Annotated in this window: 81 protein-coding genes and 2 tRNA genes; 46 read left to right on the top strand and 37 right to left on the bottom strand. The window is 42.3% G+C overall.

Going from position 1 to position 97,390, the window contains the following annotated elements:
• On the top strand, positions 1-280 hold a 280-nt coding region (locus tag Q0064_RS11920), incomplete at its 5' end, for a hypothetical protein (RefSeq protein WP_298148442.1).
• A 424-nt stretch (positions 281-704) separates the two neighbouring features.
• On the opposite strand, the gene Q0064_RS11915 is transcribed toward Q0064_RS11920, so the two are convergent.
• Positions 705-2,048, bottom strand: a complete 1,344-nt coding sequence (locus tag Q0064_RS11915; protein ID WP_298148445.1) for a deoxyguanosinetriphosphate triphosphohydrolase — start codon at positions 2,046-2,048, stop codon at positions 705-707.
• A 41-nt stretch (positions 2,049-2,089) separates the two neighbouring features.
• Positions 2,090-2,707: an acyloxyacyl hydrolase gene (locus tag Q0064_RS11910; RefSeq protein ID WP_298148441.1), complete on the bottom strand. Its 618-nt coding sequence runs from the start codon at positions 2,705-2,707 to the stop codon at positions 2,090-2,092.
• Positions 2,708-3,061: 354 nt separating this feature from the next.
• On the opposite strand from Q0064_RS11910, the gene Q0064_RS11905 reads away from it, so the two are divergent.
• The 4 genes from Q0064_RS11905 (at position 3,062) to Q0064_RS11890 (ending at position 6,615) form a co-directional block, all read left to right on the top strand.
• A complete protein-coding gene (locus tag Q0064_RS11905; protein WP_298148440.1) occupies positions 3,062-3,577 on the top strand; it encodes an NYN domain-containing protein in 516 nt (171 codons plus the stop codon).
• Between the two features lie 135 nt (positions 3,578-3,712).
• On the top strand, positions 3,713-4,132 hold the full coding sequence (rnpA, locus tag Q0064_RS11900; protein ID WP_298148439.1) for a ribonuclease P protein component: 420 nt from the start codon (positions 3,713-3,715) through the stop codon (positions 4,130-4,132).
• A gap of 12 nt (positions 4,133-4,144) precedes the next feature.
• Positions 4,145-5,800, top strand: coding sequence for a S41 family peptidase (locus Q0064_RS11895; protein WP_298148438.1), 1,656 nt, complete (start codon positions 4,145-4,147; stop codon positions 5,798-5,800).
• Between the two features lie 2 nt (positions 5,801-5,802).
• Complete coding sequence (locus Q0064_RS11890) at positions 5,803-6,615, top strand: OmpA family protein (protein WP_298148437.1); 813 nt, start codon at positions 5,803-5,805, stop codon at positions 6,613-6,615.
• Here Q0064_RS11890 and Q0064_RS11885 read toward each other — a convergent pair.
• The 9 genes from Q0064_RS11885 to Q0064_RS11845 form a co-directional block, all read right to left on the bottom strand.
• Positions 6,602-7,063, bottom strand: a complete 462-nt coding sequence (locus Q0064_RS11885) for a GNAT family N-acetyltransferase (RefSeq protein WP_298148436.1) — start codon at positions 7,061-7,063, stop codon at positions 6,602-6,604. The two genes, Q0064_RS11890 and Q0064_RS11885, sit on opposite strands and share 14 nt — an antisense overlap.
• Entirely contained in the window at positions 7,063-8,028 is a 966-nt protein-coding gene (locus tag Q0064_RS11880; RefSeq protein WP_298148435.1) for a DUF4837 family protein, read from the bottom strand. The genes Q0064_RS11885 and Q0064_RS11880 overlap by 1 nt, the downstream gene beginning before the upstream one ends.
• A 136-nt stretch (positions 8,029-8,164) precedes the next feature.
• Positions 8,165-10,165, bottom strand: a complete 2,001-nt coding sequence (locus Q0064_RS11875; protein WP_298148434.1) for a LysM peptidoglycan-binding domain-containing protein — start codon at positions 10,163-10,165, stop codon at positions 8,165-8,167.
• Between the two features lie 247 nt (positions 10,166-10,412).
• A complete protein-coding gene (locus tag Q0064_RS11870; RefSeq protein ID WP_298148433.1) occupies positions 10,413-11,600 on the bottom strand; it encodes a phosphoglycerate kinase in 1,188 nt (395 codons plus the stop codon).
• A 272-nt stretch (positions 11,601-11,872) separates the two neighbouring features.
• Positions 11,873-12,661, bottom strand: coding sequence for a T9SS type A sorting domain-containing protein (locus Q0064_RS11865; protein ID WP_298148432.1), 789 nt, complete (start codon positions 12,659-12,661; stop codon positions 11,873-11,875).
• A gap of 7 nt (positions 12,662-12,668) precedes the next feature.
• Positions 12,669-13,190 (bottom strand): ankyrin repeat domain-containing protein, encoded by a 522-nt coding sequence (locus Q0064_RS11860; RefSeq protein WP_298148431.1) that lies wholly within the window; start codon positions 13,188-13,190, stop codon positions 12,669-12,671.
• Positions 13,191-13,243: 53 nt separating this feature from the next.
• Positions 13,244-14,257: a LacI family DNA-binding transcriptional regulator gene (locus Q0064_RS11855; RefSeq protein ID WP_298148430.1), complete on the bottom strand. Its 1,014-nt coding sequence runs from the start codon at positions 14,255-14,257 to the stop codon at positions 13,244-13,246.
• Positions 14,258-14,387: 130 nt separating this feature from the next.
• The gene (locus Q0064_RS11850; protein ID WP_298148429.1) at positions 14,388-16,346 is read right to left on the bottom strand and encodes an alkaline phosphatase family protein; all 1,959 of its coding nucleotides are present in this window, start codon (positions 16,344-16,346) and stop codon (positions 14,388-14,390) included.
• A gap of 938 nt (positions 16,347-17,284) precedes the next feature.
• Complete coding sequence (locus Q0064_RS11845; protein WP_298148428.1) at positions 17,285-17,875, bottom strand: hypothetical protein; 591 nt, start codon at positions 17,873-17,875, stop codon at positions 17,285-17,287.
• 496 nt (positions 17,876-18,371) lie between these two features.
• Here Q0064_RS11845 and rplM point away from each other — a divergent pair, with 496 nt between their 5' ends.
• From rplM to tsf, 4 genes are all read left to right on the top strand, one after another.
• On the top strand, positions 18,372-18,827 hold the full coding sequence (rplM, locus tag Q0064_RS11840; protein ID WP_094485579.1) for a 50S ribosomal protein L13: 456 nt from the start codon (positions 18,372-18,374) through the stop codon (positions 18,825-18,827).
• Positions 18,827-19,213, top strand: coding sequence for a 30S ribosomal protein S9 (gene rpsI, locus Q0064_RS11835; protein ID WP_094485578.1), 387 nt, complete (start codon positions 18,827-18,829; stop codon positions 19,211-19,213). Before rplM ends, rpsI begins: the two co-directional genes overlap by 1 nt.
• A gap of 250 nt (positions 19,214-19,463) precedes the next feature.
• A complete protein-coding gene (rpsB, locus tag Q0064_RS11830; RefSeq protein ID WP_094485577.1) occupies positions 19,464-20,273 on the top strand; it encodes a 30S ribosomal protein S2 in 810 nt (269 codons plus the stop codon).
• 141 nt (positions 20,274-20,414) lie between these two features.
• Positions 20,415-21,239 (top strand): translation elongation factor Ts, encoded by an 825-nt coding sequence (gene tsf / locus Q0064_RS11825; RefSeq protein WP_298148427.1) that lies wholly within the window; start codon positions 20,415-20,417, stop codon positions 21,237-21,239.
• Between the two features lie 290 nt (positions 21,240-21,529).
• Here the strand turns inward: tsf and polA are convergent, their stop codons facing one another.
• Complete coding sequence (polA, locus tag Q0064_RS11820) at positions 21,530-24,367, bottom strand: DNA polymerase I (protein WP_298148426.1); 2,838 nt, start codon at positions 24,365-24,367, stop codon at positions 21,530-21,532.
• Positions 24,368-25,802: 1,435 nt separating this feature from the next.
• Between polA and Q0064_RS11815 the strand changes: the two genes are divergently transcribed.
• Both Q0064_RS11815 and Q0064_RS11810 read left to right on the top strand, forming a co-directional pair.
• Entirely contained in the window at positions 25,803-27,035 is a 1,233-nt protein-coding gene (locus tag Q0064_RS11815) for a metallophosphoesterase (RefSeq protein WP_298148425.1), read from the top strand.
• A gap of 48 nt (positions 27,036-27,083) precedes the next feature.
• Complete coding sequence (locus tag Q0064_RS11810; RefSeq protein WP_094485557.1) at positions 27,084-27,380, top strand: thioredoxin family protein; 297 nt, start codon at positions 27,084-27,086, stop codon at positions 27,378-27,380.
• Here Q0064_RS11810 and Q0064_RS11805 read toward each other — a convergent pair.
• Both Q0064_RS11805 and Q0064_RS11800 read right to left on the bottom strand, forming a co-directional pair.
• Positions 27,365-28,000, bottom strand: a complete 636-nt coding sequence (locus Q0064_RS11805; RefSeq protein ID WP_298148424.1) for a polysaccharide deacetylase family protein — start codon at positions 27,998-28,000, stop codon at positions 27,365-27,367. The two genes, Q0064_RS11810 and Q0064_RS11805, sit on opposite strands and share 16 nt — an antisense overlap.
• A complete protein-coding gene (locus Q0064_RS11800; RefSeq protein ID WP_298148423.1) occupies positions 28,000-31,206 on the bottom strand; it encodes a DUF2723 domain-containing protein in 3,207 nt (1,068 codons plus the stop codon). Before Q0064_RS11800 ends, Q0064_RS11805 begins: the two co-directional genes overlap by 1 nt.
• Before the next feature lie 185 nt (positions 31,207-31,391).
• On the opposite strand from Q0064_RS11800, the gene Q0064_RS11795 reads away from it, so the two are divergent.
• Positions 31,392-31,462 (top strand) — tRNA-Gln (locus Q0064_RS11795).
• Positions 31,463-31,708: 246 nt separating this feature from the next.
• On the opposite strand, the gene Q0064_RS11790 is transcribed toward Q0064_RS11795, so the two are convergent.
• Entirely contained in the window at positions 31,709-32,533 is an 825-nt protein-coding gene (locus Q0064_RS11790; protein ID WP_298148422.1) for a universal stress protein, read from the bottom strand.
• A gap of 161 nt (positions 32,534-32,694) precedes the next feature.
• Here Q0064_RS11790 and rimP point away from each other — a divergent pair, with 161 nt between their 5' ends.
• The 4 genes from rimP to Q0064_RS11770 all read left to right on the top strand — a co-directional run bounded on the left by rimP (position 32,695) and on the right by Q0064_RS11770 (position 38,149).
• Positions 32,695-33,159, top strand: coding sequence for a ribosome assembly cofactor RimP (rimP, locus tag Q0064_RS11785; RefSeq protein WP_298148421.1), 465 nt, complete (start codon positions 32,695-32,697; stop codon positions 33,157-33,159).
• Between the two features lie 18 nt (positions 33,160-33,177).
• On the top strand, positions 33,178-34,422 hold the full coding sequence (gene nusA / locus Q0064_RS11780) for a transcription termination factor NusA (protein ID WP_094485552.1): 1,245 nt from the start codon (positions 33,178-33,180) through the stop codon (positions 34,420-34,422).
• Positions 34,423-34,463: 41 nt separating this feature from the next.
• Positions 34,464-37,250, top strand: coding sequence for a translation initiation factor IF-2 (gene infB, locus Q0064_RS11775; protein WP_298148420.1), 2,787 nt, complete (start codon positions 34,464-34,466; stop codon positions 37,248-37,250).
• Between the two features lie 65 nt (positions 37,251-37,315).
• A complete protein-coding gene (locus Q0064_RS11770) occupies positions 37,316-38,149 on the top strand; it encodes a zinc-dependent peptidase (RefSeq protein WP_298148419.1) in 834 nt (277 codons plus the stop codon).
• Between the two features lie 1,098 nt (positions 38,150-39,247).
• Here Q0064_RS11770 and Q0064_RS11765 read toward each other — a convergent pair.
• Genes Q0064_RS11765 through Q0064_RS11735 form a run of 7 tightly spaced genes read right to left on the bottom strand, consistent with a single transcriptional unit; the run spans position 39,248 to position 48,704 of the window.
• Positions 39,248-40,918, bottom strand: coding sequence for a sodium/sugar symporter (locus tag Q0064_RS11765; protein WP_298148418.1), 1,671 nt, complete (start codon positions 40,916-40,918; stop codon positions 39,248-39,250).
• A complete protein-coding gene (locus Q0064_RS11760) occupies positions 40,915-41,964 on the bottom strand; it encodes a UDP-glucose--hexose-1-phosphate uridylyltransferase (protein WP_298148417.1) in 1,050 nt (349 codons plus the stop codon). The genes Q0064_RS11765 and Q0064_RS11760 overlap by 4 nt, the downstream gene beginning before the upstream one ends.
• Entirely contained in the window at positions 41,958-43,133 is a 1,176-nt protein-coding gene (galK, locus tag Q0064_RS11755) for a galactokinase (RefSeq protein WP_298148416.1), read from the bottom strand. The genes Q0064_RS11760 and galK overlap by 7 nt, the downstream gene beginning before the upstream one ends.
• A 12-nt stretch (positions 43,134-43,145) precedes the next feature.
• Positions 43,146-45,551, bottom strand: coding sequence for a beta-galactosidase GalA (gene galA / locus Q0064_RS11750; RefSeq protein WP_298148415.1), 2,406 nt, complete (start codon positions 45,549-45,551; stop codon positions 43,146-43,148).
• A 4-nt stretch (positions 45,552-45,555) separates the two neighbouring features.
• Positions 45,556-46,569 (bottom strand): glycosyl hydrolase 53 family protein, encoded by a 1,014-nt coding sequence (locus Q0064_RS11745; protein ID WP_298148414.1) that lies wholly within the window; start codon positions 46,567-46,569, stop codon positions 45,556-45,558.
• Positions 46,570-46,574: 5 nt separating this feature from the next.
• A complete protein-coding gene (locus tag Q0064_RS11740; protein ID WP_298148413.1) occupies positions 46,575-47,651 on the bottom strand; it encodes a glycosyl hydrolase 53 family protein in 1,077 nt (358 codons plus the stop codon).
• Positions 47,652-47,654: 3 nt separating this feature from the next.
• Positions 47,655-48,704: an aldose epimerase family protein gene (locus Q0064_RS11735; protein ID WP_298148412.1), complete on the bottom strand. Its 1,050-nt coding sequence runs from the start codon at positions 48,702-48,704 to the stop codon at positions 47,655-47,657.
• Between the two features lie 99 nt (positions 48,705-48,803).
• On the opposite strand from Q0064_RS11735, the gene Q0064_RS11730 reads away from it, so the two are divergent.
• Positions 48,804-49,802 carry a substrate-binding domain-containing protein gene (locus Q0064_RS11730; protein WP_298148411.1) on the top strand — a complete coding sequence of 333 codons (999 nt, stop codon included), beginning with the start codon at positions 48,804-48,806 and terminating at the stop codon, positions 49,800-49,802.
• Between the two features lie 9 nt (positions 49,803-49,811).
• Here Q0064_RS11730 and Q0064_RS11725 read toward each other — a convergent pair whose 3' ends face one another.
• Positions 49,812-50,186: an SPOR domain-containing protein gene (locus Q0064_RS11725; protein WP_165764476.1), complete on the bottom strand. Its 375-nt coding sequence runs from the start codon at positions 50,184-50,186 to the stop codon at positions 49,812-49,814.
• A 203-nt stretch (positions 50,187-50,389) separates the two neighbouring features.
• Here Q0064_RS11725 and Q0064_RS11720 point away from each other — a divergent pair, with 203 nt between their 5' ends.
• The 12 genes from Q0064_RS11720 to queG are packed head-to-tail and all read left to right on the top strand — an operon-like array spanning position 50,390 to position 64,499.
• On the top strand, positions 50,390-51,742 hold the full coding sequence (locus Q0064_RS11720; protein WP_298148410.1) for a c-type cytochrome: 1,353 nt from the start codon (positions 50,390-50,392) through the stop codon (positions 51,740-51,742).
• Between the two features lie 50 nt (positions 51,743-51,792).
• Entirely contained in the window at positions 51,793-54,858 is a 3,066-nt protein-coding gene (locus Q0064_RS11715) for a TAT-variant-translocated molybdopterin oxidoreductase (protein ID WP_298148409.1), read from the top strand.
• Positions 54,859-54,888: 30 nt separating this feature from the next.
• A complete protein-coding gene (gene nrfD, locus Q0064_RS11710) occupies positions 54,889-56,292 on the top strand; it encodes an NrfD/PsrC family molybdoenzyme membrane anchor subunit (RefSeq protein ID WP_094486408.1) in 1,404 nt (467 codons plus the stop codon).
• Positions 56,285-56,809, top strand: a complete 525-nt coding sequence (locus Q0064_RS11705; RefSeq protein ID WP_298148408.1) for a DUF3341 domain-containing protein — start codon at positions 56,285-56,287, stop codon at positions 56,807-56,809. The genes nrfD and Q0064_RS11705 overlap by 8 nt, the downstream gene beginning before the upstream one ends.
• Before the next feature lie 7 nt (positions 56,810-56,816).
• On the top strand, positions 56,817-57,362 hold the full coding sequence (locus Q0064_RS11700) for a cytochrome c (protein WP_094486410.1): 546 nt from the start codon (positions 56,817-56,819) through the stop codon (positions 57,360-57,362).
• 26 nt (positions 57,363-57,388) lie between these two features.
• A complete protein-coding gene (locus Q0064_RS11695; protein WP_298148407.1) occupies positions 57,389-58,954 on the top strand; it encodes a quinol:cytochrome C oxidoreductase in 1,566 nt (521 codons plus the stop codon).
• A gap of 18 nt (positions 58,955-58,972) precedes the next feature.
• The gene (locus Q0064_RS11690; protein ID WP_298148406.1) at positions 58,973-60,148 is read left to right on the top strand and encodes a cytochrome c oxidase subunit II; all 1,176 of its coding nucleotides are present in this window, start codon (positions 58,973-58,975) and stop codon (positions 60,146-60,148) included.
• A 17-nt stretch (positions 60,149-60,165) separates the two neighbouring features.
• On the top strand, positions 60,166-61,971 hold the full coding sequence (locus Q0064_RS11685) for a cbb3-type cytochrome c oxidase subunit I (protein ID WP_298148405.1): 1,806 nt from the start codon (positions 60,166-60,168) through the stop codon (positions 61,969-61,971).
• A 56-nt stretch (positions 61,972-62,027) separates the two neighbouring features.
• Positions 62,028-62,264, top strand: a complete 237-nt coding sequence (locus tag Q0064_RS11680; RefSeq protein ID WP_298148404.1) for a (4Fe-4S)-binding protein — start codon at positions 62,028-62,030, stop codon at positions 62,262-62,264.
• The gene (locus Q0064_RS11675; RefSeq protein WP_298148403.1) at positions 62,245-62,529 is read left to right on the top strand and encodes a GNAT family N-acetyltransferase; all 285 of its coding nucleotides are present in this window, start codon (positions 62,245-62,247) and stop codon (positions 62,527-62,529) included. The genes Q0064_RS11680 and Q0064_RS11675 overlap by 20 nt, the downstream gene beginning before the upstream one ends.
• A 17-nt stretch (positions 62,530-62,546) precedes the next feature.
• Positions 62,547-63,569 carry a Holliday junction branch migration DNA helicase RuvB gene (gene ruvB, locus Q0064_RS11670; protein WP_298148402.1) on the top strand — a complete coding sequence of 341 codons (1,023 nt, stop codon included), beginning with the start codon at positions 62,547-62,549 and terminating at the stop codon, positions 63,567-63,569.
• A gap of 21 nt (positions 63,570-63,590) precedes the next feature.
• Positions 63,591-64,499: a tRNA epoxyqueuosine(34) reductase QueG gene (queG, locus tag Q0064_RS11665; protein ID WP_298148401.1), complete on the top strand. Its 909-nt coding sequence runs from the start codon at positions 63,591-63,593 to the stop codon at positions 64,497-64,499.
• 616 nt (positions 64,500-65,115) lie between these two features.
• Here the strand turns inward: queG and Q0064_RS11660 are convergent.
• The 3 genes from Q0064_RS11660 to Q0064_RS11650 are packed head-to-tail and all read right to left on the bottom strand — an operon-like array spanning position 65,116 to position 66,939.
• On the bottom strand, positions 65,116-65,826 hold the full coding sequence (locus tag Q0064_RS11660) for a methyltransferase (RefSeq protein ID WP_298148400.1): 711 nt from the start codon (positions 65,824-65,826) through the stop codon (positions 65,116-65,118).
• A 3-nt stretch (positions 65,827-65,829) separates the two neighbouring features.
• A complete protein-coding gene (gene rimM, locus Q0064_RS11655) occupies positions 65,830-66,354 on the bottom strand; it encodes a ribosome maturation factor RimM (protein ID WP_298148399.1) in 525 nt (174 codons plus the stop codon).
• Between the two features lie 12 nt (positions 66,355-66,366).
• The gene (locus Q0064_RS11650; protein WP_298148398.1) at positions 66,367-66,939 is read right to left on the bottom strand and encodes a 30S ribosomal protein S16; all 573 of its coding nucleotides are present in this window, start codon (positions 66,937-66,939) and stop codon (positions 66,367-66,369) included.
• A 227-nt stretch (positions 66,940-67,166) separates the two neighbouring features.
• Between Q0064_RS11650 and Q0064_RS11645 the strand changes: the two genes are divergently transcribed.
• The 6 genes from Q0064_RS11645 to Q0064_RS11620 all read left to right on the top strand — a co-directional run bounded on the left by Q0064_RS11645 (position 67,167) and on the right by Q0064_RS11620 (position 74,864).
• Positions 67,167-67,721, top strand: coding sequence for a DUF6252 family protein (locus Q0064_RS11645; protein ID WP_298148397.1), 555 nt, complete (start codon positions 67,167-67,169; stop codon positions 67,719-67,721).
• Positions 67,722-67,849: 128 nt separating this feature from the next.
• Positions 67,850-68,215 (top strand): RNA-binding protein, encoded by a 366-nt coding sequence (locus Q0064_RS11640; protein WP_094486422.1) that lies wholly within the window; start codon positions 67,850-67,852, stop codon positions 68,213-68,215.
• 165 nt (positions 68,216-68,380) lie between these two features.
• Positions 68,381-72,877, top strand: coding sequence for a DNA polymerase III subunit alpha (gene dnaE, locus Q0064_RS11635; protein WP_298148396.1), 4,497 nt, complete (start codon positions 68,381-68,383; stop codon positions 72,875-72,877).
• Between the two features lie 525 nt (positions 72,878-73,402).
• Positions 73,403-73,720, top strand: coding sequence for a thioredoxin (trxA, locus tag Q0064_RS11630; protein WP_298148395.1), 318 nt, complete (start codon positions 73,403-73,405; stop codon positions 73,718-73,720).
• 72 nt (positions 73,721-73,792) lie between these two features.
• A complete protein-coding gene (locus Q0064_RS11625) occupies positions 73,793-74,719 on the top strand; it encodes a DUF58 domain-containing protein (RefSeq protein WP_298148394.1) in 927 nt (308 codons plus the stop codon).
• A 71-nt stretch (positions 74,720-74,790) separates the two neighbouring features.
• A tRNA-Asp gene (locus tag Q0064_RS11620) sits at positions 74,791-74,864 on the top strand.
• A 152-nt stretch (positions 74,865-75,016) separates the two neighbouring features.
• Here the strand turns inward: Q0064_RS11620 and Q0064_RS11615 are convergent.
• Entirely contained in the window at positions 75,017-75,523 is a 507-nt protein-coding gene (locus tag Q0064_RS11615) for a DUF456 domain-containing protein (RefSeq protein WP_298148393.1), read from the bottom strand.
• Between the two features lie 49 nt (positions 75,524-75,572).
• On the opposite strand from Q0064_RS11615, the gene Q0064_RS11610 reads away from it, so the two are divergent.
• A complete protein-coding gene (locus tag Q0064_RS11610; RefSeq protein ID WP_298148392.1) occupies positions 75,573-75,932 on the top strand; it encodes a hypothetical protein in 360 nt (119 codons plus the stop codon).
• Positions 75,929-76,408: a hypothetical protein gene (locus Q0064_RS11605; RefSeq protein ID WP_298148391.1), complete on the top strand. Its 480-nt coding sequence runs from the start codon at positions 75,929-75,931 to the stop codon at positions 76,406-76,408. Before Q0064_RS11610 ends, Q0064_RS11605 begins: the two co-directional genes overlap by 4 nt.
• Before the next feature lie 7 nt (positions 76,409-76,415).
• Here the strand turns inward: Q0064_RS11605 and Q0064_RS11600 are convergent, their stop codons facing one another.
• Positions 76,416-77,492 (bottom strand): glycosyltransferase, encoded by a 1,077-nt coding sequence (locus Q0064_RS11600; RefSeq protein ID WP_298148390.1) that lies wholly within the window; start codon positions 77,490-77,492, stop codon positions 76,416-76,418.
• Complete coding sequence (locus Q0064_RS11595; protein WP_298148389.1) at positions 77,489-78,412, bottom strand: hypothetical protein; 924 nt, start codon at positions 78,410-78,412, stop codon at positions 77,489-77,491. The genes Q0064_RS11600 and Q0064_RS11595 overlap by 4 nt, the downstream gene beginning before the upstream one ends.
• A gap of 53 nt (positions 78,413-78,465) precedes the next feature.
• On the opposite strand from Q0064_RS11595, the gene ruvC reads away from it, so the two are divergent.
• The 4 genes from ruvC to Q0064_RS11575 are packed head-to-tail and all read left to right on the top strand — an operon-like array spanning position 78,466 to position 81,303.
• A complete protein-coding gene (gene ruvC / locus Q0064_RS11590; protein WP_298148388.1) occupies positions 78,466-79,011 on the top strand; it encodes a crossover junction endodeoxyribonuclease RuvC in 546 nt (181 codons plus the stop codon).
• On the top strand, positions 79,011-80,183 hold the full coding sequence (hemW, locus tag Q0064_RS11585) for a radical SAM family heme chaperone HemW (RefSeq protein ID WP_298148387.1): 1,173 nt from the start codon (positions 79,011-79,013) through the stop codon (positions 80,181-80,183). Before ruvC ends, hemW begins: the two co-directional genes overlap by 1 nt.
• The gene (locus tag Q0064_RS11580) at positions 80,180-80,944 is read left to right on the top strand and encodes a cyclase family protein (protein WP_298148386.1); all 765 of its coding nucleotides are present in this window, start codon (positions 80,180-80,182) and stop codon (positions 80,942-80,944) included. Before hemW ends, Q0064_RS11580 begins: the two co-directional genes overlap by 4 nt.
• Complete coding sequence (locus tag Q0064_RS11575) at positions 80,941-81,303, top strand: MmcQ/YjbR family DNA-binding protein (RefSeq protein ID WP_298148385.1); 363 nt, start codon at positions 80,941-80,943, stop codon at positions 81,301-81,303. Before Q0064_RS11580 ends, Q0064_RS11575 begins: the two co-directional genes overlap by 4 nt.
• A gap of 6 nt (positions 81,304-81,309) precedes the next feature.
• Here Q0064_RS11575 and Q0064_RS11570 read toward each other — a convergent pair whose 3' ends face one another.
• The 4 genes from Q0064_RS11570 to Q0064_RS11555 all read right to left on the bottom strand — a co-directional run bounded on the left by Q0064_RS11570 (position 81,310) and on the right by Q0064_RS11555 (position 87,403).
• A complete protein-coding gene (locus Q0064_RS11570) occupies positions 81,310-82,059 on the bottom strand; it encodes a hypothetical protein (protein ID WP_298148384.1) in 750 nt (249 codons plus the stop codon).
• A 67-nt stretch (positions 82,060-82,126) separates the two neighbouring features.
• On the bottom strand, positions 82,127-83,230 hold the full coding sequence (locus Q0064_RS11565; RefSeq protein ID WP_298148383.1) for a DUF4407 domain-containing protein: 1,104 nt from the start codon (positions 83,228-83,230) through the stop codon (positions 82,127-82,129).
• A gap of 443 nt (positions 83,231-83,673) precedes the next feature.
• Positions 83,674-86,127 (bottom strand): TonB-dependent receptor, encoded by a 2,454-nt coding sequence (locus Q0064_RS11560; protein ID WP_298148382.1) that lies wholly within the window; start codon positions 86,125-86,127, stop codon positions 83,674-83,676.
• Positions 86,128-86,641: 514 nt separating this feature from the next.
• Positions 86,642-87,403: a LexA family transcriptional regulator gene (locus tag Q0064_RS11555; RefSeq protein WP_094486090.1), complete on the bottom strand. Its 762-nt coding sequence runs from the start codon at positions 87,401-87,403 to the stop codon at positions 86,642-86,644.
• Positions 87,404-87,490: 87 nt separating this feature from the next.
• Between Q0064_RS11555 and dinB the strand changes: the two genes are divergently transcribed.
• Both dinB and dnaE (Q0064_RS11545) read left to right on the top strand, forming a co-directional pair.
• On the top strand, positions 87,491-88,642 hold the full coding sequence (gene dinB / locus Q0064_RS11550) for a DNA polymerase IV (protein ID WP_298148444.1): 1,152 nt from the start codon (positions 87,491-87,493) through the stop codon (positions 88,640-88,642).
• Positions 88,642-91,698, top strand: coding sequence for a DNA polymerase III subunit alpha (gene dnaE / locus Q0064_RS11545; protein WP_298148381.1), 3,057 nt, complete (start codon positions 88,642-88,644; stop codon positions 91,696-91,698). The genes dinB and dnaE (Q0064_RS11545) overlap by 1 nt, the downstream gene beginning before the upstream one ends.
• Positions 91,699-92,162: 464 nt before the next feature.
• Here the strand turns inward: dnaE (Q0064_RS11545) and Q0064_RS11540 are convergent, their stop codons facing one another.
• Positions 92,163-92,912 carry a uroporphyrinogen-III synthase gene (locus Q0064_RS11540; RefSeq protein WP_094486087.1) on the bottom strand — a complete coding sequence of 250 codons (750 nt, stop codon included), beginning with the start codon at positions 92,910-92,912 and terminating at the stop codon, positions 92,163-92,165.
• Between the two features lie 19 nt (positions 92,913-92,931).
• Positions 92,932-93,618: a DUF4271 domain-containing protein gene (locus tag Q0064_RS11535; protein ID WP_298148380.1), complete on the bottom strand. Its 687-nt coding sequence runs from the start codon at positions 93,616-93,618 to the stop codon at positions 92,932-92,934.
• A gap of 78 nt (positions 93,619-93,696) precedes the next feature.
• Here Q0064_RS11535 and Q0064_RS11530 point away from each other — a divergent pair, with 78 nt between their 5' ends.
• Genes Q0064_RS11530 through Q0064_RS11520 form a run of 3 tightly spaced genes read left to right on the top strand, consistent with a single transcriptional unit; the run spans position 93,697 to position 96,133 of the window.
• Positions 93,697-94,419 carry a polyprenol monophosphomannose synthase gene (locus Q0064_RS11530; RefSeq protein WP_298148443.1) on the top strand — a complete coding sequence of 241 codons (723 nt, stop codon included), beginning with the start codon at positions 93,697-93,699 and terminating at the stop codon, positions 94,417-94,419.
• 3 nt (positions 94,420-94,422) lie between these two features.
• Positions 94,423-95,763, top strand: a complete 1,341-nt coding sequence (locus Q0064_RS11525; RefSeq protein WP_298148379.1) for a dihydroorotase — start codon at positions 94,423-94,425, stop codon at positions 95,761-95,763.
• 1 nt (position 95,764) lies between these two features.
• Positions 95,765-96,133, top strand: a complete 369-nt coding sequence (locus Q0064_RS11520) for a DUF4296 domain-containing protein (protein ID WP_298148378.1) — start codon at positions 95,765-95,767, stop codon at positions 96,131-96,133.
• Here the strand turns inward: Q0064_RS11520 and Q0064_RS11515 are convergent.
• Positions 96,130-97,131 (bottom strand): NAD-dependent epimerase/dehydratase family protein, encoded by a 1,002-nt coding sequence (locus tag Q0064_RS11515; RefSeq protein ID WP_298148377.1) that lies wholly within the window; start codon positions 97,129-97,131, stop codon positions 96,130-96,132. The genes Q0064_RS11520 and Q0064_RS11515 overlap by 4 nt on opposite strands.
• 18 nt (positions 97,132-97,149) lie before the next feature.
• The coding region (locus Q0064_RS11510; RefSeq protein ID WP_298148376.1) for a hypothetical protein at positions 97,150-97,390 on the bottom strand (241 nt) is incomplete at its 5' end.

The raw sequence follows: 97,390 nt of genomic DNA, 5'->3' as shown, positions 1-97,390 counted from the left end.
TTTTTCGAGTATCGGAATAGGTTATATCGCAAAGTATCCGGATAACCCAATGTGTCGTATTTGCACAACCAACGGCGAGAAATTTATTACAATTTATATGCGAGATCGCAATGATAAACGCAGCTGCAAACTTTTTATGCGGTTAATTACTGTTGATGGGCAAACTGCTCTAGAGATAGATGTATTTTATGAGCATGGAATTCAGCGTGCTAGTGATCCAATTCCCACAGAAACACCTGCTCTACCACCTCATGGGCAGTATGTTTTGCTTAAGCAATAAACTTCTCAACTTAATTTAGTTGTAAGAAAAAAACACCAAACCGCACCCATCGTGCGGTTTTTGCTTTTGTACGCGCCATACTCGGCAAGGCTTTTCGCTGTGAAAGAAGTGTAAAGTTGGGGTCGAAAAAGGGTTGGTTTTTATACGATTTTTTAACATACGTAATATTGCAATATTACCTCGAGTAAAAAATTGTAAATCAATTAGATAAAACCTTAGTTTTCCTATTAAAGAAACTAACTTTTAGAAAAAGTACATTTTAGGTAACGTTCGCCCGCGGCCGTGATGGCAGTGGAAATAAAAGCGCAGCGAAAGCGTGTGCGTGCGGTTTTGAATGGGCGACCAGCGGAAGCCACAGACAAAGCCAGCACAAACCGCTTTTGTGCGTTTTTATTGCAACGAACAGCGCGAAAAGCCGCCCAAATTACAATACCGAAAGTCCTTTTACGGTTTGGTACAAGCGTACGGCATTGCTGTCGGTGAGCAGCGAAACAAAGTGGCAAACCGAGAGTAAACGGCGGTACAACGGGGCTGAAGTATCTTGAAAACGTTCGGGCAGCAAACGTAAAATTAAAGTGTCGATGTTGCGTTCGGTGCCGGCCGCTTGGCGCTCTAAAGCCGTGATAAACGCATCGAGCAAGGTTTGAATAATCTCGTAACCGTTGATTTCCTTTTCGGTAACCTCGCGCGACCGATAAATCTTGTCGATACTCAACTTAATAATATCGTCGATTTGCGCTTTGTACTTACTTTTTTCCATCAACGAACGGTGGAAAGTACCGGCCAAAATCTCGCTCTCGTGCTGTAAAAATAACTGAACCGCATCTTGAATTAAACTGCCAATGGCCACGGCACGTAGGTAACTAATGCGATCTTCTTTAGATTGCAACTGCGCGAATTTGCGTCGGTCGAGCTTGTCTTCTACCAATCGAATGAGGTATTCCAAAGCAAAATCTTCCGAGATCAAGCCCAGGTTTATGCCGTCTTCAAAATCGATGATGGTGTAGCAAATATCGTCGGCGGCTTCCACCAAAAAAGTAAGCGGATGTCTTTGAAATGCCACTTCTTCGCGGTCTTTACGGAGTAGTCCTAATGCGGCAGCTACTTCTTCGAAAAAGGCTTGGTCGGCTTGAAAAAAACCGTATTTCTTATCGGAGATTTCTTTGGTAGGTTTGTGCGGAAGCGATGCTTTCGGATATTTCATAAACGCTCCCAGCGTAGCGTACGTTAGTCGAATACCGCCTTCAACGCCGGCACGATCGCCACACAATACGTGAAAACCGTTGGCATTTCCTTCAAAGCAAATCAAATCTTGCCATTCGGCGGCAGTCATTTCGTTTTTGTACTGTGCACCTTTTCCGAATTCAAAATAGGCGCCAATAGCTTTTTCTCCCGAGTGTCCGAAAGGCGGATTACCAATGTCGTGCGCCAAACAAGCAGCAGCTACGATCGCGCCAAAATCTTGTGCCTGATAGCCGTGTTCTTGCGCCAAATACGGATATTTTTTAAGGATAGCTGCACCGGCGGCACGTCCTAAACTGCGTCCAACCACCGAAACTTCTAACGAATGGGTGAGGCGTGTGTGTACAAAATCGGTTTTCGAAAGCGGAATAACCTGAGTTTTGTCTTGTAAACTTCGAAACGGCCGCGAGAAAATGATGCGGTCGTAATCAACGTCGAAGCCAATGCGGGTTTCGTCTTCGTCGCGGCGCAAGCGGTTTTTGGTATCGCCTTGCTTTTGTAGCGAAAGAAGTTGTTCGTAGGTCATCATAGCGGTCATGTTTACAAGTTTCGCAAAAGTAGGTTGCTTTATCGGATTTTAAAGGCCAGAGCAATGTCGCAATTTAAAGTATTAAAACCTGCGTTCGAGCTTTGCAATCCTGCGTTTGAGGTGTGTCTGAAATTGGGTCGAATATCGAATCGTAGATTTTTTACGTGATAGGAGAGTCCGACGGCAAAAACATCTGCGAAGGCGAATCCGCGCGATAGGCGTTCGGTTTGGGTATCGGTGTACATGGGACCAACGGATAAGTAGCCGTAAACATCGAATGTTTTCGACAAATGTCGGCGTGCGATAAATCCGATGCCGAGTGCATATTCGCGAATATCTTTCAATTTGGTGTAGCGGTCGCGCAGTTCTTCAAAGTTTGGTTCGTCGGGCGTAACGAAATACAAGTTGAGTAGTTGGTGTTTGGCGAAGTTAATTTCGGGTTGAATTAACACTTCATAACTCCATTTTTCACTTTTGTGAACTTGAAAAAACGCCTCAAGTTTTAGCGTTTGATTGCTGTATGAATAGTCGGTGTTTTTAATTTCATTTCCAGCACCGGCGGCAATTCCGATGTATTTGGGCTTGTAAAATTGGGCTTGAACAGCTGTTGCAAACAAGCTACATAACAACAGGTAAAAAATAGTCGGCACTCTCATAAGTTGTAAAACTACTAAAATGAAAGCAAAAGCGGGTGTTAGGTGCGATAGGAATTAGTGCTTAAAAATGATTTTAAAATATTTGACAATTAGATAATAAGTTATAATTTTGTTATTAATAGTGCTCTTGGCTACGCATTTTCAAGCTTTATGATATAGCGAGAATGCCGACCCTAGGGCTTTTTTTTTGAGCTAAATGAATAAAAAACGGCAATTTTAGTTGACGGAGGTTTCTTTTTAAAGAGATACAAAAGTTTGGTGCGATCTAAAAATTTGGATCCGATTAAAACTGCAAATGATTTGTGGACTATGTGCCTTAGGCATTTGTAGCAAGCAAAAGGAGAGAGGTTTGATTTGTATCGAATATTCTATTACGATTGCCTTCCTTATGATAAGAAGCAACATAATCCGATAACTAAAAAGGCCATTGATTTTTCAAAAACAGAACTTTACAGATTTCAAATATCGTTTTTTGAAGAGCTGAGAAAAAAGAGAAAAGTTGCTTTGAGACTTGGAGTATTGGACGACAGAAATAAATGGATTATCAAGCCTAGTAAAACAAAAGAACTACTAAACGGAGCCATTCAAATTAGTGATTTGACGGAGAATGATGTCCAATTTGATTTCTCTCAAAAAATGGTAGACATGAAAATAGGATTAGACATTGCGTCGATAACGCTCAAAAAACAAGTTGATCAAATTATCTTAATTGCTGGTGATAGCGATTTTGTACCAGCAGCGAAATTAGCGAGGAGGGAAGGAATTGATTTTCTTTTAGATCCGAAGTGGAATCCTATTAAACCCAACTTATTTGAGCATATCGATGGCTTACATTCCACATTTAAACAGCAAAAGCTAGAGAAAAAGTAAAATATAACCACGTCTATTTGTAGTTTTACACCGTATAGCTCCTTACTTGAAGATGCCGCAAGTAAATGAGAGACTTTAGTAAGCACCGCTAACAACTAGTAAAGTGTTTTGTTTTCTCAAAAGCGGTAAGTATTTATGAAACAATTGTTTACATATCCAAAGGCCGATAAGCTCAAAAGTACCAAGCAAATCGACGCCTTATTTCAATCGGGAAAAAGTCAGGCTATTTTTCCGGTTCGCGCCGTTTATCGTGTCGAGAATAGCGAGAATCCAGGTGTTCAAGTTGCCGTTACCGTTGGAAAAAAGCATTTCAAACGCGCCGTGCTTCGAAATAGAGTAAAGCGCTTATTGCGAGAGTGTTATCGTTTGGAACAGCATCGCTTACGCGGAAGTGAAAACCGTCGCCTACAAGTCATGTTGCTGTATCAATCAAACGAAATACTTGAATTTGATAAATTGCGTTTAGTTATCTGCAAGCTTTTCGATAAATTGGCACAAGATATGCAACAAAAGTCTTCGGAAGTGGTTACTGAAAATCCCGAAAACAAAGCTTAAATAAAATTATAGATGAACCGTTTTACAACTTGGGTCAGCTCTTATAAAAAACGATTATTGGTGGGTATTGCCGCCGCAGGATTGTTTTATACAACAACATCGTTTAAAGACGATTTTTTTGAAATCGCCAAGCAATTGGAGATTTTCACTGAATTGTACAAAACGGTGAACATGAATTATGTCGACGAGCTAAGTCCAGCTGAATTGATGGACAAAGCCGTTAAAAGCATGTTGGCCGATTTAGATCCGTACACCACCTACTTTAATGAAGGTGACGTGGTTCGGTATAAAATCAACAACACCGGTGAATATACCGGTATGGGCGCCGCTATTTTGCGCAAGGACGGAATTGTTTTTGTGCGCGAACCGTACAAAGGTTACGCTGCCGACAAAGCCGGTTTGAAAGCAGGCGATGAGATTGTCAAAGTGGGCGATGTATTGCTCAGCGAATATGAAGAAGACGCCAGCCAGTTGTTTCGCGGTTCGAAAGGAACTAAAATTGCTATTCAGTACCGCCGTCAAGGGAAAATTTACGATGCACAACTCACGCTCGACGAAGTTGAAGTAAAAGCAGTTCCGTTTTACGATATGGTCGATGCTACGACAGGTTATATCGTACTTAGTCAGTTTAACCAAAAAGCATCTGCCGAGACCAAACAGGCATTAGAAGAGTTAAAAGAAAAAGGTGCTAAGAAAATCATCTTGGATTTGCGCGGAAATCCGGGAGGTTTGCTTAACGAAGCCGTAAACGTTTGCAATTTATTTGTTCCGAAAGGCGAAGTTATCGTAACAACGAAATCGAAAGTAGAAAAGCACAACAATACGTATCGTACTGCTAAAGAGCCGGTGGATACTGAAATTCCGTTGGTGGTTTTAGTCGATGGAAAAAGCGCTTCGGCTTCGGAAATTGTGAGCGGTGGCTTGCAAGATTTAGATCGTGCCGTAGTGGTTGGAACGCGCAGTTTCGGGAAAGGTTTGGTGCAACGCCCCATCGATTTAACTTACGGAACTCAGGTTAAGGTCACAATTTCCCGCTATTATACGCCTTCGGGCAGATGCATCCAAGCTTTGGACTATTCGCGAAAAGACAAAGATGGAAAAGCCATCCGTACAGATGCTTCGCAATACAATGCATTCAAAACTAAAAATGGCAGAACGGTTTACGACGGCGGCGGCATTCAACCCGATGTAGAACTGCCCGAAGCCAAGATGAGCTACATTGCCACCGCACTTCAGAAAAACGACGGTATTTTTCGCTATGCTACCGATTACTATTACAAAAACCCGATTCCGGAAAATGGAATTCCTAATTTCACTTCTGCGAAATACGCCGAGTTTAAGCAGTTTTTGAAAACCAATAAAATCAATTTTGACACGGAAACAGAAGTAGCATTGCGAAAAACATTGGAATCGGCAAAAAAAGAAAAACTCGATCAAAGCATTGCTAAAGAATACGAGCAATTACTAGCGGCTATTCAGCGTAGTGAAGATGTAGAGCTCAATAAATATGAAGGTGAAATCAGCAAGTTGATTATCGACGAATTAATCAAACGCTACGCCTATAAAGAAGGTTTGTATAAGTATTATTTAACCAACGATACGCAAATTAAAAAAGCAACAGAATTACTTGCAAATACCGCTTCGTACAATAAAATCTTAAAAAAATAACTATGAGATTTTGGATGTTTTTATTCCTGTTACTAACTACTACTATACAAGCTCAGGAAGAAGTAGTACATTCCATTTATTTCGGTTTCGATAAGTTTTCGCTCGATGCCAAGCAAGAAACCGACGTGGTGAACTTCATTAAACAAACCGATTCTACACGAATTGAGTCTATTCAAATTTTTGGCTACACCGACGATGTCGGAAAAGAAGCGTACAACTTTAAGTTATCGACAAATCGCGCCAATACCATCAAACAAAAGCTCATCGACAACGGCATTAAGAATAAAATCATTGTTACCATTGAAGGAAAAGGACGCATTTTAATTGACGACGACGTGGTGGAGAACCTGCCTGAAGTTCGCTCCAAGAACAGAAGAGTAGATGTGGTAATCAATTTAAAACCTCTTCCTAAAATTGAACTGCCCGGATTCTACACGAGCATACAGAGAAAACACGTGGTTGGCGACCATATCTACCTCGAAAATCTATTATTCGAGCGCGGTAGTTCTAAATTAACGTTTAAGTCGAAAACCGATCTAGACAAAGTAGCGCGTTTGTTGCAGAAGTATAAGAATTTGCATTTTGAAATTCAGGGACATGTATGTTGTACGCCGCCGTTTCAAAAAGAGGCTATCGATAAAGAAACGCGGAAACGACAACTAAGTCATAACCGAGCCGAAAGCGTTTACAAATACTTGATTTTTAAGAAAATCGATAAAAAACGAATGACGTTTAAAGGCTACGGAAATACCGTTCCTTTGGGGAAAGGCGCCGAGTACGATCGTCGAGTTGAGTTGGTAATTACGAAGATTTAGGATCTAATCGCATACGCACATGCGGGATGTTGTCTTCCAAATACATCTCACTAATGGTGACAAATCCGTGTGAAGCGTAAAATTGCTCCAGATAACTCTGGGCGGAAATCTCAATGCGCTGCACGCCGAAAAGGCGATACAATTCGCGAATCGCCTCGGTCATGAGCAGATGTCCCCATTTTTTGCTGCGATATTCGGGATCAATAACCACACGTCCGATACAAGCCGTTTCAAAGTAATTTCCCGCATCGAAAAGTCGGCAATAACAAACAACGCGATCGTCGGCAACGCCCATTAAATGAACGGATTTTTGATCGTAATAATCGACGTCTAAGTACGGACAGTCTTGTTCTACGACAAATACTTTAGCGCGCAGATGCAGAATATCGTAAAGGTTTTGTGTACTTAATTCGTCGAAGGCCTTAACCAGCCATTGCGGTGTTTCCATCAATATAATTTTACCGATTTTATCATGGCTTCCAGTTCGTGCATCAAGTCGCGCTTCTCTGTCGACGGCGCATAACAAAAGCCTTCTACAATTACAAATTGGTTGCGTTTTTTATCGCGAATGGCAAAATTGATAAACGAACCGTTCATGAAATCGCCTTTTAACTCCCAAGTTCCTTTGGTTTCGTAAATTCTTCTACCGTTCAAACGTCCGACGGCAAAATAAGGAGCATAAGATTCTTCGGTTTGCATTTTACTTCCGCGTTCTTTTCCGCGAATGTATTTTCCGCTAATCGAATCGCGAACGCGAATGATATTTCCCGCTACATTTCCTTCTTTGAAGATGGCCGACGTTGGAACGCGATAAACAACTAAACTGGTGTTGCCCGATAAAATCTCGCGTTTAAACCAAATAAAGTTGCGTTTAGAAAGTGCCACTTTGTATTTGTTGGAAATCAATAAATCGATTTTAAATCGTTTTTTGAGCAGCTCGGTTTCCAATTTACTGGTGTCGATTATTCGCTGGGAATACGCTATTTCGTTTGCTTTAAACTGACTAACAATTCCGTTTACCTGTTTGTCGAGCAGTGTAATGATTTCAGGAATCGATTTGCCGGAAATGTGTGCCACGTGTTGCGGTTCGGCAAATTCATTTCGAACGATTTTATACTCATTTCGATCCTCTTTTTTGATGATCAAAACGTTTCGTGCGGTTAACCGACCGTCGAGTGCGCGAAGCGGATACTGATTTATCGTAAACTGCGGTTCTTCTTGGGGAAGCCCGTCGACCGGAGCAGCAAATTTCTTGCGAATACTGTCGCCGATTTCTCCATCCCATAACTGATCGGGAATTACAACCGACAAGGAGTTTACGGCGCCCGTAGCTCGTGGCAATGCAGTCGAGTCGCGATCTGCGCAAGCGAACAGCAAAAATGCTAAAAAGCACAATAGGGATGATTGTCGCATACCAATAATTCTAAAAACCCAAAAGTTATAATTGCTCAGGTTTTAAGGAATTCAAAGCTACGAATTAGTTCGAAACAGAACGACTGAATAGCGTATTCAAAATGTAAGCACGTTGCTAAATCCTCGAAACAACGTACTATTTTCCGTTGATTTTTAAACGCATACCTGGTTTAAGATCGTCGCCGCTGATTTTGTTCCACTTCTTGATGTCGGAAACCGTAACACCGGGATACTTTTTAGCGATTGCAGAAAGCGAATCGCCTTTGCGAACCAGATAGCTTTCCGAACGCGATTTTTGTTTGTTCGCTGCTACTTCTGATTTTGCACCTAAGTCGGTTTTTTGGATAATCAATTTGGCGCCAACGGCAATTTGTGTTCCGCTTAAATTATTCCACTTTTGAATATCGGCAACACTAACTTGATGTTTACGAGCAATAGCAGCTAAATTGTCGCCAGCTACAACAACATGAGTAATCTCCTGCGTTGCAACTGCGTTTTCGCGCAATTCTTCAGCTGTCTTAGCAGTTAATATCTTAAGTTGGGTGTTCAGCTTTACATTGTTGTCGGCCATATTGTTCCATTGCTTTAAATCGGCAACAGTAACGTTAAATCGGCGTGCAATACTGCTTAAGTTATCTCCGGCTTGTACTGTGTACAATTGCGGCTCGCTGTTTTCTGAAACCGCCGTGTCGCTAACTTTTTGCGAACTCGAAACTTCCGTTTTCGCTTCTTTTTCGTTATTCGAAGCATCGGCTACTGCGGTATTTTCTTCTGCGGCAACTGTTTTGTAAATGCGCAGGCTGCGACCTAAAGGTGCGGTGTTGCTTCGCAGTTTATTCCATTTCTTTAATTGTGCAACGCTTACATCGTACCGATTGGCAATGCTACTTAAGTTTTCACCGCGACGTACTTTGTGGTATTTTGTTTTTGTCGAAACATCTTTAGGCATCGAATCGCGGGCGGCAACTCGGCTGCTGTCGCGTGCCGTTAGATATTGTTGGTATGGGCGTTCTCGACGTGCGTTTTCAAATTCTACGTAAGCATAAATTTTATCTTCGTTCGAAGTAAACAAAGCTACTTTCTCAGCAGGTAAACGCAAATAATGCATCTTATCGGTGTAGGTTGGAATCACGTTAACTTTATAAGACGGATTCAAAAGTTGCAACTGTGCAATCGGAATATCTAATAAATCCGATAATTGTTTGAAACTAATTTGCTTGCGAATGCCCACCGTATCTGTTTGAAAATGCTTGATAATAGCTCGATTCGGAACAATTCCGTGCTCTTTGTGGTATTCGTAAATGTACATGGTTGCTAAAAACGCAGGTACATAACCTTGTGTTTCTTTTGGTAAGTTTCGGCGAATATTCCAGTAATTTTCCTGACCGCCACTTCTGCGAATAGCTTTAGCAACGTTACCTGGCCCGCTATTGTATGAGGCGAGTACCAAATCCCAATCGCCAAAAATGCGATACATATTACTCATGTATTGTGCAGCAGCATCACTGGCTTTCAACGGATCGCTGCGTTCGTCTACATAAGAATCGATGTGCAAATTGTATTGCTTTCCAGTTTGGTACATAAACTGCCACAAACCTGTTGCACCCACGCGCGAAACAGCTTTTGGGTTTAATGCCGATTCAACCACGGCCAAATATTTTATTTCTAGCGGTACATTTTTCCGCGCAAGCGCCTCTTCAAATAAAGGGAAATAATATTCAGAAACGGCCATCAAGCGCTCAAAGGCACGCTTGCGGTTTTTCAACCACGACTTGATTAAATTCTCTAAACCAGGATTGTATTCAATGTTAAAAGGCGATTTTGCGTCGAGCTCTTTTAATCGTTTCTTTAATAATTCAGTCGATAAGTTGTATTCAACCTTTTCGTCTAAGTCGATGTTTTTAATATCTGCCGATAAATCTGCATATAAATCAAGACTCGTGAGTTCCTTTAACCAAAGGCTGTCTACGCACGAAGCCATTTTGTCGGTAACAAAAGTTTTTTTAATGCTATCTAAGAACTGAGCTGCTGTTTGTTTCGAGGGAGTTGAACCGCTAACCGCCACGTCCTGCGCCAAAACAACCGGCGCCGCAAACAAGCTGAATAAAGCAGTAACAACTATTTTTTGTATTCTCATAATGTTTGTTTCTGAGGTTACTTTGTCTTGCCAAAAACTGTACCAATCTCCGATCATGGGCTGTTGTGGCAAAAGAAAATAGCTAGCCGTAAACGACAAAAAACTTCAATTTATGCAAAATTAGCAATTAGAATTTTATTTTACCTAGTCTATAAACCACTTTTAACCTTTTTTATTGTTAATTAAGCAAAAAAAAGCGGCAGTTGCACGAAACAACTACCGCTAAAGTTTGCCGATTATTTAAAACTTATTCTAAAATAGCATCAATTCCCGGTAAGCTTTTTCCTTCCAACATCTCCAACATAGCACCACCGCCTGTCGATACATAACTCATCTTTTCTTCCAGTCCAAATTGCTTCACAGCCGCAACCGAATCGCCGCCGCCAACCAACGAAAATGTTCCGTTTGCTGTAGCTTGCGCAATAAAATTCCCTAAAGTAATGGTTCCGTTCGCAAAGTTTGAAAACTCAAAAACACCTAGCGGTCCGTTCCATAAAATGGTTTTCGATTTCAATACCAAAGCCCCAAATTGTTCCAAGGTTTTTGGCCCGGCATCTAAGCCTTGCCAGCCGTTCGGGATGCTGCGTACATCGCAAATTTGCGTTTTTGCCTCGTTCGAAAACGAGTTTGCAGCCACTACATCAACCGGAATGTGAATGTTCACACCTTTCGCTTTTGCCTTTTCCAAAATCTCGAGCGCTAAATCCAACTTGTCGTCCTCGCAAATCGAATCGCCAATCTCGCCACCCAAGGCTTTTATAAACGTAAAGGTCATTCCGCCGCCCAAAATCATGTCGTCAACCTTGTCGAGTATATTCTCGATAACGGTAATTTTCGATGAAACCTTACTTCCTCCTAAAATAGCCAAAACAGGTTTTTCAGCCGCTTTCAATACTTTATTTAAACTTTCAATTTCTTTTGCCAACAGGGTTCCGAAGCATTTTTTCTCAGGGAAAAATTGTGCAATAATGGTAGTCGAGGCGTGTGCACGATGCGCCGTTCCAAAAGCGTCGTTCACGTAAATGCTTCCCAACGCAGCTAATTCCTTCGAAAATGGAACATCGCCGGCTTCCTCTTCTTTGTAGAAACGCAAATTTTCCAAGAGCAAAACTTCACCCGCTTTTAAATTCGCAGCAGCTTGTTGCGCTACTTCACCGCGGCAATCGCTCGCAAAATGTACCGGAACGCCAAGAATCTCCGAAGTTTTAGCAACGATATGTCTTAATGAAAATTGATCGTCGATGCCTTTTGGTCGGCCGAGATGCGACATTAAAATCACACTTCCACCGTCGGCTAAAATTTTATCTACTGTGGGTTTTGCCGCTTCGATGCGCGTGGCATCGGTTACCTGGAAATTCGCGTCGAGTGGCACATTAAAATCCACACGAATCAGTGCCTTTTCGTTGGCGAAATTAAAATCAAAAATCGTTTTCATCTATTTGCTGTTTGGTTTCAAAGATATAAACTCAGCGAATAAATACCTTAGCGAGGTTGTTTTTTGATATTATTTAATCGTGAATTTTATTTTTAGGCTGTGCCCCTCCGCCCCAGCTGTCCCCGCCGTCGGGTCGCGTCGTCCGCTGTATCTCCCAAAAAACGCAGGCGATTTTTTGGCAGGATGCCGCTTCCACCGCTCACAGGGGCAATCGTAACAAAAAAAGCCGTTCCACAAAGTGCGAAACGGCTTTGAAGTAATATGCCAAAAAACTATTCTTTAATCAGTTTTTTCCAAGCTTTTCCGCTGGTTCCCGAAACTTCTAATAAATAAATTCCTGTTGCTAAATCGTCGATTTGAACACGCTCTTCTATGCTGCCGTTTTCAAAACGAAGTGTTTTTACCAATTTTCCAGTTTGTGAGTAAATGGTAATCGAATTAAACTCAGAACGTGCCGAAACATTAAAAAAGTTCTGCGCTGGGTTTGGGTATAATTCAACAGTATTTAAGTTAATGTCGTCAGTATTCAAACTTTGGAACGCTGCAGTTGCATAACCCACGTTGTTAGTTCCACCGTGAGCGCCAACTGTAAACGTTGCGCCGCCTGGTCGCACACCTGCGATACTAATAGAGTTCGTGCTGGCATAAGGCATTTGGAAATCATTCGCATCGGTTGTGGTTAGTGCTCTTTTTAAAGTAAGCGTACGAACAGTACCACTAGTTGTGTTTGATTCGGTTGTCCAGTTTTGTGCTGTATCATTCGGTGGTACGCCAAGTCCAGCGAAATTTCGATCGCTTAAATTTGGGTTTGTTGAGGTGGTAAAAACCACAACATCGCCGTCGGACATTCCAAATCCAGCTTCAACTCCAATTCCCAAACCAAACCAACGGTCGGATGGCCCAGTTAAAACCAATGTAACTTGCGAAGTGCTGTTATCTAATGTAAAGTTTGCTGTAATCGGAATTGGATTGTTTGAAAGGGTCATCACGCCCGTCGATTTCTGCTGCGCGAACCCGAGGCTGCCAAGCAGTGTAAGAAATAGTAAAGTAGTTTTTTGCATAGAGTTTTTATTTTAGAAGTTTAATTAAGTTCTCGTTTCCAGATTCGGTGGCGTATTCGAAAGCAGTTTTACCAGCTTTATCTTTACTGTCTTTTTTTGCACCCGATTTGAGTAACAGCGCCACAGTTTCTGGCTGCTGAAATTGTACCGCAAGCATTAGCGGTGTTAGTCCTTTGTCGTCGGCAGCATTAATATCGGCTTTCGCGGCAATGAGTTTTTCTAAAACAGCTGTGTTTTTTTTCACTATCGCTGCCATTACAATGGTTCCGAAACCAGTAGTTAGGTTTATGTTTGCGCCGTTGTCAATTAAATAATTTGCCACTTCGTTGTTTCCGCGATACGTAGCCAAAAGTAGCGGTGTATATCCCTGCGGACTCACAGCGTTAATTAACGACTTGTCTTTGGCGAGTATGTTTTTCACAGTCTCAACCGTTCCCGAGCGTGCTGCATCGAAAATATCGGGCGTTGTTTGCGCCTGCAAGCTGTGCAGTGAAAAAACAAGAAAATAAACAAATACTAATTTCTTCATAAAACGATGATGTTTATATACAAATAAGGTTGCGTGCAGTTTTTCAGAAAAAACTATTTCTTAACCGAGTCGCGCTTTCTTAATTCAGTACGTATTATTTGTGTAGTTGGTTTTAAATTTTCTTTCGATTCCAAGCGATCGATCAACATTTTTGCTGCCGCTTCGCCGATTTCAGGTCCGTGTTGCGAAATCGTCGACAAGCTCGGCGTTAATCGTCGCGACCAAATGCCGTCGGCAAAGCCAATTACTTGCAATTCGTCTGGAATGCGGTAGCCTTTTTTAATTGCCATTTTCATTACCGCTGTTGAGGTATGCTCGTCTAAGGCAAGAAAAGCATCGGGATTATGTTCGAAAACACGGGCTAGGTCGGCATCAAAACGCTGTTCGTTATCAGTAAGTAAAACGAACTCGTCTTTAGCTTCTAGTTTTGCATCGGTAAGTGCAGCGAAGTAGCCTTTTGCTCTAAGTTTACCAACGCTTAGATTGTCGATTGATGAAACTAAAGCGATGTTTTTGCAACCAGTATCAATCAGATATTGTACGGCATTTACTGCTGCTTCGAAATCATCCACAACAACCTTATCACAGGCAATGCTCTCAGCTGTGCGATCAAACATTACAATTGGCGTTCCGCTGCTGATGATTTCAGCAAAATGGCCATATTCTTCTTCTTTTTGCGCTTCTTCGCTAACTGAAAGGATAAATCCGTCGATGGTACCGTTGCTCAAAACATCCAAGGCATGAATCTCTTTTTGTATCGATTCGTTGGAAATACATGTGATTATGTTGTAGCCTTTCTCGTCGGCAACTTTTTCAATACCAGAAAAAACTTTGGCAAAAAACGGATTGAGAATATTCGGAATGATTACGCCAATAGTTCGGGTAGATCTGTTTTTCAGATTCAAACCAATAACATTAGGCTTGTAGTTTTTCAGTTTTGCAAACTCTTGAATTTTGATTTTCGTAGGTTCACTAATTTCCGGGCTGTTGTTTAAAGCCTTGGAAACAGTAGAAACGGAAACGCCTAAATCTTTGGCAATTTGTTTAAGTGTAGCTTTAGATTTCATCGGTAAAAGATTGACGACGAATATAATGAAAAATCTCGCTTTTAAGAAGTGTTTACATGCAATGCAAATTCAACTAAAGCGTTTCTGTCAATCGGTTGTTTATTGCCGTGTTAAAGCGAAATTTCGGGTTCTATTTGAGTTTGTTATTGTTGAAAAGATAGTCGGCGGTTTGATACCACGCTATGGCTTCGCGTTCCAATCTCGGATTTTTTGTTGTTTTACTTAGTGTATATTTTTCGTTATCCCATTTGTAGTGATTCACTGATTTTTGGTCGCTAAGGATAACCACGGCATCTTTTTTAATATAACCTAATTTGCGATACGTGGCTACTAAAGCCCGTTCGTGGTAAAGCGGATTTAAAACATCTTCGCCAAAAAAGTCGGATTCATAATTCCAATCAAGCGCTCCAAAAAGTGTGGGCATCAAATCGATTTGCGAACATTGCTTGCTAATCTCCATTTGTCCGAGTTTTTCCACACCAATAATAAAAGCAGGAATCTTATAATTAACAATATCAATCTCGTCTTTTCCGGCGCTAGACGCACAATGGTCGGCAACAATTACAAATACCGTATTTTTAAACCAAGGTTTCTTTTGTGCGGCTTCGAACAGTTTTCCTAGCGCATAGTCGGTATATTTTACCGCGCCGTTTCTCGATTTACCGGAAGCAATATCGATTTTTCCATCCGGATACGTATATGGCCGGTGGTTTGAAGTAGTCATAATAAAATTAAAGAACGGTTTTCCGCTCGCGTATTGCTGGTCGGCTTGTTCGAGCATTACGTTATAAATGTCTTCGTCGCATATTCCCCAAGCGTTTTCAAAAGTTACTTGGCTGTCGGAGATAAACGTGCGTGTTGTTTTAATGTCGTCGGAAAGAATCGAACCACGTCCGCGGTCGAAAATATTAAAACCGTTACTACCGAAATAGGCATCCATATTGTCGAAGTAGCCATCGCCGCCATAAAAAAAGTTGCAGCTGTATCCTTTGGATTTGAAAACATTCGACACGGTGTACAAGCCTGCATTTTTGGGTCGTTTAACGATACTTTGTCCGGGTGTAGGCGAAATACACAGCGTTACGGCTTCCATACCGCGAACGGTTCGTGTTCCAGTTGCGAACATGTTGGTAAAGCGACAGGCTTTGGTGGCAAGTTTGTCGAGATTTGGCGTCAGTTTTTCGGTGTTTCCGTAGCTGCCTAAGAATTTTGCCGACAAACTTTCGACCAAGATGAAAACTACATTTGGTTTTTCGTTACTCGGGTTTGGTGAAGTAACCGATCGATGAATACTCAAGCCGTTGGATTGAAACCTGCTGTTGTTCTGTTGCAATTCGTTTCGAACCAGATCGAAGGCTTCATTTTCTGGGATGGTTATGTAAAATTCGCTGTACTTCATTTGGTTGTTGCGGAAGGCAGCGAAAAAGGAATAGATGCCGTTTTTAGACAATTCGTTGTTGTAGCGGTTTGCCGACCATTCGGCGTCGGTATTTTGTAAGCCGACGGTGGCTAAAATTACCGTTGCGGTTACTGCAGCAAGTACAAGCAGGCGTGTTGTTAAACCAATTTTTGAAGTAAATGCGGTATTAAATCCTTTTTGTTTGTTTATGAAAAGCACGCCCAAGATTGCAAGGACAAGTACAATAGCAAACAATAGCGGCAAGGGGTACGACTCGGCAATGTTGGCAATAACTTCGTGGGTGTATATCAGGTAGTCGACCGCTATAAAGTTAAAGCGCGATTTAAATTCTTCCCAAAAGGTAAACTCAGCCAACGCGGTAAATGAGAGTAGAAACAGAGTAAGAAAGGTAAAAATGTAAGTAAGCGTTTTATCGAGTTTACTTCCGATGAGTGGGTTGGGTAGCAGTGTAATGTAAAGAATTGCGGGGAGGCTAATGCTGCAGGCGGTGATAAAATCGAAAAGAAATCCGTAGGAAAAGGTTTTTAAAAGGGCGCCGACAGAATTTTCAGGTTCGGGTCCGGCCCACAGAAAAAGGGTTAGGCGTGTTGCAAAGGAACAGCAGAGGTAGGCGATAGCCAACAGCCAGACGGCGCGGTAGCGGCATCCGAAACGGTTGATTTTTTGCATGTAAAGAACAAAAGGTTGGTTAATAGTGAAGCCAAAAGTCGCAATTTGATTTGAGATTTAGTTTAAAAACAGTTTTCTTCTGTAATGTAGATGAGCAATTTAGAATCTTTCTTTACTGTAGTTTTAAAAAAGATAGCCGTTTCTACTAATTCTTAGTTATTACGATAAAAATCGTAGTTGGAGAACAATTTAACAGTTACGCATGAGCCGCATTCTTTTGGACAACAGAGTTGTTGTAGAACACTGTGCGGTAATGCACAATTTGAACATTTAGCTTTTAATGCATTTGCTTCAACGTATTCGGCAATTAAGTTAATACCGCATACAAAAGCGATGTCGCAAAAGTTTATGCTTTAACTCACGGTAGTGAGAAAGCTCTGTACTGCTCGTTTACTCTTATTCCTCTGTGAAAGGAAATCGATTTTGAGCTAAAAGCCTCCACTAGAATCAATAGTAACGACTACCTGATTTATTTAGGTTTATAGACCTGGCGTAATTCTGCACAGGTATTGTTAATTTCTTTGAACCTAACTTGCATAGCTTGAAGTTAAGGCACTTAAAATTATAGCTAGTAAATGCAAGTATCTTCGGTCATCTTTCTGCTGCGAATAATGATAAGTAAAATATACGTTTAAAAGCAATAAAGCGAGTGAAATGTAATCTTCGTAATTGCTTATGCTCAATCTTGAGATTACGGTATTTGAAATGCTGTAACTTAGAATTAAAAGTGATATTACGGACCTAGCGTTAAGCGGTTTGTAATGTTTAATAAAGAGCGCGATTGGGAAAAAATACAAGCTGAGTAAGCTGGACAAAACAATGTGCGTAGAAGATAAACCAACTACTTTGTTTGCTAAAAATGCTGCCACACAAGTTAAGCTCAGCGCGGCAATTTCAAATTTCTGGAGATTTTTCATAATTAATGGTTTTGGTTAAGGTTAATGAGATCTATAATCGGAAATACAATCGGCCATACAGTCGGCGTACCAGGTTAGAATTTCACCTCCGCACGACAAAAGGAATCGAATTTTTGCGGATAAAGGTGCTCTTTCAATGTCGCGTGCTTTTTTTCTCATACAGCGATCACCGCAAGCTTCGATGCAGGTTACGCAGGATGTAGAGCGCGGTATGTTTTCAATCGCTAAAGCTCCCCATTTGAAAAGTGCTATTTGGTACAGAACGGCGTTAGTGTCGGTTGTTAATGGTTTTGCAAGCACTTCGTTTTCAAAATTTTCGGCTGCTGTGCTTGAGAATGCGAGTGTTTCAATAGAACTTCGGAATGCGAGCATTTGTTTTTCGGTGGCTCGGCCTTTAAACGGGTATGTTGAGCTTGTTAAAAGGTTTTTCACTTCCTCTGGTGTTATTGTTTTAGACTGTAACGCCATCACTTGTTTTTGGATAAACAAATAAAAATCGTAACCCGCCTTATTGTGCGGATTTTTGCTGTCTTTAAAAGCGGGCAACTCGGATTGTGCCGTTGCAGCTACTGAGCTACAGAAGATTAAGGCGAATAAAAATAATTTTTTCATGGTTTGTAAAATTTAAAGTGTTTGGAAAAATCTCCAGATTTTTATGCTAATTTACAAGTCCGAGAAATAAGTCGGTTACGGGTTTTCCGTAAATTTCAATTTTTTTTAATTTTTTTTGTGTAGTCTATCGTGTGTAAGTTGTGTTGTTAGATTAAACAAATGTTGAAAAGGAGCACTTACTTATATAATGTATGCCCGTGTGAGCGACCGCAGTGTAAATGAGGCGCCGTTGAGGTGTGGCGTTTGCGCTGCCAAAAGGCGACCTCGGGAGCCCGTTTGGCGAGACAAAAAGCCCGCCGAGACCAGCCGAATTGCAACGTAGGGCGCGACGCCGCAGTAGATTTTTTCGATAAAGCACCACCGTTTGCGGCGGCACACCCAAAAATACAGCAACGAACAAAACTTTTGCATTTGTATGTCGGCAAATAATTTGTACTTTTGCACCCCAATCCCGAAAAACGGGTGCGGACGGAATGTTTAATTTAAATTAATTATTGTGAACACATTAAGTTACAGAACTGTGTCTGCAAACAAAGCCACTGTGAGCAAAGAGTGGGTTGTTGTAGATGCTGAGGGGCATAACTTGGGTCGTTTAGCGTCGAAGGTTGCTATGATTCTTCGCGGTAAATACAAGCCAAGTTTTACGCCACACGTTGACTGTGGGGATAACGTAATTGTTATCAACGCAGAGAAAATCAACCTTACTGGAACCAAGCTTGACGACAAAATTTACATGCGTCATACAGGTTACCCAGGAGGTCAAAGAACCCTTACTGCTAAAGTTTTACAGGCGAAAAATCCTGCTGCTTTAGTTGAAAAAGCTGTTAAAGGGATGTTGCCTAAGAACAAATTAGGAGCTGAACTTTTCAGAAATCTTACTGTAGTTGTTGGTAGCGAGCACAAACACACGGCTCAGCAACCTAAAACCGTTAACCTAAACGATCTTAAATAATGGCAGTTATCCACAAAATTGGCAGACGTAAAACTGCAGTTGCCCGTGTTTACGTTTCGGAAGGAAACGGAACCATTACTGTAAACAAAAAAGAATTTACAACGTATTTTCCAACAGCTACTTTGCAATACAAAGTGTTACAGCCGTTGACTATGACTGAAAATGCAGCTAGCTACGACGTTAAAGTAAATGTGTACGGCGGTGGTGTTACAGGTCAGGCAGAGGCAGTGCGTATGGCTATTGCTCGCGCGATGTGCGAAGTAGGAGAAGGAAATCGTGCAATCTTGAAACCAGAAGGTTTACTTACTCGCGACCCAAGAATGGTGGAGCGTAAGAAATTCGGTCAGAAGAAAGCTCGTAAGAGATTCCAGTTCTCTAAACGTTAATATTATTCAATTTTTAAAAATCAAGTTGTTGTTGCACTTCTCTGAAAAGAGAGATTAGTTTAGCATCTAAATGAAGCCTAGGGTAGGAAGAAGCGATAAGCAATCAGCGATAAGCAATCAGCGATAAGCTAAAAAAGCTAACAGCTAACAGCTAACAGCTAACAGCTAACAGCTAACAGCTAACCGCTGATAAATCTCCAAACCCGAAAAGGACCATTGCTAATTCAACAGAACGTAAACTATTTCAAAAATGGCAAACAAAGTAGAAGTTAAAGAGTTACTGGAAGCCGGTGTTCACTTCGGACACATGACCAGAAAGTGGGATCCAAATATGGCTCCTTACATTTATATGGAGCGTAATGGTATCCACATTATCAATCTATATAAGACTGCTGCAAAAATCGAAGAAGCTAATGAAGCTTTGAAGAAAATCGCAGCATCAGGCCGCAAAATTTTATTTGTAGCTACTAAAAAGCAAGCGAAAGACATCGTTGCAGAAAAAGCATTGGCAGCAAACATGCCGTACATCACTGAAAGATGGCCGGGTGGTATGTTGACAAACTTTGTAACTATTCGCAAAGCAGTTAAGAAAATGTCGTCTATCGACAGAATGAAGAAAGACGGTACTTTTAACACGCTTTCGAAAAAAGAAAAATTGCAAATTGATCGTCTTAGAGCGAAGCTTGAAAAGAACTTAGGATCTATTGCCGACATGTCGCGTCTACCAGCAGCTTTGTTTGTAGTCGATATCAAGGCTGAGCATATCGCAATAAAAGAAGCACAAAAATTAAACATTCCGGTTTTCGCAATGGTAGATACGAATTCGGATCCGCGTGAAGTGGATTACGTAATTCCTGCCAACGACGATGCTTCTAAATCGATTGAAAAAATCCTTTCATTAGTTACCGCAGCTATTATCGACGGTTTATCAAACCGAAATACAGATGCTCCTGTAGACGATGCTGAGGGAATGGAAGCAGCTGTTGAGGCTGAAGTAGAAGTAGTTGAAGCTCCTGAGAGCGACGCAACTTCTGTGGAAGAACCAAGCAGCGAAGCATAAATTTCTAGAAATTCCGATTTTGTTCTGCGTTTCGCTCCAGGCTCAGATTTAACGATTTGATAAAGCCCACACGAACGAAAGCACCAAACAAGGTCGGAATTTTGCACATTTAATTCATAAACTTAAAACTTTAAAAATATCATGGCAACAATTACTGCTGCAGATGTAAATAAATTAAGAACCCTTACCGGTGCCGGTATGATGGATTGTAAAAAAGCGCTTGTTGAAGCGGATGGCGATTTCGACTTGGCTATTGAAAACCTTCGTAAGAAAGGTCAGAAAGTAGCTGCGAATCGTTCAGATCGCGAATCAACCGAAGGTGCTGCAATCGCTGCTGTAAACGCTGATAAGACTGAAGGTGTTGTTATTACCTTGAACTGTGAAACAGATTTCGTAGGTAAAAACGAAGGTTTCGTAAAATTAGCTACTGATTTAGCTACTTTGGCACTTCAATTCGATTCAAAAGAGGCTTTCTTAGCAGCTGATTTCAACGGAATTACGGTTTCTGAGAAATTAATCGAACAAACAGGTGTTATCGGTGAGAAAATCGAAATCGGTACGTTCGAGAAATTAAGCGGTGCTTTCGTAGGAAGCTACATCCACGCAGGTAACAAAATTGCAACCATCGTTTCGCTTTCTGCAAACGTAGAAGGAGCTGAAGAAGCGGCTCGTAACGTAGCGATGCAAGCTGCTGCAATGAACCCAATTGCTTTAGATGAGGCTGGTGTTGACCAAGAAACCATCGATAAAGAAATTGAAATTGCTAAAGATTTGTTACGTCAGGAAGGTAAGCCAGAAGCAATGATCGAAAACATTGCAAAAGGTAAATTGGGACGTTTCTTTAAAGACAATACTTTGGTGAACCAAGATTACATCAAAGACGGTGAACTTAGCGTAGCTAAATACGTGAAAACAGTTAACCCAGATCTAGTAGTAACTGGATTTAAGCGTGCTGCTTTAGGTTAATTAGTTCCCGCTATAAAACAAAAAAGGCTTTCGAAAGAGAGCCTTTTTTTATGGGGTGAATTGAATGCTGATTTTGTAAAAGTGATTTTACTAGGCTTGGTATTATTTCATTTGTAATATTGCAATATTATCTCTTGTTAAAACTTTAAAATCAATACGTTATTTTAATTTTTCGAGCATCAAAACTTTCTTTTTCGCTCAAAAAAAATATAACGTATAACCGCTCCTTGATAGAAATTCTAATGTAAAATATTGTTTCAAAATTTTTGACACATCCATAAGAAAATATCCTAATGCGCCTCCAACCAATTCTTACCCACACCCATTTCTACTTCTAACGGAACCGTTAAGCTAGCCGCACCTTCCATCTCCGCTTTCACAATTTGCTTTACTACTTCTAATTCCGATTCCAACACATCAAAAACCAATTCGTCGTGTACTTGCAGCAACATTTTCGATTGTAATTGCTGAGCCGCAAACGCCTTGTGAATACGTATCATCGCAATTTTGATAATATCAGCTGCCGAACCTTGTATCGGCGCGTTTACCGCATTGCGTTCCGCGGCACCACGCACCACCGCGTTTCCTGAATTGATGTCTTTTAAATACCTGCGTCGACCGAAAATCGTTTGCGCATAACCCAAATCGCGGGCGTGCTCAATCTGGTCGTTGATGTAGGTCTTTAATTTGGGATAGGTTCGGTAATACGCGTTAATTAAATCGGCACTCTCCGTTCGCGATAACGTAGTTTGGTTGCTCAATCCAAAGGCCGACACGCCGTAAATAATTCCAAAATTCACGGTTTTGGCATGGCTTCGTTGCTCGCGTGTTACTTCTTCTACCGGAATATCAAATACTTTCGAAGCTGTAGAACGGTGAATGTCCTCGCCGTTTCTAAACGCTTCAATCATCGTATCTTCTCCGCTTAAAGCTGCAATGATGCGCAATTCAATCTGACTGTAATCCGCACTCAACAACACGTGCTTGTCGGAACCCGCCACAAATGCTTTTCGGATTTGACGACCGCGTTCGGTGCGAATCGGGATGTTTTGCAAATTCGGATTGTTCGAACTCAAACGTCCGGTTGCCGCTACAGCTTGCATATAATCGGTGTGAATCCGACCCGTTTTCGGATTTACCTGCGTCGGTAGTGCCGTAACATACGTACTTTGTAGTTTTACCAATTGACGCCAATCGAGTATGTCTTGTACAAACGGACTCGTAAGCGCCAAATACGACAATATTTCTTCGCCTGTGGCGTACTGTCCGGTTTTCGTTTTCTTTTGCTTCGCACCGCCAATTTTCATTTTATCGAACAAAATTTCGCCCAATTGTTTTGGCGACGCTAAATTGAAGGTTTCGCCTGCCGTTTCGTAAATCTTGCGTTCCAACGAACTGATTTCCGTAGCAATTTCCGATTCCATTTCTTTCAAGAAAGCAATGTCGAGTTTCACGCCCGTTAGTTCCATATCGGCCAACACAGGCATCAGCGGCATTTCGATCTCCGTAAACAGTTTCGTTGTTTCCGATTCTTGTAATTTGGGTTCAAAAACGTTCTTCAATTGCAAAGTTACATCGGCATCTTCGGCGGCGTATTCTTTAATCACTTCTACATCGACTTCGCGCATCGATTTCTGATTTTTACCTTTCTTTCCAATCAGCGTTTCAATCGAAACCGGCGCGTAATTCAAATAGGTTTGCGACAATACATCCATGTTATGACGCATGTCTGGGTTTATCAAGTAGTGCGCCAACATGGTATCAAAACAAGGTTCGGCAATCGTAACACCGTATTGTGCCAAGATTTTTAAGTCGTATTTTATATTCTGACCCACTTTTTCAATTGTGGTATTTTCCCAAAACGCATCAAAATAATGTACTTCGGCTTCGGCTTGTTCCCGATTTTCGGAAATAGGCACGTAATACCCTTTCCCTTTTTCGGTAGAAAACGATAGGCCAACTAATTCGGCTTGCTGCACGTCGATTCCGGTGGTTTCCGTATCAAAACTTACGGTTTTTTGCTTGAGCAAATGGTCGAGCAACAGTTTCTTGGCAAAGTCTGTATTTACCAATTGGTAGTGGTGTTCGGTGTTTTCAATGTTTTGGTACAAGCTGTAACCGGTGGCGCTTTCCATATCGGTATCGCCGCCAAATAGGTCGATTTGTCCCGTGAGATTTGGTTTGGCTTTGCGGTACAGTTGCGCTTCTTTCTGTTCGGTGGCGTTGTTTACAGCCGAGAAGTCGGTTCGAAAAATTACATCGAATTGTTCGGCCATACGGCGAAATTCGAGTTCGTGAAACAGCGCTTGCGTTTTTTCGAAATCGGGTTTGCTCAGTTCGTAGTCGGTTTCATTAAAGGTTACGGGGCAATCTACCAAAATGGTCGCGAGTTTTTTCGAAAGTATTCCCAGTTCGGCATTAGCTTCAATGTTTTCTTTCATTTTCCCTTTAAGCTTGTCGGTGTTAGCCAACAAATTTTCCATAGAGCCGAATTCGGCGAGCAGTTTTTTTGCAGTTACTTCGCCCACGCCGGGAAGTCCGGGAATGTTGTCTACAGAATCGCCCATCATGCCTAGAAAGTCGATTACCTGTTCCGGACGTTCTACGCCAAAGCGTTCCTGCACTTCTTTTATGCCCCAGATTTCGATACCGTTGCCCATTCGTGCGGGTTTGTAAATAAATACGTTTTCGGTTACGAGCTGCGCAAAATCTTTATCGGGCGTAACCATAAACACCTGATAATTCTGTTGTTCGGCTTGTTTAGCGATGGTTCCAATCAAATCGTCGGCTTCGCAACCGGCTAGTTCGATGATCGGAATGTGCATGGCGCGTAAAATGTCGTGTATGTACGGAATGGCAAGGCTTATGGCTTCGGGCGTTTCGTCGCGATTGGCCTTGTATTGCGGAAACATTTCCGTGCGCACCGTACTTCCTTCTTTATCAAACGCTACGGCCAAATGATCGGGTTTTTCGCGCTTAATGATGTCGAGTAATGAATTCATAAAACCTACAATTGCCGAAGTATTCATGCCCTTGGAATTGATGGTTGGGTTTTTAATAAAAGCGTAATATCCTCTGAAAATCAAGGCATAGGCGTCGAGTAAGTACAGGCGTTTTTTGGTTTCCATTTCAAAAATTAAAGAAAGTAAAGGTATTTAAATTTTGATACCCTTACTCGCAAGATACGACCGATGAAGCATTCTTTTTTGTTTTTGGGCGCGCCGGCAAACGAGTCGTCGCTGCGCTAAAATTATTCACGCCGTCACGTGTTTCGTTCTATCTTTTTTGCATACGAATAGTGGAAAAACCGTAGCGCAAAAAAGGATGCCACTCCACCCGTTCGCGCGGGAAAGTTCGAAAGTGAAAAAATGAAAAAAAGCGAAAAAATGGAAAAATAGAAAAAGGGAGGAAAGCGAAAATTGAAAAAACACATTTGCTATAAGCTCCCCTAATCGCTCCAGAACCAACGAATTTTGGGTCAGGGAGGGAACATGAAACGTAAAATAGTGAATTCATCGAAGTCTATTCCGATAGCTATCGGAACTCGTGTCTATCCCGATGGCTATCGTGTCTAGCTTCTCAAAACGATACGTAAAGTGGTGAACTCATCAAAGTCTTAATACTTAATACTCCCATCTTAATACTACAAAAAACCTCTTTGTGAACTTTGCGTAAATCTTTGCGTTCTTTGCGGTTAAAGCAACCATTTATGTGAACAAGTGTTCGCTTATTGTATTGTGGTTCACCACGCGAGAGGACTCGCGCAGCAGCGAAATACGAAACCTAAACTCTTCTTTTTTCGGTCGGATTAAAGAAACGATACGTTAAGTGGCAAATTCATCGAGTCTAGCTTCTATTCCGATAGCTATCGGAACTCGTGTCTATCCCGATGGCTATCGGGACTAGCTTCTCCAAAAAGATACGTTAAGTGGTGAATTCATCAAAGTCTTAATACAAAAAACCCCTTTGCGCCCTTTGCGTAAATCTTTGCGCTCTTTGCGGTTAAACATACATTAAATTCAGGCGCTGAGGGAGCACAATGTTTCACAAAGTTTTTCACAATTTTTCACAAAGTTATTCCTTCGACGAGCTCACGTACCAGCTTTTTAAGCGCACAGAAAACACTGAACCTCACAGAATTTTACGCAATAGGGTACCGTTGAGGAAACCACAGAATGTGTCAAGCCACCAAAAAATCGCACCAGCCTTCGACAGGCTCAGGCGACGACGATACGTGGGTTAGAGCGGGGACATTAAACGTAAAATGGCGAACGGCGCGATCCCGATTGCTATCGGAACTAGCTTTCAAAAAAAATCAGCCTTCGACAAGCTCAGGCACCCACGATACGTGGGTTCAGTAGGGCAAATCGACACGTAAAATAGTGAACGTCACAAATTCTATTCCGATAGCTATCGGAACTCGTGTCTATCCCGATGGCTATCGGGACTAGTTTCTCAAAAAAAATCCCTCAAGCCTTCTAGAATATTGTTTTTTAGTTAAATATTTTGGAATGCTCGAATATCAAACCGTGTTTAACCGTTACTTTGCCGAAAATTTTTACTGTGGTTCGTTGGATTATTCTTCTGCTAATCTTTGGTTTAATTGAACTGTATGCCTTTCAAGCATTCAAAACAGTCAATAAAGACAAAGGTTTTATCATTTCGTATCTCGTAATTTCTATTGCTATAGTCGGAATTATCTTCTACGGTTTTACGCAGTTCGATCGCTCGGTAGGGCAAAATCGGATGTCGCTTTTTACACTAGGATTAATGCTGGTCATTTACGTTCCCAAAATGCTTATTGGTTTAGTGCTTTTTGGCGAAGACTTATTCCGCGTATTTTGCGCCATTTCGCGCTATTTCGTGGATTACGATTCAAACACACCAGCCTTGCCCGAGCGCCGAAAATTCATCAGCCAGATTGCCCTCGGCCTTGCCGCCATACCGTTTGCTAGTTTAATTTACGGCATTTTTGAAGGAAAGTACAACTATAAAGTAATTACTACTAAACTGCATTTCCCGGATTTGCCTGCGGCCTTCGACGGTTTAAAAATCACCCAGATTTCCGATGTACACAGCGGTAGTTTCGATAATCCCGAGAAAATTGAATACGCAATCGACTTAATCAATCAGCAAGAAACCGATTTAATTCTCTTTACTGGTGATATCGTAAATACACACGCTACCGAAATGCATCCGTGGATTGACACCTTCAAAAAAATAAAACCACACAGATTCGGAAAGTTTGCAGTGCTGGGGAATCACGATTACGGCGAATACGTTTCTTGGCCGTCGCAACAGGAAAAAGAAAAGAATTTTTCAGACATCAAAAAGTTGTACGGCGATATCGACTTTAAACTGCTGTTGAACGAACACACTTCGATTAACAAAGACGGGGAAGCTTTGCACATTGTTGGCGTTGAAAATTGGGGCAAAAACTTCAAACAAGCGGGCGATTTGGGTAAAGCTGTTTCCGGATTGGATCGCGACGCATTCAAGATCTTAATGTCGCACGATCCATCGCATTGGGAATACGAAGTTAAAACGCATCCGTCGAATGTGCATTTAACTTTGTCTGGACACACGCACGGCTTGCAGTTTGGGATTGAAATTCCTGGATTTTTCAAATGGAGTCCGGTGCAATACGTGTACAAACAATGGGCAGGTTTGTATGAGCATGAGAATCGTAAAATATACGTAAATCGCGGTTTTGGCTTCCACGCGTATCCGGGTCGTGTTGGCATCTGGCCCGAAATCAGTGTTTTTGAACTAAAAAAGGGCGAAAAACCGGCGTAATACCGAAAAAACATATATTTGTACTATCAAGTTTAATTTTTTGCAGTAATGTCAAAATTTGGAGAACTGATTAGCGCGCCGATTCCGGTCTTAATCGATTTTTATACCGAGTGGAACGAACAGTCTACTTCTATGCACCCTGTGATCAGAGATGTGGCGGCTGCATTGGGCGATAAAGCCAAAGTCATCAAAATCGATGTCGATAAAAACCAAGAATTAGCCGAAGCGCTTCGCATCAAAAACGTTCCTACGTTAATGATTTACAAAAGCGGGCAAATGGTTTGGAGACAATCGGGTGAACTTGATGCAAATAGCATTATTGCCATCGTTCAAGAACAAGTCTGAGCTAACGCTACAGCTTTAAAACCTTTTTGCTGAAGAAATTCTAAAGTTCTCGGCAACGCATACCGCAAGTTTTTTTCTGCTTTTAAACTGTCGTGAAAAATCACGATACTTCCATCTTCAATATTGTTTAGCACGTTTTCTAAACAGTTCTCTGGACTAATTTGCGTGTCGAAATCGGCCGAAAGTACGTCCCACATTATTATTCGCGTTCCGAGCTTTTCCAATTGTTTGCGTTGCGAACGCCGAATTTTCCCGTAAGGCGGTCGAAATAAAGTAGTTTTCGTGTCTAATTGCTTCTGGCAATCTTCAAATTCCTGAATATATAGACTTGAATCGGTTTTCCAGCCGTTGGCGTGTGTTTGCGTATGGTTGCCAATGCTGTGGCCCTGTGCTCGTATCTTGTCGTAAACGGTTCTGTGCCGATTTACATTTTCGCCGATGCAGAAGAAAGTGGCTTTCGCCTGAAATTGTTCGAGTTGTTCCAAAACCCAGTCGGTTACGCCCGGTATGGGTCCGTCGTCGAAAGTCAGGTATACCAATTGTTCGCCCGCCGGCATTTTCCAGACAAAGTGCGGAAAAAGCCAGCGTACAAACCGACTCGTTTTAACCCAGTACCACATTACTCATTGTCGCGCTGAAAACGACCAAACTTCCCGTTCCAGCTGTTAAAAGTAGTCTTCGACTTTTCGTAGTATGCAGGTTCGTCGTATTTTTTAACGAGCTGCAAGACACTTCGGTATCGTTCGATGGCAGCTACCACTTCGTAGTATAAATCCATTTGTTCGGAAGCGGTAAGCGATTGGAAATACTGTAATTGATCTTGATACTTCGCCGCAAGTTGTTCGTATAATTTTCGTCCTTCAGCGCGCTTGCCCAGTTTATAATAGGCTTCCACGTAAGTGTCGAGCAACGAATAATAGCCAAAATACTCAAAAGGCATATTTTTCATAGCGATATCAACCACTTCGGCAGCTTGAGCATTTTTACCTTCTTCAATTAAAGCAGAAATCAAACGCGATAAATTAGTTCGGTACGTCAGCGAGTTTTTGCGCGTTTCCGGATCGTGGTAAATATCAGGACTTCCGCTATTGCCCCATTCCCAATTCTTAACAATCTTGTACATTTTGTCGGTATCAATTTTCCCCATATCCAACACACTTGCGTCTTTTGCAACAGGTGTTTTCACAGGAACTAACTTAAATACAATACCGTCGAGTTGTAGATAATCTTTCATCCAGAGGTAATCGTCATCGCCAAAACTGCCACCAGTAAAGTAAATCGGACGCTTCCACTGATTGTTTGCCACAATGTCGAGCATCATCACCCGATTTTTATACAGTGCTTGTCCTTTGATGTCGAAATCGATGAAATCGACAATGCTGTCGCGATCTTTTTCCGAAACCACCTTATTGGCAATAACCGCGTTCTTATCGATATTGAAACGTACTTTATTAGTTGGATAGAAGTGTAATTTCTGACCGTTTTTAAGTTCAATAAGCGTGCGTTCGTCGTCGGTTGCTAAGAATTTGATAAAGTCTTGTAAAGCCCAACGCGCATCAGTTCGGTCGGTGAAGACAGAATAATCCAATTTGTCACCCACGTATTGTTTGTGGGTAAAGCTAATGGGCAAAGGTTCCGATTCGTACGCTTTGGCTTTCATTTGATCGATGTACCAATCCATATGCAACAAACTGGTGTTTACAATACGAACATCGGTTCTATAACCTTCTACTTCTTGTGCATACCAAAGTGGGAAGGTATCGTTATCGCCAATGGTAAATAAAATGGCGTTTGGTTCGCAAGACGATAAATACGCTTTGGCCATCGCTACCGCAGTGTATTTGTTGCTGCGGTCGTGATCGTCCCAATTCTGACTCGCCATCAAAACCGGTGCACCCAAAAGTGTGGCAACAAATACGGCAGGAACAGCAATTTTAGAAGATACCGCTTTACGTGCGTAATCAATAAGTCCGTACACACCGTAGCAAATCCATAATGCAAAAACGTAGAACGATCCTACAAGAGCGTAATCGCGCTCACGTGGTTCAAACGGACGTTCATTCAAGTAAATCTTCAATGCCAAGCCTGTGAACAAAAACAAAATAAGCAACACGTAAAAGCTTTTCACGTCGCGATTCGCATGGTAAATCATGCCCAGAATCGCCAAAATAAACGGAATAAAATAATAGGTATTTCGTCCTTTGTTGTTTTTAGCGTCTTGCGTAAGCGAATCCTGATTGCCCAATCGATACGAATCTACCGCATTGATACCGCTGATCCAGTTTCCATCTTGCGTGTCGTAATTGCCTTGAATGTCGTTTTGACGTCCGGTGAAATTCCACATCAGATAACGCCAGTACATATATCCAAATTGGTATTCAAACATAAATCCAATATTGTCGCCAAACGAAGGGCGTTCCACGATTAGGTAATCGCTGTATGCTTTTAAGAATTCGGCATAGCCTTCCATATCCACCTGACCTTGAGAGTAGGCTTGTCTGAATTCAGAAATGATTTGAACCAATTCAGCTTCTTCAGAATATTCCGGATTAATTCGGAACTCAAGCGGATGCGTAAACGTCATGTAATTCTTTGCGTGCTCGGTACTCCACATACGTGGCAAGATCGACTTGTGCGCAGACGAACTGTTTTGCTCTGCGTTTTTATAATTGTTGGTAATGATGTACTTACCTGTCGTGTAATCGCGTTCGTAATTTGGCGCTTTGTCTTTGTAGGGCTCTTCTTCATCTAAACCGGCATACATATCCGAAAATTGCGGTCCGTAGAAAAGCGGATTAATACCATATTGCTCACGGTTGTAATACGCCAGAAGTTCGCGCGCATCCGAAGGCTTATTTTCGTTAATCACCGTGTTTGCATTTGCACGAATCGGAAGCATCATCCAGGTCGAGAAACCAATCAATATAAAAAGCACACTTAAAATCAGTGTGTTCCACTTCGGTAAATCTTTTTGTTTGGTATAACGCAAACCGAAATAGAATAAACCAATTAAAACTACGGCTACGAAAATGGTACCCGAATTAAAAGGTAATCCGAGGCTGTTTACCATAAATACTTCGGTGTTTCCGAACAAAGCCATCGTCCACGGAAGTAACAACTTGAAGATAAACAACAAAACCGAAACCACCACAATATTTGCGATGATGAAGTTTTTCGTAGTTACTGCAGGATATTTTTTAAAGAAATATAAAAATCCGATTGAAGGAATGGTAAGCAAAGCCATAAAGTGGATTCCGAAAGACAATCCAATGACGAGCGCTATAAGCAACAGCCATTTGTTTCCGCGCGCTTTGTCTAAGTCTTGCTCCCAACGCAATCCCAACCAAAACAGTAATGCAATTAATAGCGTTGCCATGGCGTAAACCTCAGCTTCAACGGCATTATACCAAAAACTGTCGGAAAAAGTAAAAGCCATCACGCCAACAAACGAAGCGGCTAAAATCGCCCAACCATCTACGGTACTATCAGTTTTATCGGTCAATGCCACGAGTTTTCGAAGCAAAATAGTTGCCGTCCAAAACATGAATAGCACGGTAAAAGCACTCGAAAACACCGACATCATGTTAATCATCAATGCCACGGTCTGATTATCTGGAGCGAACGTCGAGAAAAAAGCACCCATCATTTGGTATAAGGGTGCGCCGGGCGGGTGTCCAACCTCTAACTTTGCCGAGGTTGCAATGTATTCGCCGCAATCCCAAAAGCTCATCGTAGGCTCAACAGTTAGCGAATAAACGAGCAAGGCGATGGCAAAAGATAGCCAGCCTCCAATTGTATTCCATTTTTTAAATTGCTGTTCGCTCATAAAAACACGTGATTTTTGCGCTACAAAGAAACGATTTCTTGCCGCATTACAACAACTTACACACATTTTCTAAGCCGTATTAAGTAAGTTTTAACGCAAAAATTTTATCCTTTTTGAAATAAATATTTTGAAACATTTGGAAGTATTGAGATTTGTTATAAATTTGCACTCGCATTACGCAAAACTGGCCTATGGTGTAATGGTAACACTACGGTTTTTGGTGCCGTCTTTCTAGGTTCGAGTCCTAGTGGGCCAACGAAAAGTCCTCTCAATTTTTGAGAGGATTTTTTTTTGGGTGTTTCGCCGCCCCGTCCTAAACCCAACCGCGCCGCCACGCTTTCCGCTGCAACTCCTCGCTGCCAATCGGTAGTGGAAATCAGGTTTTCGGCAGCTGCGGGGTTTTCGCTGCAATCGTTAACACAGGCAATCGTTACCAAAGAAACGTTTCTTCAAAAAAAAGACCAAACGATGCGTCTGGTCTTTTAAATGCGGTATTAAAAATTTAGATCTTGAATGTCACTACTGGTCGAACCGCATGGTTTACCAAATCTTCAGAGATACTTCCGTTAAAGAAATGCGCAAATCCCGTGCGTCCGTGTGTACTTACACCAATAACATCGGCATCAATTTTATTCGCAAAATTCAAAATGCCCTTTTCCACGTTGGTGTCGTTGTAAATATGCAACTGATGTTTTGGAAGCGAAAATTCTTTGATGAAATTTTTCATGATATCTTCAGCTACATGCGTTGGTTTGAAGCTGTTCGGCGTATTAATCATTACCAAATGCAATTCAGCATCAAAAATACCAGCAAGTTCAATCAGCTTTTGGAAAGGCTTGCGGATTTCAGAAGAAAAATCGGATGCAAAAACAAATTTATCTGCCGTAAAGGTGTCAACGCGATTCTTAATCACCAAAACAGGTACGTCAGAGGTGCGAACAATTTTTTCGGTGTTCGATCCAATCAGTAGTTCTTGGAAACCAGAAGCGCCATGTGATCCCATAACAATTAAATCAACAGCGTGTTCTTTGCTGTAAGAAACAATGCCTTCAAAGGCTTTTTCAATGCGTGTTGCCGTAGTTACTTTAATGCCTTCGAGCAACGCTTCGTCTTTTAAATCTTCCAAACGGTCGTCGGTTTTCTTCAGAAATAACATGACTTCCGGAATGTTAACGCCGCTGTTTACGGCATCGTTCATATGAGTAGGTAAATCGAGCAAGTTTAAAATGAAAAGCTCAGAACCGGTTTTGCGACAAAGCTGCGCAGCAACTTCCAAAGCATAATGAGCATGGTCAGAAAAATCCGTAGGGACAAGTATTCGTTTCATAAAGAATGAAAATTTATTGATTATTGGTTTTCACAATAAAGTTACGAAATTATTGTGCGTAAACGGATGTTTTTGATTTTTAAAAATTTACCGTATCTTTGCACCGTTATTTACGAAAACGGGATAATGAGGGAAGCGCAGCTTCCCTCTTTTATTACAATATGGATTTTAAAAAAACAGTTCAGGATTTATTAGACCAAGCGCTCGCCGAACGGGCCGACTTGTTTCTAATTGATTTGAAAATTAGTGATTTAAATAAAGTTGAGATAACAATTGATGGCGATAAGGGTGTAACTTTGCAGGATTGCATCGACATTAGTAGAGCTGTTGAACACAATCTCGACCGCGAAGCCGTAGATTTTGCCATCGATGTAGCGTCGGCTGGTGTAGGTTCTCCACTAAAAAACGTTCGACAATACAAGAAAAATGTAGGAAGAACGCTCAAAGTGAAAACCGAAACTAAAGAGATCGAAGCAACTTTGGCAGAAGCAAACGATGAAAACATAAAACTTTCTTGGTCCGCTCGCGAGCCAAAAAAGATAGGTAAAGGAAAAGAAACGGTTCAACACGAACTGATCTTACCTTACGCCGAGATCAAACAAGCAATAGTGACCATAACATTTTAACAATATAGAATTTTTAGTATGGAGAATTTAGCATTAATCGAGTCGTTTTCGGAATTTAAAGACGATAAACTGATTGATCGCGTAACCCTGATGGCAATACTCGAAGATGTATTTAGAAATGCACTCAAAAAGAAATTCGGCTCCGACGAGAATTTCGATATCATCATCAATCCTGATAAAGGAGATATGGAAATCTGGCGCCGACGCGTAATCGTTGCCGACGACGATCTCGATCTTGAAAACGAAGAAATTACCCTTACTGAAGCGCGTAAAATTGAGCCCGATTTCGAAATCGGTGAAGAAGTTTCCGAAGAAGTGAAGCTAATCGACCTCGGAAGACGAGCTATTCTCGCTTTACGCCAAAACCTGATTTCAAAAATTCACGAACACGACAACACCAATCTTTACAAGCAATTTAAAGATCTTGTCGGTGAAATCTATACTGCCGAAGTACACCACGTTCGTCCGCGTGTAGTTATCTTAGTTGACGACGACGGAAACGAAATCGTACTTCCAAAAGAAAAACAAATTCCAAACGATTTCTTCCGCAAAGGAGATAACGTACGTGGAATCATCGAAAGCGTGGAATTGAAAGGCAACAAGCCACAAATTATCATGTCGCGTACCTCTGAAAAATTCTTGGAGAAATTGTTCGAACAAGAAATACCAGAAGTTTTCGACGGTTTAATCATGGTGAAAAATGTAGTGCGAATTCCGGGCGAAAAAGCAAAAGTAGCTGTGGATTCTTACGACGATCGAATCGATCCTGTAGGCGCTTGCGTAGGTATGAAAGGTTCTCGAATTCACGGTATCGTTCGCGAATTAGGAAACGAAAACATCGACGTGATTAACTACACAACCAATACGCAGTTGTATATTACTCGTGCCCTTTCGCCTGCAAAAGTTTCGTCGATTAAAATCGATGAAAACAGCAAGCGTGCCGAGGTTTTCTTGAAGTTAGATGAAGTATCGAAGGCAATCGGACGCGGCGGGCACAACATTAAACTGGCGGGATTACTTACAGGTTACGAACTTGATGTAATTCGCGAAGGCGTTGCTGCCGACGAGGAAGACGACGTAGAATTGACAGAGTTTTCAGATGAAATCGATGGCTGGATCATCGACGAATTCGCAAAAATTGGTCTTGATACGGCAAGAAGCGTACTTAAACACGACATTAACGACTTGGTTCGCAGAACGGATCTTGAAGAAGAAACAATCCGCGAAGTATTTAAAATTCTGAGAGAAGAATTTAGCAACTAACAACTACAACAACAACACAACGGACACCTTTAAATAAATTTATGTCTGAGGAAAGAGTAATAAGAATAAATAAAGTTTTACGCGAATTCAATATCTCGCTAGATAGAGCTGTTGAATTCTTGAAAGAAAAGGGAATTGCCATCGATGCAAATCCGAATGCCAAGATTTCGAATACTGAATTCGAGATTTTGCACAAACAGTTTGCCGGCGATTTAGCCAACAAGGAAGCCTCAAAAGAAGTAAGCGAAGAAAAACGCAAGGAGAAAGAACTCCTTCGTTTAGAGCGCGAACGCGAAATTGAGGAAAAGCGCAAAGCTGATGAAGCAAAACTGCGTCAGCAGCAAGAGGTTATTAAGGCAAAAGCCAATGCGCCAACCATTAAACAAGTTGGTACCATCGACTTAAATCCGAAAAAGCCAGAACCTAAACCTGCCGCCGCCGCTGCACCTGCACCTGCGCCAGCAGCACCGGTTGCACCTGCGCCAAAACCTGTGGAAACGCCAAAGGTTGAGGCACCACAACCTGTTAAGGAAGAACCAAAAGTTGAAGCGCCTAAGCCTGTTGCCCCTGAACCAGTTGCGGCAGCACCAGAAGTGGTAACGCCTACTCCAGAAACGCCTGCAGCTCCGGCTGAAGAGACTTTTCAAACGCAATATGTGCAGCTTAGCGGTACTACTTTCACCGGAAAAACAATCGATCTTTCTCAGTTCAATAAACCGAAAAAGAAAAAAGAAGATACCAAACCAGATGCGTCGAACGATCCGAACAAAGGCAAACGTAAACGCATAACACCAGCTCCAGGCGCTAAGCCCGGAATGGGAAGCGGGCAACGTATCGTTCCAAATAGCGCACAAAATAAACCGGGTCAACGTCCTGGTTTTGTTAAAGGACAGCGTCCGGCTATCACACCGAAAGTTGAGCCTACCGAAGAAGAAGTTAAAAACCAGATTCGCGAAACGCTAGAAAAACTGCAAGGAAAAGGAAACAAATCCAAAGCAGCGAAGTATAGAAGAGATAAGCGCGATAGCCACCGACAAAAATCAGACGATGAGCAAAGAGCTATCGAAGAAGGTAGCAAAATTCTAAAAGTTACTGAGTTCGTTACTGTAGGTGAGATTGCGACAATGATGGACGTGCCGATCACAAAAGTAATAGGTACTTGTATGTCGCTCGGAATCATGGTTACCATGAACCAACGTTTGGATGCGGAAACGCTAACCATCGTTGCCGATGAGTTTGGCTTTGAAGTACAATTCATCACTACCGACATCGAAGAAACACTAGAAGTTGTTGAAGATCGTCCGGAAGATTTAGTAACTCGTGCGCCGATTGTAACCGTTATGGGTCACGTTGACCACGGTAAAACATCCTTGCTTGATTACATTCGTAAAGAGAACGTTATTGCCGGTGAATCGGGTGGAATTACCCAGCACATTGGTGCTTACGGCGTAACACTCGAAAACGGTCAGAAAATCGCATTCCTAGATACACCAGGTCACGAAGCGTTTACCGCGATGCGTGCACGTGGAGCGCAGGTTACCGATATCGCTATTATTGTGGTTGCTGCCGACGACGACATCATGCCACAAACCAAAGAAGCCATTTCGCATGCACAAGCAGCTGGTGTACCAATTATTTTCGCCATCAACAAAATCGATAAGCCAAACGCAAATCCAGAGAAAATTAAAGAGCGTTTAGCCGGAATGAATTTATTGGTTGAAGATTGGGGTGGAAAAATCCAATCGCAAGATATTTCAGCTAAAGTAGGAACTGGAGTTCACGAACTTTTAGAGAAAGTACTGCTTGAGGCTGAAATCTTAGAATTAAAAGCAAACCCAGCTAGAACCGCACAAGGAACTGTTGTGGAAGCGTTCTTAGATAAAGGAAAAGGGTATGTATCAACTATCTTGGTGCAAACCGGAACACTTCGCGTAGGCGATTATATCCTCGCAGGTAAACACCACGGTAAAGTAAAAGCTATGCACGACGAACGCGGACACGTAGTTACCGTTGCAGGACCTTCGACTCCAGTATCTATTCTCGGACTCGACGGTGCACCAACCGCGGGCGATAAATTTGCTGTATTTGAAGACGAACGCGAGGCAAAAGCAATCGCTGCAAAACGTACACAATTGATGCGCGAGCAGTCGGTGCGTACTCAGCGTCACATTACCCTTGCAGAAATCGGAAGACGTATTGCTTTAGGTCAGTTTAAAGAATTGAACATCATCCTTAAAGGTGACGTGGACGGTTCTGTGGAAGCACTTTCCGATTCGTTCTCGAAATTATCGACTGAAGAAATTCAAATCAATATCATTCACAAAGGAGTTGGTGCCATCACCGAATCGGATGTGATGTTAGCTTCGGCATCGGATGCCATTATTATCGGATTTAACGTACGTCCGGCAGGTGCTGCACGTGCTTTAGCAGATAAAGAAGAAATCGATATCCGTAACTACTCAATCATTTACGACGCAATCGATGATCTGCGCGACGCGATGGAAGGTATGTTGTCGCCGGAAATGAAAGAAGAAATTACCGGTACAGCAGAAATCCGCGAATTGTTCAAGATTTCAAAAGTCGGAACGATTGCTGGATGTATGGTTACCGATGGAAAAATTTTCCGAAACAACAAAGTGCGTATTATTCGCGACGGCGTAGTAGTTCATACCGGAGATTTAATTGCCCTGAAACGCTTCAAAGACGACGTGAAAGAGGTAAGTAAAGGTTACGATTGCGGTATTCAAATCAAAGGTTTCAACGATATCGAACAAAACGATATTATCGAATCCTTCCAAGAAGTTGCCGTACGTAAGAAGTTGAAGTAATCAAACGTATATTTTGATATATTAGCTGCCTTAGGGCAGCTTTTTTTATGCCAGAAACGAAGCAGTTGGAAAAAAACGAAGCAGTTGGGGAATATTTTATCATGGGAATTGTCGTTATTCTCGGCATATGGATTCTATTCCTGTTTTATAACTTCGTTAGAGAAGTTTACGATTCGCTCCACAGTTATTTTTTCGATCGCATTCCGGTATCGCGGTTTGCGTTGCGTTTGCGGAAACTCTCTTTAGCCGACAGCGCAGTTTTGCAAAATACGATTCCGTTTTATAACCAACTTACCCAACGGCAGCAATTGTTTTTTAATCATCGGGTGGTTATCTTTTTAGAGCAGTACCGCATCCACGGCCGCGATATCAGCATTACCAAAGAAATGGCGTTAACGATTTCGGGGACGTATGTGATGCTAACATTTGGGTTTCGCGACTTTTTGTCGAAATCCTTCGAACGTATTGTGGTTTATCCCAGCGTGTACCCATCATCGGTTTCCGACGATTATCACAAAGGCGAGTTTAACCCAGCCACGAAATCGGTGGTGTTTTCGTGGGAAGATTTTCGAGATGGCCATGAAATTGAAAACGACAATTTGAATTTGGGCATACACGAGTTTACCCACGTTTTGCATTTCGATTCGATGCGCTTTCAGCATGCTAACGCGCGTTTGTTTAGAAAACACTTCAACAACATATTGGTTTTACTAACCCAAGACGACTACAGGCAAAAGATTGAAGAAACAGCTTTGTTTCGCGATTATGCAAAAACCAACGAGTTTGAGTTTTTGGCGGTTTTGGTAGAGCACTTTTTCGAATCGCCTGAACAGTTGAAAACACAGCTGCCAGAATTGTATTTTTCGGTGGCGCGTTTGTTGAACTGCGAAAGAAGCTAGAGAATTGCATTTGCAGAGTAACTCTTCACCGATATCAAAAGGCAGAATAGTTTTTATTTGGGCGGCATTTCGCGCTTTACGTTGCAATCCGCGCTTGCAGTTGCGGTTACGGCAATATTTGCTTGTAGCTTCCGTTGGTCGCTTCAATCAAATAGCCTTCACACGCAGCTGCTACGCCCGTATTTCCACTGTAATCGCGGCCGCGGGGAATGTGCTCAAGTAAACGCAAGTTGCGGTTACGGCAATATTTGCTTGCAGCTTCCGTTGGTCGCTTCAATCAAATAGCCTTCACACGCAGCTGCTACGCACGTATTTCCACTGCAATCGCGGCCGCGGGGAACGTGCTCAAGTAAACGCAAGTGCTTTAAAAAATCTTTTATACAAGACGTAATCTTAATCATTATAATTATCTACGTGCTATTTTAGTTTGTTAGCCATTTGTTATTTCGTAATAAAGTGAAAATAATTTACAGCCAACTCTCCCAGAGTTTAAAACTCTGGGAGAGTTGGCTGATTTATACATTCACGCACAAGGGATTGCAACGAAAAGCCGCAGCGAGAAACAGCCATTGAAGCTTGTTTTGGTGCGGCGACTAACAGAAGCCGCAACAAAACTTAGCTAATAACCTGAGTTTGATTAAAAATCTTTGTCAGATCGCTTTAAATCAAAAAATTGTGAAACTAAATAGCAATAAAAAGGAACTGTTTTCACGCTAAACAGATAAACGGCTGCCTACTTCGTTAGATTTTTTTGTGATACTACAGTATCCCAATAAAAATCTGCCTTGTATTCAACCTTTTATCTGTTTTCTGACCGCAATTTTTAAATCGAACTCAGGTTGAAACGCTGGAGTACGCTGCGCCTTGAAGTGAATACCAATTAGATTTATAAAATAGGCTTAAGAAAAAAGGTTGTTTTTAAGTCAGAACAATGCAAAAAAATGTTGCATAGCAGCGCTACGGAAGATTTTTTTAAAGCAGTTATGGCTTAAAAACATTTTTTTATTGGACTTTTTTATAAATCTAATTGGTATACAGCCCGACCTGCCGCATGCGCAATTTTCCACTAAATGAGCGGCAGGATGTGCCCATATAAATCTACCAAAAAATGGCGTAAAGTGCGGCGAGTATTCCCAAGATCATGAGCGTCCAAACGTTGAAGGCCGTCGAGGTTTTAAACATACCGGGTTCGATATCCAGACCTTTAGTTTCAACACCTTTGCGGGTTTCGTACAAACTAATTATCCACATGCCGAAAATGCAAATCAGGAATACAAATCCCATACGATCAACAAACGGAATCTCGTACACACCCGACGCATTCGGAACGGCAAAACCATACGGATACAGGAATTCTAACGAAACCACGCCTGGTAAGAACTTAAACAATACCGATAAGATAAATCCGCCGATAGTAGCAAACAATGCGGCATTGGCTGTTGTTTTTTTCCAGAAGAAGCCAAGGAAAAACATCGCAAAAATCCCGGGACTCACAAATCCGGTGTATTCCTGAATGTACTGAAATCCGCCTTTTTTGTCGATTCCTAACAAGGGCGCAACAATTACCGCAATAATCATGGCAACAATTACGGTACGTTTTCCAACGGCTACCAATTTGGCTTCGTCGGCATCTTTGTTAACACTCTTTTTGTAGACATCGAGCGTAAAAATCGTGGCAATGCTGTTGGCTTTCCCGGCAAGCGAAGCCACAATAGCGGCAGTTAATGCGGCAAACGACAAACCTTTTAAGCCGCTGGGCAATAAATTCAGCAGCGTTGGATAGGCTTTGTCTGGATTTACGCTACCGTCTTGCAAAAACTCGGTACCAAAGTAGCCATTTTGGTAGAGCACATAAGCCGCAATTCCGGGTATAACCACGATAAGCGGCATCAGCAACTTCAGGAAGGCAGCAAATAAAATACCGTTGCGGGCTGTTTTCATATCGGCGCCGAGCGCACGTTGCGTGATGTATTGGTTGCAACCCCAATAGTTGAGGTTTATGATAAGCATACCGCCAATTAAAACCGATAAGCCCGGCAAATCGATGTAGTTTGGGTTGGTTTTCTCGAAAATCATGTGAAAGTGATTGGGAGCAGCTTTTTGCATGAGTTGGAAACCGCTCACAATACCTTCGCCACCTAAATGCGTTGCCACTAAATCGAGTGCGAGGTAAGTAGTGATGAGTCCGCCCAGAATCAGGAAAAATACCTGAATTACATCGGTGTATCCAATTACTTTCATGCCGCCGAGGGTAATCATTATCGCAAAAAACGCCAGAAAGAACATACATAGATTAAGGTCTAAACCTGAAATTGCGTTAATAGCTAATGCACCCAGATATAAAATCGACGTTAGGTTTACCAAAACGTATAGAAGTAGCCAAAAAATAGACATGATCATGGCTACGTTTGCATTGTAGCGTTGGTTTAGGTACTGCGGCATGGTGTAAATCTTGTTTTTAAGATACACAGGAATAAAGAATACAGCAACGATAATGAGGGTAAGAGCCGACATCCACTCGTAGGTGGCAATGGCCAATCCCATTTTAAAACCCGAGCCGCTCATTCCAATAAATTGCTCGGCGCTGATGTTGCTGGCAATTAGCGAAGCGCCAATGGCCCACCACGTAAGCGATCCTTCGGCGAGAAAGTAGTCTTTGCTATCGGCCGTTTTCTGTTTTTTCTTTTTGTAGATGTACAATCCGTAGCCTACTATGATGAAAAAATAGAGGATAAAAACGGCATAATCTTGAAACGAGAGCGTGTTCATGGTTTTTGGTCTTTGTAGTGTTGGTTGGAAAGCGATTTTAGAATCTTGGCACTTTGCTCGGGCGTGATGTCGCGTTGAGCTTCAGCAAGCATTTCGTAGCCTACCATAAATTTTTTGACGTGTGCATTTCGCAACAAAGGCGGATAAAAGTGCATGTGAAACAACCATTCTTCGTGCGTTTCGCCGTCGGTTGGAGCCTGGTGAATACCTGCCGAGTAAGGAAACGAAGTTTGAAATAAGTTGTCGTATTTTACGGTTACAAATTTGAGCGCTTCCGCGAAAGCCAGATGATCGAATTCTGAAAATTCGGCAATGGATTTGTGATTTTTCTTGGAAAGCAACAGTGTTTCGTACGGCCAAGTTGCCCAGTACGGAACGACTACTACGAAAGAATTGTTTTCAAATAATACGCGCTCACCGGCTTTTAATTCTTCTTTAAGATAATCTGAAAGTAAGTTCGTTCCGTTTTCGGCGAAGTATTCTTTAAGTTGGTTTTGTGTGCGCTTTATTAAAGAAGGAATAGACTGTTGTGCCCAGATTTGTCCGTGTGGATGCGGATTGCTGCAGCCCATGATACTTCCTTTGTTTTCGAAAATTTGCACGTAGTTGATGTACGGTAAGCTGCCTAATTCCAGATATTGCAGCTGCCAAGTTTTACTGATTTCCGAAATATCGGTAACGGTCATTTCTGCTAAAGTTAGCGCGTGGTTCGGAGAAAAGCACACAACGCGATTTACGCCGCGTTCGGGAATCGATTTAAAGAATTGTGTAGATTTTGTTGGTTCTACGTTTTCGTTTAGCAATGCGGGAAAGTCGTTTTCAAACACATAACAATTGTCGTACATCGGATTTTGTTTTCCATTTGCACGGGTGTTTCCAGCGCAGAGGTAACAGTCTGGATCGTACGGTTTGCGTTCGCTTTGTGTTTGTGTCTCGGTTTGTCCTTGCCAGGGGCGTCCGGCTCGGTGTGGAGAAACCAGAATCCATTCGTCGAGCAACGGATTGTATCGTCGGTGTGGGTGTTGCAGTTTGTCGAATGCTACCATGTTTTCTTAATTTTCGCAGTCCCTTTTGAAATTTTTACGGGGTAGTATTTGAGTTCAATTCCAAATTCTCGGCTGTAGGCAGTTTTCAGCTGATTGATAAAATCGGGAACAGCCGCTTTCTTAATTAGGTTGATGCTGCAGCCACCGAATCCACCGCCCATCATGCGTGCTCCGAAAACCGCAGTATTTTTTTGCGCTTCGGCAACTAGGAAGTCGAGTTCCGGGCAACTTACTTCGTAGTCGTTCGATAATCCACGATGCGTTTCCGACATTAAACTTCCAAGTGTTTTGAAGTCTTTTTCGTTTAATGCGTCGGCGGCTCTGCCCACGCGAGCAATTTCGGCAATTACAAAGGCACATCTTTTTAACCGAACGGCGCCTAATTCTTCGGCAACAACGGCTAAATGTTCTGAAGTGCAATCTCTAAAATTCTGAACGTCGGGAAAGTGCTTTTGAATAATCGCAAAACTGCTTTCAACTTCTTGTCGGCGGTCGTTATAGCCCGAGGTTAAATGCGTATGTTTCACACAGCTGTCGATCAGCAGCAAGCAGTTTTCGTCGAGTTCGGCGTTGTAGTATTGGTAGGAAAGATCATCGCAATCGAGTTTGATAACCTGATTTTTCTTTCCGAAAACAGAGGCAAACTGATCCATGATTCCGCAATTCACACCTGCAAATTCGTGCTCGGCTTTTTGTCCCATCCGCGCAAGCGTTTCGCGAGTTAACCCCATGTCGAATAATTCGTTTAGGGCAAACGCCATTCCACAAGATACAGCAGCCGACGACGACAGGCCCGATCCCATGGGAATACTGCTGCTCAAAACCACATCAAAGCCAGAGAAGTGCAATTCGCGATTTTTTAATTCTTGAATGACACCAATCAGGTAGTTTACCCACGTTTTGTCTATGGGTTGGAGTTTTGTATTACTTTCAAATTCGTAGTAGTCGTTTAAATCGGCAGCAAAAAGCCGTATCGTCGTTCCAGCCGATTTCTTTACAGCGAAGCAAACGTATTTATTGATAGCAGCTGGCAAAACAAAGCCGTTGTTGTAATCGATATGTTCGCCGATTATGTTGATGCGTCCCGGAGAAAGGAATACGGCGTCGGGTTCTTGATGAAATTGGATTTTAAATTGTGAAACCGTATTTCGGATGAGTTTTTTCTTCATCGATAAGAGCACTTAGGGTAGTTGTTTTAGGGTAATTTTTGTTGTTTGTAACGTATTCGAGTATGCTTCGATGGTTATATCTCCAGCCGTTTTTCCCGCTTGTACAATCAGTTGACATTTGCCGTTAAAAGCGCTGCGTTGCCAAGTTCCAGGAGCGCATTGGTCGGGTTCGTGGCTGCTTGGGTCGCCATTACCCACACCCAATATTTTGGCATTTTCGCTTACGCGGAATTTAATTACGTTATCGGCAACCGGAACTTCCAATCCGTTTTTGTCGACGATCGATACATTGATGATGGCGAGGTCGGTACCGTTGGCGCGCATTTTTTCAATACTTGGCGTGAGTTTGATGGCAAACGGAGTGTCGGTTGTTTTTACTTGCGCACGAATGGTTTTACCTTTTTTGAGCGCAACTGCTTCCAGTGTTCCGGCTTGGTAGGGCACTTTCCATTTCAAGTGTCGGTTTCGAGGCATAATTTGTTTGCCAAGCGATTTGTTGTTGAGGAAAAGTTCTACTTCATCGGCGTTCGAATTCACCCAAACATCGATTTCCTGACCTACTTTATCAGGCCAGTTCCAGTGCGGAGAGATATGAAGTACATCTTCATCGGTCCACCAGCTCTTGTAATAGTAATAAATGTTTTTTGGGAATCCGCAAACATCCATAACGCCAAAATGCGAGTTAACGTTTGGCCATTGGTAGGGTGTAGGTTCGCCTCGGTAGTCGAAACCGGTCCAGATAAAACCGCCCAACCAGAAATCGTTTTCTGCGGCAAGCACCCACCATTCTTCGGCTCTGCTTGCCCACCAAGGAGCTGTGATGTCTTGATCGGGAACATAGGCGCGTTGTTTATCTACTTCGTAAATTCCACGAGTTGTTACCGTGCTTCCCATTTCAGTTCCGATAAGCGGTTGGTTCGGATGATCGCGGTGGTAATCGGCTACGGCATTTTGGCGGTAGTTGAATCCTCGGATCGGAATTACTTCGTTTATTCCGTTAAACTCATTCGGCATATCGGCAGCATAGGTAGAAGTTCGCGTTGGATCGAAGATTTTTTGTTGTGTTAATAAGGTTTGTGCGATTTTCTTTCCAGTTTCTGTTTTCTGAATCCAACCTTCTTCATTGCCAATCGACCAAAGAATAACCGACGGATGATTGCGGTCGCGCTTAATCAAACGCTCAAATTGGTTTAAGTATTCCGGACTGCTATTTAGTAAACGTTGTTCGTCCACAACGAGCATGCCCAAACTGTCGCAGGCTTCTAAAAGTTCGGGAGTTGGTGCGTTGTGGCTAGCGCGATAGGCATTGCTTCCCATTTCTTTTAGTAAGCGAATGCGGTAGTACTGTAAATCGTCGGGCATAGCGGCACCAACACCTGCATGATCTTGATGGTTGTTTGTACCTTTAATCTTGAATCTATTTCCGTTCAGCGAAAAGCCTTTTTTTACGTCGAATTCAAAACTGCGTACCCCAAATTTTACTTTCTCTTGGTGAATTTTCTGACCATTTTTTTCGACAACAACAACTGCACGATAGAGGTACGGATTTTCCAAATCCCAAAGTGTACAGTTGTTTAGTTTCAAATCGAATTTTGTCTCAATTTTTCGGTGCGTACCAATCTGTAAGTTCTTTTTAGAAGAACGCGTTAACTCTTTACCGTTGCGGTCGGTAATATAAGTGTACACAGAGCAATTATCGGAAGTTAGATTTTTGTTTTCTACCTCGAGTGCCACGGAGACGTTTGCTTTTCTGCCGGATGGCGTAGCAGTTACAAATACAGTATGCTGTGGAATGTGCAGTTTATTCGTTTCATGTAGCCATACGTGTCTGTAAATGCCGGCGCCTTCATAGAACCAACCTTCGTATTGTGTAGCGTCAACGCGAACTACGAGTATATTGTCTTCTCCGTATTTAAGATAATCGGTAACATCGTACGAAAAGCCGAGGTATCCACTTTGGTTTGTTCCTAAGTAAAAGCCGTTTAGCCAAACCGATGCATTTCTGAAAACACCATCGAATTGTATTTCAAACCGATTGTTTTTGGAATTGCTACTTACTTGGAATCGTTTGCGATACCAGCCAATACTGGTTTCGGGATACAATCCGCCAACGGGTTTAAAGCCGTGAGAAACCACATCGAAGTTGTCGGAATACACGAAAGGGAGTTTCACAGCCCAATCGTGCGGTAGCTGCACCTTGGTCCATGTTGTATCAACAAACTTCGGATCAATAGCTGTTTTTGCTGCGCCACCTGATTTCGAGAAAATTGTGGCTATGCTGTAATTGAAGTCTTTTTCTGCATGGGCAGCGTGTCCGAAATGAAACCGCCAGTCGTCGTCTAAAGATGTTCGTTTTTGTGAAAATCCGGTCCAAGTAAGTACTGTAAAAAGGAGTACTATCGAGCTAAGTTTCGACATAAGTTTAGTTTTTGAATGCGTTTAGTGCCGGTGAGGGTCGGCCGTCGTTTTGCCAAGCGCATAGTTTGTATTTGCTCCAACTTTCGGCACCTTGCGGCTCCCAATAAAGAACACCTAAGCCGTTGTTATTCGGAACGTTTTGTGTGGCTTTAATTGTGGCTTCGAGTAATTTGTAGGTGTTTTCAACTTGAGAAACTTCGCCACCAACTTCAACAATAAAAACCTTCTTATTGTACTTTTTGCTGAGGTTGATCATGTTGGTTTCTAAGTCTGTTATCGTTTCTGTGTAATCTTTCTTAATCCAAAACGGATAGTATGAAAGCCCGATGATGTCGTATTGCACTCCGTGTTTGGTAGCCTGATCGAAAAAAGCGTTGAACTTATCGATGTTGTTTCCTTCATCGACATGAACAATAACGCCCATGTTAGCGTCGACAGCTTTTGCAGCTCGATAGCCTTCGTTTAAAAGTTGCGCCAATTGTGGCCAGTTGTGCGTACAACCGTCTGGCCAAAGCATGCCTCCTGGAATTTCGTTTCCTATTTGAACCCATTCGGTAGTGACACCTGCTTTCTTGATAGCGGATAAGACGTCGTAAGTGTGATTGTACACGGCCATTTTTAGTTTAGGGAACGCTAATTTCTCCCATGCCTTTGGTTTGAATTGCTTTGCAGGATCTGCCCACGAATCGCTGTAATGAAAGTCGATCATAATTCTAAAACCCAATTTGCTTGCGCGCAAAGCCAATGCGACAGTTTCTTCTTTGCTGCAATGTCCGCTTTGCGGATTGTCGTTTGGATTCACAAATACGCGGAGTCGAACCGTATTCATACCGAGATCTTTCAGTATTTGAAGACAATCTGCTGGATTTCCTTTGGCATCTCTAAATACAAATCCGGTCGCTTCCATCTGCGGAAGCCAGCTCACGTCTGCTCCTTTTGCAAATTCATTGTTCGTTTGTGCTGAACTAGAAAAGTAGCTCAAAAGCAATAGTACCGGCAACCAATATTTCTTTTTCATAGCTATTAATTACGGTCTCTAAATTGAGTCATTACTGGCAGTGCATTGTTGTTAAAATCCCAAAGCGCTTGGTTTTCCCAAGATGAACCATTGCTTGCAGTATTTCCGCGAAACGCAACCCATTCTGCACCCCAATAACAAAAGCCAATCCCGTGAGATGATTGATTTACAGTGTTGTAGATAGTCGACATAAAGCCGCTTTGTCCAGACTCGGTTGCAGCAAATGCGGGAATCAACTGACTTGTTAGTCCCATAATGTTATTGGTGAAATCGTTAAATCCGAGGGTGAATGGGTAGGCGGTCTCAGCAATGACAACTTTCTTGTTGTATAAACCTCCCAGCGTGTTCATGGTTTGCATTAAGTCGCTTAAACTTTTTCCGTGCCAAATAGGGTAGTAGGAGAGTCCGATGTAATCGTAATCAAGATCTTTAACTTTTTCAAAAAACCAATCGGAACCGTTCATACCAGCGAAGTGCAGCATAATTTTAGTTTGTGTTGATTGCGCACGAACCGCTTCGATACCCGCCGATGCTAGCGCTTTAAAATTTGCTTCGTTTGTCGATAAGCGACCTTCCGGCCAAAGCATTCCGTCGTTGGTTTCGTTTCCAATTTGAATAAGGTCGGGTTTAATTTGCGTCATAATCTCGGTCGTGTAACTGGCAACGGCCGTTTTCAGTGCTTCGAGATTCATGTTTTGCCACGCTTGTGGTTTGGTTTGATGTCCGGGATCAGCCCAAGTGTCGGAATAGTGCACGGTTAACCAAACTTTTAAACCAGCTTGATGTACGCGGTCTGCAAACGTTTTTACTTCTTGAAAACTGCTGCTCGAGGTTTCAGGATTATTCCAAATACGAATTCTAATGTAGTTACAGCCCGCGTTTTTTAAGGTAATAATCGGATCTTCGGGTACGTTGTTGTTTTTGAAAATCGTTCCTTCGCTTTCGATCAATGGTAAAAACGACATGTCGGCTCCGCGAATGAATTCGTCGGTAACCACATCAGGTGGCGTGGTGTTCGAATTGTTCTCGGATGAGCACGCTGCAAACAGCGCTGCTAAACAAAAAATGGCAATCTTTTTCATATTCTATTCGGTTTTATTTGTTTTAAATTGGAAGATACTTTCGTGGAAATAGGTTTCGTGTGCTTGAATTATTGAGTTCGGAAAATGTTTTTGGTTGGGCGCGTCGGGATAGTTTTGTGTTTCAAAACAAATACCCGAAGTTTCACCATAGTTGGCAAAGTTCTTCCCAGCAAGGGTATTAAAGCAATTTCCTCCTACATATATATGTACTGCGGGTTGATTGGTAAATACGGTCAGCTTAATTTTTGTAGACGGACTGTACAGCACTGCTGCTAGAGGTTGAGCGAGCGTAAATGTATTGTCGATCGAACGCGGACAATTTTGAACCTCAGTGAAATTTAAGGCGGTATTTATTGTTGGCACAATCTTTCCTGTAGGAATACCGTCGGGTTTCGTTTCGAGATATGATTCCGAAAATACTTTTAGTTTTTGAGATAAAACCGACCGTCCATCGCCATCTAAATTGAAATAACTGTGCTGTGTGAGGTTTATAGCTGTTGGTTGATCTGGTGTTGCAGTAAATCGAACTTTTACGGCATTATCATCGGTTAAGACATAAGAAACAGTAACGCTTACCTCGGCGTTGTAATTAGCACTGTTGAGTTTTGTAACTATATTAAAGACTAATTGCTGTTCGTTGCTTTTTTCTGAGTCAAAATTCCAAATTTGGTTGCTCAGATTCTTAAAACCGCCATGAAGCTGGTGCGGTCCGTGATTTTGATCGAGCTGAACGATTTTCCCATTGAGTTCGAAAGAGGCCTGATCGATTCTTCCGGCATATAAACCAACGGCAGCTCCTAAATAAGGTGCATTGGGTAACGAAAATGAATTTTCATAATCGGCAGCCGAATCAAAACCCAAAACAACATCTATTTTTTCCGAATCTGAAATAGGAATTAACAGGTTTGTAATTGCTGCGCCATAACTCGAAACATTTAATTCGTAGCCGTTTGCATTCGATATTTTGTGTTTGAATACTTCGCGACCGTCGGCAAGCAAACCAAATGAGCTGGTAATTATTTCGGATTTAAATTGCGAAATGTAATTTTTCATGGCTGTTTTTTTCAACTATTTTCAAAAATAGACACATTTTGCTAAATTGCAGACCAGTACCTACCGGTTTTGCATAAAAACGCTACCGGTTTTTGAATTATGCGGATCATACAAGTAGATAAGGAGTCGGTCGTGCCGGCGTATAAACAGATTGTTTCTCAGGTAGAAATGGCGATTTTAAGTAAGCGCTTGTTTAAAGACGATCGTTTGCCTTCGGTAAATAAGGTTTGTTTGGAGAATAGAATTTCGCGCGATACAGTATTTCAAGCGTTCGATGAACTGAAGCGGCGCGGAATTATCTATGCCATAATGGGTAAAGGCTATTTTGTGAAGACAGTTGATTTCCAGCAAGGACTCCGTTATTTTCTTTTGTTTGATGAACTCAATGCGTTTAAGGAGCAGCTTTTTCAAGCATTTATTTCTTCTTTAGGAGAAAAGGCTCAAATAGATTTCTTTTTTCATCATTTCAATGCAAATATGTTTCGGAAGTTAATTCGCGATGCGAAGGGAAATTATGCGAAGTATATCTTGATGCCCTCGAATTTAACGGATATTGAAGATGTAATAGCGACGCTGCCAGTCTCCGACGTTTTTATCTTGGATCAGATTCGCGATTCGTTAGAAGGCTATCCGTCGATCTATCAAAATTTTTCAGCTGCCATGTATAATTCTCTATCGGAAGCAAAAGGAGCACTTATGAAATATCAGAAAATAAAATTGATTTTCACTAGTTATAAAGAACCGATTGGTATGGTGCGGGGATTTAAGCGTTTTTGTGAAGAAAACGACTTTTCTTATGAAATAGTGACAGACATAACGCAGTTTCGTTTAGAAGTACGCTGCGTTTACGTGGTGCCTAACGACGAAGATTTGGTGTTTATCATTGAAAGCTGTTTGGAGAAAGGCTTCCAAATAGGAGAGGATGTCGGGCTGATTTCTTATAACGACACGGCTTTAAAGCGGGTAGTTGCCAATGGAGTTACCACTATTTCCACCGATTTTGCTGCCATGGGAAAACGTTTGGCAGAGATGGTATGGGACCAAGAGCAGGTCAAAATTGAGAATCCAAGCCGACTAATAGTGCGGAAGTCGCTTTAAGGCAATGTGCTACTTTTTAGGTTTAATAACCAAAGCTTGTTTGTAGCTCTTTTTAAGTGCGAGAAGTTGTCGTTCTGCTTCTATGCGTGTTCGAAAATTCCCAACCCAAAGTTTATATAAAGGTGCGCTGAACGACACTACGGCATCTAAATCGGGGAATTGCTTCTTAAATTCCGACATTTTTTTCTTCAATTCCTCGCTTGTGCCCGTATAAATTTGAATGCGATAGGTGTCAGAAAAGTTAATAACACTAGCTATTTTCTGTCTCTCTTTTAGAATTTTGTTCACACTCTCTTCGGTGGAAGAACTTTGATTTTGTCCGTAACTAAAACAGCATGCGAATGTTAGCGCGATGAGTGTAATCTGAAACGTCTTTACTTGCATCGATAATGAGTTTAAACAAATGTAAAAATTAAATTTAACTTGAAAATAGTCGTTATTTAGAGTCGTTATAAATTATAAATTATCATAATTTTAAGGTTTTTCAAATTGGTGTTTCGTCGTATTTTTGCTCAAATTTTTGAGGGAGCGCTGTGTTTTGGTGAATTCTCAATAATTATACGCAAAAGACGATAATCAACTCTGATATGAAACTACCGGGTATTAGTCCTCTGATTTCAAAAACATCATTATTTACTTTATTACTATTGGTCGTGGCGCAATTTGCGACACAGGCTCAGGCTCCTGCGGCAGCTGCTCCTGCTGCTGCGCCGGCCGCTGCTGCTCCCGCTGCAGCTGCTGCTCCTGCTGGTGCTGGTGATCCTGTTGCAGGCAAGGCTTTATTTAACGCCAATTGTGCTGCTTGTCACAAATTAGATGCCAAGATGACTGGACCTGCACTTCGCGGTGTGGCTGAGCGTCTTGACAAAGAATTTCTTTACAAGTGGATCAAAAACAGTTCTGAGGTAATTAAATCTGGCGATGCATACGCTGTAAAAATCTTTAACGAATACAACAAATCGGTAATGACTGCTTTCCCGCAGTTAACAAATGCCGATATTGATAACATCTTGGCGTATACTTCCCAGCCAATTGAAGCTCCAACTACAACTGTTGCTGGTGCAGTTCCTGGCGGTCCTGCGGCGGAAGATGGAAGCACAAATGCAATCATACTAGGAGCGCTCATTTTAGTTTTAGCGATATTGATTTTCATGCTCGTTAAAGTTAATTCGGTACTTACGCAGATTGCTAAGAAAAACGGAACACTTCCTGAGCCAAAAGAAGCGGGTACGCCAATTTGGAAAGCGTATGCTCAAAATCAGTTCTTGGTATTAGTTACAGCTATTTTCTTGTTGCTGTCGAGTGCTTACTTCGTTTATGGGTATTTTATGCAAATAGGTGTTGATCAAGATTATGCGCCCATTCAACCAATACACTACTCTCACAAAATTCATGCTGGTGACAACGGTATCGATTGTAAATACTGTCACTCATCGGCTCGAGTTTCGAAACATGCGGGTATACCGTCACTAAATGTGTGTATGAACTGTCACAAAAACATCGCTGAATTCGTTGGTGATAAAGACTCAACATATACAGAATATTCAAAAGAGTTCTACACTGCTGAAATTCAAAAATTATATGATGCAGTAGGTTGGGATAAAACCAATCAGAAATATACTGGAAAAACGAAACCAGTTAAGTGGGTACGTATCCATAATCTTCCCGACTTCGCATACTTCAATCACTCTCAACACGTAACCGTAGCGGGCATCGAATGTCAGAAATGTCACGGTCCAGTTGAAACGTACGAAATACAAAAACAGTTTGCTCCGCTTACAATGGGATGGTGTATTAATTGCCACCGCGAAACAGAAGTAAAAACGGAAGGAAACGCGTATTACGACAAAATACACAAAGAGTTGTCTAAAAAGTACGGAGTAGCAAAATTAACTGCTGCACAAATGGGTGGATTAGAGTGCGGTAAGTGTCACTACTAGTCCTATACACAGAGTAAAATAATAAAGTTTCTAGCCTAACATCGAAAAGAATGTCATCAAATAAAAAATACTGGAAAAGTGTTGAAGAGCTAAATGAAAATAGTTCTATTGTTGACGCATTGAGAAGCAATGAGTTTGTAGAAGAAATTCCAACAGATTCGTTTTTAGGAAATGCAGATAAACTAAATGCTACCGGAACCTCTAGACGAGATTTTCTAAAGTTCGTAGGTTTCTCTACTGCAGCGGCAACATTGGCAGCTTGCGAAGGTCCGGTTCACAAATCGATTCCTTATGTTGTGCAACCAGAATCAGTGATTCCAGGTGTAGCAGATTATTACGCTACAACTGTTTTCGATGGTTACGATTTTGCCAACGTTTTGGTGAAAACGAGAGAAGGCCGACCAATTAAAATCGAAAACAATAAAACGGCAGGTGCTACTTTCTCGGCAAATGCACGTGTTCATGCTTCGATTTTAGGTCTTTACGATAATTACAGAATCAAACAACCTACGATCAAAGGTAAAACTGCCGATTTCGATACGGTTAGTAATGCCATTTCGAAAGCCTTAGCTGATGCAAAGACCGCTGGAAAACAGGTTGTTTTGTTGACTCCGACAATCGCTAGTCCGACAACTTTTAAACTAATTGCAGAATTTATCGCTGCAAACCCAACAGCAAAACACGTAATGTACGATGCTGTTTCTTCTTCGGCAGCTCTAGACGCCTATCAGCAAGCCTTCGGAACAAGAGGTTTGGTTGATTACGATTTGTCGAAAGCAGATGTAGTTGTGGGAATTGGTGCCGATTTCCTTGGCGATTGGCAAGGTGGAGGTTACGAAAAAGGATACACATCGAAACGTGTTCCGAAAAATGGAAAAATGTCAAAGCATTTCCAGTTTGAAGCGAACATGACTTTATCTGGCGCATCTGCCGACAAGCGTGTACCAATGTCAAATTACCAGCAAATTCAAGCACTTTTAACTGTTTACGGTGTAGTTACTGGAACAGGAGTGAGTGGTAACGTTGATGCAAAACACAAAGACGCTGTGTCAAAAGCAGCTCAACAATTAAAAGCAGCTGGTTCCAAAGGTGTTTTATTGTGTGGAATCGACGATAAAAATGCACAATTATTAGCATTAGCTATAAATGCTGCGCTTACTTCTGAAGCTTACACTACTGCGGGAACTAGATTAGTTCGCCAAGGCTCAAATGCTGCAATAGCACAAGTATTACAAGAAATGAATGCTGGAAATGTGGGTGTATTGATTACATCACACGTAAACCCGGTTTATTCTTTACCAAAATCATACGGCTTCGAAGCTGCAATGAAGAAAGTTCCAACTTCAGTATTCATAGGTTTACGTTCTGATGAAACTGCTGTTGCTTCTTCAATTGTCATTGGTTCAAACCACTACCTAGAATCTTGGGGTGATTACTCATTGTTGAAGGGAAGCTATGCTTTAGCACAGCCTACTATTCGTCCACTTTTTTCTGCTAACAAACAGTTTGAAGATGTTTTATTGGCTTTAACAGGTCGCAAAAATCTTTCATATTACGATTATCTTAAAGCTAATTTCCCGGTAGTTTCTGGTGGATTAAGCTGGGGTAAAGTTCTACACGATGGTGTAAACGGAACGTATGCAATAGGTCAGTCAACAGGTGTTGCTGTTGGAGATGCTGTTACTGTTTTATCTGCTGCGAAAAGCGAAGGTCCTTACGAATTGAATTTATATTCTAAAGTAGGGATGGGCGATGGTCAACATGCCAATAACCCGTGGTTACAAGAGTTCCCAGATCCAATTACTAGAGTGTCTTGGGATAACTACGTAACTGTTTCAAAAGCCGACGCTGATAAGTTAGGTTTGGTGAATTTAAATGTTGCAAACGGAGGTTTGAACGGTTCCTATGTTAACTTAACTGTAGGATCTGCGAAATTGGAGAAAGTTCCAGTAATCATTCAGCCAGGTCAAGCTCCAGGTACAATTGGTCTTTCTTTCGGTTATGGTAAGAAAGAAGGATTAAAAGAGGAGATGCAAGTGGGTAGCAACGCATTTGTGTTGTACCAAAATTTTAAATCTACAGTACCTGTAAGTATATCTAAAGCTGACGGTGAGCACGAATTTGCTTGCGTTCAGTTACATAAAACCTTGATGGGTCGTGGCGATATTGTAAAGGAAACTACACTTGAAATCTTCAGAACAGAAGACGCTTCTAAATGGAACGTTGCTCCGATGGTTTCTCTAGATCACAGTCCAGTCAAAGCTGTTGAAGTTGATTTGTGGGATTCTTTCGATCGTTCTACTGGGCATCACTTCAACTTATCAATCGACTTAAATGCATGTACAGGTTGTGGCGCTTGCGTTATCGCATGTCATGCTGAGAATAATGTTCCTGTTGTTGGAAAGTCGGAAGTGAGAAGGAGCCGCGATATGCATTGGCTGCGTATCGACAGATACTACTCAAGTGAAACGACTTTCGAGGGTGATAACGAAAAGAAAGAAGGGTTTGACGGATTAACAGGAGATAAAGGATCCTTAGGTGGTTTCTTAGAATTAGAATCTGCTTCGGAGAATCCACAGGTAGCTTTCCAACCTGTAATGTGTCAGCACTGTAATCATGCGCCTTGTGAAACTGTTTGTCCGGTTGCCGCAACATCGCATAGCCGTCAAGGACAAAACCACATGGCTTACAACCGTTGTGTGGGAACGCGTTATTGCGCCAACAACTGTCCATATAAAGTAAGAAGATTCAACTGGTTCTTGTATAATAACAACGACGAGTTTGATTTCCACATGAACGATGATTTAGGAAAAATGGTTCTAAATCCAGACGTTAATGTTCGTTCACGTGGAGTTATGGAAAAATGTTCGATGTGTATCCAAATGACTCAAGCTACTATCTTAGAAGCTAAACGTTCAGGCAGAGAAGTTCGTGCAGACGAATTTGAAACCGCTTGTTCGGCAGCATGTTCTTCCGGTGCTATGAAGTTTGGAGATGTAAATAACAAAGACAGCGAAGTTGCTTCATTGTTGAAAGATGAGCGCATGTATCATTTGTTAGAGCACGTCGGGACAAAACCAAACGTGATGTATCATGTTAAGGTTAGAAACGTTTAATTGACTATTAAGTAATATCATAAAGGAAATATGTCGTCTCACTACGAAGCACCCATCAGAAAACCTTTAGTAATTGGTGATAAATCTTATCACGACGTGACTGTTGATGTTGCTGCGCCTGTTGAAGGTAAAGCAAACAAGCAATGGTGGACTGTCTTTCTTATTGCACTCACTGCTTTTCTGTGGGGAGTTGGTTGTATAACTTATACCATTTCTACAGGTATTGGAACCTGGGGATTGAACAAAACAATTGGTTGGGCTTGGGACATCACCAACTTCGTTTGGTGGGTTGGTATTGGTCATGCAGGAACACTTATCTCGGCTGTACTTCTTTTATTCCGTCAGAAATGGAGAATGGCAATCAACCGATCTGCAGAAGCGATGACTATCTTCTCAGTTGTTCAAGCTGGTTTGTTCCCAATCATTCACATGGGTCGTCCTTGGTTAGCATACTGGGTACTTCCAATTCCAAACCAATTTGGTTCGTTATGGGTTAACTTTAATTCGCCGCTTCTTTGGGACGTATTCGCGATTTCAACATATCTCTCCGTTTCATTAGTTTTCTGGTGGACAGGTTTACTTCCTGACTTTGCTATGATTCGCGACCGCGCTGTAACGCCATTCAATAAAAGAATCTACTCAATACTGTCATTTGGTTGGTCAGGTAGAGCTAAAGACTGGCAACGTTTTGAAGAAGTGTCTTTGGTACTTGCAGGTTTAGCTACTCCACTTGTACTTTCCGTACACACAATCGTATCATTTGACTTTGCTACCTCGGTAATTCCAGGATGGCATACTACGATTTTCCCACCGTATTTCGTTGCTGGTGCAGTATTCTCAGGTTTTGCGATGGTTAATACGCTTCTTATCATCATGAGAAAGGTATCTAATCTTGAAGCATACATTACCATACAGCATATCGAATTGATGAACATTATCATCATGATTACTGGTTCGATTGTAGGTGTTGCTTACATCACTGAGTTATTTATTGCTTGGTATTCAGGTGTAGAATTTGAGCAATATGCGTTTTTAAATCGTGCAACTGGACCTTACTGGTGGGCATACTGGTCGATGATGACTTGTAATGTGTTTTCACCGCAGTTCATGTGGTTTAAGAAATTAAGAACGAGCATCATGTTCTCATTCGTTATTTCGATTGTAGTAAACATCGGTATGTGGTTCGAGCGTTTCGTAATTATCGTTACTTCGCTACACAGAGATTATTTACCATCAGCTTGGACAATGTTCTCTCCGACTTTTGTAGATATTGGAATCTTCATAGGTACAATTGGATTTTTCTTTGTGTTGTTTTTATTGTATGCTCGTGCTTTCCCAGTTATCGCTCAAGCAGAAGTTAAGACAATTTTGAAGTCATCTGGAGAATATTACAAAAAGAGAAGAGAAGCAAATAAAGACGTACACCATGACTAATAAAGTTATTCACGCCATTTATAACGACGACGATGTCTTAATGGATGCAGTAAAAGCAACCCGTGCGGCGCATCATCATATAGAAGAAGTTTACACACCTTTCCCTGTTCACGGACTAGACAAAGCAATGGGATTGGCTCCAACTCGGTTAGCGATCTGCGCTTTCCTTTACGGTGTTTGTGGGATCAGTTTCGCAACTTGGATGATGAGAAATATCATGATTGTTGATTGGCCACAGGACATAGGAGGCAAGCCAAGTTTTAGTTATATCGAAAATATGCCGGCTTTTGTGCCTGTTATGTTTGAGATGACCGTATTTTTCGCTGCGCACTTAATGGTAATAACATTTTACATGAGAAGTAAATTGTGGCCTTTTAAGGAAGCTGAAAATCCAGATGTTAGAACTACCGATGATCATTTCCTTATGGAAGTTGAACTAAAAGGTTCAGAAGAAGAAGCCGTGAGTTTCTTTAAATCTACTGGAGCTGTCGAAGTTAAAGTTATAGAAAAGCACTAATTCAGCCATGAAACATATATTAAAGATTAGTTCCATTTTTGCTTTGGTTGTTTTGTTGACCTCTTGTCATGATAAGAAGAGTCCGAACTACCAGTACTTTCCTAACATGTACGAGTCTGTTGGCTACGAAACTTATTCTGAGTCTAGTGCTTTTAAAAATGGTCAAGAAGCGCAGCTTCCACCAAACGGTACCTTGAAAAGAGGTGCAGAAATTTACGATTTGCCAAATACGACTGCAGGTTACGATGCATCTAAATTAGTTGTGACTTCACCTCTAGATTCTACGCAGGTGGATATGAAAAAAGCTGAGGAACTTTACAACGTGTATTGTGCCATTTGTCACGGCGAAAAAGGAAACGGACAAGGAAACCTTGTAAAAAGAGAAAAGCTTTTGGGTATTCCGAGCTATAAAGATAGAGTTATCACTGTAGGTAGTGTTTTCCATGTTCAGACGTTTGGTTTGAATTCAATGGGATCATACGCGAACCAACTAGATGCTAAAGAGCGTTGGATGGTGGCTGCCTATGTTATGAAATTAAAAAGCGAACTGTAATATCTTAATTTACTGAACTACGGATTATGTACACTATATCACGCAATCTTAGAATAACAGCAATTCTCCTGATCATACTCGGAGGAATAGGTATTGCAGTGGGCTTTATGCAAGCTCCAAAGACTATTGAACAAGCTCAAGAAATTATTGCAAAAAATAGCGAGCATGGCGGTCATGGCGAAGCTCACGGTGCTGCACATACTGCAGGTCATGGGGATGCTCACGCAGCATCAAAAGAGGTAGCTCACAAAGATGCCGCTCATACTGAGGAAGCTAAACATGAAGGTGTTGCACACGAAAATGTAGCACACAAAGAAGATACTATTAAAAAATCTGTCGATACTGCAGTAGTTGCTGCAGCTGACGTGAAGTCTTCTGAAAGCATTGTAGCAAAAGATACCGCAGTAGCTCCGGTTGCTCCAGTAGCCCATGAAAATGCAGCAAAAAAAGACATTCATGCCGCACATGAAGATCACGCAGCTCACCAAGCACATTTAGAGCATCAATTCCACCAATTGAAAAACAAGCCATGGGCAGCGTTGTATGTTGCGTGTATTTTTGTGATGTTGATCTCATTAGGTGTCCTTGTATTTTACGCAATTCAACAAGTAGCGCAAGCAGGATGGTCTCCAGTGCTGTTTCGCGTTATGCAAGGAATCACCGCATATTTACCAGTAGGTTCTATTATTTTCTTTGTTATATTGGTTTTATCTGCTATGCACTTCAACCATTTATTTGTATGGATGGATGAAGAAGTTGTAAAGAATGACAAATTGATCCAAGCCAAGTCAGGATATTTGAATCCGACATTCTGGTTGATTCGCGCGGCTATTTTCTTGATCGGATGGAATCTCTATCGCTATCTGTCTAGAAAGAATTGTTTAGCACAAGATGCTGCTTCTGATGACAGTTTCTACAAAAAGAATTTTAAACTTTCGGCTGGGTTCTTAGTGTTTTTTATCGTGAGCGAGTCTATTATGGCTTGGGATTGGATTATGTCATTCGATCCCCACTGGTTCAGTACACTTTTTGGCTGGTATGTGTTCGCTAGTTTCTTCGTAAGTGGAATTACTACAATTGCATTAGTTACACTTTACCTACAATCAGTTGGTGAGTTGAAATTCGTGAATAGCAGCCACGTTCATGATTTAGCGAAATTTATGTTTGGTATCAGCGTATTTTGGACGTACCTATGGTTCTCGCAGTTCATGTTGATTTGGTATGCAAACATTCCAGAAGAAGTTACCTACTTCGTTCAACGAATCGAAGATTACAACCTACCATTCTTCGGAATGCTCGTAATGAATTTCCTTTTCCCATTATTGATTCTAATCAATACCGATTTCAAACGCATCAAATGGGTTATCGTAATGGCAGGTATCGTAATCTTGTTAGGTCACTACGTTGACTTCTTTAACATGATAATGCCATCGGCAGTTGGAGACCAGTGGTTCATCGGAATTCCTGAGATTGGCGCACTCATGTTCTTTGTAGGTCTGTTCCTTTTGGTTGTATTTACAGCGCTTGGAAAAGCAGATTTACTCGTGAAGCGCAATCCATTTATTGAAGAAAGTAAGCATTTTCATTATTAATTTTAAAGATTTAAACAGATGCAAAGTTTGTTGGTAATTATTGTCGTAGCCTTGTTGGGGATTGCTGTTTGGCAACTGACAAAGATATTTCAGTTAACACAGGCCAGGAAAGGTGGTTACGACGATTCTCAAATCGCAAATGACAAAGACAACAATATCCAAGGTTACCTCATGTTCGGTTTCTTGGCGTTCATCTATATCTTTACAATTTACGGTTTATTGAAATGGGGTCACTTAGTCCTTTCTAACCCAGCTTCAGAGCACGGTAAAGACATCGACCAGTTGATGAATATAACTTGGGTGGTTATCTTTATCGTTCAAGCAGTGACTCAAGTGTTGCTTCACTATTTTGCTTTTAAGTACAGAGGCAAAAAAGGCAATGTAGCTCTTTATTTTGCAGATAACGATCGCCTAGAATTCATTTGGTCTGTTATTCCTGCGATTGTTTTGGCCGGTCTTATTTTATACGGACTTTACGCTTGGAACAATATCATGTTCGTTGATGAAGAAGATGACGTTATGATTGTTGAAGTATATGCAAAGCAATTTGGTTGGGAAGTTCGTTATGCTGGAAATGATAACGAGCTTGGAAAAGCAAACGTTCGTTATATCGAAGGTATAAATAGCATGGGTGTTGATATGTCGGATCCTAATGCCCAAGATGATAAAACGGTAACGGGCGAATTCCATGTTCCAAAAGGTAAGAAAATTTTGTTCAAGTTTAGAAGTCAGGATGTATTGCACTCAGCGTATATGCCACACTTTAGAGCGCAGATGAACTGTGTTCCAGGAATGGTTACGCAATTCGCCTTCACTCCAACGCTAACTACGGACGAAATGCGCAATGATCCAAAAATGATTGAGAAAGTTGCCAACATCAATAAAATCCGAATCCAAAAAAGTAATGAATTAAAGGCTGAAGGTAAGGCGCCTCTTGATCCTTACATCTTTGATTACTTGCTTTTGTGTAACAAGATTTGTGGTGCTTCGCATTATAACATGCAAATTAAACTTGTTGTAGACACGCCGGCCGACTTCAAACAATGGCTTGATGCTAAACCTACTTTAGCGCAAGCTGTGAAAGAAGCAAAAGCTGCCGAGGAAGCTCCTGCTGAAGGTGCTGCCCCTGCAACAGAACCAGCTGCGGCTCCAGCCGATGCTCCAAAAACAATGGCTCAAGTTTTAAGAAAATAATTTAAAAGTATAATATTATGTCAGCAGCGCACGCACACGACCACGCATTGGATCACGCTCACGACCATGAGCACCACCACAAGGATACTTTTATTACAAAATACATCTTTAGTATTGACCACAAAATGATCGCCAAACAGTACCTGATTACTGGTATCATTATGGGTGTAATAGGTATTGGAATGTCTTTATTGTTCAGAATGCAGTTAGCATGGCCTGAGCAATCTTTTAAAGTTTTTAGTTTCTTTTTAGGTGATGATTTCGCACCAAACGGTGTTATGCGAAATGACATCTATCTGGCTTTAGTTACCATTCACGGTACCATTATGGTATTCTTTGTTCTTACCGCTGGTTTAAGTGGTACGTTTAGTAACTTACTTATTCCACTGCAATGTGGAGCACGAGATATGGCGTCCGGTTTTATGAATATGATTTCATACTGGTTATTCTTCTTATCAAGTGTAATCATGGTGTCGAGCTTATTTGTTGAATCAGGGCCAGCTTCTGCCGGTTGGACAATTTACCCACCGCTTTCTGCAGTACCACAAGCAATTCCGGGTTCAGGAACAGGTATGACGTTATGGTTAGTTTCGATGGCAATTTTCATCGCCTCGTCTTTGATGGGTTCATTAAACTACGTTGTAACTGTAATCAACCTGAGAACTAAAGGTATGTCGATGACACGCTTGCCGCTTACCATATGGGCCTTCTTTATCACAGCTGTTATCGGTATTATCTCGTTCCCTGTTCTTTTATCTGCTGCTTTATTGTTGATTATGGACAGAAGTTTTGGAACGTCTTTCTTCTTATCAGATATTTATATTGCTGGAGAAGTACTGCACTACCAAGGTGGTTCACCAGTATTGTTCGAGCACCTTTTCTGGTTCCTCGGACACCCTGAGGTATACATCGTATTATTACCAGCTTTAGGTATCACTTCTGAAATTATTGCAACAAATTCACGTAAACCAATTTTTGGTTACCGTGCTATGATTGCTTCGATTTTAGCAATTGCGTTCCTTTCAACTATCGTATGGGGGCACCACATGTTTATTTCAGGTATGAACCCATTCTTAGGATCGGTATTTACCTTCACAACTCTTTTGATTGCGATTCCTTCGGCAGTAAAAGCGTTTAATTACATTACTACTTTGTGGAAAGGAAATCTACAGCTGAACCCTGCGATGTTGTTCTCAATCGGATTGGTTTCAACATTTATTACAGGTGGTTTAACAGGTATCATCCTTGGTGATAGCACGCTCGACATTAACGTTCACGATACGTATTTCGTTGTGGCGCACTTCCACTTAGTAATGGGTATCTCAGCACTTTACGGTTTATTCGCGGGTGTGTACCACTGGTTCCCAAGAATGTACGGGCGTATGATGAATAAAAACTTAGGTTACATTCACTTCTGGGTAACTGCGGTTTGTGCTTACGGAGTTTTCTTCCCGATGCACTTTATTGGTATGGCTGGTTTACCACGTCGTTACTATACCAACACAAACTTCCCATTATTTGATGACCTACAAAACGTAAACGTACTTATTACGGTTTTTGCTTTAGTAGGTGGCGCTTTCCAGTTGGTGTTCTTGTATAACTTCTTCCATTCCATGTTCTATGGTAAGAAAACAGAACAAAACCCATGGAGATCTAACACACTCGAGTGGACAGCACCAGTGGAGCATATGCACGGAAACTGGCCAGGAGAAATTCCTGAAGTACACAGATGGCCTTACGATTACAGTAAGCCTGGACACGACGATGATTTCGTACCACAGAACGTTCCGATGAAACCAGGTGAACAAGTTCTGAATCACTAATACAAAGGCCTTTCATTTGAAAGGCCTTTTTTCTGTATATTTATTTCATTTTAGCTATGGAACAAAAGAAATATACCAACGGTGAAGTCACTATAGTATGGCAACCGAAATTGTGCATACATGCGGCGTTTTGCGCTAAAGAACTTCCAGCTGTTTTCAAGCCTAAGGATAAACCTTGGATCCAACCCGAAAACGCAAGCACAGCTGATATAGTTAACCAAGTGAAACGGTGCCCTTCAGGAGCATTATCCTATTACATGAATACCGACGAGAATGCAAGTAATACAAAATAAGGAAGCTTCGCGTTTCGAAACGTCGATCGATGGTGAAACGGCTTTCATCGAATATGTCGAAAAGCCCGGCGCAGTATTGCTGCTTACACACACCTGCGTTCCCCGACAGATTGCCGGCCGAGGTGTAGGTACTAAACTAGTCGTCGAAACATTAGAGCTCATTCGTCGGCTCGAATTCAAAATCGTGCCTCTTTGTCCGTTTATAGTTGCCTACCTTAAAAAGACAAACGATTTTCAAGATATTATTGCACCAAAACTTCACTAATAGTTTGCTAATAGTTTATGAATCAAAATTTAGACCCAACCGATAATCATTTCTCGCCCGAAGAACTCGACCTCGAGAAGAAACTGCGTCCGCTTAGTTTCGATGATTTCGCGGGTCAAGATCAAGTGCTCGAAAACCTGAAAGTATTCGTTAAAGCCGCAAATTTGCGAGGCGAAGCGCTCGATCATGCCCTCTTTCACGGTCCGCCTGGATTAGGGAAAACGACTTTGGCTAATATCCTAGCCAACGAACTTGGTGTGGGTATAAAAATCACTTCAGGTCCGGTACTTGATAAACCCGGTGATCTAGCAGGTTTACTAACAAACCTCGAAGAACGCGACGTGCTTTTTATCGACGAAATCCATCGCTTAAGTCCAGTGGTGGAAGAGTATTTGTATTCTGCCATGGAAGATTTCAAGATTGATATCATGATCGAATCGGGTCCTAATGCCAGATCCGTTCAAATCAATCTTAACCCATTTACGCTTGTCGGTGCCACCACACGTTCGGGATTACTCACTGCGCCTATGCGTGCTCGTTTCGGGATTCAAAGTCGATTACAGTATTACAATAAAGAGTTGCTCAGTACGATCATCGAACGAAGTGCTGGCATTATTAAAACGCCCATTACAACCGATGCTGCGATCGAAATCGCTGGCCGAAGTCGTGGAACTCCACGTATTGCAAACGCACTTTTACGTCGTGTTCGCGATTTTGCACAAATTAAAGGAAACGGCACCATCGATATCGAAATTGCACGCTATGCATTAAAAGCTTTGCATGTAGATGCGTTCGGTCTTGACGAAATGGACAATAAAATTCTATCGACCATCATCGATAAGTACAAAGGTGGTCCTGTCGGACTGTCTACGCTGGCAACAGCAGTGAGTGAAAGCGCCGAAACTATCGAGGAAGTATATGAGCCGTTTCTTATTCAAGAAGGTTTTATTATGCGTACACCACGCGGACGAGAAGTAACCGACAAAGCATTCCAGCATCTAGGAAAATCGCGTCCAAACGCGCAGGGCAGCCTTTTTTAACTCGTTTTAAAGTCGGTTTTCATGGATTACAGCGCACTAATTAAAACAAAAGCCGCAGAGCTTGGATTTTTGTCCTGCGGTTTTTCGCGTGCCGAATTTCTGGAAACCGAAGCACCTCGCCTCGAATCGTGGCTCAAAAATAAGTACCAAGGCGAAATGTCGTATATGAATAATCATTTCGATATGCGCCTCGACCCGCGTTTGCTTGTTCCAGGCGCGAAAACGGTAATTTCACTGTTACTCAATTATTTTCCCGAGAAAACACAGGTTTCAGACTCGTTCAAGGTCTCTAAATACGCCTACGGAACCGATTATCATTTCGTGATAAAAGACAAGCTTAAAGAGCTCTTGCGTTTTATGCGCGCGGAAATCGGTGAGATAAACGGACGCGCGTTCGTCGATTCGGCGCCGGTGCTCGACAAAGCCTGGGCGGCAAAATCGGGCTTAGGATGGATCGGCAAAAACAGTAATTTAATTACCAAAAGTGTCGGCTCGTTTTATTTTATCGCGGAACTGATTGTAGATCTCGAATTGCCACCAGACACGCCTGTAACCGACCATTGTGGTACTTGCACAGCTTGCATCGACGCCTGCCCTACCCAAGCTATCGTGGCACCTTACGTGGTTGATGGCAGTAAGTGTATTTCGTATTTTACAATTGAATTAAAGTCGCATCTTCCCATTTCCGACGAAGTAAATCTAGACAATTGGGCATTTGGTTGCGATGTTTGCCAAGACGTTTGCCCTTGGAATAAGTTCAGTAAACCACACAACGAACCCCTGTTTTTGCCCAACGCAAAGATTTTGGAAATGTCTAAAAAAGAGTGGCTAGAACTTACTGAAGATACATTTTCGGAAATTTTCCGCAAGTCGCCGCTCGAACGACCCGGTTATGCGGGTTTAAAGCGAAATCTAGAAAAGTTGATCTGATTTTTTTATTTGGGTGTGCCGGCGCTCAACGTAACAAACCCACAAAGTGCCCGTGCAAGCTTTTCCAATTAACAAACACACCAACGCATGTTAATCGAATTTGGACGTGCCTTAGCGCCGTCGCGTGCTCCACTGTATCTTTTAGGCCATTATTTAGTGGAAATTCGAGTACGCCTAAAAGGATGCCGTTGCGCCCGCTCACACGGGAAAAGTATTAAGATGGGAGTATTAAGTATTAAGATAGAAGATTTAAGATTGAAAGTGCTGAGATCAATCGACGTTTATTCTTGATTGCAATCAAAATCTATTTTGGTTGAAAAATTATAGAGCCGAAAAAGGACTAAACGGATTTGCAAAAATCCATTCGTAATAATGCAATATTACCTCGTATTAAATCAATGATAATCATATTTTTAACTAATTAAAAAAGTAAAAAAATTTCCTGAAATAATTCGTCAAAAACACTAACGTTTGATAACGGCTTTCGCGGTAAGGACAGCAGCGGCATCCTTTTGCCGGAGGTACGTAGGCAAAAGATATAGCGTATGGCCTGACGGCGGCTATGTATTTCCACGGTAAGTTTGCCGCCGGACCGCCCACATGTCAAGCAGTGTCGTTAAAATTTAGGATGGAAATCTTTCGTTGCTTCGCGGTATTGTGCCGTATAGTTCCCGCGACTTTCCTCGACGGTTAGTTCCGATTCGGTTACTGCTACCGCGTCAAATCCGAACTGCAAGACCGTTCGTTTAGCTGCTTTTCCGGGCATTGGGTAAATAATCATGCGGTGTCGTAGTTGCAATTCTGCCTTTTTTGCGGCGTTTACCCAAACCGGATGATCGACCTCCGGAACGATAATTTGTACGGTTCCTGTTTCGGTAAGCAAGTCGGCCGCGCAAGAAAAAAAGAATTCGGGTTGTAATTTGTCGGCAAATCGAGCCGTTGTCCTACTTTCGTTTTCTGCGAAGTGCTGGTTGAGATAAAACGGCGGATTCGAAATTATTAAGTCGTAACCATACTCCGAATCTTCAACGAGCTCCGCAAAGTCGCCGTGATAGCAAAATAGGCGGTAGCCCCACGGACTGTTTTCAAAGTTATCGACGCATTCCAAATAGGCCGCGTCGTCGATTTCAATGGCGTCAATAATTTCGGCGCCGCAGCGTTGTGCGAGCATAAGAGCCAGAATTCCGGTGCCGGCACCAACATCCAAAATAGTTTGCGGTTGGTTGGAAATATCGGAAAATGCTCCGAGAATTACAGCGTCTGTGCCCACTTTCATCGCGGCTTTATCTTGCTGAATATCAAATTTTTTGAATGAAAAAACAGGCATGTATTAGCGGTACATATCGACTAAGCCTTCCGGCAAGTTCATGACAATTTCTTTCTTGGCGCGATCTACTTTAACTAAAAACTGATCGATCATCGGAATAAGCATTTCTGTTTCGCCATCGAGCACTTCGAACAGTGGTTGTGCTGTGCTGTCGTTCACCGATTGAATTACGCCCACGCGACCTTCTTTTTGATCGACGATGGTGAATCCGATTACTTCGTGGAAGTAAAATTTGTTTCCGCTGAGTTTTGGAAGGAAAGAGAGTGGGAGGTAAAGTGCATTTCCGATGAGTTCGTCGGCTTCGGCTTCGGAGTTTACATCTTCGAATTTCACGCGTAGAAAGTCGTTTTTATGTAAGGAAGCACTTTCCATAAAAAAAGGAATCAGTTCGTTGTTGCATTCAACAAAAACTGATTCCAAATTTTGGTAAAGGTGAGGTTCGTCGGTATCGAGATACAGTAAGAGCTCGCCTTTAAAGCTAAATTTTTTCGCGATTTTGCCTAAGTGGAAACAATCAGCTTTTCGCATTCGCAGAAAAAATTAAGCCTGAGTTTCTTCAGTAGCTTCGTCAGCAGCAGGCTCTTCAGCGGCAGCTTCAGTGGCAACTTCTTCAGCAGCAGCAGCGTTTTCAGCAGCTTCAGCCTCAGCTTTTGCAGCAGCTTCAGCTTCAGCAGCAGCATTTGCACGTTTTTCGTTTACAGCTTTTTCAGCAGCAAGTGCTTTAGCTTTCGCATCTGCTTTTGCTTTTGATAGGTTGTCTTTCTTAGCGTCAACTTTTCCAACTTTTTCTTCCAACCAAGCAGCGAATTTCGCATCAGCTTGCTCTTGAGTTAAAGCTCCTTTTCTAACGCCGCCATCTAAGTGGTGCTTTAAAAGCACTCCTTTATAAGAAAGAATAGCACGCGCAGTGTCGGTTGGTTGTGCACCATTGTGTAACCACTGCACAGCATGATCGATGTTTAGGTCGATTGTTGCAGGGTTGGTGTTCGGATTGTAAGTTCCCAATTTCTCTAGGTAACGACCGTCACGCTTAGAACGTGCATCGGCAGCAACTACCCAATAAAATGGTTTACCTTTCTTTCCGTGTCTCTGTAGTCTGATTTTTACAGCCATAATCTTATTGATTAAATTGCGAGGTACTCGACCTCTGTTAATTAAGGCTGCAAAAGTACTATAAATTTCCGAAATACCGTAAGTGGGTCTTTCAAATTTGTTGTTTGTTATAAAAATTCTATTTCTGGCGTAATTTTTTGATTTTATGAGCGGATATGATTGCTATTTCGTTTTAAAAACTATTTTTGTAACCGACTTCTCAAAGTCATATTAACCGATTAACTCAAATGAAGAAAATTTTTTCAATATTGGTTTTCGCATTAGTGGCAATTGCTTGCGAGAACGAAGTAGTTTTTAATGATCCAGGTTTTCAAGCCCGCAAAGACAATCGTGTTTGGAGAGGCGATGTGACATCAGGCGATCATACACCTACAGATCCTGCGGTTCCGAATACAGGAAAGTTGACAATCACATCGTATAACGGACTAGAAGTAACAACAATTTCTTTTCCTCTTGACTTATCAGTCGCGATCAATGCGGCTAACGCGCAAACGTATACGTACGGATACAACCCTACTGAACCTACCTTAGACGACGATATCAGCGCAAGCTATACTTTCACCGATGGTGGAACTGAGCTAGAATATGTAACTGGTCTAGGTTTCAATACCGATCGCGAAGATCCAGGAAACCTACAGATTGTAGTAACAAAGTGGGACCCAGAGAGAAGGGTAATATCGGGAACTTTCAAATTTAACGCCAAGTATCAAGGAGAGAGCACTTTGGCTGCTGATAACGTGAATTTTCAAGAAGGAAACTTTTACAACATAGCTGTTTTCTAACCATAAACGAACTCAAACTACGAAGCGCTTTTTACAAGCGCTTTTTTTATTTGCAAATAAATAACAGTTGTTTGATGTTTTCCGAGAATATATAGACTACATTTACCTCGAATTAATATTTTTTTCTTATGAACATTTTTGTTGGTAGTCTTCCGTGGAGTATAGAGGAAGCAGATTTAAGAGCATCCTTTGAAGCTTACGGGGCAGTAGATTCGGTAAAAATCATTTCCGATAAAATGACCGGTAGAAGTAAAGGATTTGGTTTTGTCGAAATGCCTAATGACGACGAAGCACAAAATGCCATTAACGAATTAAACGGTGCAAATGTATCGGGACGCACTATTGTTGTGAACAAATCAGAACCACGTCCGGAAGGAGAACGTCGCTCTTTTGATCGTAACAGAACTGGTGGAGGTCGCTCAGGTGGCGGTTACGGAAACGATCGAGGCGGGTTTAACCGTGGCGGAGGTAACAGAAACGATAGAGGTTACTAAACTTACTTCAGAAGTTATCTAAAACCGTTTGAGCAATCAAGCGGTTTTTTTTGTTTACAACTTTTCGCTCACGCTAGTCTTCTTTAACAATCACAACACAAACTCTTCCGTATTTTTGATGTTCGAGATTTTTTGTCACCTTACAGCCTTATTTGCTAAATTTCAATGAAGTACCTCATTTTTGACACCGAGACTACCGGACTTCCTAAAAATTTTGACGCGCCAATCACCGACGTTGAAAACTGGCCACGCTGCGTTCAACTCGCTTGGCAACTACACGAAAGTAATGGAAGTCTAATCTCGCGAGGCGACTTCCTGATCACTCCCGACGGATTCAACATCCCATACGATGTCGAACGCGTTCACGGTATATCAACAGCGCTTGCACAACGCGACGGTAAGCCTCTCAACAACGTACTCGATGCCTTCGAAGAAGCTGTTGCACAAGCTAACTTTCTCGTTGGGCACAACCTAAAGTTCGACCTCAATATCATGGGCGCCGAATTTGTGCGCGCCAATCGAACCAATGTACTCGAATCCAAACCCGTTCTAGATACCTGTACCGAAAAAACAGCCGAATTACTTAAACTTCCCGGAGGTCGATCCAAATACAAATTCCCGACACTATCCGAACTCTATAACTACCTTTTCGCAGATAGTTTTGCGGAAGCACATAACGCAACTGCCGACGTTGAAGCCACCGCACGTTGCTTCTTCCAGCTCGTATTTATAGATCTTTTTACACCCGATGCCTTGCAAATTTCTGAAACCGAACTTCAGGAGTTTAAAGCACTTAACGCAGAAGGTATAAAACTACTGGGTCTACAACACGTAAACTTCAAAACCGAATCCAAAAAGCTAAAAGCAACCGATAAACAAGTTGTAGATCATACAACTGCCGAAGTATCCAATGAATTTTTAGCAGCCGAGTTTGCGCATCTACACAATCACAGTCAGTTTAGCATCCTGCAATCAACTTCCAGTGTTTCGGCGCTCGTAAAAGCAGCTATTCAGCTCAAAATGCCTGCAATTGCACTAACCGATTATTCGAATCTTATGGGGTCGTTTCGCCTCATTCAAGAAGTAGAAAATCACAACAAAGGAGTGAAAGCCCGCAATCAACAAGCCGAAGAGTTGGGAGCCGTAGCCACAGAACGTCCGCTGAAAGCAATCGTTGGCTGCGAATTCTATGTGTGCGACAACCACCTCAATAAATCGGTGAAAGACAACGGTTACCAAATGGTATTCCTCGCAAAAAGTAAACGCGGTTACCATAATTTGGCTAAGCTTTCTTCAATCGCACACGCCGAGGGTTACTACTACGTGCCTCGAATCGATCGCGAATTACTCAACCGATACGGCCAGGATTTAATAGTACTTTCCGGCGGAATGACCGGCGAAATTGCTGCAAAATTGCGTTCCGTCGGACAACGCCAGGCCGAAGAAGCAGTGCTCGCTTGGAAACAGCTTTACGCCGACGATTTTTACCTCGAAATTTGTCGACACGGCCATCCGGCAGAAGACGAAGTGAACGAACAAATCATTCAATTCGCAAAACAGCACCAGATAAAAATCGTTGCAACCAACAATACTTTTTACGTCAATAAAGAAGATGCTGCCGCACAAGATATTTTGCTTTGTGTGCGCGACGGCGAAAAGAAAAGTACGCCAATTGGCAACGAACGCGGCTCGCGCTACGGACTCGAAAATCAAGAGTATTACTTGAAATCGGCAGACGAAATGAAAGCACTGTTTCGCGACGTTCCCGAAGCCATTCTCAACATTCAAGACGTCTTAGATAAAGTCGAATCCTACCAATTAGCGCGCGAAGTTTTACTTCCAAAATTCGATATCCCCGAATCGTTTCAAGTTTCCGAAGATCTAGCCGACGGCGGAAAACGCGGAGAAAACGCCTACTTGAGGCATCTTACCTACGAAGGCGCCAATGAACGGTATACCGAAATTACCGATGAAGTCCGTGAACGTATCGATTTTGAATTGCAAACAATCGCCAACAGCGGTTACCCAGGATACTTTCTCATCGTTCAAGATTTCATTGCCGAAGCCCGAAAAATGGGCGTAGCAGTTGGTCCCGGTCGTGGTTCCGCAGCTGGGTCGGTTGTTGCGTATTGCCTTAAAATTACCAATATCGATCCGCTGAAATACAACCTCCTTTTTGAGCGTTTCCTGAATCCGGAGCGTGTGTCGATGCCCGATATTGATATCGACTTCGACGATGAAGGTCGAGGCAAAGTAATTGAATACGTAATCAATAAATACGGAAAGAAACAGGTTGCACAAATTGTAACTTACGGTACTATGGCAGCGAAATCGGCGATTCGTGATACCGCTCGCGTACTCGATTTACCACTTTTTGAAGCCGACCGTCTGGCGAAAATGATTCCTTCAAACCTAAATCTGGAGAAAATCTTCAACGCCGATGAAGGAAAGCTAAAAGCTGATCTACGTGCCGAAGATTTCGAAAAAGTAAAAGCTTTACGCCAGATTTCAGGAAATAACGATCCCGTCGCCGGAACCTTAAACCAAGCGCGTAAACTCGAAGGAACGCTCCGAAATACCGGAATTCACGCCTGTGGAGTAATTATTACGCCCGACGATATCACCAACTTCGTTCCGATAATTACAGCCAAGGAAGAAGACATGTACGTCACGCAATTCGATAACTCGGTTGTGGAAAGTGCAGGTTTGCTGAAAATGGACTTCTTGGGTTTGAAGACCCTAACCCTGATTAAAGACACGGTAAAATTAGTGAAGTACCGCACCGGAATTGATCTCGACCCCGATGCCTTTCCGATAGACGATGTGAAAACTTACGAGCTTTTTCAACGCGGCGAAACTGTAGGTATTTTCCAGTACGAATCGCCCGGTATGCAAAAGCACATGAAAAATCTCAAGCCTACGGTCTTTGAAGATTTGATTGCCATGAACGCCTTGTATCGCCCCGGACCCTTGGCGTATATACCGTCTTTTATCAATCGAAAAAACGGAAAAGAACCCATCGTGTACGATATCGATGCCTGCGAAGAATTGCTAAAAGACACCTACGGAATTACCGTTTATCAAGAGCAGGTAATGCTTCTTTCCCAAAAATTGGCCAACTTCACCAAAGGTCAAGCCGACGTTCTGCGTAAAGCAATGGGTAAAAAGCAAATTGATACGCTGGCGAAAATGAAAACCGATTTCATTGAAGGTGCAGTAAAAAACGGCTATCCACAAGAAGCACTCGAAAAAATCTGGAAAGATTGGGAGGCTTTTGCACAATACGCTTTTAATAAATCGCACTCTACCTGCTACGCCTGGATTGCCTACCAAACCGCGTACCTCAAAGCCAATTATCCAGCCGAATACATGGCTGCCGTACTTTCTAACAACATGAACGATATCAAACAAGTGTCGTTTTTTATGGAAGAATGCCGCCGCATGGGATTGCGTGTTTTGGGTCCAGATGTCAACGAATCGTTCTATAAATTTACCGTAAACGCCAATCAAGCTATTCGTTTTGGTATGGGAGCCATTAAAGGTTTGGGTCGAAATGCCGTAGATACAATTGTCGCCGAAAGAAAAGACGGAAGATACAAGTCGGTGTTCGATCTCGCCAAACGAATCGATTTGCGTTCGGCTAACAAAAAAGCCTTCGAAAGCTTGGCGCTGGCTGGCGGATTCGATTCGTTCGATGGAACGCACCGTGCTCAGTATTTCACGATTGATAAAAACGAAAATTCCACCGTTATCGAGAAAGCCTTACGCTACGGTTCGCGCCACCAAGACAACGAAAACGCAGCTCAAGTGAGCTTGTTTGGCGATGCAGCCGAAATTCAACTTCCCGAACCAACCTTGCCCTTTTGCGAAGAATGGAATACGTTAGAAAAGCTCTCCAAAGAAAAGGAAGTTGTTGGCATTTACATATCCGGGCATCCGCTCGACGATTACAAGCAAGTCATAAAATCGTTTTGCAAAACCGAAGCCGGCATACTCGACGAACTCACGCCGCATATCGGTAAAACGCTGAGTTTCGGCGGAATTATCGCCTCCGCAGAACACCGAACCGACGGCAAAGGACGCGGTTTTGGGATGTTTAATTTAGAATGCTACGAAACGTCTTACAATTTTAGGATTTTTGGCGAAGAGTATCTGAAATTCAGACACTTTCTCACTCCGGGGCAATTCGTTTTCTTTAAGGTCAAAATTGTCGAAGGCTACCTGCGTAAAGAAACAAACACGCGAGGCGAACCTCGAGTTACCTTCCTTAATTTTTCGCTTTTGGCAAATGTCATCAGCGAAATTTGCAGCAGCATCACGTTTAAACTAAACGTAAATCAACTCACCGACGAGCTAATCGATTTTATCGTACAGTTGGTACGCGACAATCGCGGAGATAAAACCATACATTTCGAAATTGCCGAGATTATGGAACCGGAAACGGTCGTAACAGCAGCTGCTCCCGAGGTTTTTGTAGATGATACCATCGAATCCGATGGCTTGGAAGAAGCGCCCGAAACGCCCGTTTATGTTAAACCCGAAATCGCCGAAACGGTCGAAAACACCAAAATTAACCTGGGTTGCCGACGTCATAAAATTGCCCTTACTAACGAGCTACTCGATGTTTTAGAGCGTTCGCAAATCAACTTTAAATTGTCGTAAAAGCGCGCATTAGCAATACTTTTATTGGTTTTTTGGGCGGTCCGGCGGTACGCGTTCGGTGGAAGTACATCACCGCCGTCAGGCCATGCGCTGCAAGTTTTGCACGGAATTTTTCAAGTGTCAGGCGCTTGCACGTGCTATCGCATTGCCGCTGCCGTCACTTGTAAAAATTCCGTGCAAAAGCTATCCGCTGCTGTCCTTACCGCAGCAATCGTTTCCAGAAAAAACGTTATGTTTTCAAATGGGTAAAGAAAGGAATTTGGATCTTTTTTTAAATCAATTAATTATCTTGTTTTCAATATTTTAACCCGAGGTAATATTGCAATATTACGGGCAATTTTTCGCACAGCCGGCACACCCAATTTCTCCAAAAATCGAGTCACTAAACACCAACAATTCGGAGCAACAAGCCCACGCTTTTATCGCCTAAGATTGGTAATCGGCATACCGAAATAGCTAAAAGCGATATAAATTTTGAATCCATTTCGTTGAATCCTTGTACTTTTGTACAGAAAATATATAATTATGGCAATAGCAATTACAGACGCGACTTTTGAAGAGATTGTATTAAAATCAGATAAGCCTGTTTTGGTTGATTTCTGGGCAGCATGGTGCGGGCCATGCCGTATGGTAGGTCCGGTAATCGAAGAATTAGCAACCGAGTACGCTGGAAAAGCTGTAGTAGGCAAAGTTGATGTTGACGCCAACCAAGAGTTCGCAGCAAAATACGGAATCAGAAATATTCCTACTGTATTAACGTTCAAAAACGGCGAAGTAGTGAATAAGCAAGTAGGTGTTGCTCCAAAACAAACCTACGCCGAGTCGCTCGACGCACATTTGTAATTCATACAGTTGTATACAAACAAAAATCCCGCCTGTGCGGGATTTTTTTGCTTAAAACAGTAACTTGCAGCTATGAAAATAGAGCAAAATTTTGAAAAAATAGCCGCGTTTCAACATCTGGAATTGCTCGCCAATCAGATTGTAGAAGGCTTTATCAACGGCATGCATAAAAGTCCGTTTCACGGTTTCTCGTCCGAATTTGCCGAACATAAATTGTACAACAAAGGCGAATCGACTCGACATATCGATTGGAAACTCTTTGCCAAAACCGACCGACTCTACACCAAACGCTACGAAGAGGAAACCAACTTGCGCTGCCATTTTATCATCGACAACTCCTCGTCGATGCATTATCCAAAATTGCGCGACGATCAGCCGTTTTACCAATCAAAAGCTGGTTTTGCGATTTTGGCGACCGCAGTTTTAATGAATCTGCTCAAACGCCAGCGCGATGCCGTTGGTTTGAGTTTGTTTTCGGATCAATACGATTATTACGCGCCGGAAAAAGGCAGCGATCGCCACCATCGCATGATTTTGAACATCCTCGAAGAAACGCTCGCCTCAGCAACCGAACGCAAACAAACCAATACAGCCAAAATCTTACACGAAATTGCCGAGAAATTACACCGCCGTTCGATGGTTGTCTTATTCACGGATTTGTTTCAACTCTCAACCGACGAAAAATTGATTACCGCTTTGCAACATTTGCGCCACAATAAACACCGCGTAATCGTTTTTCATGTGTTCGATAAGCAAACGGAAATAGATTTTGACTTCGATACCACGCCTAGAAAATTCATTGATTTGGAATCTGGCGACGAGATAAATCTGTTTGCAGAGCAGTTTCGAACCGAATATAAGACCAAAGTCGAAAAAAAGTTTAAAGAATTGGCAAGCTCGGCTGCGCAAAATAAAATCAGATATGTTCCTGTAAATGTTGCAGATAGCTTCGAGCAAATTTTAACCACGTATTTAGTGGAAAAACAAAAGTTCGGTTAATTCGAGTTTTTTTCGAAAAACGCTTGCGAATTACGAACAAGCTTGTATATTTGCAACCGCAATTATGCGATGGTTTGGTAGTTCAGTTGGTTAGAATGCCGCCCTGTCACGGCGGAGGTCGCGGGTTCGAGTCCCGTCCAGACCGCAAAAAGTAAAGAAGCCTTTCAGTCAAGAAAGGCTTTTTTGCCCAAGATATCAAAGATAGTTGTGTTGTTTTCCGCTGAGAGGCGGAAGGTTTAGTAGTTAGACCAATGAAAAGCTTTCCATTAATTTGGAGGGCTTTTTTGATTTTAGTACCTAAAGAAACAAACGTATTAACTCGTATTGGTAGAACTTCCAAACGAAAATCACCAGAAATAAAATCGAACACAATACTTTCATTACCATAGAACCCATCAATGCGATAAAACTGCCAAAAGCTGCTTTAAAAGCTATTGAAATCGGTGCTTTGGCAAAGATAAATTCGCCAAGAAAAGCGCCTAAAAACGGACCGATTAGAAATCCCAGCGGAATCGGAAAGAGAATTCCTACCAGCAAACCGACGTTGGTTCCGTAAACCGCATAACGACTTCCGCCAGCCGCTTTCGTTCCGCGACTCGGCAAGTAGTAATCCAAAAACGAAATGAGTAGCGTAAGCACCAACGTTGTTGTGAGCAAATAATAATTGTCGGGCGATTTACTCGTAAAATGCAGCAACAACAAACCAATCCAACTAACACTTACGCCCGGTAAAGCCGGCAAAACACTGCCGACAATTCCCGCCAAACAACAGACAAAACCCGCGATAACCAAAAAAATATCCATCACTGTTAAATTTGTACTTTTGAAACCACCGAAGTTAAACGAAGTTACTATGAAATGGAATAAGTTCGCACTGCTATTTTTGTTGTTGATGACAACTTTGTGCTTTTCGCAAGCAACCGACGAAGATGCGGCTATTAAAGAACGTTTGTATCAAAAGTTCAAGAAAGAAGTGCTGGCGTACACACACAAAGATTTCGATGAACTGTTTTTTAGTTTTGTTGAACGTACCGGAAAAGATCCGCTGCTAACCAAAGAGGAATACTATACCTTTACTTGTAAAATTGCGGCATACTCCGAACGTTTGGGCAAATTGTACAAATCGGAACGCGAAACTGCCGAAAAATCGAAACAAGAATGGCTGGCCAAATCGTACCAAGATTATGTGAACTCTCGAAAAACAAAGCCGTGAAAAAGTCGATGCTTCTCGTACTCGTAAGTTTCCTGTTCCTTGGTTGCACCGATTGGCCAAAAAAAGTTCCGTCGGAAACCGAATTATTGGAACAAGAATTAAAACAGGTAAATTGGCGTCAAGTCGACGAATATCCAAACGTTGCCGATTGTGAAGCACTCACCGAAAAATTCGAGCGGCAGCAATGCTTTTTCGATTTCATTACCACACTCATTCAGCAAAAATTAAGTGCCGATACGCTGCAACTCTCGGCTTCAAATTCGGATACACTCAAACTAAAAATTACCATCACCAACAAAGCCGAATTAAAATTTGAAGTAGCGCACCGCGATAGCATTCCCGAAATGCAACAAGCCGTAATCGATTCGGTATTGCAAGCGCGTTTGGTGGATTTCCCACCGATCACACCCGCACTAAAACGAGGCGTTCCGGTTACATCGTCGTTTGTTGTTCCTGTAAAAATTAACGGGAATTAAAAATAGTCTATCTACTTATCGATCGATTTTTCCAAGTTGTTTTTCCAACTAGCGCACGTAAACTGAGGTAAGCCGTTATGAACGGATACGCCAACACCACATCAACTCGTAAGCTCGGACGTTGCCCTATAACCGATGCATGTTTACATACCAACAGAAAATCTATTGCAATTTTCGCTAAAATCAAAACCAGCTCTACATGCATTTTTTTGCCGAAAAGCAGCGCGCTAAGCACCCAAACTTGTGCCCAAACCGCAGCGGCAACGAGAAGCGTAAAAGCAAGCACGCTTACATCTTTATACACCACCGATTTTGCACCCCACCGAATGCGCTGCGCCAAAACCGCCTGTAAATTGGTTTGATAGTTCAACAAAGCCGAGCTGCTACGCCCCGACGCCAAGCCTATTTTAAACTTCGATTTCTTTGCCGCTTGAAGCAGAAACATATCGTCGCCACTTTCCAGTTCGAAATCGGTTCGTATGGCACGAGTTTTTACGTACGTTGCTTTTGTAAATCCGAGATTCGCGCCGCTACACAGCAAACTGTTTCCGAACAAAACCGACGCTTGCGTAACGGCCTGCATGCCGTAATACTCGTAATATTCAAAATAGTTCGAAAAATTTTTGGGCAGTTCGTTGAAATGAAGCACGCCAACGACTAAATCATTTTCGGTAGCAAACGCCTGTGAAAATCCGCTTAGGTGCGTGGCTTTTAAACGAACATCGGCATCCAGAGACAAAATATGTTCGTTTTTGGCTGTCGAAACTCCCAAATCGATGGCTGCTTTCTTACCCTTCCGCGCAAGCGAATCGATTATTTGCAAAGAAAAACGAAATGACTCGGTTGCTAAATGTAGCGGCTGCTCACTGTCGTTTACAATCAAAACCTCCACGTTCTCTAATGGATAATCTTGGTTGTTGAGGTCGTTTAACAAACTGCTCAGTTCAGAAACCGAACCTCGAAACGGAATTAAAACACTCAGCGGAAGCGCTTGCTCTGGATTTGTTTGTTCGTGCTTTTTTGTCCGCTTTCGCAGAAAAACAAACATAACGGCAACATAACTAATCAGAATTGCGGCAATCATGTGTCGAGAGGTTTAAAGCGAAGTACGTAAAAAGTTCCGATCAGTAAAGGAACCACCACATTGAGCAACCACATAAGCAACGTGATGAGTAATATTAGTTGCGGATCGATTCCCAATTCACTAAAAAACAGCAAAGCAACACCTGTTTTCACTGCAAAATCGAATAATTGAAAAGCAGGCAACGACGATGCTAATAAATACGTTGCGGCAACAGCTGCATAAAGAGCGATCACGCTGGTTTGCGGATTTCCGACGTGCAAAAAAAGCACATATTGCGAGGTAAACGTGGCGTACCGCAACAATCCATAAAAGAAATTTCGCTGATGCACCCGCGAAGAAACCGAAAAGCCTGCTTTGAAAAAATCGTGCACTTTTGATTGAAAACGCCGACTCACTTTTTGCAGTATAAAAAGCAGTGCCGCAGCTGCAACAAGAATTCCTGCCAATTGCAAAAAGCTTACTAAACCGAGAAATGCAAACGCCAGCAAGCCAAAAAGTACGCTGTAAAACATTTGCACGCCGTTACAAACCAAATTGAGTGCAACAATTTTTAATCGTACTTGCTTTGGATAAAACAAGGCTTTTCCCGCGTATTCGCCCAAACCGTTTGGTGTAAAACTCCCTAAAGTAAAGGCTGCGAAAACTTCTTCGGCCGATTTATGTATGGACAGTGGTTTTACAGTTGCGCCCAAATTTTGCCATTTCACAATTTCCAAAAAGCGGTTCTGAAAAGAGAGGTACACCAAAAAAACGACAAGAAACGGACTCAGTTTTGCAAAATAATCTAACGCGAATTCCTGAATTTCGGAAAAGTTGTTGTTTTGCAGTTTGTAAATCGTAAAACCGATTGCCAAAGAAACTACAGCAATTTTAAGGCTTACGGTGAGTAATTGCTTAGTTTTGTTTGTCGGTGCACTCATGCTACAAAGAAACGCAATTGTGCCATAGCCTTCAAAGAAACGCGCCTTTAGAAATGGAGAAAATCATTTTAGGAATCGATCCCGGAACAACCATTATGGGTTTTGGTGTAATTGCCATTGAGCGCAAGAACATGAAGTTTATTCAGCTTAATGAATTGGTGTTGTCGAAATACGACGATCACTACAAAAAGTTGAAACTTATTTTTGAACGAACGGTTGAATTGATCGACACTTACAATCCGGATGAAATTGCGATTGAAGCGCCGTTTTTCGGTAAAAATGTACAATCGATGCTGAAATTAGGACGTGCGCAAGGTGTAGCGATGGCAGCAGGTTTATCGCGCGGAATTCCGATCATAGAATACGAACCGAAGAAAATAAAAATGGCAATTACAGGAAACGGAAATGCCAGTAAAGAACAGGTAGCCAAAATGTTGCAGCAATTGCTTGGTCTGAAAGAATTACCCAAAAATCTGGACAGCACCGACGGATTAGCCGCAGCCGTTTGCCATCATTTCAATTCAGGGAAAGTAACAGGCGGAACCAGTTACAGCGGTTGGGACGCTTTTGTGAAACAGAATTCGGGGAGGATTTCTTGATGCCAGGCATTTACATTCACATACCGTTTTGCAAGCAAGCGTGCCACTATTGCAACTTCCATTTTTCGACCAGTTTGAAACACCAAACGGCATTGGTTAGTGCTTTGGTAAAAGAATTAGAACTGCGTCGCGACTCGTTTTTGGCTGTTAGCGAAACCGTAGATACCGTTTACTTTGGTGGTGGAACACCATCGATTTTACCCGTTTCGGAATTAGACCGCATTCTCGAAAGCATTCGAAAAAACTATCGCTTGCATGCTGACGCAGAAATTACGCTCGAGTGCAATCCCGATGATTTGGTGGGATGCAGCGGACGTACGTACTGCAACGACTTGACACAATTGGGTTTTAACCGACTCAGTTTGGGAATACAGAGCTTTCAAGACGCCGATTTAAAACTGATGAATCGGGCGCACGATGCAAATATGGCATTCGATGCTTTGAAAAACAGCACCGATTTTTTCAACAATATTTCGGTGGATTTGATTTACGGCATTCCCGGTTCGAAAAGTGCCGATTTAGCACGCGCCTTGCAGTATTTTATTGACTATTCGATTCCGCATATCTCGGCTTACGCCTTAACCGTGGAGCACAAAACCGCTTTGGAAAAACTCATTGCCAAAGGAGAAATTCCGGCGCCCGACGAAACAGCATTGGAACAACAGTTTTTATTGGTGCGAAATACACTGCGAGAAGCCGGTTACGACCATTACGAAATTTCGAACTTTGGAAAACCGAATTTTCACTCGCGCCACAACAGTTCGTACTGGTCGGGAAAACCGTATTTAGGCATCGGGCCCTCGGCGCACAGTTATTTGGGAAACACACGCCTGTGGAATATTTCGAATAATGTGTTGTATGTGAAGGCGCTGGAATCAGAAAATTTACCTTCGACTTCGGAAAAGCTGTCGACTTACGATCGGCATAACGAATTTGTAATGACGCAATTGCGATTAGAAAAGGGTATTTCGCTTTCGGAATATGAAACGGATTTTGGTTTGGAAGCAAAGGCCGTTTTGTTAAAGCAGGCGAAAAAGTATTTGGCTGTAAATCAGCTTGAACTGAGCGATACGCATTTGAAAATCAGCGAAAAAGGACTTTTTTTTGCCGATGGCATAGCCGCCGATTTCTTTTTAGACGCCAGCGACGGAATTTTAAACGAAAACGCATGAAAGTAACGATACAACAGCAGTACGAAATAGATTTGAATAAACCTATCGATATTTCGATGCCGTTAGCGGCTACGCCAGAAAATCCGGTAGCTTGGTATCAGGGTGCGCCGCGATTCGAACCTGTAGTTATGGGCGATTTTATCGGCAGTGTACGCAGCGGAAAATCGAGTACCAATTTTTACGATTTGCATATCAATCCGCATGCCCACGGAACGCATACCGAATGTTTGGGGCACATAACGGCGGAGCACTACAGCATAAACGATTATTTAAAGACGTTTCATTTTTTCTGTACGCTTATTTCGGTTATGCCCGATTTAATAGACGAAGATTTGGTTATTACGCGAGAACAAATTGCTGCTGCGGTAAACAACAATTGGCAAGAAGCTTTGGTTGTTCGAACCTTACCTAACGACGATTCGAAATTGCAGCGAAAGTACTCGAATACTAATCCGCCGTATTTGCATGCCGATGCGGTGGCACTTTTGGTTGAAAACGGCGTGAAACATTTACTACTCGATTTGCCGAGCGTGGATCGGGAACAAGACGGCGGCGCCTTACGCGGACACAAAACTTTTTGGCAGGTGACCAATGTGCAACAAGTAAACGCCGATGCCCGATTTGATGCCACAATAACCGAACTCGTGTTTGTACCTAATACCGTAGCCGATGGTATGTATTTTTTGAATTTGCAAATCTGTTCGTTAGAAAACGACGCTTCGCCGAGTAAACCCGTTTTATATGAATTAGTTGCACTATGAATATCGAAGATTTTGTAAATTTTTGCTTGTCGAAACCCGGAACGTCGGAACATTTTCCGTTTGATGAAGATACTTTGGTTTTAAAAGTAGCCGATAAGATGTTTGCAGCCACAGGTTTAGGAAGCTGGGAAGGCGGGCAACCCACAATCAATTTAAAATGCGATCCGGAGTTGGCCGTTGAATTACGCGAACGGTACCAAGCTGTGATGCCGGGTTATCACATGAATAAAACGCATTGGAATACAGTAGCAGTTAATCAGGATGTGAGCGACAAAGAAATTGTACAAATGATTAACCACTCGTACGATTTAATTGTAGCCAAATTGCCAAAGGCTGTTCGAGAGCAGTTACAATCGTGATTGTGCTTACCACAAGTTCCAACCCAAAATATTGATTTCTAGTACAACACCTTGTGGTTTTGGGTTTTGCGAATTTGGCAGCAACCAGCCGCTACATATTTGAACGCGTTTAGAGATGTTGTACATGCCTCCGATAACAGCCGCACCTTCATTGTTCGATCCCGAAATCCAATCGCTCATAAGATAAAAGCGTTTAGATAGTTTAAACTCGTAGCCAACCAAAACGCCTGTATCGTTGCCATTGCCCAAAAACATCCGATTGCCGTGATACAAACCAACTGCAACTTTTGAACCTTCGCCAATTTTGTGACTTAGCAAACCGTAACTAAAAAAATTCAGGTTTTTGTTGTTGAGTTTATTACTCAGGTTCCAACCAATTTGCGTGCCTGCATTGAGGTATAATTTGTCGGTTAATTTAATTTGTTTTTGCAACGAAGCCAGCAAATTTGGGTACACGGAGCCGCTGTTGGCATCGCTGTTGTAACTCAAACGCCAATCTTCGGTAAAGTACGCGCCTTTACCTACCAAATTAACACCGGCATCCCAACCTTTGCCTAAACCATACACAAAGTGTCCTTTGCTTTCGAGTTTGTGTTGATAAACGTTTAGCTGATATTGATAGAAAATCTTTCCTTCGGGTGTAATATCACCAGACGGAATGTTGAATAAATTTTGTTGTGCGTACAGCGAAAAAGAGCTTAAAGAAAAAAGGAAAGTGAAAAAGAAAATACTTGAAATTCGATTAACACGTGACAATGTTGTTTGTTTTTAGTGCTGCAAAATTAAATCCCGATTTTCTTCAGAACACATCATTTAACAAATCTTATACAGGCGTTTGCGCATATTTTTTTCCAAATGCCTGAATTTTTCCAGACAGAATTTCTTTTCCTGTTTTTTTGCTTTCGGAAGCCAATTGTTCGTCGGTTTTTAGTGCGGCAAACGATTCGTTTTGGATTTGCTCGTAGGTTTTTTCGAGTAGTTTTAATTCGCGAATTTGTTCTTCCACGCGCGATTTAACGGCGAGTTCGCTTTCTTCCAACAGATAATCGTAGGTTCCTTTTGGTGCGAGTAGTTTTGCTAAAATCGGTGCGGTTTCTACACACAAGAAAAGAAGCATGATAAACAGCGACGGCATGGTTGGCAAATCGTTTAAAGCACGGATGCGCGCCATGAGTCCGTCGTACTTGTTAATGATCGGTTTTCCTTGTGCGATTTTCTCTTCTTGTTCGGTTTCGAGTTTTTGTTTATTCTCGTTTAGTGTTGCGAGTTTTGCTGCTGTAATTTTTCGCAACGAATCGAGTTCGGATTTAGCCGTATTGTGTTTGGCGATTTTCTCTTTAAACACCGGACCTTTCCCGATTTTAAGTGTGCCTTTGGTTCCTTCGGCTTCGGCGATGTAGGTGCTGTACAAATCGTTTACCTCTTTTTCTTTGGCGGCAAGTTGCGCTTTCAGGCTGTCGGTTTCGGCTTTGTTATCATTCAGATTTGCCGCAAAATACGTTTGTACTTCTTTTTTGTTTTGAAGTGCGAGTTTATTTTGTTCGGATAGTAAAACCGCGTCGATTTCTTTTTCGAAGATTTTAATTTCGAGTGGTTTTGAAATTACGACTGCGATGATTAACGCCAGCACGAGTCGTGGAACGGCTTGTAGAATTTCGTTGGTAAAGCTGTCACGTTTTTTGAGTGTAGAAACAATGTAGCGGTCGAGATTAAAAATGAGCGAAGCCCAAACCAAACCAAAGATTACGGCTGGATAGATGCTATCGAACACCGTGAATAGTGCGTAAGTAGCGGCAAGAAACGCCATTACTGCGGTAAAGAAAACGGTGGCGCCAATTCCCACGTATTTGGTTTGTTCGCCTTCGCTGCATTTATCGAGCAGCTGACGGTCGGCACCGGAACACAGAATAAAAAATCGTTTTAACATGATTGATGAGATTGATGATGCACGAAATACAAATAGCGCGCCAAATTTTTTTGCACATTCATTACAACCTGAGTTCGATTAAAAATTTTTGTCAGATCGCTTGAAATCAACGAATTGTAAAATCATATAGCAATGGAAAGAAACAACATCCACGCTAAACAGATAAACGGCTGCCTACTTCGTTAGATTTTTTTGCGATACTACAGTATCCCAATAAAAATCTGCCTTGTATTCAACCATTTATCTGTTTTCTGACCGCAATTTTTAAATCGAACTCAGGTTTGCAGCCCCGATTGCAATGGAAAGGCAAGGCAGTTTGGGCAGACTGCGGTTTGGCGGAAAAGAGCGACCAAAGGAAGCTACTTTACTGCCTTAACCGAAGCTGCCCAAACAACTTGACTTGCAATGAAAAGCGGGAATTGCTGCCCTAAAAAATCTGTAAATTATTTTAACAAACCACCGCCTGAATTTATTTTATCGGTGTTGATGTCGGTGTTGTCTTTTTGCAATTTAAGGTTACCGAAATTATAGGTTAGCGAAACGCGGAACACTCGTGAATCGCGCTTTTCGTAGAAAGTTGAGCGAATATTTTCACCGGGAATTAGGGCTGTTGTTTTATTGATGTTGAACAAATCGAAACAATGCACGCCTAATTTTAACCTTTTGTTCATAAAATCGCGGTTGAGTGAAATATCGAACTGTTGAATTGGTTCTGTAACCTTATAAATTTCCCAAATTCCTGTTGGAACATAGAAATAATTAAGCGTTGAAACGATATCATACGGCAATTGAATTTGCGCTTGACCGCCGTACGTAAATACTCCGTCGTTTTTAAAACCTGTTGAAAATCCGTCGGTTGTAGTTTTTTGATACGCGATATTGGCGTAGATGTAGTTCATTTTATCCGGATTTGCCATTCGGGTATTGAACTCGTTTTTACCTTTAAAGATGTAATCGAGTGGAATAGGGAAATTGATGTACGACGAGAATGTTTTAAAGCGATCGATTTGCACGAACGTTCTGTTGGCAACGAGTTCGCCGGGTTCGGCAGCGATTACAAACTGATTGGCATCTTTAGAAACGCTGTAGTTTACACCCAACTGAATGTAGTTGAAAGCCGAGAATGTAGCGCTGAAGTTGTCGAAGAATACGGGTGCGAGCAGCAAGTTTCCTTCGCTGGCGTTGTAGCGGTTAAAAAGCGAGTTGTTGTTTGGATCGATGTTGGTGTATCCGGGCTGATTCACTTTTCGGTTGTACGACGAGTTTAGATTTAGCTGATCGTTGAAGCGGTAGTTTAGGGAAATACTCGGAAACAAGTTGGTGTTGGTAAATTTAATTTCGTTGGCAACGGTTGATGCATTGCGGGTTACGTTAAAATCTTCGAAACGAATACCTGCTGTAAACGAGAATTTCTTGATGCTTTTGGTGACTTGGGCATAGAAAGCGAGGTTGGTTTCGAGGTAGTCGAAATCGATCGCATCGGTGAAAGTTCCGTTATCAAAGATGTCTTCGTTGGTGCTTTCAAAATTGTAGCGACCGAAGTTTGTTACCTTTAAGTGATTGAATTTACCTCCGGTTGCGAAATTGAGTTTTAGTTTGGTAATTGGGAGGTTGAAATCGTACTTAAGATAGTAGTTGTACAGATCGAAGTTGAGGTCGCTGTTGTTAAAGGTACGTGCGCCGTCTTCTTGAGAAACCGACTTGTTCATGGGTGTTCTTCCGAAGTAATTTCCGTAGGCGATAACATCGACGGTACTTCCGATGGTGTCGAGTTTGAGTTTGTACTGTGTACTGGCTTCGTGGAAATTGGTTTTTTCCTTAGTAAAGCCGTTGTTTAGGAAGTCGATTCCGTTGCCTGTAGCTGTATTGGTTGTGTTGTTGTCGTCTTTAGAGGTCGACATGTTGTAATTGAACAGCAAGTTTGATTTATCGTTTATGCGGTAATTCAGACCGGTTCTCCAATACAGGTTTCGGTTGGTCGTTTGTGTAAAGTTTTTCTGATCGAGCGTAACCGGTGGCGTTAAAGTAGTAAAGGTTTGTGTGCTGTTATTTTGGTTTTCGCTTTCGATGTAGTTTACACCGAACATGGTTTGCCAGCTTACGTCTTTAACTTTTCCGTTAAGTAGGATTTGCGGGCTTGGTTTTTGGTACTCGTTGAAATTGTAATTGATGTTAAAGCTTGCGTTAACACCTTTCATTTTGCGTGAAGCGGTAACGATATTGATGATAGATCCGCTGGCATTTGCGTCGAATGCAGCGCCCGGGTTATAAATAAGTTCGATTTTTTCGATAGCGCCCGCTGGCAAACTGTTAAGGTAGTTTTCTAAATCCTGGCCTGTTAAGGTGCTTGGCGCTCCGTCGATGTAAATTTGAACGCCGCGTCCGTTAAGTGTGAGTCCGCCGCCGGGCGATTTCACCACACCGGGAATACGTCGAACCGCGTCCATGGCATTACCGGAATTGAGCATGCCGTTGTCTTTTACGTTGACGGTTGTTTTATCGGGATCGATTTTAATGAACTTCTTTTGTTTGGCGGTGATGGTAACTTCGGCGAGTTGCTGCGTTTTTGTTTCGAGTTTTAATTCGGGCAAAGTGATGGTAGTTTCGCCGGGTTTGACTGTAAATTTTTGCGACTGAATGGGGCTGTCGAGTGCGGTAACGTCGATTACGTAGTTGCCCGGTTCCAGATTTAGTTCGCGTTCGATTTTACAGCCGAGTACGTTAAAGATAATGGGCGAAGAACCGTCGGCTCGCGCGAGCGTTACGGTTCGAAGTTCTTCGTCTTTTTCACAAGAGAGGTTAGAAAGCGGTGTGTTAACCGTAATTTTAACCGGCGTTTTCTGTGAAAACACACTGGCTGAAACGAGCAAAAATAGCCCTAGTACGAGTGATTTCATAAGGATTGATTTGATTGATGATGTGGAATAGACGCTGCGCCGCAGAAAATGTTACAGCTTTTTTGAGATTTTTTTAGCAAGTATTTTTATCTGTCCAAAAACGGAATAAGGGGTAGGGTAGCAGCTGTTTTGGAAAAGAAAGTAAACGGAGAAATATGCTATTCAACGCGAGGTCGATATAAAAACCGAAGTTAGAAATCGTTCAAATGGTATAACAGGCGTGTTTTTCTTTTGGATACCGAGGTTTCTAAAAAAATACAACAAAGGAACCGACTATTTAAATGGTTAGCTTTTGAAAAAGTAGAAAGGAGAATTTCTCTCAATGAAGCTAAAAAGTTCACGTGAAGCGAGCTAAAAAAGGTTTTTATGTTGAACTCAGGTTATTTAGATAAAAATGGAGCTTTCATTGAATACCTGCTAGCACTAAACTTTCGGCAAACAATTGATTTTTAAACGTGTAATAAATTAGCTGACACAGGTTTTTAAGCACAAGTTGTTTGCCCAGGAACAACATTTAGCTCTTCTTCAATTGCTTGATATCTTTTCGTAAATCGAGCAACACTTCTTTTAAATTCACGTTCGAAAGATCGTCGGGAATGGCTTCTTTGGTCGTGATGCTGCAACCAAACTCCCAAATTTGAATAATTTCGGAAAGCTTGATTTTATACGGCGCGTAAATAACGTTATCTGAAGCCACGGTAATGCTGTCGTCTTCCTTGTCGGCTAAGCGTTTGTAGGTAATCCCTTCGTTAGCGGTAACCACAATGTACGTTTTCCCTTTTCTGATTTCGCCCAAATTATCGATATAGCGCCCAATTACATACGTATTGTCGTTGTGCGGCGGCATCGAATCTCCCGAAATCGGGAACGCCCGATATTTCCCAGGACCCAAAAACGGAATCGAAATTTGCGGTAAACTCTCAATGTATTCCGGATCGCTGTAGCCACTCAAATAGCCCGCTCGTGCCCGATGCGACACCAACTCGATGCTGTTTCTTCCGAACGAATCGACCGTAATGGGCAAAACAATTTTATTGTCGTCGAGCTTAATCAACGACTCAATGTCCACCTTCTTCACGTCGAGCGCCAGCAGCAAATCAATGCTAATGTTGTACAAAGCGGCAATACGCCTAAGCACATCGTAAGGCGGTTCTGCTTTTCCTTCTTCATATTTAGCGTATCTGCCGCGTGTAATGAACAGTGCTTGCGCAACCTTGTCTTGCGACAAGTTTTTCTTGATGCGTAAGTGGCGAATGTTGTCTCCGAAAAGGGTCATAAAATTGAGATAATTTATAGCAACAAATATACAAAAGTTTGCTACAAATCGTATTAATTTTGTTCGGTACAAAAAAGAATGGTTATGATAGAACGAGCAATTGTACATATGGATTTAGACGAATTTTTTGTCTCTTGTGAGAAACGAAACAACAGTCAACTTGCTAATATTCCGTTAATTGTGGGCGGTGGCGATCGAGGTGTGGTGGCTTCTTGTTCGTATGAAGCGCGGAAGTTTGGTGTGCGTTCGGCCATGCCCATGCGAATGGCACTTAAACTGTGTCCGGATGCGAAAGTAATTCGCGGCGACATGGAACTGTACTCCAAACTTTCCCGAGAAGTAACGCAAATTATAGAAGAAGAAGCGCCACTTTTTGAAAAGGCCAGCATCGACGAACACTATCTCGACATCACCGGAATGGATCGTTTTTACGGCTCGTACAAATGGACCACAGAGCTTGCGCAGAAAATTGTTCGCGAAACCGGTTTGCCCATCAGTTTTGCACTTTCCGTAAACAAAACCGTTTCCAAAATCGGAACCGGACAAGCCAAACCCAAAGGAAAAATCCAAATTCCGCAATCCGATGTGCGCCACTTTCTCGATCCGCTTCCCATTCAAAAAATTCCGATGTTGGGCGATGTTACCTATCAATTGCTGTCGCGAATCGGTGTTCGAAACATCAAAACCTTGGCAGAAATGCCCGTGGAAGTCTTGCAGCAACTCATCGGAAAAAACGGCATCGAAATTTGGAAGAAAGCCAACGGTATCGATTACAATCCGGTGGAACCCTATCGCGAACGCAAATCGCTTTCCACCGAACGCACATTTGAACAAGACAGCATCGATATAAAAGCCATGCGGTCTTTGCTTACCGCGATGTGCGAAAAGTTAGCACACCAATTGCGTACCGAGCAGTGGCTTACTTCGTGCGTGGTCGTGAAAATCAAATACGCCAATTTTGATACCGAAACCCGGCAAGCTTCGTTGCCTTATACCGCTGCCGATCACGTAATCATTAAAACGGCGCACGAACTCTTCGAAAAAAATTACCAACGGCGCATGCGCGTTCGTATGCTCGGCGTAAACTTAAAAGGTTTGGTGCACGGCAATTATCAAATCAATCTTTTTGAAGATACGCTCGAAATGTTGGCGCTTTACCAAGCCATGGACAAAATCAAACTCCGATTCGGATTTAAAGCTGTAGGTCGCGCCGAAACCATCCTTAAAGACAATTTGTAATGTACCTCAACTGCCACTCGTTTTACAGCCTTCGCTACGGAACCATTCCGCTGGAAGAATTGGTAAACCTTGCCGTAAAACAAGGCGTTAAGGCTTTAGCACTAACCGACATCAACACCATTACAGGTATTTACGACTTCAAAAAAGCCTGCGATCAAGCCGGAATCCACGCGGTAGTTGGTGTCGAGTGTCGTGCCAATCACCAACTTAAATTCATTGCGCTGGCACAAAATACTAACGGACTTACCGAAATCAATCGGTTTGTAACGCATTGCAATCTCAACAATATCGAAATTCCCGATCTAGCGCCCGATTTCAAAAACGTTTTTGTGATTTATCCGCTCGAAAACCAACCCGATACCCTACGCGATTTCGAATTTCTAGGTTTCAAACCTTCGCAAATTTCACAGTGTTACAAATACGATCGTGCCTTTCTCAGCGCTCGAGCCGTGGTCTTGCAACCCGTAACGTTCCGAAATAAAACAGAATACGAACTGCATTGCATTCTTCGAGCCATCGACTTAAACACCTTGCGTTCCAAACTACAACCAAACGATCATGCACATTTTTCCGAACAACTCGTACAACCGGCACGTTTAGAACGCTATTTCGCCGATTATCCCGAACTCGTTGCAAACACATATAAAATACTACAAGCTTGCAGGTTCGACTTCGAATTCAGAACACCTAAAAACAAGCAAAACTTCACCGGAAGCAAAGCAAGTGATGCGAAACTGCTTCGAAAGCTCGCCTACGAAGGTCTGGAAAAACGCTACGGCGCCAAGCATGAAGCGGCACAAGCCCGAGTCGAAAAAGAACTCAAAGTAATCGACGAGCTGAACTTCAACGGCTATTTTCTCATTACGTGGGACATCGTACAATTCAGCAACAGTCGGGGTTTTTTGCACATTGGTCGCGGCAGCGGAGCCAACAGTATCGTGAGTTACTGTCTCGGAATTACAGATATTTGTCCCATTGAACTCGATTTGTACTTCGAACGTTTCCTGAATTTGAATCGGAAAACACCGCCCGACTTCGACATCGATTGGTCTTGGAAAGAACGCGATACGATTCTCGAATACATCTTCGAAAAATACGGCCCCAATCATGTGGCATTTTGCGGAACCAATGTCGAATTCAAATACCGTTCGATTATCCGAGAAGTGGGAAAAGTGTACGGACTCCCCAAAGAAGAACTCGATTTCCTGGCTACGCATCCGCTTACAGTGCACGATAAAAATCAAGTAGTTCAACTGGTGCACGAATTCGGAACCTTACTCGAAAAATACCCCAACCAACGCAGCATGCACGCCTGCGGTATTTTGATTTCCGAAGAACCCATCACCAACTACAGCATTTTGGAACTGCCTCCCAAAGGTTTTCCAATTGTACAGTTCGACATGCATATCGCCGAAGATGTGGGTTTCGATAAATTCGATATTTTGAGTCAGCGCGGCATCGGGCACATAGACGATTCAGTAAAATTAATTGCTAAAAATCAAGGCATTACCGTGGACATTCGAGACACACGCTTGTCGAAAAACGAAGCAAAAGCCAACGAATTTTTGAGTCGCGGGCAGACTATCGGTTGCTTTTACATCGAAAGTCCAGCTATGCGTGGCTTGTTGCGCCGACTCAAGTGCGACAACTACAAAACGCTCGTTGCAGCCTCGTCGATTATTCGTCCGGGTGTCGCCCAATCGGGTATGATGAAAGAGTATATTTTCCGACACAATTTCCCAGACAAGTTCGAGTATTTTCATCCGGTTTTCGAACAGCAGCTCGGCGAGACCTACGGAATTATGGTGTACCAAGAAGACGTGATCAAAATTGCCTTACACTACGGCGGTTTACCCGCTACCGACGGCGATGTGCTACGCCGAGCCATGAGCGGAAAAGGACGTTCGAAGGCAGCATTGCAAAAAGTAAAAGACCATTTTTTTGAATGCTGTGCTAAACAAGGTCATCCGTTGGAGTTGAGCAAAGAAATTTACCGACAAATCGAATCTTTCGCAGGCTACTCGTTTTGCAAGGCACACTCGGCTTCGTATGCGGTCGAAAGTTACCAAAGTTTGTACCTTAAAGCCTACTTTCCGATCGAGTTTATGGTGGCCGTAATTAACAACCAGGGCGGCTTTTACCGCACCGAGGTCTATGTGCACGAAGCCCGAATGGCAGGAGCGCAAATCGAAAATCCGTGCGTAAACAACAGCGAAATTCAAACCACTGTTTACGGAAAAGTGGTGTACTTGGGTTTTATGCATTTGGAAGGTTTACACGCTAAAGTAGCGGCCGATATCGTTGAAAATCGCACGCAGTTTGGTGCGTTTCAATCGCTCGAAAATTTTATCGAACGCATTCCCATCGGCATCGAAAATCTACAAATTCTCATATTTATTGGGGCGTTTCGCTTCACCAAACTTTCCAAAAACGAGTTGCTTATCCGCGCCCGCATGATTTTAGTGAACTTTAAACCCGAAGACCGCAACTGGAAACTACTTGCCGAGCCCATCAAGCCTTTTAAACTTCCGGACTTGCCGCGCAGTGTTTTTGAAGACGCCTTCGACGAGATCGAACTGCTCAACTTTCCGGTGTCTTGTAGTCCGTTTGACTTACTGAAAACCAAGTACAGAGGCGATGTGCTGGCGCGCGATCTGAACGCCTACCACAAAAAAACGGTGCGCATGTTGGCGTATCTGGTTTCTCGAAAACACGTTCCTACCAAATTGGGGTCGATGTATTTCGGAACTTGGATCGATGTGGAAGGTACTTTTTTCGATACGGCACATTTTGCCGATTGCCTACAAAAATATCCGTTTCAAGGCGGCGGCTGCTATTTGTTGCTGGGCTTTGTGGAAGTCGATTACCACTTTCCCACCATCACCGTTCAAAAAATGGCCAAGATGCCGTTTATTCCCGATCCGCGATTTTCGGCAAGCAATTCCCGAGCGTACACAACGCAGCAAAACATGCGCGAAGACGTGAGCCTCACGCACCGAAAACCCTATCCGCAGGAACACGAAATAAATTTACCGAGACAACGGATGAAGGTTTAGGCGCTTTAAATTGCTTGCAAATACGTAGATTCGGCTTTGTGTTTTTCCATTTGTAATATTGCAATATTACCTCGCGTAATATATTTGTAAATCAATTATTTAATAAAATTTAGTGCTTAAGAATTTCACTAATATTCATCGAATCTAATTCTAACGCCTACTTTTTTAATTTGGGCGTTTCGGCGGCTCATTCAGTGGAAATATGCGAGAAGCCGCCGCCGGTTGCTTGCTGCAATAAAAACGCCAAATCGCTTTTCGGCTAGGCAGTAAACGGGCTTCCGCTGGTCGCCGTTTAAAAGCAAAGCCCATAAATCATTTCGAAAAAAATTGGTGTAAGCAAAACAACACGCCAAGCCTCAATAGCGCTTTGGCGTTTTTATTTTCGCGCCGCCACCTAACGCGAAAAACGTTACCGGCGTTCGTTCCCGAGCATAAAAAAACCCGGCGATTGGCCGGGCGTGGTATTACTTCTCTTTGTTAACCTTGGTAATGTACTTTTCCAAAGCCATCGTCATCGAAGGAGCTTCCGGCGATGGCGCCATAATGTCGACACGCAAACCGTGATCCAAGGCTTCTTTTTGGGTAGTCGATCCGAAAACTGCAATGCGCGTGTTGTTTTGTTCGAAATCCGGGAAGTTCTTAAACAATGATTTAATTCCCGTCGGACTAAAAAACGCCAGTACATCGTAGTATACATCGGCCAAATCCGACAAATCGCTCATTACTGTTTTGTAGAACGTGGCTTGTGTCCAATCTACTTTCAAACTGTTTAAAACCTGCGGAGCATCGGCATTTAATTGATCTGATGCAGGTAACAAGAATTTTTCGTCTTTGTATTTTTTAATTAACGGCGACATGTCCACAAAATCCTTCTGACCCACATAAATTTTGCGCTTGCGGTACACCACGTACTTCTGTAAGTAATACGCAATGGCTTCCGACTGGCAGAAATACTTGAGCGTTTCTGGGATTTTATATCGCATTTCTTCGGCAACACGGAAAAAGTGATCTACCGAATTCTTACTCGTCAAAATGATTGCTGTGTAATTGTTGAGGTCAATTTTCTGCAAACGAACATCCTTTGCACTAACACCTTCAACATGAATAAAAGGCCTGAAGTCAATCTTTACTTTTAACTTTTGCTGAAGCTCAAAATAAGGGGAATTTTCTACCTTAGGCTCAGGCTGAGAGACCAAAATTGTCTTCACTTTCATACTAGAAAATTTGTAAATTTTAACTTCTTATAAACCAAGAATAAATAAAAAAATAGGGCGCTATTTCAAGAGCGCAAAGATACAAAATAAAATAAAACACTTTTCGGCTCAATACGTTTTGATAAATCTTCAAAGAATTGAAGTACGTAAGCACGTTTATTGCGATAAACAAGCCCAAAACAATGTAAATGACTGTATTTGTGAAATTATCAAAGTAGAACAAAACGATGTTTACCGGAAGCAATAACAATCCGAGATAGGTTCGGTAACTCACTTTTTGCAAGTTAAAGCCGTCTACAATTTCATCAATATTAAATGCGGCACCTATGATTTTCTCCGTAAGGAACTTGCCCAAAACAAACACACTCAATAACGTAAACAACCGAATAAACATCACGTAATCGTAGCGCGAAGCCAAACCAAAATAGCTTAAACAAAGTTGTATAAAATAACTGATCGATAACAACTGAACCACAAACAAGGCTATCGTAAACCAGTTCATCAAGTTCGACGGATCTCGGTAAATTTTTAGGTATTTGTCGTTTACCAACAGCTTTAAAAAGTCGGAAAATCGACCCGAAAAGTTGGTTTTTACTACTGTAATTAAAATCAAGCACAACAAAAAGACTAAGGTAACCCAGTCTTTTGCAGCTAAAATGCGCTCTTGAAATACTACAGCCGCTATCATGCCGCAAAAGTACATCATTTAAAGCTTCTTTTATTATCAAATTATTATGATTATGCCCGAACAAATCGTTTATTTTTGCCCCGTAACTTGAATCAAATGCCGGCGGCTCTCGTAATTATACCGACATACAACGAAATCGAAAACATCCATCCGATTATTCGGGCTGTTTTAAACCTACCTGAATCCTTTCACGTACTCATTGTCGATGATAATTCGCCCGACGGAACCGCCAACGCTGTTTGTGCGCTGCAACAAGAATATCCAGACAACTTATTTTTAGAATCCCGACAGGGAAAAGCCGGACTCGGCACAGCCTATGTACACGGTTTTAAATGGGCGCTGCAACATAAATACGAGTACATTTTTGAAATGGATGCCGATTTTTCGCATAATCCGAACGATCTGCAGTATCTTTATAAAGCAGCACGCGAAGGTTCAGACGTGGTAATTGGCTCGCGTTACATCACCGGCGTAAATGTCGTAAACTGGCCGTTGAGTCGGGTATTGCTGAGCTACTTTGCCTCAATGTATGTGCGTTTCATCACCGGCATGACCATCAGAGACGCCACCGCGGGCTTTATGTGTTACAAAGCTGCGATGCTCGAGAAAATCGATTTCAACCGCATCAAATTTGTGGGCTACGCCTTTCAAATCGAAATGAAATACCGCGCGTATTGCAAAAATTTTAAAATAACCGAAGTACCAATCATTTTCACCGATCGCGCCAACGGCGTATCAAAAATGAGTGGTTCCATCATAAAAGAAGCCGTATTTGGCGTCATTAAACTTAGAATCAGACACTTGTTTAACCGCTTGTAAACCATGAACACAACACTTATCAAGAATGCAAGAATCGTAAACGAAGGACGTATCCTGGAAGGCGATTTGCTTATCGAAGGTGGTTTAATCGCGGAAATCGGAACGTCCATCTCTGCAAAAACCGCCGCCACAAAAATTATCGATGCGGGAGGAAACTACCTCATCCCAGGTGCCATCGACGATCAGGTTCATTTTAGAGAACCCGGATTAACGCACAAAGGCAATTTATTCACCGAATCGCGCGCAGCAGTTGCCGGCGGAATTACTACGTTTATCGAACAACCCAACACCGTTCCCAACGCCGTTACGCACGAAATTCTCGAACAAAAATACGCTCGTGCCGCCGAAACGTCGATTGCAAACTACTCGTTTATGCTCGGCGGAACCAACAACAACCTCGAAGAAATTTTACGAACCGACTCCGAAAAAGTAGCCGGACTCAAATTATTTCTCGGATCATCCACAGGAAATATGCTCGTTGATGACGACTTTGCTCTCGAACGTATCTTTTCTTCAACTCCTTTACTCATCGCCACACATTGCGAAGACGAAGGAACCATAAAACGAAATCTCGCACAGTACAAAGAAATGTACGGCGACGATATTCCCGTAAAATACCACCACCTCATTCGCAGCGAAGAAGCCTGTTACCTCTCTTCTTCAAAAACTGTGGCTCTAGCGCAAAAAACGGGCGCACGATTGCATGTGTTCCACCTAAGTACAGCTAAAGAAATGGAACTTTTCACCAATAAAATTCCCTTGGCTGAAAAGAAAATTACAGCTGAAGTATGTATTCATCATTTGTGGTTTTCGGAAGAAGATTACGACACTAAAGGCAATTTCATTAAATGGAATCCGGCAGTGAAAACGGCTGCCGATCGCGATGCGCTGTGGAAAGCTTTGCTCGACGATACCATCGACGTTATTGCCACCGATCATGCGCCACATACATTAGAAGAAAAATCGCAACTCTATACCTCGGCACCTTCCGGCGGACCGCTCGTACAGCATGCCGTGGTAGCGATGTTTGAAGCCTACCATCAAGGAAAAATATCGATTGAAAAAATCGTTGAAAAAATGGCGCATAATCCGGCTATTTTGTTCAAAATCAGAAATCGCGGTTTTATTCGCGAAGGTTATGCGGCCGATTTAGCTTTGGTGGATATCGGCTCACCGTGGACCGTGAAGCGCGAGAACGTTTTGGCCAGCTGCGGTTGGTCGCCTTTTGAAGGACAAACATTTAAATCGCGAATAACGCATACTTTTGTGAACGGAAATCTGGTGTACAAAAACTTCAAGATTTTAGAAGCCGGTTTGGGTAGTCGCTTATTGTTTGATCGCTAATATGAAAAAACTCGTTATTGTTTTATTGCTGGGTACGTGGCTGTATGGATGCCAATCGAGTTCTGTTCCGGAACCTGAAAACCTCATCGACGAAGAGGATATGGTAGAAATTTACTACGATATGCAGGTTTATCAGGCCATTGATAACAGCATGCCCGGAAAATTGGCGGAAGAAAACATTTTATTGCCGGAATCGGTTTTCAAAAAACACCAGGTTACAAAAAAGCAATTCGAAGACAGCGATTATTACTACGCGCAAAACATCAAAAAGTACAAGAAGATTTTTGAAGAAGTAAAAGCTAAACTGGAAGAAAAGAAAGAAAGCTTGAAAGAAGTGCCCCAAAAGCCGCTTCCGAAACCAAAATCTTAATTTTTGCTGTAAAATTCGGTCATAGTAGCCACCGTAGTGTCTATGTTTTCGAAGGTAAAGTCGAGCTGTTCTCGCACACTGTCGTTGCTGTACTGATCGAGGCTCAGGGCCGAACGTACCATAGCAAAACTCAAGCGTCGGCGTTTTAAACCAAACAAAGCAGGTAGGTATTCGAGTACCGAAGCGGTCCAGAGCATGCCGGCAGAAAGCTGTTTGTTGACTGTAGCCAATTTTGCTGCTGCTCGGATTTTATTGCCGATTTCGAACACACTATAGTTTCCGGCGCTCAGGATAAATCGTTTTCCGTACAGTTGTTTTGCTTCGAGTTCTAGTACGGCAGCAACCACATCGGTAACCGACACAAAAGCGGTGGTTCCAGGAGGAAATCCGTAGGTGTTTTTCGTAGCAAATTTTGTTAGTAAACGGCCGGAATTTGTTCCGAAACCAATTCCTAAGATAACACCGGGATTTACGATTAATACGCGCAAACCTTCTTGTTCGCCGCGCCAAACTTCGATTTCGGCACCGTATTTTGAAATGGCGTAATCGCTATTTTTTAACTCTCGATTCCATTCAGCTTCTTCGTTAATGGGTAATTCGGGCAGTGGCATGGCACCAAGCGCGGCGATACTGCTCACATGAATAAATGTTTCGATACCCAAATGCAAGGCACAGTTTACCAAGTTGGCCGTTCCTTCAATATTGATTTTCAGCAACTTTTGATAGTCTTTTGGCTCAAAACTCACAAATCCGGAACAGTTGTAAAGGGTGGAAACGCCTGTTAATGCCAATTCTAAACTCGGAACATCGGTAATATCGGCGTAACGCCAATCGATTTTATCGAAATCAGCACTCCGATTTTCGTAATCAAAAAGTGCTTTGGTGCGTGCTTTTTTATCCTGGTTTCGATAGGTTGCCAAAACCCGGTTGTGCGTAGCAGTGAGTGCTAACAGCAAATGCGTTCCTACAAAACCCGTTCCGCCAACGACAATTTTCATAGTGTAAAAATACGAGTTTTAGGGGAATAGTTTTGTACGCATGCGTTTTGCTTTTTTGGGAAAATGATTTCCGGTTGGAGCTTGCCGGCGCTTTTTCGGATGCCGTGAAAAGAAATGCGTGTTTGGAATTAGGTTGAGGAGTTTGGGCGTTAGGAGCTTAATGTTGGAGCACAATGTTTCGCAATGTTTTTTCTCAATGGACACAATGTTGCCTCGGGCAGGCTCAGGCTCCGGCGAATAGTGGGTTGAGGAGGCGACA

Source organism: Flavobacterium sp. (genome assembly GCF_027490375.1).
Lineage (GTDB): Bacteria > Bacteroidota > Bacteroidia > Flavobacteriales > Flavobacteriaceae > Flavobacterium.
The sequence above is the reverse complement of the archived record's forward strand: the minus strand, read 5'-3'. Positions and strand labels throughout refer to the sequence as shown.

What these genes read in the sequence shown, in the direction of transcription:
- Q0064_RS11915 (WP_298148445.1), bottom strand. Translation starts at nt 2,048, where the DNA reads ATGACCTACGAACAACTTCTTTCGCTACAAAAGCAAGGCGATACCAAA.
- Q0064_RS11910 (WP_298148441.1), bottom strand. Translation starts at nt 2,707, where the DNA reads ATGAGAGTGCCGACTATTTTTTACCTGTTGTTATGTAGCTTGTTTGCA.
- rnpA (WP_298148439.1), top strand. Translation starts at nt 3,713, where the DNA reads ATGAAACAATTGTTTACATATCCAAAGGCCGATAAGCTCAAAAGTACC.
- Q0064_RS11895 (WP_298148438.1), top strand. Translation starts at nt 4,145, where the DNA reads ATGAACCGTTTTACAACTTGGGTCAGCTCTTATAAAAAACGATTATTG.
- Q0064_RS11890 (WP_298148437.1), top strand. Translation starts at nt 5,803, where the DNA reads ATGAGATTTTGGATGTTTTTATTCCTGTTACTAACTACTACTATACAA.
- Q0064_RS11885 (WP_298148436.1), bottom strand. Translation starts at nt 7,063, where the DNA reads ATGGAAACACCGCAATGGCTGGTTAAGGCCTTCGACGAATTAAGTACA.
- Q0064_RS11880 (WP_298148435.1), bottom strand. Translation starts at nt 8,028, where the DNA reads ATGCGACAATCATCCCTATTGTGCTTTTTAGCATTTTTGCTGTTCGCT.
- Q0064_RS11875 (WP_298148434.1), bottom strand. Translation starts at nt 10,165, where the DNA reads ATGAGAATACAAAAAATAGTTGTTACTGCTTTATTCAGCTTGTTTGCG.
- Q0064_RS11870 (WP_298148433.1), bottom strand. Translation starts at nt 11,600, where the DNA reads ATGAAAACGATTTTTGATTTTAATTTCGCCAACGAAAAGGCACTGATT.
- Q0064_RS11865 (WP_298148432.1), bottom strand. Translation starts at nt 12,661, where the DNA reads ATGCAAAAAACTACTTTACTATTTCTTACACTGCTTGGCAGCCTCGGG.
- Q0064_RS11860 (WP_298148431.1), bottom strand. Translation starts at nt 13,190, where the DNA reads ATGAAGAAATTAGTATTTGTTTATTTTCTTGTTTTTTCACTGCACAGC.
- Q0064_RS11855 (WP_298148430.1), bottom strand. Translation starts at nt 14,257, where the DNA reads ATGAAATCTAAAGCTACACTTAAACAAATTGCCAAAGATTTAGGCGTT.
- Q0064_RS11850 (WP_298148429.1), bottom strand. Translation starts at nt 16,346, where the DNA reads ATGCAAAAAATCAACCGTTTCGGATGCCGCTACCGCGCCGTCTGGCTG.
- Q0064_RS11845 (WP_298148428.1), bottom strand. Translation starts at nt 17,875, where the DNA reads ATGAAAAAATTATTTTTATTCGCCTTAATCTTCTGTAGCTCAGTAGCT.
- rpsI (WP_094485578.1), top strand. Translation starts at nt 18,827, where the DNA reads ATGGCAGTTATCCACAAAATTGGCAGACGTAAAACTGCAGTTGCCCGT.
- rpsB (WP_094485577.1), top strand. Translation starts at nt 19,464, where the DNA reads ATGGCAAACAAAGTAGAAGTTAAAGAGTTACTGGAAGCCGGTGTTCAC.
- tsf (WP_298148427.1), top strand. Translation starts at nt 20,415, where the DNA reads ATGGCAACAATTACTGCTGCAGATGTAAATAAATTAAGAACCCTTACC.
- polA (WP_298148426.1), bottom strand. Translation starts at nt 24,367, where the DNA reads ATGGAAACCAAAAAACGCCTGTACTTACTCGACGCCTATGCCTTGATT.
- Q0064_RS11810 (WP_094485557.1), top strand. Translation starts at nt 27,084, where the DNA reads ATGTCAAAATTTGGAGAACTGATTAGCGCGCCGATTCCGGTCTTAATC.
- Q0064_RS11805 (WP_298148424.1), bottom strand. Translation starts at nt 28,000, where the DNA reads ATGTGGTACTGGGTTAAAACGAGTCGGTTTGTACGCTGGCTTTTTCCG.
- Q0064_RS11800 (WP_298148423.1), bottom strand. Translation starts at nt 31,206, where the DNA reads ATGAGCGAACAGCAATTTAAAAAATGGAATACAATTGGAGGCTGGCTA.
- Q0064_RS11790 (WP_298148422.1), bottom strand. Translation starts at nt 32,533, where the DNA reads ATGAAACGAATACTTGTCCCTACGGATTTTTCTGACCATGCTCATTAT.
- rimP (WP_298148421.1), top strand. Translation starts at nt 32,695, where the DNA reads ATGGATTTTAAAAAAACAGTTCAGGATTTATTAGACCAAGCGCTCGCC.
- nusA (WP_094485552.1), top strand. Translation starts at nt 33,178, where the DNA reads ATGGAGAATTTAGCATTAATCGAGTCGTTTTCGGAATTTAAAGACGAT.
- infB (WP_298148420.1), top strand. Translation starts at nt 34,464, where the DNA reads ATGTCTGAGGAAAGAGTAATAAGAATAAATAAAGTTTTACGCGAATTC.
- Q0064_RS11765 (WP_298148418.1), bottom strand. Translation starts at nt 40,918, where the DNA reads ATGAACACGCTCTCGTTTCAAGATTATGCCGTTTTTATCCTCTATTTT.
- Q0064_RS11760 (WP_298148417.1), bottom strand. Translation starts at nt 41,964, where the DNA reads ATGGTAGCATTCGACAAACTGCAACACCCACACCGACGATACAATCCG.
- galK (WP_298148416.1), bottom strand. Translation starts at nt 43,133, where the DNA reads ATGAAGAAAAAACTCATCCGAAATACGGTTTCACAATTTAAAATCCAA.
- galA (WP_298148415.1), bottom strand. Translation starts at nt 45,551, where the DNA reads ATGTCGAAACTTAGCTCGATAGTACTCCTTTTTACAGTACTTACTTGG.
- Q0064_RS11745 (WP_298148414.1), bottom strand. Translation starts at nt 46,569, where the DNA reads ATGAAAAAGAAATATTGGTTGCCGGTACTATTGCTTTTGAGCTACTTT.
- Q0064_RS11740 (WP_298148413.1), bottom strand. Translation starts at nt 47,651, where the DNA reads ATGAAAAAGATTGCCATTTTTTGTTTAGCAGCGCTGTTTGCAGCGTGC.
- Q0064_RS11735 (WP_298148412.1), bottom strand. Translation starts at nt 48,704, where the DNA reads ATGAAAAATTACATTTCGCAATTTAAATCCGAAATAATTACCAGCTCA.
- Q0064_RS11730 (WP_298148411.1), top strand. Translation starts at nt 48,804, where the DNA reads ATGCGGATCATACAAGTAGATAAGGAGTCGGTCGTGCCGGCGTATAAA.
- Q0064_RS11725 (WP_165764476.1), bottom strand. Translation starts at nt 50,186, where the DNA reads ATGCAAGTAAAGACGTTTCAGATTACACTCATCGCGCTAACATTCGCA.
- Q0064_RS11720 (WP_298148410.1), top strand. Translation starts at nt 50,390, where the DNA reads ATGAAACTACCGGGTATTAGTCCTCTGATTTCAAAAACATCATTATTT.
- Q0064_RS11715 (WP_298148409.1), top strand. Translation starts at nt 51,793, where the DNA reads ATGTCATCAAATAAAAAATACTGGAAAAGTGTTGAAGAGCTAAATGAA.
- nrfD (WP_094486408.1), top strand. Translation starts at nt 54,889, where the DNA reads ATGTCGTCTCACTACGAAGCACCCATCAGAAAACCTTTAGTAATTGGT.
- Q0064_RS11705 (WP_298148408.1), top strand. Translation starts at nt 56,285, where the DNA reads ATGACTAATAAAGTTATTCACGCCATTTATAACGACGACGATGTCTTA.
- Q0064_RS11700 (WP_094486410.1), top strand. Translation starts at nt 56,817, where the DNA reads ATGAAACATATATTAAAGATTAGTTCCATTTTTGCTTTGGTTGTTTTG.
- Q0064_RS11695 (WP_298148407.1), top strand. Translation starts at nt 57,389, where the DNA reads ATGTACACTATATCACGCAATCTTAGAATAACAGCAATTCTCCTGATC.
- Q0064_RS11690 (WP_298148406.1), top strand. Translation starts at nt 58,973, where the DNA reads ATGCAAAGTTTGTTGGTAATTATTGTCGTAGCCTTGTTGGGGATTGCT.
- Q0064_RS11685 (WP_298148405.1), top strand. Translation starts at nt 60,166, where the DNA reads ATGTCAGCAGCGCACGCACACGACCACGCATTGGATCACGCTCACGAC.
- Q0064_RS11680 (WP_298148404.1), top strand. Translation starts at nt 62,028, where the DNA reads ATGGAACAAAAGAAATATACCAACGGTGAAGTCACTATAGTATGGCAA.
- Q0064_RS11675 (WP_298148403.1), top strand. Translation starts at nt 62,245, where the DNA reads ATGCAAGTAATACAAAATAAGGAAGCTTCGCGTTTCGAAACGTCGATC.
- ruvB (WP_298148402.1), top strand. Translation starts at nt 62,547, where the DNA reads ATGAATCAAAATTTAGACCCAACCGATAATCATTTCTCGCCCGAAGAA.
- queG (WP_298148401.1), top strand. Translation starts at nt 63,591, where the DNA reads ATGGATTACAGCGCACTAATTAAAACAAAAGCCGCAGAGCTTGGATTT.
- Q0064_RS11660 (WP_298148400.1), bottom strand. Translation starts at nt 65,826, where the DNA reads ATGCCTGTTTTTTCATTCAAAAAATTTGATATTCAGCAAGATAAAGCC.
- rimM (WP_298148399.1), bottom strand. Translation starts at nt 66,354, where the DNA reads ATGCGAAAAGCTGATTGTTTCCACTTAGGCAAAATCGCGAAAAAATTT.
- Q0064_RS11650 (WP_298148398.1), bottom strand. Translation starts at nt 66,939, where the DNA reads ATGGCTGTAAAAATCAGACTACAGAGACACGGAAAGAAAGGTAAACCA.
- Q0064_RS11645 (WP_298148397.1), top strand. Translation starts at nt 67,167, where the DNA reads ATGAAGAAAATTTTTTCAATATTGGTTTTCGCATTAGTGGCAATTGCT.
- Q0064_RS11640 (WP_094486422.1), top strand. Translation starts at nt 67,850, where the DNA reads ATGAACATTTTTGTTGGTAGTCTTCCGTGGAGTATAGAGGAAGCAGAT.
- dnaE (WP_298148396.1), top strand. Translation starts at nt 68,381, where the DNA reads ATGAAGTACCTCATTTTTGACACCGAGACTACCGGACTTCCTAAAAAT.
- trxA (WP_298148395.1), top strand. Translation starts at nt 73,403, where the DNA reads ATGGCAATAGCAATTACAGACGCGACTTTTGAAGAGATTGTATTAAAA.
- Q0064_RS11625 (WP_298148394.1), top strand. Translation starts at nt 73,793, where the DNA reads ATGAAAATAGAGCAAAATTTTGAAAAAATAGCCGCGTTTCAACATCTG.
- Q0064_RS11615 (WP_298148393.1), bottom strand. Translation starts at nt 75,523, where the DNA reads ATGGATATTTTTTTGGTTATCGCGGGTTTTGTCTGTTGTTTGGCGGGA.
- Q0064_RS11610 (WP_298148392.1), top strand. Translation starts at nt 75,573, where the DNA reads ATGAAATGGAATAAGTTCGCACTGCTATTTTTGTTGTTGATGACAACT.
- Q0064_RS11600 (WP_298148390.1), bottom strand. Translation starts at nt 77,492, where the DNA reads ATGATTGCCGCAATTCTGATTAGTTATGTTGCCGTTATGTTTGTTTTT.
- Q0064_RS11595 (WP_298148389.1), bottom strand. Translation starts at nt 78,412, where the DNA reads ATGAGTGCACCGACAAACAAAACTAAGCAATTACTCACCGTAAGCCTT.
- ruvC (WP_298148388.1), top strand. Translation starts at nt 78,466, where the DNA reads ATGGAGAAAATCATTTTAGGAATCGATCCCGGAACAACCATTATGGGT.
- hemW (WP_298148387.1), top strand. Translation starts at nt 79,011, where the DNA reads ATGCCAGGCATTTACATTCACATACCGTTTTGCAAGCAAGCGTGCCAC.
- Q0064_RS11580 (WP_298148386.1), top strand. Translation starts at nt 80,180, where the DNA reads ATGAAAGTAACGATACAACAGCAGTACGAAATAGATTTGAATAAACCT.
- Q0064_RS11575 (WP_298148385.1), top strand. Translation starts at nt 80,941, where the DNA reads ATGAATATCGAAGATTTTGTAAATTTTTGCTTGTCGAAACCCGGAACG.
- Q0064_RS11565 (WP_298148383.1), bottom strand. Translation starts at nt 83,230, where the DNA reads ATGTTAAAACGATTTTTTATTCTGTGTTCCGGTGCCGACCGTCAGCTG.
- Q0064_RS11560 (WP_298148382.1), bottom strand. Translation starts at nt 86,127, where the DNA reads ATGAAATCACTCGTACTAGGGCTATTTTTGCTCGTTTCAGCCAGTGTG.
- Q0064_RS11555 (WP_094486090.1), bottom strand. Translation starts at nt 87,403, where the DNA reads ATGACCCTTTTCGGAGACAACATTCGCCACTTACGCATCAAGAAAAAC.
- dnaE (WP_298148381.1), top strand. Translation starts at nt 88,642, where the DNA reads ATGTACCTCAACTGCCACTCGTTTTACAGCCTTCGCTACGGAACCATT.
- Q0064_RS11540 (WP_094486087.1), bottom strand. Translation starts at nt 92,912, where the DNA reads ATGAAAGTGAAGACAATTTTGGTCTCTCAGCCTGAGCCTAAGGTAGAA.
- Q0064_RS11535 (WP_298148380.1), bottom strand. Translation starts at nt 93,618, where the DNA reads ATGATGTACTTTTGCGGCATGATAGCGGCTGTAGTATTTCAAGAGCGC.
- Q0064_RS11530 (WP_298148443.1), top strand. Translation starts at nt 93,697, where the DNA reads ATGCCGGCGGCTCTCGTAATTATACCGACATACAACGAAATCGAAAAC.
- Q0064_RS11525 (WP_298148379.1), top strand. Translation starts at nt 94,423, where the DNA reads ATGAACACAACACTTATCAAGAATGCAAGAATCGTAAACGAAGGACGT.
- Q0064_RS11520 (WP_298148378.1), top strand. Translation starts at nt 95,765, where the DNA reads ATGAAAAAACTCGTTATTGTTTTATTGCTGGGTACGTGGCTGTATGGA.
- Q0064_RS11515 (WP_298148377.1), bottom strand. Translation starts at nt 97,131, where the DNA reads ATGAAAATTGTCGTTGGCGGAACGGGTTTTGTAGGAACGCATTTGCTG.